This is a genomic window from Dietzia sp. IN118, from assembly GCF_032905965.1.
Taxonomy (GTDB): Bacteria; Actinomycetota; Actinomycetes; order Mycobacteriales; family Mycobacteriaceae; genus Dietzia; species Dietzia kunjamensis.
The window spans coordinates 575,998-663,857 of sequence record NZ_JAUMSR010000001.1 but is presented as its reverse complement, the minus strand read 5'-3'; the positions used below and the strand labels follow the sequence as shown (position 1 = coordinate 663,857).

The window sequence follows — 87,860 nt, the reverse complement described above, 5'->3', positions numbered from 1 at the left end:
GCGATCATGCAGGTCATGGTGCGGTCCACGCTCGAGCGGGGTGGGCGGGCGTCCGAGACCGCGGAGGTCCCGGAGCCGGAGTCACCCGTGATCCGCCAGCTTGCGCGGTGGGCCCGGGCCGGTGCGCGGGGCCGCGAGGAGACCAAGTCCAGGATGGCGCTGATGGCGCACTCCTTGAAGCGCGGTTATCGGCATCTGGGCGAGGTGCTCTCGGCGTCCGGGCGGCTGCCCGATGCGGATCTGGTGTTCTTCTTCGACCGGCCCGAGCTGGCGCGGATCGTCGGCGCGCCGGGCCCGGTGACCGGCGGGCTCGCGAGTCACGGCTCGGACGGCAGCGTGTCGGCCTCCCCGGAGGAGTTGGTCGCACAGGCTGTCGAGCGTCCGAAGGCGCTGGCGTTCCAGGACGCGCTCGAGTTCCCGGACGTGTCGGTGGGTCGGCCGACTGCGTTGATCGCCCGGCCGCCCCGCGAGGCTGCGGGCGGCGAGATCGTGGGCCGTCCGGCGAGCCGCGGAACGGTGGCGGGCGTGGTGCGGGTGGCCCGGTCGATCGTCGATGCCCGGGAGGTGCAGCCCGGTGAGATCCTGGTCGCGCCCGTGACGGACGTGGGCTGGACTCCGTATTTCACGGTGATCGCGGCGCTGGTCACTGATATCGGCAGTTCTGTCTCTCACGGCGCGGTGGTCGCCCGCGAGTACGGCCTGCCATGCGTGGTCAACACCATCGACGCCACCCGAACGCTGCGCACCGGCGACCGCGTACGAGTGGACGGCGACCGCGGCGTGGTGACTCGACTGGAGGGGTGAGGGCCCGGCACCCAGCTACTGCGCCGCAAACTGCGCGGTCAGGTCAGAACGGTGGTGGGTCGATGAGTTCGTCGAGGCGTTCGTGGAGTAGGGCGCGGATGCCTTTTTCGATGTCGCTGTGGTGGGGTTTGTTGCGGGCCCACCAGCGGCTGGCGCTCTCGTGGGTGGCGCTGGCGGGGGTGGCTTTCTCGGGCGTGGCGTCCTCGGCCGCGGCGGCGCTGGAACCGGCGCCGCCTGTGCTCGTGCCGTTCCCGGTGCCCGTCCCGGTGCCGGGGGCGGGTGGGGTGGGGTCAAAGGTGCGGGCGCGTTCGGCGTTGCGGCGTTCGGTGCGGTGGCGGGCCGCGCGGCGCGACCAGAACGTCGGCTCCGCGTCGGCCTTCTCGTCACCGGTGGGCCCGGGGCTGCGGCGTTGCTGCCGGGTCCACGCCTCGGTCTCGGCGCGGGCCTGTTCACGCCGGTACTCGGCCAGTGGGCCGGAGGGTCGGGTGAGCATGGTCGAACCGTCCGGGGTGCGCACGGTCAGGGTGCCGTCGGGCTGCAGGTCGTAGATCCAGTCGGAGAAGGTCTTGAACCGGTGATGGCGCCGGCACATCGCCGCGAGGTTGCCCTCGATGGTGTGCCCGCCCCGCTGGGGGTCGGCGTGATCGAACGGCACCACATGATCCAGATCACAGGCCTCGGCCGGGATCGCACAGCCGGGGTGGCGACAGGTGCCATCGCGCAGCCGGATCCGGCGGGCCAACTGGGCACCGGGCCGGTATTTCAGGGCGGTGCGGGCGTCATCGGCGGCCCCGATGCGCGGGTCGATGGGTTCGAAGGTGGCTCCGTCGCTGGTGGCGAGCATGTCGAGCAGGGCCTGCAGGGCGGCCTGGCCGGTGCGGGTGAACTCCACTCGGGCGCCGCCGGCGTCGCGGGCGGTGTTGCCGGTGGCGATGACGGTGACCTTCGGCCGCAACGCCACCCCGGCACCCGGCGCGCCGGGCCGGCCGGGGCGGGCCGGGGTGCCGGCTAGGCCGGGATCGCCGCACACCAGGGACATCAGGGCGTCGGCGCGACGCTCGGCGATCGAGTAGTCCTCGACCTCATCAGCGCCAGTGCCGTGGCCAGTGGTCGCGCCGCCAGTCCCAGCGCCCGCGGTGTCGGTCTCGGCTTGGGTGTTGGCGGCGGCTTGGGCGTCGGCGTACTTGTGGTCTTTCACGCGCTGGTCGAGGGCCTCGGCCAGGACGGCCGCTTCCTCGGTGGCCAGGATCGCCGAGACGCTGGACATGCCATCGACGCCCTTATGGAACCGCACCCCGCGGGTGCGGGCCGCTTCCTGACGGCGCAGGCGGATCCCGTTCGCGTCGTAGCGGGCGATGATCGCATCGACGTTGCCGCGGATGGCTTTCTCACCAAGGCGCACCCCGCCCTCGATCGCGGCGAGATACTCCTCGACGACCTGCCGCTGCACCGCCTCGAGCACATCGACGTGGACGGTGGCCATCTGCGAGGCCAGGATATTCGCAGCCTGCAGATCCAGCCGCCCCTGCGCCATCGCGGACAGGATCGCCGGATACCGCAGGTGCAGATCGAGGGCGAAGGTGATCATCCGTTCGGCCCGGCCCGTCGAGATCGCCATCGCCGACACCACGTACCCGGCCGCGACATCGATCGGATCGAGCACGACATGACCGGGCCGACACTCACCGCCGCCCGCCCCGGACTCCTCCCGGCGCTGGCATTCGACAAACAACTCGTAACAGGCCACGAACCGGCGCGCCGCCGCACGATTCTCGCCCATCCACCCCTCACGCGCCGCCGCCCGCAACCCCGACAGCGACACGGGCGCCGCGGAACCGGCGCCGCCACCAGACGAGGAGGGGCCACCGGCCGCGGCGTCTGCGTTACCGCCCATGTGCCCCACCCCCTGCCCGTGCGCCGCCTACCCGGTATCGAATCTGTGTTCTACAGTACGCACACACATTCGAGTACGCAAGGGTTGAATCAGGACATTTCGCCACCCGAGGCCCAGCCCTCTTGACTGGCGCAGAAGCCCTCAACCAGCAAGGTGGACTCGTCGCAACAGGCCCCCTCCACGCCGCAAGATCCCCCCGAAGCATCGACCACAACAGGCTCTCGACCCGGGACGATGCCAGCGAGACGATCTTTCGTTGCCGCCGCCCCTGGCGCCGCTCGCGGGAGGCTGCTAGAGGTGGAGGCACACGCCCCTGCGCCAGGAGGAGGACGAGATGATCGCCGAGGACCGTATCGACCCGGACGAGTACACCCCGGGCCCGGATTCAGTCACCGCACCCGAGGAGTACGAGCCCGAGGTGACCGTCGAGGACCCCTTCCGCGAGGCAAATCCGGCCGACGTTGCCGAGCAGGCCATCGAGCTCCCCGCCGACGACGGCGACGGCGAAGCGGTGGGAGACGACGACGAGGTCGCCTGACCCTGCGCTCCGCGCCTGAGCCGGGCGCGGAGCGTGCCGAACCGGCAAGGGGTGCAGCCAAGGTGACGAATCCGCCGTTGCGCCGCCCTGCCGGTGCCGCTAACCTTGCAGCACCAGAAGGGGAGTATCCCTCACACGCGTCGTCGTCATTCCGGCCCTCGGGCCCGGCGGCGCGGGCCGACCAGGCCGGGAGAGACCTTCGATCACCCACTGATCGAAAGGTCCCCGATAATGCACACCCCTCTCTGGCTCTGGCTCGCGGTCATCGCCTTCATCGTCGTGATGCTGGCCATCGACCTCGTCGCCCACCGCAAAGCACATGTCATCGGCGTCAGGGAAGCCGCGGTGTGGTCTGCCGTCTGGATCGCCCTCGGCGTCGGCTTCGGCGCGATCGTCTGGGCGGTCTGGGGCGCGGACTTAGGCCAGCAGTACTTCGCCGGGTATCTCATAGAGAAGTCCCTGGCAGTGGACAATGTCTTCGTCTGGGCGATCATCTTCGCCCACTTCGCGGTGCCCGCCCAGTTCCAGCACCGGGTCCTGTTCCTCGGCGTCTTGGGCGCGCTGGTATTCCGCGGCATCTTCATCGCCGGCGGCGCGCTGCTCATCCAGAACTTCTCCTGGATCCTGTACATTTTCTCCGCATTCCTGCTGTACACGGGCTTTCGCATGATCCGCCAGCGCGACGAGCACCTCAACCCGGACCAGTCCCGCATTCTCGCGGCCTTCCGCCGGCTGGTGCCCATGACGGACACGTTCCACGGTCAGCGGCTGCTGGTCCGTAAGGGCGGGCTGATCATGGCCACTCCCCTGTTGGCTGTGCTGGTGCTGGTCGAGACGACCGATGTGGTCTTCGCCGTCGACTCCATTCCCGCCATCTTCGCGGTCACCGACGAGGTGTTCCTGGTCTTCACGGCCAACGCGTTCGCGATCCTGGGCCTGCGCGCGATGTACTTCCTGCTGGCGGATCTGGTCCACCGGTTCGTCTACCTCAAGATCGGGCTGGCACTGGTGCTGATGTGGGTCGGCGCGAAGATGCTGCTCAAGATCGACGTCTTCTACATTCCGACCCCCATCTCGCTGGCCGTGATCGCGACCATCCTCACCGTGTCGGTCGTGGCGAGCCTGCGGGCCACGCGTGGTCACGAGCGCCAGAGCCCGCCGACACCGGCCGAGCCTCCGTTCCGCATCGCCACCGCCGAGGAGGACGCGCAGCTCGAGCCGCTGTTCCGTCGCGGGCGGACGCGCGGCGTGTCAGAGGACTCCCCCGCCGCGACACCACGCTGACCGTTGCCGAAGAGCGTCCCGCGCACACCCCGCGAGAAGCGGGTGCGCGGGACCCTCTCGAGCCCCAGCCCGGGTACGCGTGACGCCTTATAACTTCCGGTTTTCGGGAGTAGGGTCGGCAACAACGCCGGTGATCCTCGTCACTAGCACGGGCCGCACCGGCACCTCTACGAAAGGGCCGGTCATGAGTGTCAACAGTTTCGGTTCGAGGGATTCGCTGGCAGTCGGGGGCGTGGACTACGAGGTCTACCGACTCGATCAGGTCTCCACCGCGGTCCCGCTCCCCTACAGCCTCAGGGTCCTGCTGGAGAATCTTCTGCGCAACGAGGACGGCCGAGTGGTGACGGCCGAGCAGGTCGAGGCACTGCGGGAGTGGACTCCCCAGTCCCCGCCGGAGCGGGAGATCCAGTACACGCCCGCCCGGGTGCTGATGCAGGACTTCACCGGGGTGCCGTGCGTGGTGGATCTGGTCGCGATGCGCGATGCCATCACCGACCTCGGCGGCGACCCCAAGAAGATCAATCCGCTCATCCCCGGCGAGCTCGTGATCGACCACTCGATCATCGCGGACGTATTCGGCCGCCCGGATGCGTTCGAGGTCAATGCCGAGCTGGAGTTCGGCCGCAACCAGGAGCGCTACCAGCTGCTCCGGTGGGCGCAGGAGTCGTTCGCCGACTTCGTGGTGGTCCCGCCGAACACCGGCATCTGCCACCAGGTCAACCTCGAATACCTGTCCCGGGTCGTCTTCACGCGCGAGGGGACCGACGGTATGACCCAGGCCTACCCGGACACGCTCGTCGGTACCGACTCCCACACGCCGATGGTCAACGGTCTCGGCGTGCTGGGCTGGGGCGTCGGCGGCATCGAGGCGGAGGCCGCGTTGCTCGGCCAGCCGATGAGCATGCTGATCCCGCAGGTCATCGGGCTCAAGCTGACCGGCGAGTTGCGGGAGGGCACCACGGCAACCGATCTCGTCCTCACAGTCGCGGAGCTGCTGCGCCAGACCGGCGTCGTGGGCAAGTTCGTGGAGTTCTTCGGCCCCGGTGTCGCCGCGGTCCCGCTGGCCAACCGGGCGACACTGGGCAACATGAGCCCCGAGTTCGGCTCGACGTGCGCCATCTTCCCGGTAGACGACGAGACGCTGGACTACCTGCGGCTGACGGGTCGGTCGGAACAGCAGATCGAGCTGGTCGAGGTCTACGCCAAGGAGCAGGGCCTGTGGCACGACCCGGACAACCCGGCCGAGTACAGCGAGGTCATCGAGCTGGACCTAGGGACGGTGGTCCCGTCGATCGCCGGGCCCAAGCGGCCGCAGGACCGCATTGCGCTGGGCGATGCGCCGGCCGTGGTGCTCGGCAATCTCGATGAGGAGAAGAACCGGTCGGAGAAGGACGACGGGAGTCTGGATGACGCCTCGGCGGACTCCTTCCCCGCCAGCGACCCGGTCTCCCCCGGTTCCACTACGGCGAAGAACGAGCCTCCCCGCCACTACTCCGAGGAGCAGCTGACCGCCAACGCCGAGCTCGGGTGGCCGAGCGATCCGGCGGAGATCATGATCGACGGCGACGAGTCGCCGGTGATCTTCGACCACGCGGACGTGGTCATCGCGGCGATCACCTCGTGCACCAACACGTCCAACCCCTCGGTGATGATCGGAGCGGCGCTGCTGGCCAAGAAGGCCGTGGAGCGTGGTCTGAAGCCCAAGCCGTGGGTCAAGACGACGTTGGCCCCCGGGTCTCGGGTCGTCACCGACTACTACGACCGGTCCGGCCTCACCCCTTACCTGGAGGAGCTCGGGTTCGATCTGGTCGGCTACGGCTGCACGACGTGTATCGGCAACTCCGGGCCGCTGACCCCGGCGGTGAGCAAGGCGGTCAATGACAAGGACCTCAACGTCGCCGCGGTCCTGTCGGGCAACCGCAACTTCGAGGGCCGCATCCACCCCGAGGTCAAGATGAACTTCCTGGCGTCCCCGCCGCTGGTCATCGCCTATGCGCTGGCCGGGACGATGCGCAAGAACCTTCTTGAGGACCCGCTCGGAACGGGCTCTGATGGCGAGCCGGTCTACCTCCGTGATGTGTGGCCCAGCTCGGCGGAGATCAAGGAGGTCGTGGACGCCAATCTCGAGGCAGACATGTTCACCAAGGGTTACGCCGACGTCTTCGACGGGGACGACAACTGGCGCGGCATGGACGTGCCGGGGGGTGACAAGTTCGACTGGACCGGGGACTCCACCTACATCCGCCGGCCGCCGTACTTCGACGGCATGGCGGTGGAGCCCGAGCCGATGCAGGACATCACCGACGCCCGCGTCCTGGCGATGCTGGGCGATTCGGTGACCACGGACCACATCTCACCGGCCGGGGCGATCAAGCCCAGTTCGCCCGCTGGCGAGTACCTCCAGCAGCAGGGGGTCGAGCCGGCTGACTTCAACTCGTACGGGTCGAGGCGCGGCAATCACGAGGTGATGATCCGTGGCACGTTCGCCAACGTCCGGCTCCGGAATCTGTTGGCGCCCGGCACCGAGGGCGGGGTCACCACCCACTTCCCGAGTGGTGAGCAGACCAGCATCTATGACGCCTCGAACCGCTACGCCGAGGAGGGAGTGCCGTTGGTGGTGATCGCCGGCGCCGAGTACGGGTCCGGGTCGTCGCGGGACTGGGCGGCCAAGGGCACGTCGCTGCTCGGGGTCCGGGCGGTGATCGCGCAGTCGTACGAGCGGATCCACCGCTCCAACCTCATCGGGATGGGCGTCCTGCCCTTGCAGTTCCCCGAGGGCGAGTCCGCCGAGAGTCTCGGTCTCAAGGGCGACGAATTGTTCTCCATCACAGGGCTCGAGGGCCGGGACAGCGTTCCGGAGGAGGTGACGGTCCGGGCCGGTGAGGGCGACTCGGCGGTCGAGTTCACGGCGAAGGTCCGCATCGACACCCCGGCGGAGGAGGCGTACTACGAGCACGGCGGCATCCTGCCGTACATGCTCCGGCAGATGCTCTGATCCCACGCCCCGCGACCCGCCCCACGCCCCCAGCCCACCGTCGCGAAGAGTGTTCCGCGCACGTTCTGCGAGAGGCAGGTGCGCGGAACACTCTTCGCGGCGGAGCCGCATCAGCACCGGAGGTCTCGACGACAACGACCACGACGACGACGAGGTAAGCACCTGCCGACGCCTCGCAGCTGCAGGGAGAGCCGAACCGGCCCACACCGCCCGCGACGAGATGTGGTCGATCCGGCCGGCGCCGCTGCTCGGCGCAGGTAACGTCCGACATCATGCAGCCTTCGCCGGATCAGGCTTCCGAGAACCCGCCCGACCAGCCCGAGGTCATCCTCGATCGCCACGGCGAGATCGCCGTGATCCGACTCAACCGCCCGGCCAGGCTCAACGCGGCGACCTACGAGAACCTGACGGACATCATCACCGCGTTGGACAACTGCGATGCGGACGACGATGTGCGTGCTGTGGTCCTCACCGGCACGGGCCGGGCGTTCTGCGCGGGAGCGGACATCTCCGGCGGGGGCGACACGTTCGCGGCTGATCCCGATGCCGACACCGGCGAGGCCCCGCCGGACACCGGCGGTCAGGTCGCGCTGCGCATCTTCCGCATGACCAAGCCGGTCATCTCGGCGATCAACGGGTCGGCCGCGGGGGTCGGGGTGACCATGACCCTGCCGACGGACGTACGCATCGCCGCGGACACCGCCAAGTTCGGGTTCGTGTTCACGCGCCGGGGTCTGGTGCCGGAGGCGTGCTCGACGTGGTTTCTGCCCCGCATCGTGGGCATCTCCACCGCGATCGAATGGGCTGTGGGCGGCAAGACGATCCTCGCCGCCGAGGCCCTGGAGCGAGGGCTGGTGAGCGAGGTGCTCCCGGCCGATGAGGTTCTACCGCGCGCCATCGAGGTCGCGCGCGAGATGACGCGGGGGACGTCGCCCGTGTCGACCGCGCTGACCCGCCAGCTGCTGTGGCGCATGCTCGGCGCGTCCGATCCCGAGGTGGCCCACCGCGCCGAGTCGATCGGCATCTACACCCGTGGTAAGTCGGCGGACGTGCGCGCCGGCGTCACCGCGTTCCTCGCCAAGAAGGAGCCGGAGTTCCCGGACCGCGTGTCCGACGGCCTGCCCGACCTCTTCTCCTGACCCCGGCCGCTCTCGGGCCCCACAACCGATAGGACCCCCCATGCCTGCTGATGACCTCACGGGTCGCGTCGCGATCGTCACCGGATCGACCGCCGGACTGGGCGCCAGGTTCGCCCACGTGCTCGCAGGCGCGGGCGCGACTGTCGTCGTCACCGGGCGGCGCACCGAGCGGATCCGGGAGGTCGTCGAGTCCATCGGCCGGAGCGGCGGCAAGGCGCACGGCGTCCGGCTCGACGTCACCGACCCCGCCTCCATCGAGGACTGCCTCACCGAAGTCACCGAGCAGATCGGCCTCCCGCAGATCCTCGTCAACAACGCCGGCATTCCGGACGCGCAGCGTGCGCACAAGATGACGTTGGAGCTGGTGGACGCCGTGCTGGACACCAATGTCCGCGGCCCGTGGCTCATGGCGACCGGCGTCGCCCGCCGCCTGATCGAGGCCGGGGTGCCGGGGCGGATCGTCAACATCACGTCGATGAGCGCCTACCAGTACGACGGCAACGGAGCAGCGCTCTACTCCACCACCAAGGCCGCGGTCAGTCGGATGACGGAGGCCCTGGCCGTGGAGTGGTCGCGCACGTTCATCAACGTCAACGCGATCGCCCCGGGGGTCTTCGCCTCGGAGATGACCGACGGCATGCTCGCCCGCGTCGGCGACATCGCGCCCGGTCTCGCGCGCAAGCGTCTCGGCCAGCCCGAGCAGATCGATTCGACGCTGCTCTACCTGGTGTCCGACGCGTCGGAGGCGGTCACCGGCACCGTCATCAAGATCGATGACGGGCAGCTCCCCCGCTGACCTCTCAGCTAACCCCCGCTGGCCCCTCAGCAGACGGGCTGGCCCCTCACGCCGTGCACTTGCTCAGGTCGTTCTCGAGGAGCTCGTGCCCGACCGGGGTCACGTAGGTCGCCATGAGAACCACGTCCTCCGTCCCGTGATTCCGGCTCTCGTAGATCGAGCCCGCTTCCTCGATGTTCGAGTCCCCGACGCGGTAGATGCGGGAGCCGCCGGGGTGGCGATCGGAGTAGTGCGTGAGTTCGCCTTGCTTGACGACGGCGATCAGGGATCCGTGGTGGCAGTGTTCGCCGGTGCTCGCCCCCGGCTCGATCGTGATCTCGCGGAAGGTCACCGATACCCCGTCGTCGCCGCCGTCGACCTGCAGGTCGACGGGGCGGGCCTGTCGGCCCTGCACGATGTCGACGGCCAGGAAGGGCTGTGACCCCGCGATCGTCGAGGCGGGCGGGAGCGGCTCGGTCGGGTTCACTGTTCTCACCTCGGGCGACTCCGCCGTGGCGTCGTCGGAACCGCACGCGGCGGTGGCGAGGACGCAGACCCCGGCGAGTATGGAGATGGTCGATCTGGTCAGTCTGTGGCGCATACCTGCTGATCCCTGAGTCTGCTCGGACCGAAGGGGGATTCGGTCAGCTGAACAAACGCTATCAGCGAACGGGCCCCGAGTTCGGCCATCATCGTTCTTCTACCGAGGTCGGGGCCGAGCGGGCGTCGATCGCGACGGCCTGTAGGCGACGGCCTGAACGACGACGACGACGAAGTCAGCCCCTCAGCGAACCGCCGCCGGCTCGTGGAAGGCCGAACCGGTCGCGCGATCCCGCTGCTAGCGTGGGTTCTCACTCTCACCGACCCAGGAGTTGCCGTGCCCCTGCCCCACTTCGCGTGTCGGAGTCTCGGCCTCGCGGTCGCCCTGATCGGCGCGGTGAGCGCGCTCGGCTCCGCCACCGCTGCCGCCGATCCGGACGCCGTGGGAACTCCCGCCGCGGCCCCTCCGATACCCCGCGGGATGCCGCAGATCGTCAGCGACGTGCTGGGGCCGGAGGACCCCGCGTTCTGGAATCCGGCGATCCCGGGGACGAGGGTCCTGACCCCGCTCGAGCCGCGCGCCGAGGTGATCTGTGCGACGGGTTTCGTGCCGGTCATCTCGTGTTCGACCATCAACAGGTGGGACTTCGACTCGAGGCAGCGTTCGCTGGAGTTCGTGGACGTGCCCGCGATCGGTGGGCCGCCCCTACGGGTGTGGTTCGACGTGCCCCGCCTGGGCGACGGGTCCACGCGCGAGCCGGTGAACCGCGCCGTGACCTGGTGGCTGACGGATCGCACGCTCTCGTAGCCCGTTCACCTAGCCCACGCCCCGAGCGGCGCACTGTCGGGGCCGGGCCTCAGTCCTCGCCGACCGAGACGGTCACCTCGATGTTGCCCCGCGTGGCCCGGGAGTACGGGCACAGCTCGTGGGCCAGCTTCGCGAGTTCGTCGGCCTGCTCGGCCTCGACGTCGGGGATGATGACCTCGAGGTCCACGGCGATGTCGATGCTCTCCTCGCCCGAGCGCACCAGTGACACCCGCGCGCCCACGGACGAGCCGTTGATCGTGACCTTCTTCGCCCGCGCCGCGCTCTGCAGGGCGGAGTGGAAGCAGGCGGCGAACCCGGCGGCGAACAGCTGCTCGGGATTGTTGCCCTCGCCCGAGCCGCCGAGTTCCTTCGGCGGGGCCATCTCCAGGTCCACGGCCTTGTCGGCGGTGGCGACGTGCCCGTCCCGGCCTCCGCCGGTGGAGAGGGCTTCGACGGTGTAGAGCGCATCGGACATTCGGGAATCTCCTCGGTCGGGGGCGTGTAGGTGTGGCCCAACGTACGCGGCGGCCGCGAGCGCTGCCGCCTGACCGCCGGGGGTTAGGCGAGTGGCCAGGCCGGCGATCAGGAGGGATTCGGAGCCACCTCCGCCGCGGACGTGTGCCCGCGCGGCCTCACCGATCAGAGCTCAGCCGCGGCCGCGTACATGGCCGCGAGTTCCCGCAGGGTGGCGTGGTCCTGTCCGAGCAACCCCATGGGTGAGCGGCGGTCCGGCAGCGAGTCGGCCGGCGCTGTCCACCACGCGGTGGCGGCCTCGGGGTAGTGGCCGGCGTCGAGCATCCGGTTGATCATGGCGACGATGTTGTCCGGGTCGCGCGGGTCGAAGTGGTCGAGCTGGAACCGCGGGTAGACCCAGCGTCGGTCGCCGCGGAGCACGATGAGCCGGCCGTCCCTCGCGAAGGTCCGCAGCGCATCTGCGGGTGTGGAGCCGGGGACCACGCCCCGCTCGATGAGGATCTCGCATGCCTCGGTGGAGCAGGCGTGGGGTACCTGCAGCACGGCGCTGTGCACTGCGGAGGCGATCATCTTCCGACGGGCGGCAGCGGCGGGGTCGGCGGGCGGCCGGAACGGATCCCCTATCGGGAAGCGCGCTGCCCGGAGGGCTCCGTCGACCTGGTCGGCCACCCTGGCGAACGTCCTGCGCCGCCTCAATTCCCGCAGCATGACCTCGGTGAAGTGTCGGTCGTCGAGATCCCGCAGGGCACGCTCCGCGGTGTCCTCGGACACGGATCTCCGTGACGCCGTCCGGTTCTGAAGAGTCATCGCGGGCACCTCGCCTTCTCCAGCGAATTCTAGGCCGCGCGGTCGCCCGCAGCGAGGGGCTGGGCCGACTAGAAACATGCTGGAAACGTGGCCGCCGGTACGGGTCTCAGGACTCCGCCCGCCGCAGCTCGGCTGCCTTGCGGGCCAGGTACCGGCGCTCGGCCACCGACGTCGCCTCGGTGGCGGCGCGGCCGTACAGCCCGGCGGCCCCGCCGGTGTCCCCCGCCAGCTCGTTGAGGTACGCCTGCGCGGCGGTGCGCCGGGGCAGCGACTCCGGCAGGTCGACCAGCGCCGCCAGGCCGGCGTGCGGGCCGACGGCGTGGCCCACCGCGACGGCCCGCCCGAGCCGCGCCGCGGGGTTGTCGCGCAGGGCGAGTAGCTCGTCGTACCACTCGACGATCTGGACCCAGTCGGTCTCGGCGGTGCGCGCGGCGTCGGCGTGCAGAGCGGCGATCGCGGCCTGCGCCTGGTACTCCCCCAGCTGGTCGCGTGCGAGCGCTGCCTGCAGGATCGCGACACCTTCCGCGATCGCTCGCGCGTCCCATCGGGTGCGGTCCTGCTCGGCGAGGGGGATGAGTTCGTCGCCGTCGCCGTCGTCGTCGCCGTCGTCGTTGCTGTCACGGCCGGCCCCGCCGCCCCTGAACCGCGCGGCGCGGCGCGCGTGGTGCAGCAGCATCAACGCGAGCAGGCCCCGCACCTCGGGGTGGTCGATGGCCGCCGACAGGTGCCGGGTCAGGCGCAGGGCCTCCTCGGCGAGGTCGACCTCGCCGGTGTAGCCCTCGTTGAACACCAGGTACAGCACCCGCAGCACGGTGGCCACGTCGCCGGGCCGGTCGAGGCGCTCGCCGGCGATGGTGCGTTTGGCGCGGCTGATTCGCTGCGCCATGGTCGCCTCGGGCACGAGGAACGCCCGCGCGATCTGGCGGGTGGTCAGCCCACCCACCGCGCGGAGGGTCAGCGCGATCGCCGACGGCATCGGCAGCGACGGGTGGGCGCACAGGAAGTAGAGCCAGAGGGTGTCGTCGGTGGGTGCCGTCGCGGGCCCCGGGGCCGTGGTCAGGTCACCGGGGTCCGGAGGCGACGACGACAGCGACGACGAGCCCGGCCCCTGCTCCTCCGCAGCCCGCTGCTCACGACGCCGACGGGCGCCCTCGGAGCGGACGATGTCGAGGAATCTGCGCCAGGCCACGGCGGTCAGCCAGGCGCGGCGGTCGCGCGGTGGGTCGTCCGGCCAGACGCGCAGCGCCTCCATGAGCGCCTCCTGGACGGCGTCCTCGGCGGTGGCGAAGTCGGCTCCGCGGCGGATGAGGATGCCGATGACCTGCGGCGTCAGCGTCCGGAGGTCGGGGGCGGTCATGGCACCGGTGCGTCTAGGCGTGGCCGGTGCGCGGGCTGTTCTTCTGCAGGCGGTCGATGTGCTCGGAGGCCTCGGCCTTGGTCAGCGTCGTCGGGAGTTCCTCACCGGCCTCGCGGGCGAGGGTGTCGAGGTAGCTCTTCTGCGCCTCCGTCATGGGCTCGTCGCCGGTGACCCAGTCGTCGGGGTCACGCTGCACCGAGCTGCCGTCGGCGGTCCGGCCCTCGGGGACGGGCGAACCGAGGGTCTCCTCTGCGCGGTTCTGGTTCTCGTCGGGCATCGGGGTGGTCGCGTCCGGGTTGGTCATGCCCGCACGGTACGCCCGCGCTCCCGGTCGAACCACCGGCCAGTGCGGGGTGCCCGACGCCACAATGGGGATGGTCACTGGGACCTGCTGGGGATACGATGTGGGAAACAAGGTGGGATTCAGCAGTGACAGCCCACACGTCAGGGAGCATCACGATGGCGATACTTCATCGGCGGCCGGATCTCGCCGCGTACGAAGAGGCGAACCGGATGACGAACGCCGAACTCGTCGGTGCACTCCGGCCACTCCTGGGTGATCGGTTGGTCGCCTACTTGGGGCAGGTCAAAGAAACCCGTGCGGTACGGGGATGGGCCGACGGCACCCGACAGATCGCCGGGCCGGAAACCGTGGAACGGCTTCGAATCGCCTACCGGATCGCTCGAATGATCTGCGAGCGCGATTCCCCGGCGGTCGCCCAGGCGTGGATGCAAGGACTCAATCCGCTTCTCGATGACAGGGCCCCGGCTCTGCTGCTCCGCGATGGTGACGTCGGAGAAACCGGCCCGATGGTGCTCGCCGCCGCGCGTCAATTCGTATCGGTCGGATGAGCCGCGAGACGGTAGTCCGTACCGACGCCGGCGACATAGTCGTCCGGAGACACACCGCCATAACAGTTCACCGCGTGGGATTCGCTCCCACACCGTGGCAGTGGACCGATTGGGCTTACGCCGAGGACGGCCGATTCGATGGACGGTGGGACGACCCCGGAGGCTCCTGGCGGACCCTCTACGTGGGCGAGACCCGGCTCGCCTGCCTTCTGGAGCTCCTCGCGAGGTTCAGGCCCAGCTCGCGGGTGTCCGACGAACTCGCGGAGATAGAAGTCGACGGGGAAGACGAATTCCCGACCATCGAGGCGGGCACGATTCCACCCGACTGGTGCGAGGTGCGATGCAGCGGAACAGCGATGATGTCAGGCAGCTTTGCTGTTCCTGGTGATCACCGCTCGCTGGCCGCTCTGCGATCAAGGTTCAGAATGACCGCCCTCGGACTCGGGCTCGACGACCTCGATGCTGCGGCGATCAGGGACGCGAGACCCCGCACCCTCACACGGGGAATCGCCTCCTGGCTCCACGGGGTCACGGACGTAGACGACGTCCCACTCGACGGAATCGAATTCGCCTCCCGACACGGGGACGACCTCACCTTGTGGGCGATCTTCGAACGCTCCCGAGATGGGGACGTGTCGGCCATCCTGGCGCCGCGCTTCGACAACGCGGGTCTCGGAACGGGTGACGCAGACCTTAACCGCGCGATGGAATTGCTCGGCCTGCGCTGGGCCGACTGAGGCGGACCGGCCGCGGTCAGTCCTCGATCTCCGTGGGAGCGGTGAGCAGGGGCCGCAGTTCGAGCCACTCGCGGATCGGTTCGCCGCCCGGGCCCGGCGCCGCGGACAGCTCGGACGCGAGCGCCAGGGCCCGGTCGTAGTCGGCCACATCGATGATCATCCAGCCGGCGATCAGGTCCTTGGTCTCGGCGAAGGGGCCGTCGGTCAGCGGCGGGCGGCCCTCGCCGTCGTACCGCACCCACGTCCCCGACTCCGACAGTGCGTGGGAGTCCACGTACTCCCCGGAGTCCCGCAACCGGTCCGCGAAGTCCTCCATGTACTGGAAGTGGGCGGCGACGTCGTCGGGGTCCCATTCGCCCAGCGGCGGATAGGTGGGCTCCTCGGGTGCGGAGCCGCGATAGTGCTTGAGCATCAGGTACTTGGCCATGACAGAACCTCCTCGTGCTGTGCGACCCAGTGTGGTCGCTTCACCGGGGAGACGGAACAGGTCGCGGGTTCTCGACATCGGGGCCGCCGCCCACCGCCATGGCCCGAGCCGTCGCCGATCCGCCGCGCCGGGCGCAGAGTTTCTAGTAGAACTTGTTCCAGTAATCAATTTAAGAAACCGACTTAAGGATGGGCATGGGAACTCTGGACGGACGGGTGGCCGTGGTGACCGGTGCCGGGATGGGCATCGGCCGGGGGATCGCCGGGGCGCTGGCCCGCGAGGGCGCGTCGGTGGTGGTGGCCGAGATCAACGAGGCCGCCGGCACGGACACCGCGCAGTGGCTGCGGGACGAGTGGGGTGCGCAGGCCGAGTTCGTGCGCACCGATGTCACCGACAAGGAGCAGGTCCTGGGCATGGTGGACGCCGCCACCGACCGCTTCGGCCGCCTGGACATCCTGGTCAACAACGCCTGGCGGGGATCGGGGTTCGCCCGCCTGGAGAACATGACCGACGAGAAGCTGCGCGCGGGCTTCGACATGGCCGTGATGGCCGCGTTCTGGGCGATGCAGGCGGCCCTGCCGGAGCTGGAGAAGCGTGGCACCGGCCGGGTCATCAACCTGTGCTCGCTCAACGGCGTCAACGCACACATGTACTCGGTGCAGTACAACGCGGCCAAGGAGGCGTTGCGGACGCTCACCCGCACGGCCGCCCGGGAGTGGGCGCCGCGTCAGGTGTGCTGCAACGTCATCTGCCCCGGCGCGCAGAGCGAGGCCTATCGGCGGGTGGCGGAGGCCGATCCGGAGATGGCGGCGGGCATGGCGGCGGCCAACCCGATGGGCCGCGTCGGCGACCCGCTCGCCGACATCGGCCCGGTGGCGGCGTTCCTCGCGGGCGACGCCAGCCGCTACCTCACCGGCAACACCCTGTTCGTCGACGGTGGGGCGCACATCAACGGTGTGCAGTGGGCGCCGTCGGTGGACTGAGGAACGACGACGACGAGGGCCTTCAGCAGCAGGACGTGCCCGCGGTCGCGGCCTCCTCGGAACGGGTCGAATCGGCCGGGTCGTCGAGGTGCTGTGGGCTCGTGCCGAAGGTCTCGGAGTCGGCGAGGACGGTGTAGACCTCCCACTTCTCCCCCGCCGGTCCGGTGACCCACACCTTGTCCTGGGTGGCGAAGCAGCAGGTGGTGCCGATCTCCTCGTCGGTGAACAGACCCTCGTCGGTCAGGCGCGCGATCTCGGCGTGGACCTTCTCCGAGGACTCGACCTCCACCCCGAGGTGGTTGATCGAGCCACCCTTGCCGGGGTTCTCGAGCAGGACGAGCTTGAGCGGCGGTTCGGTGACCGCGAAGTTGGCGTAGCCGGGCTTGAGCTTGGCCGGCTGGACCCCGAAGAGCTTGGAGTAGAACGTGACGGCCTCGTCCAGGCGGTCGACGTTGAGGGCGAGTTGAACACGGGACATGGCGGCCTCCACCTGTGTGACATATATCGAATCGGTTTGCTCCACCAGAATGCTCCTGCTCTTCGATATATGTCAAGAGGGTCGCTACACTCTGTTCATGCCCAAAGCGCTCCCCGTGATCGACGTCAGCGGGCCGATCTGCTGCGACTCGGTGTCGGCCGCCCCCATGAACGATGCCGCCGCCCTCGAATTGGCTCTGCGCCTCAAGGCCCTCGCCGACCCGGTCCGCCTCAAGCTGGTGTCGATCCTGCTCACCGACAACGGCGACGGCGTGTGCACCTGCGATCTGGCGACGGGTGTCGATCTGGCCGAATCCACCGTCAGCTACCACCTCGGGCAGCTGCGCAAGACCGGCATGGTCGTCTCCGAACGTCGCGGCATGAACGTCTACTACCGGGCGCGCGCCGAGTCCCTCGACGCCCTGCGAGGGGTGCTCGACCCGAACTGCTGCCGCTGACCGCCCGGCAGGCTGACCAGTCAGTCGAGGCGTAAACCACCCCACGACCGCCGCGCCACGGCGGAGACTGAGTTCCGTGCACACGATCGAGGCAGAGGACTACCGGCGCGAGATCCTCGGCTACTGCTACCGCTACTTCGGCTGCTTCGCCGAGGCCGAGGACGCGACCCAGGAGACCATGCTCCGCGCGTGGAAAGCCCGGGACGGCGCCGGGTTCCAGGGCCGATCGTCCCTGCGTACGTGGCTGTACTCGATCGCCACCAACGTCTGCCTCGACATGACGCGGGCTCCACAGCGCAGGGCCCTGCCCACGGACCTCACCGAACCCGGCGCAGTGCCCGACGACCCCACGACGCTGACCACCCTGCCCGAGACCACCTGGATCGGCCCGGCGAGCGACGCGCACCTGGGGATCGACCCCTCTGCGACCGCGATCGAGCGTGAGTCCGTCCGGCTCGCCTTTGTCGCCGCCCTCCAGTACCTGCCGCCCCGGCAGCGGGTCGTCCTGCTCCTGCGCGACGTCCTCGACCACTCGGCCGCGGAGTGCGCCGAACTCCTGGGGATGACTCTCCCCTCCGTCAATTCCGCGCTCGCCCGGGCCCGGAAGACCCTGTCCCAGCACGAGACCGCGCTCCCCGGGCCGACGGAGAACACCTCGTCGTCGTCCTCGTCGTCACGGTCGTCACTGCCGTCCCGCCCCGACCCCCACGTCGACGCGCGCCTCCTCGAGCAGTACGTCGCGGCGTTCGAGGCCTACGACGTCGACCGCCTGGTCGCCCTGCTCACCGACGACGCCGAGTTCACCATGCCGCCGTTCGAACTCTGGCTGCGCGGAGCGGCGGAGATCGAACGGTGGTGGCGTGGTCCGGGCGAGGTCTGCCGGAACGCGCGCACGATCGTCACCTCCGCCAACGGCCGGCCAGCCGTCGCGGTCTACCACCAGGCCGGCGACCAGCGCTGGGAGCCGTTCGCGATCCACGTCCTCGACTCCGCCGCCGGCCGCATCTCGGCCATCACCCACTTCATCGGCGCGCACCACTTCGCCGAGTTCGGCCTCCCCGCACAGTTGCCGTAGTCGCGGAGCCCCTGTGCCCCCGACCCCGCCGGCGTGCTGGCCGACCGGCGCGCCGAAGAATTTCCCGCGGCACCGATCATTTCCGCCGCCCCGTCCCGTCTACCCCTGTGAAGGCAACTCCCCCGGGCCACGGGCACCCGCTCGACCGGCCCCCGAAACCCCGCAGGAGGGATCATCATGAGCCGCAGGATCACCGCGCACATGTTCTCCACGCTCAACGGCGTGTCCGAGCACGCGGAGCGCTGGCAGTTCGACGCGTTCGGCCCCGACGAGATGCAGTCCATGCAGCAGATGACAGCCACCACCACGGACCTGGTGCTGGGCCGCACGCTCTGGCAGGAATGGTCCGGGTTCTGGCCCACCTACGCCGACGACCCGTTCGCCCAGTGGGTCAACCCGGTCCGCAAGCACGTGCTCACCTCGACGCTGACCGGCGACCTGCCGTGGAACAGCACGATCGTCTCTGGCGACCCGGCGGAGTACCTCGAGCAGTTGCGCACACAGCCCGGAGGCGACATCGCCGTCGGCGGCGGGATCGAGACGACCCGGCGACTGGTCCTGGCCGGCCTGGTCGACGAGCTCACCCTGACCATCCACCCGGTGATCACCGGCGACGGTCGCAGGCTCTTCGACGACTCCGTCCCCACCACGCGGCTGCAACTGCGGAGCTCCACCCAGACCCCGGCGGGCAACATCGTCGCCACCTACTCCGTCCGCCCGGACACCCCGGCAGCCTGACCGACCGGCCGCCACCCACCAGCAAGGAGAACCCCATGTCATTCCAGGCCTACCTCGACACGATCGAGACCAAGACCGGACTCACTCCCCGGCAACTGGTCGACGCCGCCACCGAGAAGGGCTTCGGCCCCGGAACCAAGGCGGGCCCGATCCTCGCGTGGCTCAAGGAGGACTACGACCTGGGCCGTGGACACGGGATGGCGCTGGTCCACGTCATCACCAAGGGTCCGAAGATCGACCCGAAGCACGTGGGGTCGGGGGGCTCCCACTCCGACGCCTCCGACACGCTGTGGCTGGACGGTGCGGCCACCAACCCCGACAGATGACAGGGCGCCTGGCCCGTGACAGGGCCGCCGGCCGCCGCAGGCGCCCGAGGGGTACCTCCCCGACGAGCTCCCGGAGGGATGGTCTAGAGTTCTTTCTCGCAACGCGGTGAGCGAGAGCGAGCCTGCGAAGCGATGCGGATGTGGCGCAGCTGGTAGCGCATCACCTTGCCAAGGTGAGGGTCGCGAGTTCGAATCTCGTCATCCGCTCTCTCGGAAGTGACGACGACGAGGTCGTTCATTTCCCTCTGGACGCACACGCGCCGGGATAGACCGAACCGGCCACATTCGCAGTTACCTCAACCAACAGCCGGACGCCGCTCTACCCTCCTGACATGAGTCGAGGCGCGTCCCTCCTGCGAATCACCGTCGCGTACGTCATCGCCATCGCCGCCGGGTTGGCGTGGCTGGTGTGGGGTCCGGACACCGGGCAGTTGTGGCTGGACGGGCTGATCGCGGACATCGTCGCGACGCTGGTCATCTTCGGGTTCAGCCGCATCTTCGGGAACTCCAGCACGTACGACGCCTACTGGTCGGTCATCCCGCCGCTCCTGGCGTTCTACTGGTGGGTCGCCGCCGATGCCGGCGTGAACGACGTCCGCTGGTGGCTCATGATGGCCGTGCTGGTGGCGTGGGCGATCCGCCTCACCGCCAACTGGGTCCGCACCTTCCCCGGGATGCATCACGAGGACTGGCGCTACCCGCTGGTCCGCGAGCGGGCCGGGAAGTTCGGCCTCGTCGCCGACCTCATGGGGATCCACGTCTTCCCCACCCTGGTGGTGTTCGCCGGCCTCATCCCCGTCTATGTGGTGGCCACGCGCGCGGGGCAGCCGCTCGGCTGGCTGGACATCGTCGCGTTCGCCGTCGGCATCGCCGCACTGGCCCTGGAGACGGTCGCCGACCTGCAGATGCACCGCTTCCTCGCCACCCGTACGCCGGGCCAGGTCATGCAGACCGGGGTGTGGTCGTGGTCGCGGCACCCGAACTACGTCGGCGAGTGCGGCATCTGGCTGTCGATGGCCCTGTTCGGCCTGGCCGCCTGGCCCGGCGCATGGTGGGTGTTCGTCGGCGCCGCCGCGATGCTCGCGATGTTCCTGGGCGTGAGCATCCCGATGATGGAACGCCGCAGCCTCGAACGCCGCCCCGAGTACGACGACGTCGTGCAGCGCGTGTCCCGGTTCCTCCCGCGACCGCCCAGGAAGGCCACCGCCCGCGTGTGACGCGGCACCGCGTATGACCCGACCCCGCGTCGTGGTCGTCGGACTCGGCGACACGGGCGTCCTCACCGCCATCGCGCTGCGCGGGTACGCCGACGTCGTGGGCATCACCGCCACGCCGGAGTTCGTCAGCGGCCAAGAGCTCGGCCTGCGCCTGGCCCGGCCAGAGGCGTGGGAGCGGGACTACCGCATCGCCTACCGCCGGTTCCGCGGGCTCGACCGCACGCGCATCGTGCACGGCACCGCGACCGGCCTGGACCCCGAGCAGCGGCGCGTGCGCGTCACCCGCGCTGACGGCACAGGGGGCGACAGCACAGTGGCCGAGGAACCGTACGTCGTCGTCGTCTCCACCGGGGTGACCAACGGCTTCTGGCGCCACCCCACCCTCCGGGACGCGGCGGACGTCGACGCCGAGCTCGCCTCGCCGCACCAGCGCCTCGCGGCGGCCGGGTCGGTGGCGGTGATCGGCGGGGGCGCGGCGGCGGTGAGTGCGGCCGCGCAGGTCGCCGAGCGGTGGCCGGACACGGCCGTGGACCTCTACTTCCCCGGCGAGCGCGCGCTGCCCCATCACCACCATCGCGTCTGGCTGCGCGTGCGGTCCCGCCTCGAATGCCTCGGCGTGGGCCTGCACCCCGGGCACCGTGCGGACCTGCCTCCCGACCACGACACCCGCCACCTCACCGGCGGGCCCGTCACCTGGACCACGGGGCAACCGCCGGCCGGCGCCGACGTGGTGATCTGGGCGATCGGCCGCGTCACCCCCAACACGGCGTGGCTGCCCGGCGGGATGCTCGACGACCGCGGATTCGTCGCCGTGGAGCCGTCACTGCAGGTCACCGGGTATCCGGGGGTGTTCGCGGTCGGGGATGTCGCGGCCACCGACCCGCTGCGCACCTCCGCCCGCAACCGCGGACACGTCCTGCTCGCGCGCAACATCCGGGCGCATCTCGCCGGCAACCCGCTGCGCGACTACCGCCGGCCGCCGCGCCGATGGGGCTCGGTGCTCGGCCCGCTCCGTGACGGCCTGATCGTGTTCACGCCCACCGGCCGAGGCGTGCGCGTGCCGGCGCGGGTCAACGACGTCGTGCTCCAGCGCCTCATCACCCGCCAGGGGATCTACGGCGGGGTGCGGCGCCGGCCGCGGTGACGCCGGCGCTCAGGTGGTCCGGTCGGGCCGGGCGGGTCGGTCACCGCCCCGATGGGTGACGAGTCCGACGACGACGAGGAGGACTGCACTGGAAGTTCGTCGCTCTGTGGCCGCCCATAACGCCACCTACGGGCTCGACTGCTGGGCCACTCCTCAGCTACACTGAATCAGTTCTGCAGTAGTGATTCAGGAGGTGGTCCGGATGCCAACGCTGCCCCACGGTGCGAGGATTGCAGCTGCGCTCAAGCTGGCGAACATCTCCCAGCGAGAACTCCAGAACCGCACCGGGATCTCGCAAGCGACGCTGAGCCGGGTTGTCAGCGGCCATCGCGCCGCCAAAATGCCCGAGCTCATCCAGATCGCCGACGCCACCGGCGTGACAGTTGCTTTTCTGACTGGCTCAGACGCCTCCGAACGAGTGCAGTTCGCCGCTCGAGCCACCAACGGATCGGCCATGGAGCAAATGCACGAACAGCTACTTCACTTCATTGAGCTGGACGCCTACCTCGACGACCAGGCGATATTCGCGAGCATATGACGGGCACAGAGGGAATGTCCGCCGAGCAAGCCGGCAAGCGCGCGGCGATGGACTTCCGCGCCAGGCATGGGCTCGGCGTCCAACCCTTGGGCGATCTCGCGGCGATCATCGAGCAGTCCACGGGGATCGATGTCGCCGTCCTCGACGCGGACCGAGACCAGCACGGATTAGCGATGCGGGATCCGTCGCGCGGCGCCATCTTCATTGGCGTTGCGCGTACTCGCCACCCAATGAGGCAACGAAGCACACTCGCCCATGAGCTTGCCCATGTGATTTTCGACGACTGGAACGCAGGTCAAGACCTCAGCGAACGCTCTCCGGCAGAGGTTCGCGCCGACTCATTCGCGCGACACCTGCTGATCCCAGAAGAGGGACTCGAAACTCACCTGGGTCAGCGCGTGTCGTTTTCCGAAGCGGACTTGTCAGCGGTGGTGCAGTGGTTTCTGGTGTCACCGCCGATTGCCGCGATAAACCTGGAGCGTGCCGGGTACATCACCGAGTCGACTAAGCAGGAGTGGAGATCTCTCTCTACCCCGACGCTCGCCGCCCGCTACGGATGGAGCGACCAGTACCGATCTCTGGAAGCAGAATCCGACCGGCCGCGTCCACCGCGAAAGCTCTTGGCTCGCGCAATCTCCGGTTACGCAGAGGGCGTCGTCAGCGCGCAGACCATCGCCTCACTGAGAGGCATCGACGCCGAGCAAGTGGAAGCCGAATTGGCACAGGCAGGTGTCGTTCCGCGCAGGGCCGAAGTCTCATCGCTCGATGCATCCGACCTTCCCACCGTCAGTATCGACCTGAGCGACCTCGACGACGAGGGGCGCGAGGGCGGGACGGTATGACCCCGCGCCCGATCATGGACGCCGGACCCGGACTGAACTTCTTCGCCTCGCACAGCGAACGACTGCTGTTCGGCACGCTCGGCTCCCTCTGCGTGCCGGAAACCGTCGCGCGAGAGATGCGACAGAAGGCCACACATCCTCGGTTTGAAGCTGCTGGACGGGTAATGAGCAAGCTCACGCCGAAGTATCTGGAAGTCCTTTCCGACGACGAGACGGACCAGTTGGTACGCGCGGTCACCCGCATTAGCGGTACGCCCTTCGCCCAGCGCATTCGACGCTCCCGCGATCTCGGGGAGACCATGGTCATTGCCCACGCCGCGGTAGCTGCCGAGTCGGGAAGCGACGTGCTCGTACTCATCGACGACCGCGACGGTCGCGAACGCGCATCGCGGGAGAGCGATCGTCTACGTCGACTCAGGCACAGCGGCCAGTCGGTCGGGAGCATCAATCTCATCAGTACGCTCACCGTGCTCGAACGCGCCGCTGGCGGCCAATTCCTGCCCGACAAGCGTGCGCTCAGAGACCTCTACGCCAAACTCCGCCCGCTCGACGACGGCCTACCGCCGCTGAACTCGACTCGGCTGTTGGCCTTGCCCTGCTGGACCAAGATCTCAGGCGACGAGTAATGCCCGATTATGGGCGCTGGCTGAATGCACATTGGACGATTCCTTGTTGCGCCGGAGCGTGTGGCTACGCTTGCCTCGTAACCGCAGAACAGTCGAGCAAGACCGAACCAGGGAGGACTCGATGTCGCAGTCACTAGTTCACTTCCTGCTGGTCTACAGCTTCGACGAACAGCGACTCATCCACCAGGACGAGTTCACCGATACCGAGCTGGCCGTCGCCGCCTACGAGGACACCGAGGCGCAGTACCGCAACAGCGCCGACGTCGACCGTTTCGAGGTCGTTCTTGTGGGAGCAGACAGCATCCAGACCGTGATGCGCACCCACGGCCACTACTTCAAGGACTCAGACGAAGCCATGTTCGCCGACCTCCTCGCAAGTCACTAGCCCTGTTAGACCGCGCCGAGCCCCCGCCGCCGGCAAACGCAGGCGCCCACCAGCCCGGCCACACGGCGCCCGTAGTGGACACTTGGCCCATGACCATCCGCACTCCCCTGACGCCCGAGCTCCTCCGCGGTCACGAGTACCTCGAGACGACCTCGCGCGGTCTCAGACCGCATCGGCTCCCGGCCTGGGTCACCGGCCAGTTCCCGGATCCGCAGTTGCTGTCGGTCGAGGCGCAGCCCTCCGGGGTCCGGGTCGCGGTGGTCACCGACGCGGAGAGCATCGAGCTGGTCACCCACCCCACCCGCCTCGCCTACCGCGGTATCCACCGTCCCCGCGGGAGCATCGATCTGGTGGTCGACCACCGACTCGTCGCGAGCGACCGGCTCACCGGCGGCGACGCCATCGAGACGGACCTCCAGACCGGCGTGACCGAGCTCGTGCCCGGCCCACCGCACCTCACGCGGTTCACCGGGCTGGGCGCCGGCGAGAAACTCGTCGAGCTGTGGCTGCCGCACAACGAGCAGGTCGACCTCGTCGAACTCCGGACGGATGCCCCGGTGACACCCGCACCAACGGACAGGCGCCGCTGGCTCCACCACGGGAGCTCGATCAGCCACGGCTCCAACGCCACGTCGCCGGCGCGGACCTGGCCCGCCCTCGCCGCCCGGCTCGGCGGCGTGGACCTGCGCAACCTCGGCGTCGGCGGCAGCGCGCTCGTCGACCCGTTCATGGCCCGCGTCATGCGCGACACCCCCGCCGACCTGATCAGCCTCAAGCTGGGCATCAACGTCACCAACTCGGACTCGATGCGGCTGCGCGCGTTCGTCCCCGCGGTGCACGGGTTCCTCGACACGATCCGTGACGGGCACCCCACCACCCCGCTGCTGCTCGTCTCGCCGATCTACTGCGGGATCCACGAGGACACGCCGGGCCCGGGCGCATTCGATCCGGACACCTTCCGCACGGGCGAGGTGCGGTTCATCGCGACGGGCGAGACCGGGGACACCGCGCAGGGGCGGCTGACTCTCCGCGTCATCCGTGACGCACTCGCGTCGATCGTGGAGGCCCGGGACGACGAGAACCTCCACCATCTCGACGGCACCGCGCTGTACGGATCCGCGGACGCCGACGAGCACCCGCTCCCCGACGCCCTGCACCCCGACACCGCCACGCATGAGCTGATCGGCACGCGCTTCGCCCGGCACGCGTTCGGGGACGGGGGCCCCTTCGCTCACGGCGATCGCGCCCGCGGCGAATCGTGTACACACGGGCTATGACGACTACGCCCCCGGATCCGGATCCCAGCGACTCCCCCGACCTCGACGCGGGCGGCTCCCCCGTGGGTCCCATGACGCCGGACTCGGATTCCACCTCCCTGGCCTCGGACAGCGCTCGCACGGGCCAGAGCCCGACCAAGTCGAACTCGCGGGCCGGCATCGTGGTGTTGCTGGCGATCGTGGTCCTGGTAGTGCTGGTGATGGTCTTCGGGCTCGTCGGGAGGATGTTCGGACTGGGGTGAGCGGACGGGGTGACGACGACGACGAGGGCCGCGGCAGAGTCCGATCCTGCCGCGGCCCTCGTTGCGTGAAGGCTCAGCTCCCGGCGACGGCGCCGATCAGCTGCCCGACGTCGATGTTGTTGATGAGGTCGGCGGAGAACACGGCGGGGTCGGCGCCGATGTCGCCCAGCGCGCTCGAGCCGGAGGTCAGCGACCCCAGACCCAGTCCCTCGAGGCTGCCGGTGACGGCTTCGGCGGGGTTGGGCTCGCGGATCGTCACGCAGGTGTTGATGGTGTTGGCGACCTTGCGGCCGCTGGCCAGGACGAGGGTCGTGGCGGCGCCGGTGTTGAGCACGTCGCCGGGGGTCGCGTCGTCGGGCACGCGGTAGGTGGTCTCGAGGGTGGCCTTGGCGTTGCCGGCGGTGGTCCACCCGGCCCCGGAGTGGCGGACGGAGTTGGTGGCGGAATCGCGGATCACGTCGTCGGTGACCGTCGACCACGTCTGGCCGCCGACCAGGTACCAGACGCTCTCCCGCGCCCGGACCAGCTCGAACCCGGCCGGATGGAAGTCGTCGATCCGGCCGACCAGGGCCCCGGCGCCGCTGACGGTGGTCCGGAACGTCACGGTCCCGCCGGGGGCGGCGGTGCCGTCGCCCACGACCTCCTTGGTGAGGTGGTAGTCGGTCCACAGGGTGGAGGCGTCGTTGAACGTCACGGTCTGCTAGGTCGCGCACTCTGTGGCGGTGGGCTCTGCGGTGACGGGCTCGGCACCGGCGACGCCGGCCCCGGTTCCCGCGGCGAGCCCGGAGGCGACGAGCAGTGCGGCCGCGCCGGTAGCGACGGATCGGAGGGTCCGTGACGTCATGTGAATCCTGTCTTCAGGCGACGGCCGCGGGGCCGCTCGATGCGAGTGAGGTGGCCGGCAGGTGAGCTGGTGCTCATCACGTGTCGGCGCTTCCGATGGTAGGTCGGAATCCGACATTTTGGACGGTTGTCTTGGTTCTTGACGGTGTCAACCTCACGGCCGATCCCCGGCCGATCACAGGGCCGATCGCCGGGCTGTTCGCCGGGCTGATCGCCGGGCTGTTCGCCGGTCGGCCGCCGGGCCGCACCGTAGCGGCGATCGGTCGCAACCGGCAGCCGCCGCCGCTACGGTCGAGCCATGCCTCAATTCACTGTTCCAGGATTGTCCAGCGCCGACTCCGCCACGCTCGCCGAGACGCTGCAGAAGCGCCTGACGGCGTGCAACGACCTGCACCTCACGCTCAAGCATGTGCACTGGAACGTCGTGGGTCCCAACTTCATCTCGGTGCACGAGATGCTCGACCCGCAGGTCGAGCTGGTGCGCGGCTTCGCGGACGTGCTGGCCGAGCGCATCGCCACGCTGGGCGGTTCGCCGGTGGGCACGATGGGCGCGAACGCCGATCACCGCTCGTGGGACGACTACTCCCTCGGCCGGGACACCGCGCAAGCCCACCTCGGTGCGCTCGACAAGGTCTACGACGGCATGATCTCCGACCACCGCAAGGCCATCGCGGTGGCCGGCGACGTGGACCCGGTCACCGAGGACATCCTCATCGGCCAGACCGCGGAGCTGGAGAAGTTCCAGTGGTTCGTGCGCGCACACCTCGAGAACGCCGCCGGCAGCCTGCCCACCGGTGACGACGCCTCGGAGAAGGCCGCCGCCAGGGACGCCTCCGCCTGAGCCGGGACACGCGCTGAGCCGCAACACGCGCTGAGCCGTCGGGCCGGACCCCTCCCCGGGGTCCGGCCCGTCGGCGTCTCTGGACAGCCGGCGCCTCTGGACAGCCGGGGGATACTTGTGACGGGCGTCACTCGTCTGGTGCGTCCTCCGGCGAGTCAGCGAGGTGTGCAGCCATGAAGGCAGTCGTGTTCGAGGGTTTCAAGACCTTTCCCGTACTCAAGGATGTCGACCGGCCCTCCCCGGGTCCCGGCGAGGTCCTGCTCAAGGTGGCCGGTTCCGGTGCGTGCCATTCCGACGTGGGCCTGTTCCACGATTTCCCCGGCGATCCCACGGGCTTTCTCACCCCGCCGTTCACCCTGGGCCACGAGGTCTCGGGCTGGGTGGAGGAGCTGGGCCCGGGCGTCACCGGGCTGACGGAGGGCGACGCGTACCTGGTCTACGGCCCGATTGGCTGCGGCCGGTGCAAGTCGTGTTCGCGCGGGCAGGACACCTATTGCCAGGACGTGCCGTCGGTCGGCTACCTGGCCACCGGGCTGGGGCGCGACGGCGGCATGGCCGAGTACATGACCACCTACGCCCGCAACCTCGTCCCCCTCGGCGACGCCGACCCCGTGGCCGCGGCCCCGCTCGCCGACGCCGGCCTGACCCCGTATCACGCCATCAAGCGCGCGATGCCCCACCTCACCACGCCCGGGGCGACCGCGCTGTGCATCGGCCTGGGCGGTCTGGGCCTGGTCGGGGTGCAGATCATCAGGGCGCTCACCGGGGCCACCGTCTACGCCACCGACACCAAGCCCGACGCGGTCGCCGCCGCGGAGGCCGACGGCGCGATCGGTGTCCCCACCGAGGGCGCCGCCGAGAAGGTCAGGGAGCTGACCGGCGGGCTCGGCGTCAACGCGGTGTTCGACTTCGTCGGCGCCGCCCCGACCCTCGAGCTCGCCGCGGCCTGCGTGGCCCAGCAGGGCTCGCTGACGGTGGTGGGCCTGGCCGGCGACGACTTCGCCTGGAACGCCTTCAAGCTGCCCTACGAGGTCGACTTCTCCTCCACCTATTGGGGCACGCTCGAGGACCTCCACGAGGTGGTGGAGTTGTACCGGGCGGGCAGGATCTCGCCGGAGGTCCACGTGTATCCGCTCGACCGGGCGCTGGAGGCCTACCAGCAGCTCGTCGACGGCCAGATCAGCGGGCGGGCCGTGATCGCGCCGCACGGAACGTAACCCCGCGAGGACACCGCGCCCACCGCCCGCCGCAGGAGCCAGCCAGCCCTAGCGGTTGTCCCGCTCGCAGGCGATGCCGTCGTTGTCGCCGTCCATCGACGGGTCGTAGTACTCGCTGCCGCGGTGGATGGGGGCCACTCCGAGGTCCCACGCCTCGCGACAGCCCGAGAGCCGACGGGCCGGCGTGGTCGCGGGCGCGCTCTCGACCGGCGCGGGCATGAACTGCGGGGCCCAGACCAGCGGGAACGGCAGGAGCGGCAGGGTGGCGGGGTCGAATCCCATCGGGACCGGTACGACGATCGGCGCGATGTCCGGTACGGCGATGACCCCCGAACCGACGGGGATCTCGGCAGCGACGGCGGAGGGGGCGGCGCCGAGGGCGACGAGAGTCGCCAGGCCGAGAGCGGTGAGGGAACGACGGATCATGGTGTGAACCTCGAGAGGGAAGGCCATGGGAGTGGCGTTGAGTAGTGAGCTCAGATTAACCGAGGCACGTTCACGTCGCTGACCGTTTCGCGCGGACGCATCACACGAGCATGCGCCGGGAATGCGACCGCGAGAGCTCATAGGTCTTGACGATCCAGAACGTCGCGAAGGCGTAGAGCGCGGCGGTCTCGACCAGGAACAGCCACAGGGTGGAGTCCATCAGCCAGGCGATGAGCAGCGCCAGGGCCGGGAAGAGCAGGACCAGCACCACCAGGATCCGATAGCCCAGGCGGTAGCTGCGCTGCAGCTCCGCGTTCGGGATGGAGGCGATTGTCTCCTGCCCGTAGAAGAAGATCGACAGTGCCGCCAGGACGAAGAAGGACGTGGCTGCCACCGCGTGGGTGATGCTCACCGCGTTCAGTCCGGGCATCACCGGGTCCTCGGTCGGGAAGAGTGCGACGACGATCGCGAGGGTGCCGGCGGCGTTGAGCAGCCAGTTCTCACCGCGCGTATAGCCGCGGTACGCCACCAGAGCGACCCCGATCGCCACCAGGGTTCCGACGAACAGCCCGCGGGCCGGCGTGTAGTAGAAGGAGCTCAGCGAGTCCATCATCGGAAAATCGGGGTCGAGGGTGACCCACACCAGAAGTGCCACGGGAAGGCCGATGGCCGCGCCCGCGATCACCATCCGGAGCACGAAGTACGTCTCCACGATGTAGGCCGCCGGGGCCTCGCAGAAGGTCGCCCGATCACCCGGGGCCTGCCGACCACTCTCTGACTGCTGCACGCGCACACCTCGAATCCGACTCGGCCCCGCCGTGGTCTCAGCCTCGCAGTCGGGTACCCGTCTTGGTGTAGATCCGGTTGAGGTGCCCCTCCACCGTCCGCTTGGACAGGTGGAGTTCGGCGGCGATCTCGGCGTTGGTCAGTCCCTGCCCCACCAGGTCGGCGATCTGGGATTCGCGGCGGGTCAACGAGACCCCGGCCGGGACCGAGACCGCCGGGCCACCGACGCGGGTGAGGCCGGCAAGGGGCCCGCCCAGCTCGGTGGTCGCGAGCATCCGCTCCGCCTGGGAGTGGTACTGCGATCCCGGGGACGCCGCTTCGCGGGCACGGTCCGCGGCGACCGCCGCCACCATGTGCAGCCCGTACGTCCGGGCCCGGCGGGCCGCGTCCAGCAACAACCGGGGGTTGCGGGCCGACATCGCCACCGCCAGGTCGCGTACCAGCACCGGCACGTCGCCGGTGACGTCCACCTGGGCCAGTGCCCGGCAGATCTCCGGGTCCGCGGTGAGGACCCCGGCCAGGGCAGCGCGGGTGGCGGCACCGTTCAGCCCCTCGTCGATCAGCGACCGGACGACCTCGCCCGCCTCGTCGGGGCGGCCCAGGCAGACGAGCACCCCCGCCTCCACGCCGCGGATCTCGGGACCCACCGGCGAGTTGGCGTACCCCGGGATGGCGCGCATCCGCTGCAGGTACTCCTCCGCCGTGGCCGCCTGCCCGGACATCGCGGCGGCCAGCGCGTACAACGACAGCGCACGGGACAGGAAATCCTCGGGACCATCCACCTCGACGATCGCCACCGCGTCGGACGCCGCACTGATCGCGGCCGGCAGGTCACCGGCGGCCAGTGAGATCTCGGCGTCGACCACCCGTCGCACGCCGTGATCGACGCGCACGGAATCGTCCTGCTCCACGGCGACGACCGGCGCCAACTCGGTGAGCAGCGCAGTGATCCCGAAGCCGTGCAGCATCACCGACACCAGCGCCGCCAGGAACTCCTCCGACGCCCACGTCTGGTTGCCCATCGAGCGGGACCGGCGGGCCACGCGCCGGATGACCGCCAGGGCCGCATCGGACTGCCCCATGGCGTCCAGCGCGAGGGCGTGGATCGGCTCCAGGCGGCGCGCCCACTCGGCCGGAAGATCAGCGGTGAGCTCGCCGTAGGCGCAGGCCGCCTCGCGGTAACGGCCCGAGTAGCTCAGGTGCACCACGGCCAGCGCGTCGAGCACCGCGTGCCCCGGGTGGCCGGCGGGGAGCCACTGATGCGCTGAGGCGATCAGCGGCAGCGACTTCTCGGGGCCGCGGTCGCGGTAGTGCGCGAGGTCCGCGCGGGCCGTGACGTTCTCGATGAGCACCCGGGTGTGGTCGGCCCCGCCGGGATCGTCCCGCAGGCAGGCCAGCGAGCGGTCGAACATCGCCGCGGCGTCGGGCAGCCGGTCGAGCAGGCGGAGACACGAGCCCGCGATCAGCGACAGCTCGGCCTGCTGGAACGACGCTGTGTTGAGCGCGGAGCGCTGGGCGGCGTCGTGGAGCTCCACCCCGGTGCGGTAGTCGTGGCCGTCGAGGGCGGCGCGGGCGGCGGCCACCACACACCCCGCGTCGATGGGGCGGGCGTTGACCAGCGCCCACAGGATGATTCGCGGGTCCGGTTGGAAGGGAGCCGCCATGCCGGTGATCTCGCCTGAAGCCCGCCCGCCGGCCCGGTCGTCGGCCCGCTCGCTGGCCCGGCCTGCGTCACGGCATGCAGCGCGATCGAGCACGGCCGCGTAGACCTCGCGGCGCCGCCGGTGATCGGCGCCGGCCCGCAGCGTCCTGGCCAGGACCGGCGGCTGCACCGACAGCACCTCGATGCCGCCCTCGTGCCGCTCGAGCAGCATCCCGCGGGAGAGGAGGTCGCTCACCACGTCGTCATCGTGTAGCCGAGCCAGGTCGTCGAGCAGGATGCGTCGGGCGAGGGCCGCGGTGGTGAGGGGGCCGAGGTCCGCGGCGGCCGTGCGGGGGTCGATCCACAGGTGCGGGTCGACGGCCACGCCCGCGATCGCGGTCGCGGGATCCTCGACCAACTCCAGCCGATCGCGGGTGCGGCGGGTCAGCTTGCGGGCGGCCAGGTCGTCGTAGGTGGCGCGCAGCGCCGTGAGATTGCCGTGCGAGCACGCCCACAGCGCCTCGACCAGTCGCGCCGAGACGGGCATCCCGACGGCCGCCGAGACCACCTTCTCCGATTCGCCGCGCGTGAGCGGACGCAGCGGCAGCCGGGTGGTGCGGACGCTCACCTCGTCGTCGTATCCAGGGGGCAGTGCCGCGCCCACCCTTGCCGATGCCACCAGGACCGCACCCGGGGGCACCTCACGGGGCGGTCGGGGTCCGGGGCCGGCGACGCCGGGCGCACCGACCCCGGACAGCGCACCGAGACGATCCAGGTCGTCCCACACCACCACGGGGACGCCGGCGGCGCGGAGACCTGCGGCGATGTCGGCCGCGCACCGGCTGGCGCCTGCGCCCGGAGGCCCCACCACGAGCACGCCGCGCCGCGTGTCGGCACATCGCGCGGTCGCGCGTGCCACGGTGTCGGACCGCACCGCCGCACGGGTCGTGTTCCACGCGGGCACGGGACCCTCCTCGCTGCGCCGAAAAAATCAGGTGTGACGCACTCTATCGACACCTGTCTGCGGCGGTACACGCTATAGGCAATCTGTTCCGTTTTCGTGGAGAGGTAACCGCATGACCCGACCGTCGACCGTCACCGCCGCGTCGTGGATCTGGCTGTTCTGCGGCCTGTTCAGCACGCTCACCATCACAGGCGTGCTGGCGGCGACCGACCTGTTCGGGTTCGTCGTGCCGCTCGGCGGCCCCGAGGACGTGTCGACCGCCGCCCCGGGGGTCGCATGGATCGGCGCGATCATCGCGATGGGCATGGTGTCGGCGATAGTCCTGCAGGTGGTGGCCGCGGTGAAACTGCGCGACGGCGAGCGGTGGGCGCGGGCGCTGTTAACGATCGCGGCAGGCCTCACGCTGGTCACCGCGCTCTGGGACATCACCCTGTGGTCGGCGTGGGTGCTGCTCGGGGCCCACCTAGTGGCGTTCGTCCTGGCGTACACCGACTCCGCCACCGCGTACCTCGAGGTCCGGTCCCCCGACCCGGCGTGGGCGCCGGTCTACGCGTAACCCGGGCAGGAGGGTCGCTGGTCACACCGGCCGCCTACTGCTCACACTTCGCGAGATCCGTCTCCTCCGTCGGCATCCCCTCCGGAGTGAAGTGGGTGACCATCACCACCAGGTCCTCCGACCCCTCATTGACCGTCTCGTGCACGTACCGAGGGTCTTCGACCACCGAATCGCCGGCGCGGTAGACGTGTACGCCGCCGGGGTGGGCGTCGGCGTAGTGGGTGAGTTCGCCCTGCTCCACAACCACGACCAGTTGTCCGTGGTGGCAGTGTCGACCGGTGCCGACCCCGGGCGCGAGGGTGATACTGCGGTGCGTCACCGTCACCCCGTCGGCGCCGCCGTCCACAGCCAGCTCGATGGGTTCGTCCTGCTTGACTTCGACAATGTCCAGGGCGCGGATGGTATCCCGCTCCACTACAGGAGGCTCGGTCGATTGCGGGCTGCACGCGGCCGTCGCAAGCACGGGTACTGCGACGGCGAGTGCGACGCCGCCTCGGATCGATGGGCGCGTCATGGTCACTCCCCCGCGTCCGCTCGGACGGTCTCGACTCACAGGCTCGGCTCCACGCTAACGCACACCGGGACGCGGGTGAAGGATCGATTACGGAAGGTTGATAAGGGAACTGCACCGACGACGACGGCTCTCCCGCGTCCGCCCCCAAGCATTGGGAAGGCGGAACTGACGGGGTGGGCGGTCACTGCACGGCCGGTTGGCACTCCGGCCGCGGCAGGGAACTTTTTTCGTCAATGCGCGTCCACCAACGAGCAGAGAAAGGAAGCGGCGGTTTCGGGCTACAACCAGGCCGCTCGAGGGAGCAATCACGACTGCGGCGAATACAAGGTCAACCAGCCAGCCTGCGCCGACCATTTGGCGATTTACAGCTCTCGCGAACCACGCAAGAGCGTTGCCGGAGTCCAGTCTGGCCAATCAGGCTCGTCCACAAGTATGCCATTGATATATTGCGCAACCACGCGCGTTTTTGAGCGCTCGTTGCTGTATATCGTTGCCTGCCCACAGCGTGGGATGGCAGCTTGAACAAGAGGCCACACACGGTGGTAACGCTCACGGATCTTGCTTTCGGGAACAGAATGGCCGCCACTATTCACGCGCAGACGGACCCTTTCGACTGCAAACTGTTCGGGCACCATCAATACATGGAGGACCACTCGGAAACCCGCGTCGCGGGCACGATCAATTAGTTCGAGCTTCGACGGGTGCGAAAAGACCGTTTCTGCAATGAATGACCTGCGGCGCACAATAAGCTGGTTCCGAGTTAACTCCGCGACCTTTGCTGCTTCGTAGGAGTGCGACTCTGGGTCTGTCGGCCATTTGCGTTTAGCGATCTCGTCCGCATTTACAAACGGCACACCCAGTAGCGGCTGCAATTGTCGATCGACTAGTGTCGACTTACCCGCGCCGTTGCAACCCACGACCAAGTCTAGGCGCGGATTCACCAGTCAAGTACGACCGTAGATCCGTCTGGCCGGTATTCGACCATACGTCCAGCGTCATCCAACGCGACCGAGGCAAATCCTTCCGACGCGCGACGCTCTACATGATCGTCGCTACTTAGCCTTTCCTCCAGCCGGGCATCGAAACCGGCGTCGTGAACCACCGCGTCCTCCTCGGGAAGTAGCTCGCTCGGTATTGATCCCGTTTTTTCTTCAACCAAACGTCGATATACGGACAACCGAGCAATTAAGTTGCCGGCGATCTTTTTCCAGTCATCGACTTCCATGCCTCGACCGGCCACCACCGCAGAAGCTTTTCTATCCCCCTCGTGCACCTCTGGACCCAGTGAAGCATCTGTAAGCCGCTCATCGGACCCCGCCGAGCCTAGAGTGTTCACATAGTTTTCAATGAGCACTCGCGAAACAAACGTTTTGAGTTCGGAATCTAAGACGTTTTCGCTGGCGACTACAAGCCTTACCGACTTAGCGAATTCATCCGCGCGCGCTTCGCTACCACTTAGCGCCGATCGAATTGCCATGTATCCGGGACTTCCTGAGCCTGACAAGATCGCCTTATACGCGGAGTTGAATTTATCTTCCGAAGACGGTAGGTGCGAAATCCCCGCAGCCCTATCAGTTAGTGTCATTATCGGATCAAACTCCTTGTAGCGTCCGTAATAGAGGCTTCAAAAGCATAGTTCTTTACCGCCCTTAGCGAGGCCAACTCGTCCACCAATTGATCCCCCATCCTCTCCGCCGAAACATCAATCACAACGGGCCGCCGTGCGTCGATATCCAAAACAACCTGAACGCCGCCAGGCTCGTCGCCATCCGGCGGCAGGCTGGCTGTCGTGATAGCGACCGTGCCCTCTTCCGCTATGGGTAGGACTATTTTGCCGAAAAATCCTACCGCGGATTGCGTCAGGAAGGAAGGGATCTCGACAGTGGTTCTTACGTAGTCGCGAATATCTGTTACTCTGTCGGGGAGTTCGATCTTATTAATGTACCTAATTCCTACAGCTTCTATCCGGCGTGGGGCGACGGCCGCAACATAGCTAGAAAGGGCATTCGTGGCGTGCGCGAGGAATCTCTCCCAGGTCAAATATTTCTCAGTGGTGGAGTACACGAACTCAGTCGCCCCACAGAACGCTACGTGCTCACCTTCCTCCGAATAAGGCGTGGCGCTTGATTCAAACGTGTACCCCTTAATATGCGCGTCTCTGGTGGCGGTGGGGGGGTCGCTAAGTGTGTAACGGACTTCGCCGACAGCTTCAGCGGTCACCGTAGGGCCTGAGAAGGTATCTTGATCGCCGTATACGTGTTCCAAAGAGTCGAGTTCAAGCCCCAGTCTTGGTTCAACCTCGATGGACATTATTGCTTCCACGATCGGCGCGGCAGCATAACTCTCCACCGGCAACTCGATTTGCGGCGAAGACGTCAAAACGTTGACATCGTCGTCTCGGAGCTCATGGGTACTCACAGATCCCACACTAGCCGAGCGGTTACCGCCGCTTGGCGGACCGACATCGGCGATCCGGCGTTTCTAGGTCCTGACGGCTCCTGCATGCCTTCCCCTCAGGGCCCTGCCCTCTAGCAGTAGTGCCGATCCATCCCGCACTCATGCAGTACACATGAGTCGGCGCGCACCCCTACTCTGGATCACCGCCGCAACGTCGTTGTCATCGCCACCGGTCGCGCGGCTGCGCGCTGGCCTGATACCGCCAAACTGTGACTGGACGACCTCATCGTTGAGCCCTCGCGTGATCGGGAGCTCGGCAGCGCTGCCGCAAGGCTGGCGCGCCGGGGCCAACGGCAAGCAATGCCCATGACGTCCACGTCTCAGACAACGGGCAGCGGAAGTGGCGGGCCGGCTGGTACCGGCCCGCAGTCGCCGGGTGGCACGGAACCGGCCGTCCTCCGCCGCGCGGCGACCGCCGCCTCGCGCACCCCGATCTCATAGCGAGGTCGATTTTGATCGCGTTTGCTCAGGCGAGACCAGCACCGATCGCTCAATTATGAGCACTCGACGAGGCCGCCAACCAGAGCGTTCCGAGCTTTCAGTGTCAGTTCCGAGGGTGGTTTATGGGTGGGGCAGGCGTCGTGGGCCATGTCGAGACTCCCACGCGAGTGCGTGGTACGTTCCTACATCCTCACCTGGGGCGGGTCGGTACGAGGACTGCAGCTCCACCCCAGCCCGGGTAGCTCGCGTGAGCTTGGAACCCCTCATCTCACCCCGTCCGCTGCCGCCCGGCGAGCTTGTGCCGGTCGAGTTCGGTCATCCCACCCCAGACGCCGTAGAGCTCGCCGGCCTCGATCGCGGACTTCCGGCAGGTCTCGAGCACGGCGCAGCCGGAGCAGATCGCCTTGGCGGCGTCCTCCTTACGACGACGCACTCCCTTGGGCTCGTCCTCCGCACTGTAGAAGAGGTCGGGGTCCCCGATGCACGCTCCGTCGTCCCTCCACGCCCAGTACTCCGATGTGGGTTTCAGATTCCTGAACCGTGGCACTCGTACTCCTGTCGCGGAAGGCGGAAGATCAACGACGAAGTGTCTCCCGGGACCACCCGGGCGCGCCTCACCCTTAGGGGTGTAATCGCTGGCGCGGCCGGTTGTCGTCCGTTGCTAGGCTCTGCACATGCCGATCAGGGTCACAGTGGTCAATGACTACCTCGTCGTCGCCGGGGTGAACGCCTTCCTGGCCCCCTACTCCGACCGGATCGAGATGGTGGAGAAGGAGATGGTCACCAGCGGCTCGGCCACGGTGGACGTGGCCCTGTACGACTCCTTCGCCTCATCCCTGGGCAAGGACGACCGCCTCGAGAACCTCCTGCAGGATCCGACCATCGGGGCGGTCGCCGTCTACTCGTTCACCTCGGACCCGGCCGCGGTCCGCGACAGCCTCGACGCGGGCGCCCACGGGTTCCTGTCCAAGTCCCTGACCGCTCCCGAGCTGGTGAGCGGCATCGAGCAGATCGCCGCCGGGAACCGCGTCACCCTCACGGGAACGGGCCTGCCGATCATGGGTCCCGACAAGTGGCCTGCCAAGGAGGCCGGCCTCTCACACCGTGAGGCCGAGGTGGTCAGCCTGATCGTGCAGGGGCTGTCCAATGACCAGATCGCCGAGCAGTGCTACCTCTCGCTCAACACGGTCAAGACCTACGTGCGTTCGGCCTACCGCAAGATGGACGTGACCACCCGGGCGCAGGCTGTCGCGTGGGGCATCGAGAACGGCCTCAAGCCCGACCGGTAGGACTGAGTGCGACTTCACACGTGACGGGACGGATCCATTCGCCGGTGGAGGAGCCTGATGAACGCGTCGAAGTCGAACTCCTCCGGCGCACCGCTCTCCTCGCCGGTAATGAGCGCGCGGCGCAGTGCGGCGAGTTGGGTTTCGTGGTCCTCGAGGAGCCGGAGCCCAGCTCGGACGACCTCGCTGGCTGAACGGTAGCGCCCGGAGTCGACCTCGCGAGCGAGGAAGTCGATGAAGTGCTGGTCCAGACTGATGGAGGTATTCTGAGCCATGCGGCAACAATACCAATAGTTGGTATTACCGCGGCTCCGGATTCAGCTCCGGCCACGCCGATCGAGCGGGACCACGGTGGGCGGGCGGTCGCGGCGGTCAGAGAAGCGCGCAGAGAGAATAGGGCCAACGAGACCTCAAGAGGTCGAAGCACTCCCCCGGGTGAACCCTTGGGAACGGACGACGACGAGGCTCGCCTCCGCCCGGGTCGGCCCGCATTCACTGAACGGCGCGGAACCGGTCGCGCAGGAACGTGTCGTTTGCGGCTTTTGTCCTTTTGTATCCTTTGCGATTTTTGTCCAGGGGTTTTCTTGACCCGGAGATCCTGTTCTTCGGCTCGTGGCGGGGGCGATGAGCGCGGCGGCCAGCGGTCTCGACCCGAATGTCGTCACCGCCCAGCTCCACCTTGACGCTGGTGAAATGCGCGGGGCACTTTCTGGATGGGGTCGACGCTCAGTGTCGGCAGGTTCTCGCCTGTTTCGGGTGAGCTCTCCGGGTTGCGGCACCGACGACGCCCGTCACCACCAGTCGAGCGGGGTGCCGTAGAGCCGGTCGTGCGGCAGGCTGCGGGCGATGAGCTCGGTGAGGGCCTCGTGGTCGTTCTTCAACGCGGTACCGCGGCGGGTCGGGCGGAGCTCCCCCTTGTACTTGCGCACCAGCCCCAGCGCCCGGGCCCAGTCGCGCAGCTGCCAGATCGGGTACGTCTGGTCTTCGCGATTGTTCTTCCCGATCCACTTGCGGTCCCAGCCGGTGTCGATCATCAGTTGCTCGACCATCGTCGGCGGCAGGTACCCGGCCGCGGTGAGCTTGACGCCGTCCCCGATCCGCTCCAGCAGTATCTGCAGCTTGGACGCCTCATCCTGCTGGACTTCCCGGAGGGTGGCGGGCATGTCAGCGATCTCTACCACGCGCTGTTGCGCATCGTCGAGGTCGAACGCTTCCGCGTCCCACCCCGCCCAGAACTCGAGGGTGTGCGGGTCCCAGCCGTCCGGGTCGGCGTCCCCGGCTATCCACTCGTTGTATGACCAGATCCCTCCGCAGTCCTCCGGTGGGCATGCCCGGCGGCCGGCCACCACGGTTGCATCCGGGGACTCGCCGTCGTCGTCGTCGGGCTCCAGGACCTTCTCCACGGTGACGCGGTGCCACCAACTGTCACCGAAGTCGTACAGGTACAGGAACTTGTCGCCGGCACTGTGCGCCAGCTCGTCGAGTCGTACGTCGGCCTCGTCGAGCTCGCCCATCTCCCCGGCGTCGGGGTAGTCCATGGAGGCGAAGTGCTCGGCGTCGCGGTCCCGGCGCGACGACGCGTGGACGAACTCGTGCAGGTGACTGTTCGTCCAGCCCATCACCTCCTGCAGGATCAGGTGCAGGCGCGGCAGCATGAGGTCGCTGCGCAGGTCCAGGCGTCGCCAGATGGGCGGGGACGAGTCCTGCAGCTCGACCTTGACACGGTAGATCACCGGTGTCTCGCGCCTCGGGTGTCGCCGGTTGACGGCCGGGCGTTCCCACGGGGACTGGTAGGCAGCCCCGGCCGCCAGCGAGGCCATCAGCTCGGTCTGCGGGACTCCCGCGCTCGCCAGCGCATCGAGAACGGCCTGTTTCAGTTCATCTGCGGAGAGGTCGCCTGGTCCGTACGGGCGATCTATCGAAGGCGTCACCTCACCGACGATACGAGATGCGAGCGGCGCGCTAGGACACCCCCCGTTTGGAGAAGTAGTCTCACCTGCCATGGACACCGTCGAGCCCGGCCTGTTCGACCTACCCGAGCCCGCGCCTGAGCCCACCCCGCAACCCTCGCCTGCGCGGCCCCGCCCCGGGAGGAACCGCGAGACGTGGGCCTGCACTGTGTCCGCGGAGGTGGCGATAGTCGACACGGCGGCGGTGACGGCGGCGCTGGCCCAGTACCTTGAGGACACGGTGGTGGTCGATGCGTTCTCCGGTGCGGTGATCGAGGACCCGGCGAGCGAGGAGGCGGGGCCCGATCCCACCCTGCCGCCGCTGCCTCAACTGTCCTGGCTGATCTGGCCCACGGGCGGCGTGGAGGAGCTCCTCGAAGAGGGCGCGTTCCGGGTTCTCGATGTTGAGAGCGCTGTAACCACCGAGACCTACGACCGGGGCACGATCACGTGGACGGTCACGGTCAAGCTCACCGACGTCCAGCTCCTGCGTCGCGTCGCCACGCGAGCCCACCCCGCCGACGCCGACCTCATCGCGAACAGTCTGTCGGTCGCGTGGCAGCGCGCTGCCGACTCGTTCGCTCCCCTGCGTACGATCCCCGGGATCTCGTGGCGGCCGGAGTCCGTCGAGGTCGAGCACGTGCCGGCGCGGAAGCGATGACGACGACGAGGAGGTCAACCAACGCCACGGTCGGCCCGTCTCGGAGAGCCTCCGGAGCGTATCGAGCTTCACCCGATCAAGTTCTCCACGTTCGATATCCGATACCCGGTTCTGTCCAACGTGCAGCTTGTGCGCGACGTCTTCTTGCGTGAGCTCACGTGCCCAGCGCAGGCGTCGCGAAATTGCCGGTCCACCCGCTATCGAGAGTTACGGGCCGGATGTCGGTCGCTCACCCAATTCGAGTAGCAGGTCCCGAGCGAGGAAGTATGCAGCAACTGCGACTTGTTCAGGTTCACCAATCCCCTCCTCGGCGCGTCCCGCCATTGCCGATCCGAGAGCCTCCGGGCTACGAGCGAACAATTCATCGAGGAACCCGAGGGCGTCTTCTGTTGCGGCCGCGCTGAGTTCATGGGTTCGGAGCTGCGAGAACACTGTGGCCAAGTCATGTGTACCGAACGCCTGGAGGAGCCGGTAGGCGTCGTGCGCGTCTTTGTCGTTCAGTCGGTGCGGGGCATCAGCACGCTCGGCGACCTTATGTAGTTTGGCAACCAGCAATGCTGCAGGTCCAGCTACCCGGAGGCGGGCCCGACGCTTGTCTCGCGGATCGAGCGCAGGTACATCCATTTGTTCGTTGTCGACTAAGCATGCCTCCAGTCCTCGTGCCCGGCGGGCTGCGTGCTTCGAATGCGGCGGTATCCGAGCACCTCGCGCACCGCGACCGCCTCCACCGGCAAGCTCTTCTGGGACCATGAGGTCAACCGGTATCCCTTCTCGATTGAGCCAGGATCCCGGTTGATCGGAGAGGTAGAAGCCCGCTCGCGTCATGGCGTCGTCGATGAGCGGCTCGTCTGCGACCGTGCGAGGGTCGAGCGCGACGTCACTGTCTTTCGTTGCCTCCGCGAGTGCCACCCGGAGACCGCCGGTTCGAAGGTAGACCGCTTGCGCCCCGATCAGGACGAGAGACTCCCGGTGCTCGGACAACGCCTCGGCCGCGTCCAGCAGCGCAGACCGGGCACTGACGAGCAGATCGCCACTACCCCCTCCAGGACTGTTCATGTGCCCTCATCCATTCGATCAACTCGTTCGCCTCTGCGGGTGCCCGGCCCGGCCCGGTCATGAGGTCCACAGCCACCTGGGCCGGGCGGGCGACCGTGAGCCCTTCCAACGCGGTCATGGCGCGTTCCATGACGACGGGGTAAGTGGGTTCGATCAACAGCACGTTCGCTCCCGCTTCGGTCGCGCGCAAGCCCCAGTTCGCCGCTGCACGTTCGACGTTTCGGACGTACACCATCGCCGACCTGGCTGGCGCGTAGGCAGCCCACGCTGCTGCTGCGACGGACCCGGTCAGCGCGTAGTCGACGTCCTCTTCCTCGCGCACCGTATCGAGAAGGTCCGACAGGCCCCGGGGAGCGATCCAATGGGACACGGCATTGGACCGGAGTAACTGATAGTCGTCGCTCCATCTGCGCAGAAGAGCTGCCCAATCGGACACCAGGAATCGCCGGTCAGGCAGCCGCTGCGCAAGTTCCTGATCTTCGAGAAACTGCATCACACGGTATACCGACCCCACCGAGGCATTGGCGACGTCGGCGAGTTCCCGCACACGCCATGGCCCGGGAAGATCGAGTAGCGCTCTGACTACCTTCGCTGCGGGTTCTCCCTTGAGGGTACCCCTCGGGCGCCCTGGCCCCCGCCAGGGATCTCTTTCGGCACCACGATCCGAGACGAAGAGTGCGGGAACGGGGGATGAAACCCTCATATTGCCGGTCGCATCGATATATGAAATGCCAGCCGCGTCGAGCCGCGCACGGTCGGCGGGCGCGAGATAGCGAGTCAAGACCAGGCACCCACTGTCCGGCACCTGGGCCATAGTGTCGCCGCACCTCTTCCGAAGCGCAGGTATGTCGCGAGCTACGACGGCGCTCTTGACGGTGACACAGAATGTTGCGGCACTCCCATCGGGAGCCTCGGCGATCATCAGAGAATCTGCGCCGCCAGATGTCGACGATGTAGCGCCCTGCCTGGTATCGATCTTCCACTCCGGCGGGAGTCTCTCGCGAAGTGCCTGGGACGCGGCATCGACGAGTTCCGCCTCCGAAGGGGGTCTCGAATCTATCGTCTTGCCGTTTATCATGTTCGGATAATAGCGCCGTTCCGCAGCCAACGGAAGCGGACAATTTGCCGAACACCGCCAGGCGCGACGCGAGTCAGCCGCCTTCGGGCCACACCACGTCCTGCACCACCTCGTTGCGCCGCAGGAACCACGGCGTGAAAGGCGGGTCGAACCGGGCGCACCTCGGCGGACCGGTGGCGACCAGCCCGGCCCGGGTGATCCCGGCCTCGAGGTCGGCCAGGTGACGTCGATAGGCCGACTCGCTCCACCGTCCGGAGTAGCGCACCGCTGCGGCGACACGGTCGGGCACCTGCTTGACCCGCACCCGAGGATCGGTGGGCACCGGCGCGGTCGCGGCGGTCAGCGAGGCGGGCAGGACAAAGGCGACGACGTGCTCGTCGCCGTCGGCCTCGGTCTGCACCACGGGTGCGGTCATGGCGATCTTCTCGGAGCCTGGTGACTCCTGGACGACCGGTGCCGTCATGGCGATCGACCCGGCAAACTCGTTGTGACCGGTGATGTACCTGAACAGCGCCCTGAACGCCTGGTTGCCGGCGCTGCCGAAGGACCCGTGAACGGACACCTCCGCCACGGCGTGGGATGGGTACCGCCGCAGCTCGAACTCCGGGTACCGCTCGAGGACCTCGTACGGCTGCTGCTCGGTCATGAATCGACGGTACGCGGGCGAGCGGCCAGTGGCGGCGCCGCGCGTCAAGTCACCGGAGACTGCCAGGCGGGCATGCCCCTGGGCGACGTGGTGCGGGTGGAAGATCGCGACGACGACGACGACGAGGCCCACCTCCACCCGCCGGGCCCGCGGCCGCCGAGTCCGCGGAACCGGCCAGGTCAGCGACCCACACCGTACGCCCGTCTCCGGTTCGGCCTGTTTTCGCCGAACCGCAGAACTCTGCATGCCTCGTCACTAGCGTGCGACTCAGGGCGGTACTTCACCGGCCTACCTACTTTGGGAGGGCGAGATCATGGGCAAGCTGGACGGCAAGGTCGCATTCATCACCGGCGCCGCACGGGGCCAGGGCCGCAGTCACGCGGTGCGCTTCGCGGAGGAGGGCGCGAACATCATCGGCGTGGACGTCTCGGCGCAGATCGACACGGTTCCGTATCCGACGGCACAGCCGGGCGATCTGGAGGAGACGGTGCGGCAGGTCGAGGCCGCCGGTGGCCGCATGCTGGCGTCGGAGGTCGACGTGCGCGATCTCGCCGCGCTGACGAAGGCCGCCGACGACGGCGCAGCAGAATTCGGGCGGATCGACATCGTGATCGCCAACGCGGGCATCAGCTCAATGGCTCCGACTCTGGAAATGGACGAGAACACCTGGCAGACGATGATCGACATCAACCTCACCGGCGTCTGGAAGACGGTCCGGGCAGCGGTGCCGCACATCGTCGCGGGCGGGCGCGGCGGCTCAGTGGTGCTCACCAGCTCGTTGGCGGCGATGATGACCAACGCCAACATCGCGCACTACACCGCGGCGAAGACGGGAATGGTCGGCTTGATGCAGGTGCTGGCCAAGGAGCTCGCGCCGCAGAACATCCGCGTCAACACGGTGCATCCCACCACCATCGCCACTGACATGGTGCTCAACGACGCCACGTACAAGCTGTTCCGTCCGGATCTGGAAAATCCGACCCGCCAGGACTTCGAGGAGGCAGCGTCGCAGATGAACCCGTTGCCCCTTCCCGTTCCGGAGTCGATCGAGATCACCAACGCGGTGATGTACCTGGTCTCCGACGACGCCCGCTACGTCACCGGCAACACCCACGTGGTGGACGCCGGCGCGCGTCTCTGACGACGAGGTTCCCCGCCACCCCGCCCGACCTGCCGCCGCCGGGTGGCGCGGAACCGGCCGTGTCAGCCCGAGAGTTCGCGGAGCCAGTCGACGATCGCGCCTGCCAACTCGTCCGGGGCCTCCACCGGCAGCATGTGTCCGGTCTCCGGGATCTCGACATAGGTCACGGGACCACCCACGACACCGTTCGCACCAGCACCAGCACCAGCACCAGCACCAGCACCAGCACCAGCCTCGGCGCCGCTCGACCCGGCCCCATTCGCCTCGGCCCACCGCCGCTGCTCCTCGGTGGGCACCACCAGGTCGTCCGACGCGCCCACGATCAGCACCGGGACACCAACCTGCGCGGGGAACTCGCTGCGATCCGGCCGGGCGCCGATCGCCACCGAATGGGCGGCGAACCTCTCCGGCCCGTACACCCGTGCCGCGCGCAGCCGCTCGGCCCGGACCTCGGGGTCGTGGCCGCGGTCGCCGTAGTACACCGCACCCATGCCGTCGAGCGCGATCTCCTCGTACGCCTCCGAACTCAGGCCCGCGGCACGGTCAGCCCGCGCCTTCGCCGACTCCGGATCCTCGGCACCCACCGGGGCGGTGACCAGCACGAGTCCGGCCAGCAGCGACGGGTGCCGCTCGGCGAGATGCATGGCCACCACTCCTCCGAGGGAATGCCCGACGACGACACTGCCGGGCGCGACCCGGCCCTCCACCTCGTCGACGAGCGCGTCGAGGTCGGCCACGGCCGGAAGGTCCAGCGGCGTGGTGTGGACGCCGTCCGGCAGCGCGTGCATAACCGGCGCCCACGTCTGCGCGTCACCGTGGAGGCCGGGGAGGAGGACGAGGTCGGTCATGACCGCGAGGTTACCCACCCGAAACGCGCTCCGCGCCCCGCTCCGTCACTCCTCGCACAGACAGAACGGATGGCCCACCGGGTCGAGGGACACCACGAACCGCCCGTCGGGACTGGGCTGGTGTTCGTGTCGGCGGGCGCCGGCGGCGAGGACGGCCGGCTCGGAGTCGGCGATCGAGTCCACGTAGAAGTCGAGGTGCACCTGCGTGGGGACCGGCCCCTCGGGCCAGGTCGGCGCGCGGAAGTCGGGGACGGTCTGGCACGCGAGCGCGATCGCGCCCGGCTCGCCCTCCGGCGGCAGGACGTCGACCCAATCCGAGTACTCGGCATCGTCACGAATCCGCCAGCCGAGCATCGCCGCGTAGAACTCGGCAAGCTCTCGAGCATCGGGGCAGTCGAGTGCGACGACACACGCCGCGCGGTGATCCCGGCCATGGCACCACGCTACGACCTGCACTCCAGGCGCCTCAAGCGTTCATGGACCGAGGCTCCTCCCGGCGGCCGGAGCTGGGGCGCTCCCCCGGTGCGCTCTGGGAATCGGCGACGACGACGAGGGCCCGCCGCCGCCCGAAGCGACCCGCACCTGGCGGCGCTGCGCCCGACGCAGGCGGGGATCGCGACCCACATCGTGGAGATGGGCCGCAGCTGGGACACGCCGGGCCCGGACGGCAAGATCTTCTCGGGGATGCTCAATCCGGACAAGCGCTCCACGTGGCTCTCGGACACCACCAGCCAGCCGGTCAGCAACTTCATGGGCTTCGGGATCGACAAGAAGGTGGAGCGCTACGTCGGGGTCCTCGACGCCGAGAAGTTCTCGGGGGTCAACGTCTACCAGGGCCGCGGTGTCGGCGGCGGTTCGCTGGTCAACGGCGGCATGGCGGTCACGCCCAAGCGCACCCACTTCGAGCACATCCTCCCGAACGTCGATGCGGCCCAGCTGTACGGCACCTACTTCCCGCGCGCGAACGCCACCCTCGGCGTGAACCACATCGACCAGGCGTGGTTCGAGTCGAGCCCCTGGTACCAGTTCGCCCGCGTGGGCCGGAAGACCGCGCACCGCTCCGGGTTCGCCACGACCTTCGTGCCCAACGTTTACGACTTCGACTACATGAAGCGCGAGGCGGCGGGGACCGCGCAGGCCTCCGCGCTCGGCGGCGAGGTGATCTACGGCAACAACGCCGGCAAGAAGTCGCTGGACAAGACCTACCTCGCCCAGGCCGCCGCCACCGGCCGGCTCACCATCTCGCCGCTGCACCGGGTCACGGCGGTCGCCCCGGCCACCGGGGGCGGGTACCGGGTGACGATCGAGCAGATCGACGAGCAGGGCGCGGTGATCGCCACCAGAAACGTCACCGCGGACAAGGTGTTCTTCGCCGCCGGCAGCATCGGCACCAGCAAGCTGCTCGTGTCGATGAAGGCGCAGGGCCTCCTGCCCAACCTGTCCAACCAGGTGGGCGAGGGTTGGGGCAACAACGGCAACATCATGGTCGGGCGCGCGAACCACATGTGGGACGCCACCGGCTCCAAGCAGTCGACCATCCCCACCCTCGGGATCGACAACTGGGCCGACCCCACCGCGTCGATCTTCGCGGAGATCGCTCCCCTGCCGGCCGGACTCGAGACCTACGTGAGCCTGTACCTGGCGATCGCCAATAACCCCGAGCGGGCCCGCTTCCAGTTCAACTCCGCCACCGGCAAGGTCGACCTGACCTGGAGCGTGTCCCAGAACCAGCCGGGCATCGCCATGGCCAAGAGAGTGTTCGACACAATCAACAAAAAGGAAGGCACCGTCTACCGCACCGACCTGTTCGGTGTGTACAAGACCTGGGGCGACGACTTCACCTACCACCCCCTGGGCGGCTGCCTGCTCGGCAAGGCCACCGACAACCACGGGCGCCTCCACGAATACCCCGGCCTCTACGTCGTGGACGGCTCCCTCGTCCCGGGCAACGTGGGCGTGAACCCGTTCGTGACAATCACCGCGCTCGCTGAGCGGAACATGGACGCCATCGTCGCCAGCGACCTGCAGTAGGGGCCGCAGGCACGGTACGGACGGGCGACGCCGCGCGGGCCGGATCCCCACCGGGATCCGGCCCGTTCGTCGTGACGCGGGTGGGTACATGGGACGACGACGAGGTCCACCTCCACTCCGATCGACCCGCTGCCGTCGGGTGGCGCAAAACCGGCTCAATCAACCCGGGAGTCCGCGAACCCAGTCGACTAGTGCGCCGTCCTGCTCGTACGGGGAATTGACGACGACCCCAAACTAGCGAGCCTGCGCCGGAGTCGCTACGGCGGGCCGTACCCAAGGTCGGCTGGCTGGCCTTGCGTGGGCGACCTGCCCGCCGTGATTGAAGACTTCTGCGAGGCAGCGCCAGACGGCGTGTTCAACGGTCGCTGGGCGCAGAAAACTGTGCGGCGCGACCGCGTCACAAACTTGGGCGGGGGCTATTGACCCCACTTCCCGAGTTCTGGGCAGTTTCGGAATCTAGCGGTAGCCGCCGCTCAGCTGGATCTCGGCCCCATCAATCAGTTTCTGCCGTTCAACGGGGGGGATTCCGTCAACAGTGTTCGACACAGTCAATCGGAAGAAATCGGAGTCGGACTCCACTGGGATTTCGAAAGTGAACCCGCAATAGCCTCGATCTATCCAATCATCAGATTTCTTGGAGAGCGAAGATTGAAAGACAAGGGGGCCCGTCGCAAGAACTTTCCCCTCCGCATCAGCGATCGTCAATATCGACGACTCATCGAGATCCCCTCCTGCGCAGCTCTTTTCCCCCTCACTGAGACTCAGGAACTCACCCACCTCTGTGTCTGCGAGCGGAGAGTCGGCGGGGTCATACATCCAACCGGTGTGATCTCTGATCATCCCCTTCGCCGTGAAGCTCTTGGCGGAGGTTCCAATTCCGCCGACAACCAGCAGTACGATAACCACCAGAAGGAGCGCAACGACGACACCCACAAGGGCAGGCAGCAGAGGCCCTCGCTTGCCCAGCAATGCTGCGCGGAGGTCGACGCCTCTCTCAACTCGTGGTCGGGCCGGGCCGTGGTGGGCCTCGTCGGTCGCTCCCGAACCCTCGCCGGTGGAAGTTCTCATTATCCGCCTCCTGATTGGGCTCACCCCAGACGAGACGAACCTGTGAACCGAAGTTGTCACTAGCAAGACTAAGAGTAGTTTAAGACCTTAATGAACTCGAACTTTCAAAGAATGCGGCGCGCTCGCGGGACTGTCTTGCCGCCCTAGTGAGACAGCCCTGGCCCATCAAATGCCCCATCCCGTCGAGGTACACCGCGAACCGCTCGTCGGGACTGGGCTGGTGGTCGTACCGCTGCGCGCTGGCGGAAAGGACGGCCAGTGCGGAGGCGGCGATCGAGTGCACGTAGAAGTCGAGGTGCTCCTGGGTGGGGACCGGGCCCTCGGGCCAGTTCGGCGCACGGAAGCCGGCGACGGTTTGGGCACGGAAGGGGGCCTACGAGTGGGTTCACCGACGTGGCAGTGCGCGACCCGCATGTAGTTAGGATCCTGAACGGCACAAAGCCCGGGCGAGGCGTACCTTGTCTACGGCCCCGATCGGCTGCGGGCGCTGCCAGCCGTGCTCGCGCGAGCAGGACACCTACCGCCAGAACGTGCCGTCGGTCGGGTACCTGGCCACCGGCCTGGCCCGCGACGGCGGCATGGCCGAGTACTTGACCGCCAGGGCCCGCAACCTCGTCCCGATAGGCGACGCCGACCCCGTGTCCGCCGCCCCCTGGCGGACGCCGGCCTCACCCCGTACCACCCCATCAAGCGGGTGCTGCCGCACCTGTCTGCGCCGGTCGCCACCGCGCTGTGCATCGGGCTGGGCGGATTAGGCCTGGTCGGGGCGCAAATCCTCCGGGCGCTCACGGGGGCGACCTGGATGGGGGTCGTGAGCATATTCCAGCCCGGGGATCCTCCGGGCGCCCACGGGGTCGTCGGTGTACGCCACCGACACCAAACGCGAGGCAATCGCCGCTGCGGAGAAGGACGGCGCGATCGGCATCCCGAGCGAGGGGGCCGCCGAGAAGCTGAAGGAACTCACCGGCGGGCGGGGCATCGACGTGGTCTCCGACTTCGTGGGCGCGGCCCCGACCCTTGAGCTCGCCGCGCGACCGTGGCCCCAGCAGGGCGCGCTCACCGTGGTGGGCCTGGCCGGCGCCGACTTCCCGTGGCACGTCTTCCGCCTGCCCTTTGTGGTCAACTTCTCCTCCACCTACTGGGGCACCTTCGAGGCTCTCTGCGAGGTGGTGGAGCCGTACCGGGCGGGCGAGATCAACCCGGAAGTCCACGTCTATTCGTTCGACAACGCGCTACGGGCGTATCAGGAACTAGTTGTACTGCCCACGCAGGTTGTGTACGCGGTCTGCGGGTGAGGCGCCTCGTAGCGCGGTGTGGCCGCGGTGGAAATTGTAGTGGTGCAGGAATGCGGGTAGGCGAGCCGCGCGGTCGGATTCGCTGACGTACGCGGTGGCGTAGGCCCATTCCTCGAGCATGGTGCGGTTGTAGCGCTCGACCTTGCCGTTGGTTTGCGGGCGGTACGGGCGGGTGCGCTTGTGTGCGATATTGCCTCCGAGGGCCTCGGCGAAGGCGTGGGAGCGGTAGCAGGAGCCGTTGTCGGTCAGGACCCGGTGCACGGTGATCCCGGCGTCGGCGAAGAAGGCGTTGGCCCGCTTCCAGAATCCGGCGGCGGTCTCTTTGCGCTCGTCTTCTAGGAGCTCGCTGTAGGCCAGGCGTGAGTGGTCGTCGACGGCATTGTGGATGTACCAGTAGCCCATCCCGCGTTTGCGGTCACGTTTGCCCTTGGCGCGGCCGTGGACCTTGTGTCCGCCGCCGTCGGGGATGCGGCCGAGCTTCTTGATGTCCACATGCACCAGATCGCCCGGTGCCTCGTGCTCGTAGCGACGCGGGCGCCGTGTGTGTGCCCTGACCGGGGCGCCGGTGGCCGGGTCGGTGAACGCCAGCCTGACGCAGCCGTAGCGGGACAGGATCTTGTGCACCGTGGACGGTTGCATGCCCAGGTGGTAGGCGATCCGGGCCGGGCCCCACCGGCGGGATACGCGCAGACCGAGCACGCGGCGTTCCCGCCGACGCGGCGTCTGGGTCGGGCTGTGGTGCGGACGGCTGGAGCGGTCGACCATGCCGGCCTTGCCGTACTCGCGATACCTGTTCACCCACTTGCGCACGGTGCCCACCGAGACGTTGAACCGCTCGGCGGCGCGGAGACGAGTCCAGCCGTCCTCGACGACACACCGAGCCAGACGCAGTCTTCCCGTCGGAGTCAGCGGAGCGTTAGCGTGGGACATGAAGACCTCCGTTGTGGATGTGTTTGCTTGGTCGCTTTCACACCTCACACGGAGGTCTTCCTCATGTCAGCCCGCCATGCCGACCGGTGACACAACGTCCGTGGTCAGTACAACTAGTCGACGGCAAAATCAGCGGACGCGCGGTGATCGCCACGCACCGGATCTGGGCTGACGCCACTCCCGAAGAGCCGAAACACGAGCACTACGAAGGAGTCGAGAGATGACCATCGAGGACCTACCCGACCCGGTCGACTACACCCCCGAACCGGATTCCGTCACCGCCGCCGAGAATAATGAGCCCGAGACGAGCGCTGACGACCCCACCCACGAGGCGAACCCGGCCGACGTCGCCGAGCAAATGGCGGCGCTACCTGAGGGTGACGAGGAGCTGACCGACGACGAACCAGAGTCCGAGGCCGAGTGACGCTGGCCGGTTGAGGCTCGAGGATTGCTCGGCCGAAGCTCTAAAGTGCGAGCCGGGCCCGGCTGTTCACAGTGCGCAGTTCAGTTCAAAAGCGACGACGAGGCGCTAGCAGCGCTCCCCTGATCAGCACTCCGCGAGTCCGCCGACCAGCCGCCCCGCGTCGAAGCCGTTAATCAATCAGAGCGCGCCGTCCGCCATTGCGGGGTCCGTCCTGCTGGACCTCGGCGATGTCGCCAGTGCGAACGGCTTCGAGTGCTGTAGCCAGGGTCTCGGACTCTGCGGGATTGCAGGCGAGCTACGTCAGCCCGGGGGCTCCGGAAACGAACCCGACGCTGCCCAGACCCAACGTGACCGTAGTGGCGAAACCCCTGTGACTATATTCTGGACCCAATCAAGTGATTAGCAACTCTCGGCGCCATTAAATAGCCGGCGAGCAACGGCGCAAGCGCTATCAGGCCCACTTTCTTCACGGCCAATGTACCCAACGAGGAAATCGCGGTTATAAGGGCTGCCACATGCCAATGCTCGACCCCTTGAAAATCGACGAGTTGCTGGTAAACGTGATCTCGATGAGCGACGGTCAACTGATCGCCCCGCGAAAGGCGACAAAGAATCGTCCATCCCGTATCAGCCAAATAAACTGAGTACGGCAACCCGAGTAATAGAGCTTCGAATTTGTTGTTCGACCAACACTCGAGGGTCTCAAACGCAATACCAGCGCCGAAGAGATAACTCCCCACATCACCGAGGAAAACTTTCGCGGACGGAACGTTCCAAGGAAGGAAACCGATGCTTGCCCCAAGCATAGAATGGGCAAAGGCCGCATCTCCAACGAGGCCAATTTTCTCCAGGCGTGAAGCAGCGAATACAGACCACACCGACGCTTGACCCCCGGAAATACCGTTGATCCCGTCCATGAAGTTGAATGAATTAACGATAGTTGGCACAAGGACCACGCCCACGATCGGAGTCGAACGTCCACCGCACGCCAGTCCTACGGCCGCTCCCGTAACTGCCTGAGCACCTAGGCGCCGCACCGCAGACAACTGGTATCGATCGTCGAGGTACCCGACGGCAGCGAGCACAGCGGTCCCTACGCCGACTCGCACTGGTACCTGGACCCCTGCAAGGCGAGCCACAGCCAGCCCCACCGCGATCCCCCCGAAACATGCGGCGCCTCCGCCGCGAGGAGTTGGCGCAGCGTGCGAAGATCGCGAGTTGGGTACGTCCATTCGGTCGCCCGCGCGAAGTATCCGGACTACGCCGGGCATAGCTGCAGATGTGACAGCAGCCGCAACTGCCCCTGCAAGTAGTGTTGTCTTGGACATGGGAGCTAGCCTCCCATACCGGCGAGATTGCGTCGTAGTGCCATATCAATATGCATCTCTGGGAACGGAAGGTCATCCGAGTGAGAATCGGTATGCTGAGCCACTGGTTCGATCCAGAGGGAGGCGCCGCAGGCGGGCCGGGCACGATCGCCCGCGCTCTTCACCGCCGCGGGCACGAAGTCGATGTGGTCACTGGATACCCTATTTATCCCGCTGGCCGCGTGTTCGACGGGTACCGTATCCGCCCCTACATGCGGGAGAGCATTCGCGGCGTCAACGTTCACAGAGTCCCCATTTACCCGAGTCACGACGATAATGCCGGACGCAGAATGGCCAACTATCTAAGCTACGCAGCTTCGTCGACCGTGGCCGCACCAGTGTTACTTCGCAAGTCCGATGTCTTATTCGTATATTCGTCTCCAGCCACTGTCGCCACGGCCGCGGGGCCGCTCCGCGCTCTAAACGGCGTACCGTTTGTTTTGCAGATCCAAGACCTTTGGCCAGACACCGTAACGTCTAGCGGTTTCGTGGATAAGTCGACAAGATCTTCGATGGAGAAGGTCCTCCACGCGTACTGCAATGAGGTCTATCGAAGAGCTGCCCATATCGCCGTAATTTCACCCGGCATGGCCGAGCTGCTCGTCACACGGGGGGTGTCACGGCACAAGATTAGTGTTGTTCCAAACTGGGCGGAGGAATCCTCGTTTCGCCCAGTCCCGCGAAACCACCACCTTGCCAACTACTTGGGACTGACGAGGAAATTTACCATCATGTACGCGGGCAACTTCGGAGAGATGCAAAATCTCGATTCTCTCATCGAGGCAGCCGAGCTACTTCGTACACGAGAGGACATCGGTTTCGCTCTAGTAGGCGGAGGGGTCAGAAAAGAACAACTTGCACGACGGGTCGAGGAGCTCGGCCTCAACAACGTCACGTTCATCGAGCCCCAGCCGTTCGAAAAAATGGCAGATACCCTCGCCCTTGCAGATGCCCAATTGATTTCTCTCAAGGATGAACCCCTGTACCGGGTCACTATGCCAAGCAAGGTTCAAGCGAATATGGCGGCAGGCCAGCCCATCATCGCAGCCGTGGCTGGTGACGCCGCTCGCGTAGTCAACGCCGCCAACTGCGGCATGACCACGCCTCCCGGCGATCCTCGCGCACTAGCCGAAGCAATCGAAGAGATGGCAGACCAGGGTTCCGAAGCGTGGGCCGAATTTGGTGAACGCGCACGCAACTACTACCAAGCAAACTTCTCCGAAAAGACCGCCGGCGATTCGTTGGAAGAACTTCTCCGCCAGCACCGAAAGCGTCGGTGACACGTGGCACGAATACTGGTTGTCGGTTCGTCAGGTTTTGTGGGCGCTGCGGTTTGCACTTCACTCGGAGAACGGGGCCATGAGGCGATTCGACTACGAACGCCGCGCATAGACCCCGTCACGCTACGGCCGAACCCATCCTCGATTGCGAGCCTACGTGCGCATCTGAACAATTGCGCCGCCGTCGTCAATGCAGCAGGAGTGCCCGATTCAACCGGTGCGAAGAAGGCCGAAATGTGGGCAGCGAATGGAATACTGCCTGGGCTCCTCGCCTCGGAATGTTCGCGCTATGGGGTACGCTTCGTACATGTCAGCAGTGCCGCCGTTCAGGGACGAATTAGCTCGCTTGACTCAACAACCGAGATGAACCCATTTTCCGCGTATTCAGCGTCGAAGGCTCGCGGCGAAGTCGAGGCTTTGCGATGCGATTCGACGGTAATCTATCGTCCGCCTGGGGTTCATGGCTTCGACCGCAAGGTGACCCGCACAATTGCAAGGCTGGCCCGGTCACAATTTACTAGCGTGGCCGGCGACGGGTCGGCGAACAGCCCCCAAGCCCTTATCGAGAACGTGGGCGACGCGATCGCATTCCTCGCGGTGAGCAACGTGACCCCGCCCGCGATCGTCGCTCACCCTTCCGAGGGGGTGACGACGGGCGGCCTTCTGGAGGACCTAGGGGGCCGGCGGCCAGCGAGGGTCTCGCCAAGATTGGCCCGCGCGGCCGTCGCGGCAGCTTTTGGGGCTGCTCAGACACTCCCCTCGGCGGCGGGGCATGCGCGCCGACTCGAAATGCTCTGGTTCGGGCAATCCCAGTCTCCTAGCTGGCTGACCGGAGAGGGGTGGGTTCCCGTCCTAGGTCGAGACGCTTGGCGGGATCTTGGCCGTAGACTTGCAATCGAAATCCCTTCGGAAGGAAACTGAATGACCTCTCTGGCTGGAGCCAGCATCGCGATCACTGGCGGGACCGGATCGTTCGGCGCGACAATGGCGAGCCACCTTTTACAGAAGGGGGCCGCCCAGGTCAATATCTTTAGCCGCGATGAAGCAAAGCAGGATGAGATGCGATCGCGAATGGATGAACCACGCATGAAGTACTTCGTGGGGGACGTACGGGACCGCGAAAGCGTAGAGAACGCCTTCGTTGGCATAGACTTCGTCTTTCACGCTGCCGCCCTGAAACAAGTTCCGTCATGTGAGTTCTTTCCCGACCAGGCTGTTAAGACTAATGTTGACGGGAGCCGTAACGTAATTGCTGCGGCCCACAAACTCGGCGTGAAATCCGTCGTGTGTTTGTCTACAGATAAAGCCGTATACCCGGTTAACGCCATGGGAATGTCAAAAGCTCTGATGGAGAAGACCGCGCAGGCGTTCGCCCGCAACCATCCAGACTCCCCCACCACAGTCTCTGTCACCCGATATGGCAACGTCATGTATTCGCGCGGCTCGGTGATTCCCCTCTTCGTCCGACAGATTCGTGCTGGTAAACCTCTCACTCTTACTGAGGGTTCGATGACTCGCTTCTTAATGAGCCTGCAAGAGTCTGTGGACCTAGTTGAGCACGCGTTTTTCCATGCTCAACCTGGTGACCTATACGTGAAGAAGGCTCCTGCCTGTACGGTCGACACCCTAGCGCGGGCTACGGCCAAAGTTCTTGGAGTTGAGGAGCCAGAGATCGCACGAATCGGTATCAGACACGGCGAGAAAATGTACGAGACGCTCCTTTCTCGCGAAGAGATGGCGAAGTCGACCGACCAAGGCGAATACTTCAAGGTCCCCCTCGATGCTCGCTCTCTTCAATACTCTGGCTTTGTGGAGGAAGGAGACTCCGAAGTCCGAGAGGCAGAGGACTTCGATTCCAACAACACATCGCAGTTGTCGATAGATCAGACGGCTAATCTCATCGCGTCGCTCCCAGAGATGCAGAATGTCCTCGCGGAGATGAACCATTGAAGATTGTCCTCACAGGCGCCGGCGGGTTCCTCGGGTGGCATACGCGGCTGAGGCTTGCAGCGCTAACCGACCACGACGTCATCCCTGTCAGTCGCGCAAACTGGTCTCAACTAGGCGAGTTCGTGGCGGCTGCCGACGCAGTGATTCATCTCGCCGGGGTCAATCGTGCAACAACCGACGAAGAAGTTGAACAGGGCAACATCAACCTCGGAGCAGATTTGGCCCGGGCCGTTTCGGCCGCCGGTCACCCCCTTCGGGTGGTGATGTCTGGCACGATCCAGGTCGAGCGGGACAACGCCTACGGTCGTGGGAAGCTTGGCGCACAGAATCTGGTTGCCGAGGCGACCGTTGCTGCTGGGGGTCACTTCGTTGATGTTTGCTTACCCAATCTGTTCGGCGAGCACGGCGCACCCCACTACAACTCTTTTGTTGCTACTTTCGTCCACGCCACTATCCTCGGCGAGGCTCCCTCCATCAACGAGAATCCGGTGGAGTTGCTTCACGCTCAAGACGCCGCGCGGTCACTCCTGTATGCGGTGGAGAGCAACGAGACCTCGATTAGGCCCAGGGGGGCACACACCGGGGTGACAGAGGTTTGGGACATCCTTCAAGAATTCCACCGCTCATACGTCCCCGCCGGCGAGATCCCCGACTTAAGCAGCAAATTTCGCATCGACCTCTTCAACACTTATCGCGCATCGCTGTTTCCAAGAAACTACCCCATCGCTCTCGTCCCACGCCTTGATCGCAGGGGCGCGTTTGTGGAAACGGTGCGGTGCCGTGGCGGCGAAGGACAATCATCATTCAGTACTACCGTTCCCGGTATCACGCGGGGCGAGCACTATCATCTCACCAAAATTGAACGATTCGCCGTTGTCCAAGGCACGGCAAGGATAAGCCTTCGCAAAATGTTCAGCAAGGAAGTTTTTGACTTCCAAGTATCCGGCGATTACCCGGTCGCTATCGATATGCCCGTGGGATGGGCTCATAACATAACTAACACTGGCGACGGTGTACTGCTTACGCAGTTCTGGAGCCACGAACTTTTCCGACCCGAGTCGCCAGACACGTTCCCCGAACCAGTACGCCCAGAACTGAAGGAGGCACATCTGTGAAGGTAATGACAATAGTCGGTACCCGACCGGAGCTCATCCGCTTGGCCCGGGTCATCCATCGCCTGGATACAACACCCGGCATTGATCACGTGCTGGTCCACACTGGGCAGAACTACGACTACGCGCTAAACCAGGTGTTTTTCGACGACCTTGGGTTGCGACAACCGGACCATATGCTCGGCGTCAACACCTCGAGCTTGGGCGCAGTATTGGGCGGGACTTTAATCGCATCAGAAATAGTCATGCGTGACGAGAATCCAGATGCTGTCCTCGTTCTCGGTGATACCAACTCCTGTATCGCGGCCCTAATGTCTCGTCGATTGCGAATTCCGACTTACCACATGGAAGCCGGCAACAGGTGTTTCGATCTAAACGTCCCCGAAGAAACCAACCGTCGCATGGTCGACCATGTTTCTGACTTCAATATGGTCTACACCGAGCACGCCAGAAGAAATCTACTCGCAGAGGGCTTACATCCGCGCCGGATCCTCAAGACCGGATCACCGATGCGCGAGGTTCTTAATGCCTACCGTGACCAAATCGACGCCTCCACCGTAGTCGCAGATAAGGGCCTTGAGGAAGGCGGATACTTCCTCGTTTCAGCGCACCGTGAAGAGAACGTCGACCACCCCGACCGTCTACGTGCTCTTCTGGACTGTCTAACGGGCATCTACGAGAACTTCAAAATGCCGGTGTTCGTGTCGACTCATCCCCGCACGCGCAACCGTCTCGAGGCACTGCCGAGTTGGTCCGTGCCAGAGGGCATTAACTTCTCCGAGCCCCTGGGCTTTCACGACTATAACAAACTTCAACTCTCCGCAGCGTGCTGCCTCTCGGACTCAGGCACCATCGCCGAAGAGTCATCCATCCTAGGATTTCCAGCCGTCACACTTCGAGACTCCATCGAGCGCCCCGAGGCACTCGACACAGGTGGAATAATAATGACTGGTCTGCACTCGGGCGACGTAGTAACCGCAGTCCAGCTGGCGATGGACTGTAATTACTCCCGCAATGGGGTGAGCGACGTAACACCAGAGGACTACCTAATCGACAACACGTCGGAGCGAGCCGTGAAATTTATCGTATCAACCGCGCATCGACACCATCAGTGGGACGGCATTCGACATGGCCATTGACAGGAACGGACGCACCTACAAGACCTTAAGGCTGCTACGAGGTCGAACTAACGCGCTCAGGCGGGGATTACTCCATACGCCTTCCACATCATTTGTTCACGCGTCATCTTCTGTAGCTTCAGATCTCGAATTAGGAGAATACGCATTTATTGGGCCGGATTGTGAAATTGGGCCGATGGTAACTATTGGCAGCTACACGATGTTCGGGCCGCACGTTGCCATTGTGGGTGACGATCACAAGATCGATGTGACTGGCGTGCCCGCGCAATTCACAGGCCGCCCACCCCAGAGAACCACTGAGATTGGGCGCGATTGCTGGATAGGATATGGGGCTATCATCCTTCGAGGTACAACCATCGGTGACGGGGCAATAGTGGCTGCGGGATCAATCGTGACAAAGGATATTCCTTCGTTTGAGATTTGGGGAGGTAACCCCGCCAAGAAGATCAAAGACCGCTTCGATCTACACCAACAAGTCGCGCACCTCGAAGCAATCAACCGCGGAACTGTTACCCCGAAATTCGCTAACCCACAGGACCGTCTGAATGACTACTAAATCTAACTTACTCGTTGCATGTGGATACTACGATCAGTTTAGCGGCTATCAGGAAATTGGCATCACGCGCGCCCTTGCTCGGCGCGCGAACGTGACCGTTGTGGCCGGGGACAGGGTTAATCCGATATTCTCGGACGCGCATTTAGGCAATATTGGCGCTTCGCGAACTTACTCAACTGAAGTTACTATCGATCAGAACGTTGAAGTTCGCCGTTTCAAAGCGCACGAAATGAGATCCATGCTCGTCTCTCCTTCCGCCATCGGATACATGCGGAAGGGGAGATGGGACGGCATAGTCCAAATCATGCCGGGCCAACTCTTACCGGCAGCTCCTGCATTCATATGCCACGGTCAACCTCGCGCGGTCTTATACGGTGACAACGATGCGATGTATGCAAACCTATCCAAATCGGCAGCCCGAGCCAAGCGCGCAATCTTTAACGCGACTAAGGGTCAAGTCTACCGAGCCGTTAATAGGGAAGCAACAAGCGTCTTTGGGTATACCCAGAATACTTGCAAAATAATCGATCGGTTAAACTCGGGTCCCGACTGCTCTCTTTTGCCGATAGCTTTCGATAATGAGATTTTCTTTTATGACGAGGACCTTCGAAGAACGACAAGAGGCCATCTAGGATTTGATGAGAACGATGTGGTCATTTTCGCACCAGGCAAGCCACAGAAGCAGAAGCAGTTCATAGAACTTCTTAGAATATTTGCTGCTATCGCTCCAGGCACGAACGCGAAATTAATGTTTGCAGGTGCAGGTTCAGACCAAGCGTCAGACGAACTGCGGCAAGCGGTCAAAGTGAACAACCTACACCAGCGTGTGGTCATCCAGCCGTTCGTCGATAGCCGAACGCTAAACTCCCTGTTTAATGCATCCGATATCGGCGTATGGCCTGCAATGCCAGCGGCCACAATCCAGCAATCAATGGGGACTGGACTTAGGACCATCTTCCCAGAAAATGACTTGGTTGGCCATCTTGCCTACTCACAAGCGCAGTGCGTCACATTCGCCGAGGGCCTTTCTAAGTTTGCGACGACATTAAAGTCCTCTATCGAGGCAAACAGGGCGGGCGTCTCCCGATCCGCCCTTTCGCAAGGTTCTCAATGGCTCAGCACCGACTCCATCGCCGATAGAGTCTTGACTGGGCTGGGCCTCAACTAGACCGAGTGGGATTCTTATGAAGCATGTGCCACACGTCGCGACCCGCGCTCCGGGCCGCCGCACTCGCCCTATAAGCGGACTACTATTCCTGTTTCTCCTACTAGCGATAATGCACGAAGTCTACAGGCTCATTATTTCCCCCCAGTTCGGATACTTGGGCGAAGTCTACCGCACGCCGTCTTGGCCGTATCTCGCGCTTTCTTTAGGGCTCATCGTATGCTTATACTTCTTGCTTCCGGCCACCCTTGGCAACATTAGCGATTTCATCGCATGGATCCTGTCCTTAGTTTTATTTATCCCGGCAATCGCGGTACCCCAGTTTACCGGAATCGCCGCACCTGAACTTTCAATTATCGTGTCTTTGACGGCAGGCGTTTGCGGGATAGCAATCGTGGTTTTACTACGATTTCCCCCTTCGAATATGGTTCCCGTTTTTCCCGCAAGTTTCGCTGTGGTTCAAACCGCGATCGCGTTGATCTCGATCGCGACATATGTTTACCTATTGAGCGTGTCGGGCTTGGCGCTTGCAAGCCCGAATCTCGACGATGTTTACGCAATTCGAGACGGCTACCGTCAAACCGTTGCTGAGTCCGGCGCACTAATCGGGTACCTCGTGCGACTGCAAGGCAATGTCATAAACCCGCTAATCTTGATTCGCGGACTATACGGTGGGCCGAAATGGTTGTTGGCCGTGGGCCTTATTGGTCAATGGCTAATATACTCAATCACCGGATTCAAGACTGTCCTTCTATCCGGATTTGCGATATTCGCAATCGCTCTGTTGTTTAGACTTTATGGATCATTGCGGTTGAGCACTTTCATAGGATATTTCGCCGGCTTCAGCATTTTGGCGTTAGTCATCGACAAGCTCACTGCCTCGATGTTTCTATCGACCGTCTTTATCTATAGAACGCTACTGATGCCGGGCACGCTACCGTCGGCTTATTTTGATTACTTTTCGCATCGCGAGTTCTACAAGTGGGAGGACTCTGTTATCAGTTTCTGGAGTTCCTCGAGCAACCATAATTCTTCCCTGTCATACTTAATCGGGCAGTACATGACTGGAAATTCCGAGGTTTCCGCCAATAGTCACCTGATTGCTGATGGTTACGGGAACTTTGGATTCCTAGGCGTAGCCATTGAGTTGATTGTACTCTTATTGATTCTATTCGCCCTTGCGAGCAGCGCCAGAGGACTGCCGTTACCTGTGATCTGCAGCTTATCTATTGCTCCCCTCTTCGCTCTAATTAATTCAAGTCCGATTACCTCGATAATATCGAATGGGTTCCTGGCGCTAATTATTTGTTGCGCGGTCCTCCCTCGGGCCGGTTGGCGTTATTCTGACCAGCCGATATACGGCCCCACCCACGCTAGCCCATCGACTAGTGTAACTTTCTAGCCTTATTCGTTCGACCTGGATTCGAATATCTTTCTTTGGGCTAGGTCAGTGTGCCAGTCTGAAGTGGCCCCAATTGGAGGCGTAGTGCCGTTTTGAAATGGCCCCACCCTCGATCAACCAGACCCTAAGTTTCGTGTCGTCCGGCCAAGGACGTTCACGAGAGGCAAAGGGTTTAAGGAGAAATTGAGAGTGGAGCAGTTCGAACGTATCCGACGAAACGCCCGGGACGAAGGCCTGTCTATCGGGACTGCTGCACCCATAGGTGACATCTGATCTGCGTCGGCGTGTGTCGACGCTGGAAGTATGTGCACCATGCCGAAGGCGTTTCCCAAGGAGTTCCGCGAGGACGTGATCCGGGTCTTCCGCGACTCCGACGCGTCCGTGGCCCAGGTCGCGAAGGACTTCGGCATCTCGCCGTCGTGCCTCAAGCGATGGCTCACCATCGACGACAAGAATTCAGCCGATCCATCGCCAGCTGCGCGGAAGCCTGTTTGGGACGCCTTTCGGAAAGCGCGGCTCTGATGATCGGGTAGCGGTCGGACGGGCATCGGATAGCGGCCCGTCCGACCGCTTGGCCGCTATGGCGTTGCCGTGGCGAGGTGTCGTCTCATGTTCGGGCCGTCGAGGGCGATGATTTCGGCGCCGGCGACGATCCGGTTGAGGATCGATTCGGCGATGACCGCGTCTTGGAGCGACTTGTACCAATCTGGCGGATCGAACTGCGAGGTCACCAGCGTCGAGCCCCGCCCTTCCCGAGCGGCCAGAATGTTGAGCAGCTCCGCCGCGGTGTGCGGGGCCACCGGCGTGGTCAGGAAATCGTCCAGCACTAGCAGGTCGCAGTTGTCCAGATCAGTGAGGAAGTCCAGCCTGCGCTGCGAGGTCGGCTCCAGCACGACGAGCCGGTTGGCCAGGTCGTCGAGCCGGAAGAACCTCGCGGTGTAGTACTTTCGGCACGCGGCATTGAGAAGCGCCTGGGCGAGGTAGGTCTTGCCCACGCTGGATTGGCCGAGCACGACGAGATTGCGAGTGGCGTCGATCCATTGACAGCTGGAAAGTCGTGCGATTGGCTCGCGGTTGACGTTGCGGTCAGGCAGGTAGCGGATCTTGTCAAGCCCCGGGTTTGGTAGAGGGTGGTTATCTGGCGTCGACGAGGTCGTCGACGGGCTCGGGTGACGGTTCGACCGCCGCGTGTAGTGCTTCGTATTCGGCGGGTGGGACGTAGCCGATCTCTCCGTGAATCCGTCGATGGTTGAACCAGTCGATGTACTCAGCGACGGCGATCTCCAAGTCGTTGAGTATTCGTTCTTCTGACCTGACTTCCACAAGTTGACGCTGTTCTAGGGATCGGGATTGCGGTTTTCGCTGGTAGGGCGAGTTCGGGGCTGGCGTTTGTGACACTAAACGGCCCGGTAGCTTGGACGTGTGGGGCTGAAATTTCGGAAGGTGCCGACGGGGTCGGGGGCCACGGGCGTGCAGTTGGTCGAGTGGGTCAGCGGCCGGTTGGTGGTGCGCGAGCACCTCGGTTCGGCTCACACCCCCGGCGAGTTGGCGGCGTTGATCGAGGTCGCCAAGCAGCGCATCCAGGGCGATCAGCAGGCGTTAGACCTGGAGTTGAGTGAGCGCGGCGCCGCGGTGATCGACGTGCCGGCAGCGACAGCCGCGCGGATCCAGCAGTCCACGGCGCGGATCTTGTGGCAGGGATTGACCGGTACGTACTCCAGGCTCGGCTTCGACGTGGTGGGCGATACGGTGTTCCGCGACCTGGTGCTGTGCCGTGCGGTGGAGCCGACCAACAAGTTGGACTCGGTTCGGGTCCTGGGCGAACTGGGGACGCAACCACCGCACGTCAACACGCTCTACAACTGTCTACAGCGAGTGGTCGGCCGGGACTACCGCGGGCTGATCGCCACCGCCTGCTGGGCCCACGTCAACCGCGCCGGAGGCCCCGGTGTGGCGTTGGTGCTCTACGACTTGACCACCTTGTACTTCGAGGCAGAAAAAGAAGATGACCTGCGCAAAGTCGGTATGAGTAAAGAGCGCAAGGTCGACCCGCAGATCACCGTCGGCCTGCTGGTGGCCCGGGACGGGTTCCCGCTGGACGTGCACGTCTTCGAGGGCAACAAGGCAGAGACCAAGACGCTAATCCCGGTCATCACGGCCTTTCAGAAGCGCCACCAGATCAGCGACATGGTCGTGGTGGCCGATGCGGGCATGCTGTCGGCGGCCAACCTCAATGCGCTGGAAGATGCGGGCCTGTCGTTCATCGTCGGCTCCCGCACCTCCAAGGCGCCCAAGGAGCTCGAGGACCACTTCGGTCGCCGCGGCAACCTGATTGCCGACGACGGCGTCGTGGAGCTGATCCGCCCAATGGGACAGGGCCGGGACCGGCGAGACCGGCGGGTGGTGTGGCACTACAAATGGGAGCGAGCCAAGCGAGACCGGCGGACGCTGAACGCGCAGATCGACCGCGCCCAACGCGTGGCCGACCGGGCAGAACCACTCAAGAAGCAGCGGTTCGTCAAGGTCACCGACCAGAAGGTAATCCTGGACGAGGCCTCGATCCAGCGGGCCCGCGAATCTGCAGGTTACAAGGGGTATGTCACCAACATCGCCCCGGCCGCGATGGACGGCCATGCCGTCGTGGCGGCCTATCACGACCTCTGGAAGGTCGAGCAGTCCTTCCGCATGGCCAAGGCCGACCTGAGGGCCCGGCCGATCTTCCACCGCACCCGCGACGCGATCGAAGCTCACCTCACCGTCGTGTTTGCCGCCCTGGCCGTGGCCCGGCACCTGCAGGACGTCACCGGCATGTCGATCAAGAAGATCGTCACCACCCTGCGGCCCCTGCGCACGGTCACCGTCGCCATCGGCGACCACGAAATGCTCGTCGAACCCACAATCCCGGACGCCGCGCGAGCCGTCATCGACGCGATCAATGCAGGGTGACACTAAAACTTGTGGAAGTCAGGTCTGAGGGCCAGTCGTATTGGGTCTGGGAGCCGGTAGTCGCTTGACGGTTTGGACGTCGTCGGAGCCACTGAATATTCGTCTCACTGGGGTCCACCGGCATTGCCTCCGGGGGCCAGTGGCTGGGATCGCGAATATTGCGCTTGGGGGCCAGCAGTAGCGCCCGTGGGGGCCACCCGCTTCTAGGCTCCTTCCGCCGCGTGTATAGGGCGCGCGGCGGAAGGAGCAATCCGTGATGGTACGGAAGATCAGGGCGAAGCTCGTGTTGCAGCTTCGCGCCGAAGGCCTGTCCGGGCGGGCGATTGCCGCCTCGCAGGGCATGTCCCGAAAGAGCATCGCGGCAGTGTTGGAGGCCGCCGATGCGACCGAGACGAGCTGGGACGACGTCGCCGAGCTCACCGATGAGCAGGTGTACGCCCGCCTGTTCCCGGGTCGCGGGGAGCACGAGAGCGTGTTCGCCCAGCCGGACTGGGAGCAAGTCCACCGCGAGATGGCCCGGGTCGGGGTCTCGCTCAAGCTGCTGCACGGCGAGTACACAGACCGCTGCGCCCACGCGAAAGCGCCGGCGATGGGCTATGACCGGTGGTGCAAGACCTACCAGCGACACGTGATGGTGACCGGCGCCGCCTCTCGCGTCGGGCACAAGGCTGGCCAGACGGTCGAGGTCGACTGGTCCGGCCCCACGATGGAGCTCACCGACCCGGTCACCGGCGCGACGCGAAAGGTGTACCTGTTCGTGGCGTGCCTGCCATTCAGCCGGTACGCGTTCGTCTGGCCCAGCACCGACATGCAGCAAGACGCGTGGCTTCGAGCGCACGCGGCGATGTTTGAGAACTTCGGCGGGTCGGAACCGCGGATCGTGTGCGACAACCTCAAAACCGGCGTCGTCAAGCACCCGCGCGACGGCGAGATCGTCCTCAACGACGCCTACCGGGAAATGGCCGCCCACTACTCAGCAGCGGTCCTACCAGGTCGGATACGGCGCCCCAAAGACAAATCTGGGGCCGAGAACACCGTGGCGCACGTGGCGACCTGGGTGATCGCCGGCCTGCGGGACCGGACGTTTCACACGGTGCCCGAACTGGCAGAGGCGATCGGTGAGCGGATGGACGCCTACAACCGCGAACCGTTCCAAAAGCGTCCCGGCTCGAGACTGAGCGTGTTCACCGCCGAGGAGCGGCCGCTGCTCACGCCGCTGCCGGCGGTGGCGTTCGAGATTAGCCGGTGGCTCTACGGCCGCCGGGTCGGCCGCAATGGGCACGTTGTGTTCGAGCGGAACTTCTACTCCGCCCCGCTGGCGCACATCGGCACCGAAATCGATGTGCGGATCACCGCCCGCACGCTGGAGATCTACCGCGGCACCGAGCGGATCTCCAGCCACCTGCTGCTGCCCGCCGGATCTTTCGGGCAGTACCGCACCAACGACGCCGACCTACCAGCCGGCCGCCAGTACCAGCAGTGGGATGCACCCCGGGTACGGGCGTGGGCCGAGCGGGTGGGGCCAGCGGCGGTCATTGAACCGCCCCAGGTTTCCCGCCGCTCCCTATGTGGGTTGCAGCTCTCGGTTGAGAGCGGCGTAGTAGCTCTGCTCGAACTCGATGGGCGGGACGTAGTCCAGGCTCGAGTGGAGCCGTTCATTGTTGTACCACTCGACCCATGCGGCGGTGGCGTACTCGACGTCGGAGATCGTTTTGTACGGCCCGTCGTGGAAGATCGACGAGCGGATGCACTCGGCCTTGTAGAGGCCGTTGATCGTCTCCATGAGCGCGTTATCGTAGGCATCGCCGACGCTGCCGATCGACGGTTCGATCCCCTCGAGGGAGAGGCGTTCGGTGAACGCTACAGATGTATATTGGCTGCCTGCGTCCGAGTGGCTGATCAGCGATTTCGGCTCGACTGGGTGCCCTTCGCGGTCGCGTTGCCACAGCGCCATCCGCAGCGGAGTCATGACGAGGTCCGTGGCCATGGAGGTGGCCGCGTTCCACGCCACGATGCGCTGGGCGAACACGTCGACGATGAACGCCACGTAGGTGAAGCCGGCCCACGTTCGGACGTATGTGAAATCGGCGACCCAGAGCCGATCTGGCCGATCCGAGGTGAAGTCGCGATCGACAAGGTCCGGCGCCCGAACACCGTCCGGATCCGAGGAAGTGGTGTACACCTTCTTGGACCGGAGTACGCCGGATAGGCCCAGCGTGCGCATCACACGGTCCACTGCTCCTGGGCTGGCTGTGGTCAGACCGGCCCGGCGCACCTCGGCAAGCATCTTGCGGCGCCCGTACAGGCCCGCAGGCTGCATCTTCCGCCGCCCCTGCCCATCGGGTTGCCACACGAGCTTGCGGACGGTGTCCTCGACCTCGGCGTCGCTGACGGTCCTGGCCGCCACCACGCGCTGCGGCGAAGTCCACTCGCGGTAGGTCCGTGCGGCAATCTGCAGGCCCGCTTTGCGCAGGCCTCGGCAGATCGACTCGACCGCATGCCCCTCGGACCTCATCTGGTCGATGAACTCGCAGATCACCGGTTGCGGGGGTCGAGCTCCCCGATGCTCCTATGTCAAGTCTTCGTTAAGCGGCCGTCTGGAGAGCAGCGTTTGGAGCTTGCGGTGCTGCAGGTGGAGGAGGTGACGTGGCGTAGAGCACGGCCCGTGTTTCGTCTGCCCGCATCGCTGCGAAGACCCGATCGGATAGGCGGCGGCGGAGTAGGCGCAACGCCTCGGTGCGGGTCTTGCCGGAGGCGATGAGCTTGTCGTAGTAGGCAGTACCTTCTGCGCCGAGTCGCAGCTGGGTCACCGCGGCCATGTGCAGCGCGGTATTGATGCGCCTGTTGCCGCCCCGGGACAGTCTGACGCGGACCTTGTTTCCCGACCAGACGGGAATTGGGGCGGTGCCGTTGAAACGGGCGAAGGCGTCTTTGGACTTGAACCGCCTGACCCCGGCGGTCTCCCCGATAATTGTGGCCGCGCCGAGAACCCCGAGGCCCGGGACCTCGAGAAGACGTGGGTGATCCGCGCGCACCAGCTTGGTCAGGCGGCTCTCGATCTCATTGATCCGCCGCGTGAGCGACCGAATGTCCTCCAGGAGATCCCGGGCGATCTCGGCCACCGCCCCGGTGTGTTCGTAGAGTCGTGCGATCAGCTCATCCAGCAGGTGGTAGCGACGCAGTGCCCGGGACGGTATCTGCAGTTCAGGGTCGATCTCGTGCAGGAACCAGCGGACCTTGGACTGCATTGCGGTACGGCGCGAGACCAGGCTACGACGGTGGTCGGACAACAGCTTGATCTCCCGCACCGGGCCGGGCAGCTCGGCCGTCGGTAGATCATCTTCGCGCAGAGCAACGCGTGCAACGGCTTCAGCGTCGATCGGATCAGACTTGCCGAGTTCACGACCCGAACGGCGCATACCTGCCATCAACCTGGTGTGGACTCGCACCACCTTGTGCCCGGCATCGAGCAGGTCAGCTTCCAGACGACGGGTCAGATGCCGGCAGTCCTCGACCGCAATGCAGACGCCGTCGAACTGCTCGAGCCACGCCATGATCTTCTGATGCCCAGCAGGCCGAGCCTCGACCGTGAGTACATCGATTCTCTTGCCGACCTCGTCGACCGCGACGAGCGTGTGCCAATTCTTGTGGGCATCAATTCCAATGACAGTCATCGCCGACCTCCTGATGCGTTGCGTGCAGTACGGCACCGCCGTTCGAGACCGGGCACGCCTCAGTGGGGCAGTGTCAAGGGACATTGGGATCTCCCTGTGGGCGGTCAGTTCATCTCCCTGCTCGCGGACAGCTGATCTCCCTGTGCGCGGTCAGTTGATCTCCCTGGTGGTCGGTTAGTGCAATGGGACCACCCCTTGCCGGCGGTGGCTTCGGCGAGCCGGAGGGAGGTGCCCTCGGTGATGATGACGTGGGCGTGATGCGGGAGTCGGTCCACGGCGGCGGTGGCCAGGGTTTTGGGCATGAAGGTGTCGAATCCCGCGGGGTGCAGGTTGCTGGTGACCGCCAGGCTGCGGCGTTCGTAGGTGGCATCGACCAGGCGGTAGAACGCCTCTGCGGCGGCTTGACCTGCGGGCAGCATCCCGATGTCGTCGACGACGATGAGTTCAGCCCTGGTGATGCGGGCGATGACTTTGCCGGCGGAGCCGTCCACGTTGGCGCGTGCCAGGGCTTCAGTCAGCGATTCGAGGGTGAACCAGGAGACCCGCATGCCGGCGTCGATGACGTTGTGGGCCAGGGCCTCGACGAAGTGCGTCTTTCCGGTGCCTGAGGGGCCACTGATGGCGAGGTTCTCGGCTCGGTGCACCCATTCCAGTCCGGCGAGCGCTGACTGGGTCGGCGCGGGGATGGAGGAGTCGGCTTCGCGCCAGGAGTCGAACGTCTTGCCGGCGGGGAGTCCGGCCGCCTTGCGGCGGGCGGCTTTGGTGGCCTCGTCTCGTCCGCGGATCTCCTCGGCGAGCAGGACCCGCAGCAGTTCGGTGGGGTCCCAGCGTTGGGCCCGGGCGGTGGCCAGGACCTCGGGGGCGGCGGCCCGCAGGTAGGGCATGCGCATTCGTTTGAGTACCGCGGTCAGGTCCTCGGGCAGTGGCACCGCCGGCGTGGTGGTCGGTGTGCTCATCGGCCGGTGTCCTTTCGGGTGCCGAAGCCGGCCCAGGCTCCTGTCCCAGGCTGAGCGGAGTGGGCTTCGTCGGCGATGACCAGGTCCGCACCGGTCGCGCCGGTGGCCAGGTGCCGGACGATCGCTGCGACGTCGCCGTCGGCGAACCGTCCGGCCGCGGCGGCGGTTCCCAATGCCGCGTCAACGCTGGCGGCACCGACCAGGGCGGCCAGCTCGACGGCGTCGACCATCTTGGCCCGGATCCGCGAGGTCCCGGCGGCGGAGGCCTCGATCAACCAGGACTGGGCTCCATCGCCCAAGGCCAAGAACTCCTTCTCGGCCTGGGAGCGAGCCTTGGGCCGGGGTGGGCGCGGTGCCCCGTCGGGCTCCTGCGGGTGATTGGGGTAGTGGCCCAGATCGATGCGAGGCGTGCCCGGGGTGGACAAGTGGTGCCGCGCCACCTCGCACAGTCCCCGCCGATCGGCGACCCAGTCCGGGGCCACGGGCAGCCGGTCGAGGTCGGCGACGATGACCAGGTCCATGCCGTCTGCGCGGACCCACACCTCAGCGCCGACCAGTCCCGGCGGGGTGGAATAACGCACCGACCCGAACCGGATGGTCTGATCGGTGCCCACGGTGCGGGTCTGCCCCAGCGCCATGGTGTGCGGCGCCGTCGGCAGTACATGCAGACGACGGCGTTCATCGATCAGCGCCTCATTCGGGACCCTTGCCGATTCACGATGCTTACGGGAGTTGACCTTGGCGCAGAACTGCTCGCATGCGGCCTCGAGCTCGGTGAACGAGCCGTACTGCTCCCGCAGGTTCGCCTCGGTGGGCACCACATCGGCCTTGGCTAACCGGACGGTGGACTCGGTGCCGCCCTTGGACTGCGGATCGAACGGCACACAGGTGTGCACCTGGGTGCCGTAGTGACGGGCGGCCTGGACGATCTGCGGATGCCGCACCGGCACACCGGCGACGTGATCCACGCTGACCGTCTTGGCGTTGTCGGTCAGCACGTAGGTCGGCACCCCGCCCACGCGGCGCAGGGTCGCGTCCAGGCAAGCGATCAGCGTGGGCAGTTTCTGGTCCCACACCGGGATGACTACCCGGAAGCGGGACCACGCCAACCAGGCGCAGAACAGCAACGTCGAGCGCAGAACCCCGTCCGGGCCGGGGACTTTCGGCCCTTCGCCCCAGTCGAACTGCAGCCACAGGCCCGGCTCGGTGATCCACGGCCGGTAGGTGCGCTGATGCCCGGCCCGCCACGCGGCCTTGACCTGCGCCACCGCCCGCCTGGTCGTGCGCTCGGTCCCGGTGAACCCCATGGCCACCAGCCGTTCGTGGACGATATCGGCGCGGACCTTGCCGTTGCCGCGCTCGACCCACTCCTCGATCTTGGGCATGTACTCATCGAGCATTCGCGGACGGCGGCCCGCGCCGGTCACCGGACGTCCCTGGTCACGAGCGGCGACGTACCGCCGCACGGTCTTGGGATCCACACCCGCCAACTGTGCGGCGGAGTGCGCACTTTCAGTCCTGAGTTCCACAAGTTGACGTCGTTCCCGACTGCTTCGTTAGGATCGCTGCAGGTCACGGGATTGAACCTGCCGCGCGTGGGTCACTAATTGAGCGGAAGTTGGAGGTGGTGGGTCTGTACGTGGTGCAGTCCAAGACCGCCTCCGGGGCCATCGGCGTGCAGATCTGGGAGAAGGTCCGTGGCCGGCGCCAGATGGTTGCGCATATTGGCTCCGCCCACACGCCCGGCGAGCTCGCGGCATTGATCGAGATCGCCAAGCAACGAATCAATGCTGACCAGCACGAACTCGAGCTCGGACTAGTGGACCGGGCATCTGCGGTGATCGATCTGCCCGCCAGCTCGGCAGCCGTGGCCAAACGGTCGTCGTCACGAATCCTGTGGCAGGGCCTGGTGGGCAGTTACGAGCGGCTCGGCTTTGACGTGGTGGCCGACTCGGTGTTCCGCGACCTGGTACTGGCCCGTCTGGTCGATCCGACGAGCAAACTCGATTCGGTACGGGTGCTCAGGCGACTGGGCTTGGATCCTCCGCACGTCAACACGCTCTATAACTGTCTGGGTCGGGTGGTTGCCCGCGACTACCGCACCCTCATCGCTACCGCTTGCTGGCGCCACGTCACGGCCGCCGGCGGCCCCGGCGTCGCCCTGATCTTGTATGACCTGACCACGTTGTACTTCGAGGCCGAGAAAGAAGACGGCCTACGCAAAGTCGGCATGAGCAAGGAACGCCGAGTGGATCCGCAGATCACTGTCGGACTGTTGGTAGCCCGTGACGGATTCCCGCTGGACGTGCATGTTTTCGAGGGCAACAAAGCAGAGACCAAGACCTTGATCCCGGTGATCACCGCCTTCCAAGAGCGGCACGCAATCACGGACATGGTCGTCGTGGCTGACCTCATGACCGCACAGACCAACAACCAGAGGGGTCAAGATTCACCCGTCACGTAGGGGTCAATTTTCGCCCGCCGTTGACACCGTGTCCAAGAGAAGGCCCCGGGCTGGCCAGTCGCCGGAGCAGGCGCGCATCGCTGAGCTGGAAAAGCAGATCAGCAAACTCGAGTCAGACGCCGCCCGGAAGGACAAGGTCATCGCCGATCGTGACGCCGCGTTGGAGGTCATGGGAAAAGGTGTCGCGTTCTTGGAAGCGCTCTCCAAGAAAAACAAGGGGTGACCAGGGCCGCCTGGCGCACCTGGCAGGCCGAAACCGCGCAGCTGCTGACCGCGCTGCTGGGTGTGGTGCGGTCCTGCGCCCTGGTCGGTAGGTCGCGGGCGACCCATCATCGCCAGGCCAATCCGAAACCGCGCCAGTATGGGCCGCACCCCAAGGCCCGCCATCCTGCCGAGCTCACCGCCGCCGAGCGCACCGCGATACTGGAAGTGCTCACCAGCGAGGCCTACGCCGATCTGTCCGTGGCCCAGGTGTGGGCCCGCGAACTCGACGCCGGCCGGTATCACTGCTCGCAGCGCACGATGCACCGGATCCTGGCGGCCGAGGCGATGAACGGCGAGCGTCGTCGGCAGGCAACCCATCCACCACGGGCGATTCCCGAACTGGTCGCAACCTCAGCAAATGCTGTGTGGTCGTGGGACATCACGAAAATGCGGGGCCCGGCCAAGGGCATCTGGTACCACGCCTCCGTCGTCATCGACATCTACTCCCGCTACGTCGTGGGCTGGCGCATCGAGACCGTCGAAGACGGCGAACTGGCCGCCGACCTGGTCGCCGCCGCCATCGCCGAGCAAGGCCAGGCACCGGGGTATCTCCACGCCGACGGGGGCGCGGCGATGACCTCGAAGCCGTTGGCCTCACTCCTGTGCGATCTGGATGTAACCCGGTCGCACAATCGGCCGCGGACCAGCAACGACAACCCGTACAGCGAGTCGCAGTTCAAGACCATGAAGTACACGCCGAACTACCCCGAGCGGTTCGCCAGCATCGGTGCCGCCCGGGCATGGATGAACCGATTCATCCACTGGTACAACCACCAGCACCGGCACAGCGGGATCGGACTGCACACCCCGGCCAGCGTCCACGACGGCACCGCCGAGACCATCCGCGACAGGCGCCAGCTCGTGCTCGACGCCGCCTACGCCAAACACCCCGAACGGTTCACCCGACGACCGCGCCCACCCCGACTGCCGGAAAAGGCGACCATCAACGACCCCGACGCCCGATCACCCGAAACTAGCCAAGCCCAACCGAGCACCTCACGTCTCATTTGATTTGACACGCTCCGTGATGCGGCCAACTCCTATCCTTGCCAGCCGGTCCCAGACCAGCCACCCCAAGACTCACAGCGGTTCAGACCGAGGGACCAACCAAGCATGTGAGCGACGCTGGACCCGATATCAATTAAGCTATCCGGCAGGCTCGAATCTCTCTAAGCATTATAAAGATATAAATCGCATAAAATGCGCACAAGATTCCGTTTGTATACCACAGGTATGCGAGGGCACTCCACTCTTGCATATTGGCTACAAATACCGTCAAGCCAATTGCCCCAAGTCGCGATCCATCCCATATTAGCTGAACGTTTGATCGCCCGAAGACGGCAATTAATTGCCCAAATGGCCCTACTAGAATCAGCCCAAAGATGTAAGGCGCGTAAGCGGCCAGATAATCACCGACCCCTGACCATTGGCTGCCCAGGGCGGCAGTCCAGACGCGATCAGGGGTCAAAATAAGTGCGCATACGGCGACGAGACCCCCTACTGACAGTGGCACCAACAGTGCCCGGAGCAGCCCAATAGGATCTTCTCCCGCTCGCACTTTCCGGCCAACCCACCCGATCACAACGGGCGCAACGGCTGCTACCAGGATACCGATCGGCACAGCCACAATTCGTTGGGCGATCGCGGCGAGTCCAACCTCATGCGCCCCGGATATCCGTTCGATAACGAGCGGTGCGTTCCAAACCACTAGAACGTTTGCGCCGGCAGATAGCGTCAGAGTAAACGCGTTTCTCATTTGCAAACGAAAGTAGCGGTACAGGTAAAGCTTTGTGTTGGACCTGAATATTCGCCGCGCGGCACGCAATCCGAGAACTTGAATGGAAACGGCCGCCACATAGCTTGCCGCGATCCCCAACTCTAGACCGATGGCACGAAACTGCCCGTCCACACCCAACGAGATTCCGGCCTGCGAGCTACCTTGAACAGCTTTTGATATTGCCAGACCATTCAGTTGCTCGTATCGAGCAGCATATTGCGTTAGTACGAGGGTGCTCGCCATCGCAAGGATCGAACCCGCCAGCAAGAGAGAAATGACCCACTCACCAGTTGCCATGCGCAAGATGGGAACGGCTGCGATCGAGATAAATGTGGCCGCGATTAGAGCGATGCGAGCAGCGCTTACAGCATCGACGTCGTCCGCTCTAGCAATCTGCGCCTCAAACCGGCTCTTCGCATCTGAGTGTGGGTGAGGGCGACACGCCGGTGAAGCAGTAGGGAGCAAGAGGGTCGAGGCCCTGAAGGATTGGAAGTACCTCTACACCCAATCCCGAAGGGGCCTCGACCCATGTCTGAGCCTATCGGGTGCTGCCGGCCTGCCGCTGGCGCCGCACCTTCGTCTCGTTGTTCCCGCTGCGATGTTCTCGTCGGTCTCGATGACGTGTACGTCCTTGATGCGCGCATGGTCGACGAGCACCTAGAGGTGACCGTCGAGTCCGAGCCTGGGCCTGTCGGGTGCCCCGACTGCGGCGCCGTCGGAGTAGGCCATGGCCGGCAGGTAGTGCGTCTGGTCGACATCCCCTCGTTCGGTCGCCCCGTCACGATCATCTGGCGCAAGCGCCGCTTCCTGTGCCCGGGAGCGGCGTGCGAACGCTGCACCTTCGTCGAACATCTTCCCGGCCTGGCCTCGCCGCGGCACGCCACCACGACCCGCGTAGTGGAGTGGGCGGTACAGCAGCTGCGACGAGAGCACGCCACCGTCAACGGACTGGCCCGCCAGCTCGGCACCGCGTGGCACACCGTGTGGACGCCGGTCAAGGCCGTGCTGCAGTCGCTCGCCGATGATCCGGACCGCTTCGACGGCGTCCTCACCCTCGGAGTCGATGAACACATCTGGCACCACGTCTCCCGCCGCAAACGCGGGCCGAAAGAACTGACCGGGATGGTCGACCTCACCCGCGATCGGGACGGAAAGGTGCAGGCCAGACTGCTGGATCTCGTGCCAGGCCGCTCCGGGGCAGTGCTGGCCGACTGGCTCACCGGACGCGGTGAGGGCTTCACCAGCGGTGTCGAGATCGCCGCCTTGGATCCGTTCCACGGCTACAAGCGGGCCATCGATGACGAACTCGAGGACGCCACCGCGGTGCTCGACGCTTTCCATGTCGTCAAGCTCGCTCTCGGTGCCGTGGACGAGGTCCGCCGTAGGTTGCAGCAGCAGATCTGCGGGCACCGCGGACGTAAAGGCGACCCGCTCTACGGGATCCGCACCATCATCCGCTGCGACCCGGCACGGCTGACCGAGCGGCAGTGGCGACGGTTCAATGACGCACTGGCCGCCGACCCCAGGCACGAGGAACTGTTCCTCGCCTGGCAGATCGCCCACGAACTCCGACAGGCCTACCACCATAAAGACCTGCCAGCCGGGCGCAGCGCTGCGGAGAAGATACTCGCGACCTTGCCGTCCTGCCCGATCCCAGAGATCGCCCGCCTCGGCCGCACTCTTCGCAAGTGGAAGGACTCCTTCCTCGCCTACTGGACCACCGACCGATCCAACAACGGAGGAACCGAAGCGATCAACGGCCTCATCGAACTCCACCGGCGCCTGGCCCGCGGCTACCGCAACCGCGACAACTACCGCCTGCGGATGCTCCTCATCGCCGGCGGGCTACGGACCTGACCCCACACTTAGATGCGAAGAGCCCTCAAACCGAAGCGTGGCAAGGGTCCCAACAATGCTCATTATGGCCAAGAACAACTGGGCCCTGCCGAACGCCTCTGGCCCGTACAGTCTCGATAGAGCCGGAGTACAGACGTATAGGACCAATTGACCGATCACGAGACCAGTCGCCAGCGCCCCCACTCGTCGCGTCAACGCCAGCATTCGTTGCATAACAGTTTCCAGTCACACCGGTATAACTTGACCGCAGTTCGCTGACTCAATGCATGCCTCTGCTACGCGCACCGTGGCCAACCCCTGCCTCATCGTCACGATGTCGGCGGGCCGACCGAGCACCGCGTCGCGGAAATTCTCGTGTTCTACGCGCAGTGGCTCCGGCTTCGAGAATGCAAAACGGACCATGTCTCCCTCGCTCACCCCTCGGAACTGGGAAATCTCGTCCCACGTCGTCTCGACTTCTCCGTTGGCAAAAAAGGTGAGATCCGCAGTTAGTGTGTCGGCTACAAAGGCGCCCTTTTCGCCGGTGATTACTGTCGTTCGCTCCTTGAGCGGGGAAAGCCAGTTAACGAGGTGGTTGGTCACGGTCCCGCCGGACAGTTTTCCCACGACGGCGACAAGATCCTCATGTGCACGCCCCGACTTAAAACCTGTCTGAGCGGCGACGCTGATGAACTCCTGTTGGGTGACCCAAGCGGTGAGGTCGATGTCGTGGGTTCCGAGATCCTTTACCACACCTACGTCTGCGATCCGCCCAGGGAACGGGCCTTGGCGGCGGGTAGCCACCTGCAAGATCTCCCCGAGGTCGCCGTTCTCGATTCGTATGCGGGCCTGCTGTAGAGCCGCGTTATACCGCTCGATATGCCCGACCCCGCCCACCAGGTCGGCCTTTTCGAACGCTGCAACGATGCGCTCAGATGAGGCAGTGTCGTGTGCCAACGGCTTCTCGATAATCGTGTGGACCCCCGCTTCGGCGAGTTCCAAGGCCACCTCCTCGTGGAGGCCCGTTGGGACCGCAACCATGCAGTAGTCGATGCCCTTGGCGATGAGTTCAGTTACAGATGAGACTAAATTCCGTCCGTTGGCGACCCCGAACCTGTCACCACCAGGATCGGCGATCGCCACGAGTTCGACTCCATCGAGTGAGCCAAGCACACGAGCGTGATGACGCCCCATCATTCCCAGGCCAATGAGTCCTGCTCTGAGATCCGTCATGTCAGCTCCCCGCCTTTGCCAGTGTGTTGACCGCTGCGACGATCCTGTCCAGTTCCGCCGCGCCAACCGACGGGTGCACTGGAAGCGACAAACACTCTCGCGCCGCGATCGCTGTCTCCGGCAGATCAACCTCCGCAACGAACGGGGCGAGCAAGTGGTTGGGCACCGGGTAGAACATCCCTGACCCCACGCCGAACTCGTTCTTAAGCGCGGCAGCGAAACCGTCGCGATCATCAGCGATTCTCACTGTGTACTGGTGGTAGACGTGCTGCGCGCCGGTGGCCACCGGCGGCACCACGACGCCCTCTAGGTGAGCGTCGAAGTGCGCTGCGTTGGCCCGGCGGATCTCCGTCCAGGCGTCGACCTTGGTGAGCTGTACCCGCCCGATTGCGGCATGGATGTCGGTCATCCGGTTGTTTAGGCCGACGACCTCGTTGTGGTACTGCTTTTCCATGCCTTGGTTGCGGTAGAGCCGCAACTTGCGCCCGGTTTCGTCGTCCGCCACCGAGACCATACCTCCCTCGCCGGAGGTCATATTCTTGGTGGGGTAGAGCGAGAACATGCCGAACCGGCCGAAGGCCCCGACCGGAGTTCCGTCAAGGGATGCACCGTGCGCCTGAGCCGCGTCCTCGAAGACATCGAGACCACGGGATTCTGCTAGGTGGAGGATGGCCGGCATATCTGCCGGATGGCCGTAGAGGTGAACTGGCATGATCGCCCGAGTGCGACCAGTGATCACGGCCTCAACCGCAGCCGGAGAAAGGCAGAACGAGTGCGGGTCGATGTCCGCGAACACCGGCGTTGCGCCGGTGAGCGCGACAGAGTTGGCGGTCGCCGCGAAGGTGAACGACGGGACTATGACCTCGTCCCCGGGACCAATCCCGCTGGAAAGCAAGCCAAGGTGAAGGCCCGAGGTACCGGAGTTCACTGCAACACACTCTCGGCCCAGGCCGAAATGAGCTGAGAATTCATCCTCGAAAGCCCCGACCTCGGGACCCTGTGCGATCATGCCGCTGCGCATCACGCGGTCGACGGCGGCTCGCTCCTCATCACCGATGAGCGGTTTGGCGGGGGGAATGAAGTCCATCAACTTGTCTCCTCGATCAAGGTGTCGCCGGTCTCGCGGAACCGGTCGCCGGTTTGTGGACACGTCCAGGCACCATTGCCGGCGTCCTCGAGTGGCACCCCGGCCCGGCCGACCCAACGGATGCGGCGAGCGGGAACTCCCGCGACGAGGGCGAAATCGGGGACGTCCTTGGTCACAACGGACCCCGCCGCGACCAACGCCCAGCGCCCGATGGTGACCGGGGCTACGCACACCGCGCGAGCACCGATCGAGGCACCCGTCCGGCACGTGACGCCCACCGCCTCCCAGTCGTCTCCCCGCTTGAGGGAACCGTCCGGGGAGATCGAGCGTGGGTAGTGATCGTTGGTGAACACCGCGGCAGGGCCGACGAACACACCATCTTCGAGTTCGGCCGGTTCGTAAACGAGCGCGTAGTTCTGGAGCTTGCAGTTGTCGCCCATCGTCACCCCGGTGCCCACGTAGGCGCCCCGCCCGATGACGCAGTTCTCGCCGACTCGCGCCTCCTCGCGCACTTGGGCGAGGTGCCACACCGAGGATCCGTCGCCGATCGTTGCCGTCTCCGCGACGTCGGCTGAATCCACCACACGTACCGCCATCAGTCTTCGGCCCCGTCGGTCGCGCGCCCCACTACGAGGAAGGCGGCCGAACCGAAACGGTCGGCGGCGAGGACCCGTCTCCCGTCCACGACAATGCGCACCCCGGGCAGGTCGTCGGCGGAGAGCGCGCGGTAGGAGGCGTGATCAGCCTGCACAATGGCAACGTCGACGGGACTCCCCAGAGTGTACGGTTCCCACTCGAAGCCACGTAGCTCCTCGTCGGAGTACATAGGGTCGTGGACGCTCACCTCGGCGCCGGCCTCCCGAAGGGCCTCCACTGTGGCGAAAACTCCGGAGAACGCTGTCTCCTTGACCCCGCCTCGGTAGGCGGCGCCGAGAACGACTGCCTTCTTGCCCTCAAGTGACCCGCCGGCGGCACCGACGGCCAGTCCCACGGTGTAACTCGGCATCGCCGTGTTAGCCTCGCGCGCAGCACGGACCACGGTGGCGTCCGGGTCGTTCCACAGGTACAACCGCGGGTACACGGGGATGCAGTGCCCGCCAACGGCGATTCCCGGTCGGTGGATGTGGCTGTACGGCTGCGAGTTACTCGCCTCGATGACCTGGTAGACGTCGATGCCGTTCTTCGCTGCGAACACGCCGAACTGGTTGGCCAACCCGATGTTGACGTCGCGGTAAGTAGTCTCAGCGAGTTTTGCCATCTCCGCGGCCTCGGCCGAACCCAGATCCCACACGCCGTTGCCTCGCTCAAGGTCCGGGCGGGCGTCAAACTGGAGGACCTGCTCGTAGAACTCACTCGTGCGGCGCGCACCCTCCTCGGAGAGTCCACCGAGCAACTTGGGGTACTTGCGAAGGTCTTCAAAGACCCGTCCGGTGAGCACCCGCTCCGGGGAGAAGACGACATGGAAATCCGCTCCCTCGGTCAGACCGGACTCCTGCTCGAGCTTCGGCTTCCACCGAGTCCGTGTCGTGCCTACGGGCAAGGTGGTCTCGTAGATCACGAGGGTCGAATTCTCCGAACGGAGTCCACGCGCGATGTCGCTGGTGGCGGAATCCATCCATCCAAAGTCCGGACGGGCCTCATCATCAACGAACAGCGGCACCACAATCACGACGACATCGCTCTTCGATACCGCTTCTGCGGTATCGGTCTGAGCAACAAGTGCACCCGCGGATACGACCTCTGCAAGGTACTCCGCCAAGTGTGCTTCGCCCGGGAACGGCTCTGTTCCGCTATTGACCAAGTCCACCACGTTCTGATTGACATCCGCACCGTACACGTTGTGTCCAGAACGGGCGAACTGAACGGCGAGCGGAAGACCGATTTTCCCAAGGCCGACTACTGTAATTCTCATTAGCGCAAATTCTCGCTCTCAGTAAGATGTGGCGTGGTCTAGCGGGTACACATTCCGGTCCAGCCAGTTCCTCGCCTGATCGTGATCCGAGATGGCATCGATCTCACTCCGGTCAAACGCAACTGGCGGCACTTGAACTTCAGAGAGAGCCTCGTGCTCGTTACTGACCTGCGGCGCTTCGGTGTCGTCGAATAGTTCCTCCGACAGCTTTTCGTTGTCACGTAGACCGGTGTAGACAATCTCCAATTGCTTTCCCGACTGCTCGATAAGCGTCTTGGCAACTTGTGCGATCTTGATGGGCTCGCCCATATCCAAGACGAGCGTGTCGCCACTCGACCCGACGGCTGCTGCCTGAAGCACCAGCTGGCAAGCCTCGGGGATGGTCATGAAGAAGCGGTCAACCTCAGGGTCAGTCACCGTGAGGGGACCGCCATCCTTGATCTGCTTCTCGAAAACCGTCAATACTGAACCGCGCGAACCGAGAACGTTGCCAAAGCGAACAGATACGTACTTGGCGCGCTCGTTCTTATCAGCTTCTGCCGCGGTGAGTCTTTCCGCTATTCGTTTGCTCGTGCCCAGTGCCGAACTCGGGTTCGCGGCCTTATCTGTAGAAATATTGACGAAGGTCTCTACGCCGCTCATTGAGGCGGCGTCGAGCAGGTTCAGTGTTCCGAGAACATTTGTTTTGAGAGCCTCCAGCGGGTATTGCTCTAGAAGAGGCATGTGCTTGAGCGCCGCGGCGTGGAACACAATCTGGGGCTTCCGCTGGGCGAAGATCTCCAAGATCGAACTCCGGTCGCGGATCGACGCGAGGATCGTGTCGTCACCGTCGAGCATCGCCTGGTCCTGCAGAGAGAGCTGAACCGAATGAAGGCCCGATTCATCTCGATCAAGCATCATGAGTTCAGCAGGCCGAAACCTGCTTATCTGGCGGCACAGTTCGGAACCGATCGAACCGCCCGCGCCGGTCACCATAATCCGCTTTCCGCGAAGGTACTCGGCGATCTGCGTCTGATTGAGTTGGGCTGGCTTACGTCCCAACAGATCATCCACGTTAATTTCGCGAAGCTCATCCGCAGCGACCCGACCCCGCATCATCGAATCGAGTGGCGGCAACACCAGAACTCGCAAACCTGCCGCTTCTGCACGGTCGCGAATGTCGATGAGCTCGTCGCTGGGCAGGCTCGGTACTGCGAGCAGGAGAGTGGAAGCCCCCGTCTTCTTGGCCAACTCTTCCAGCGCCTCGCGTCCACCATGCACGCGGACACCCTCGATCACCATGTGGCGCTTGCCTGCGTCGTCATCCAGGATTCCGACCGGGTTGAAGTGGGAGACCTCGGAACGACGAAGCTGGCGCACGAGCTGGAGTCCGCCGTCGCCCGCACCGAAGACCAGCGCACGTTCCGCGTCCTTTGTCCCGCCTGCACCGAACAGCCTCTTCCGCCGCACGAGCGATCTGAGGACAAGCGCGCTGAGGATGGTAAAGGCTCCGGTTACGATGGACGTGGAGCGTGGGACCCCCTCGTACTGCCCTCCGACGATGTGACCGAGGAAAACCGTGAACGTGACCGCCGAGAAGACAAACGTGACGACACTGGTCTCCAGGACGCTGCCGGGCACGAACCGGCCACGGTACAACCCGACCAGCCAGCCTACGATCCACGTCAGCACGATGAGCGCAACTAGAACCAGGTACGCGTTCCCCATCCTCAGGGATTGAGCCAGCCGGTCCACCGAAAAATCGAATCGCATCCACAGGGCAAGGACGAACATCGCCGCCCACAAGACGGCATCGACGGCAATCCACTGGGATGTGCCGAGACCGATGGGGCGGCGAGCAGGCCCACTGAACCGTTCGGCTTGTGCATCCCTAGTCATCTCGGGTCCTCCCTGGGTCTACAAATGCTCTGCACTGGAAAGAACACTTAGGCTTTCCCAGCCGTTGAGGGTGTCTTGGACGAGTAGTAGTACGAGTCGTAGTACCCGGCTGAGCCCTTCTTGGCGGGCTTGTTAGCCACCGTCACGATGCCCAGGAGGCTGGCGTCTGCCTTCGCCAGGTTGTCCACTGCCTGCGCGACCTGATCAGCGGTGGTCCGGTGTGAGCGGACCACGAGCAGTGCGCCATCCGTGATCCTCGCGAGTAACGCACCGTCCGTCACAGGAAGAAGCGGCGGAGAGTCGATGATCACGTAGTCATACTTGCTGCGCAGTTCGTCGATGAGGTGTCGCGCCATATCGGAGGCGAGGAGTTCGGAGGGGTTGGGCGGCAACGGGCCGCATGCCAGTAGATCCACGCCGTCGTGTCGCGTTTCTTGTACTACGTCGGCAAACTCGGCCTGACCGGACAGGATGTTGGTCAAGCCCACCTTGTCCGGCATGGACATGTAGCTGACCACCAGGGGGCGGCGGAGGTCCGCCTCGATCAACAGAACCCGGTTACCGGACTCGGCGAGGGCAAGCGAGAGATTGATTGCGGTCTCGGACTTGCCCTCTGTGGCCACTGACGAGGTCAGCACGAATACGCGCGGGGGGTTGTCGACGTTGAGAAACTGCAGGTTGGTACGCAGCCGCCGGAAAGATTCCGCCGCCGGGGAGTGTCCTTCACGGAAGGGAACGATGTGCTCGGCGCCATTTTCTTTGTCCTCGGCCTTGCGGAACGGAATCGACCCCACAACTGGCTTATCCGCGATCGACTCCAATTGCTCCGCGGACTTAACCCTGCGGTCGAAAGCGTTGATGAGGAGCGCGATGCCGATCCCAGCGAGGAGACCCAGGACAAGCCCGATTGCCACGTTCTGTTCGGTCTTGGGCGCGATGGGCGAAGTCGGCAACGCGGGCGGATTGACCACGGTGAGCTTCGCCAACGCCGGGCCGCCGCCATCTGGGGTCTCGAGGCGGTTGATGGCCTCGGGGAGAACTTCGCCGAAGCCCTGCGCCAACTGCAACGCACGCTGCGGGTCGGAATTCGAGACCGCAACATTGAGCAGAACGGTCTTGGCGTCGGCGGTGGCCGTGGTCTCACCAGCGACCTGGGTTGGCGTGAGGTCCGCCCCGGCGGCGTCCACCACCTGCTGGGTGATGTCCGTGCTCTTGACCAGCGCGGCGTAGGACTGCACCCGCTGCTGAGCGCCGAGTGACCCCTGGTAGGCCGCCGCGGCGGAATCCCCGCCAGCGACGGTCACGTAGAACTGGACCTTTGCTTGGTAGCTCGGGGGGGTGAGCAGGCTCATTCCTAGCGCTAAGAGACCCCCGATGAGCGTTGCAGCCACGATGACGATCCAGCGGGCTCGGAGCACGGACAACAGGTCCCGCAGATCCACTCCAGGGTCCTTTCCTTTAGCCTGGATCCACCGATGAGATGAACTTCTAGCGCGGTGTGGGAACGCGAGAATGCCCTTCTGAACTGGCAAGATACGACTTGCTTAAGGTCCGTATCGCCAATTCAAGAAGGGCATCCCGCAGATGCAACTATCTCACACTCTGCCCGTAAGCTTCGCGACGTTCGATGAGCCCAACCTCGTGTCGGGCGCCGGCCTCGTGCCGCTGATGAAACTCGCCGACCGGGCGGGCCTGCACCGGCTCGGTGACGAGCATCTGAGCGTGCCCACCGACAAGGGCTCCAACGGTGGAGTGAAACTGGCCTCGCTCGTGGCCGGGATGGCCGCAGGCGCGGATAGCATCGACGACATGGCCCTGCTGCGCCACGGGGCGATGGGCACACTCTTCGACCGCCCGTACGCCCCTTCGACGCTGGGATCGTTCCTGCGGCAGTTCACCTTCGGCCACGTCCGCCAAACCGATGCGATCGCCTCGCGGTTCGTGCGCGCACTGGCCGAACACACCGGACTGCTCGGTCATGAGTCGGACACCGGGACGGTGATGGTCGATATCGACGACACGATCGTGGAGGTCTACGGACACGCCAAGCAGGGCGCCTCGTTCGGCTACTCCGGGGTACGTGGCCTGAACGCGCTGCTGGCCACGGTCTCCACCGAGCAGGCTGCTCCGGTGATCGCCGCTCAACGGCTGCGCAAGGGCTCTGCCGGGTCCCCGCGAGGGGCTGCCCGGCTGGCCACCGACACGCTGGCACTGATCCGCCGCACCCACCTTCACGGCCGTGACGTGCTGGTCCGAGGCGATTCGGCGTTCTACTCCCACAGCATGGTCACCGCCTGCCTGGCCGCCGGAGCCGAGGTCTCGGTCACCGTACGCATGGACCCGGCGGTCAAACGTGCCATCGCCACCATCGACGACGACGCGTGGACCACGATCAACTACACCGACGCGATCTTCGACGAACACACCAACCGTTGGATCTCCCGCGCCGAAGTCGCCGAGGTCGACTTCACCGCATTCACCTCGAAGCCCAAGAACGACCAGGTGCCGGGTCGGCTCGTGGTGCGCCGTATCCCCGACCTGAATCCCAAGGCTGCAAGTGGGCAGGCGAGCCTGTTCGATACCTGGCGGTTCCATGCGTTCTTCACCACTACATCCGTAGAGCAGTACGACACAGTGGCGGCCGACAAGACCCACCGCGCACACGCGATCATCGAGAACGTCCACGCTGACCTGAAAGCCTCCGCGCTGGCGCACCTGCCCTCGGGCGTGTTCAACGCCAACGCCGCCTGGCTGACCTGCGCCGTCATGGCGTTCAACCTCACCCGCGCCGCCGCCACCCTGACCACAAGCTCGAGCCTGGCACGCGCGACGACCGCGACGATCCGCCGCAAACTCATCAACATCCCGGCCCGGATCGCCTCCTCAGCCCGGCGGCTCCGACTCCATCTACCCGAAAGCTGGCCATGGCAAACAGCCTGGCAGGCGCTCTACGACACCGTCTTCTCCCCGCGCCGGCCCAACGTGCCGATCTGACTCCCAACTCCAGCACCTACGACCAGGAACCAAAGTGGAAAGCCGGGCAGACCGGCGGACCTCACACGCCCTCCATACGGTCACGACCCACGACCATGCCAGCGACCGCCCCGGCTACTTCATCGGTGAATTGAGGCTAAGGTTCGGAGATGTAGCGCTGGAGGATCGCGTGGACCGCCCGCAGGGTGTCGGTGACCCGTGTCGATCCACCCCGAACTCGGTGGTGGACCATCTGGTCAGTGGCAGATCATGGTCAGCTGGGTGTGAACACGCCAGTGCCTTGACCTCGGCGACCTCGACCGGGGTGAACACCCGCGGTCGCCCCGGTCGGGGCCGATCCTCAAGCCCCTCCAGGCGCTCGAGGCAGAAGCGATGCCGCCAGCGGCGTGCGGTGTCCTCACACACCCCGACCTCGCGGGCGATCGCAGCGTTCGCGTCACCGTCTGCCAGCGGCGAGCACGATCCGGGCCCGCAGCACCTCACGGTGTGGACAACTCGCGGCGTTCCGGAGCGTGTCAAATCAAATGAGACGTGAGGTGCTCGGTTGGGCTTGGCTAGTTTCGGGTGATCGGGCGTCGGGGTCGTTGATGGTCGCCTTTTCCGGCAGTCGGGGTGGGCGCGGTCGTCGGGTGAACCGTTCGGGGTGTTTGGCGTAGGCGGCGTCGAGCACGAGCTGGCGCCTGTCGCGGATGGTCTCGGCGGTGCCGTCGTGGACGCTGGCCGGGGTGTGCAGTCCGATCCCGCTGTGCCGGTGCTGGTGGTTGTACCAGTGGATGAATCGGTTCATCCATGCCCGGGCGGCACCGATGCTGGCGAACCGCTCGGGGTAGTTCGGCGTGTACTTCATGGTCTTGAACTGCGACTCGCTGTACGGGTTGTCGTTGCTGGTCCGCGGCCGATTGTGCGACCGGGTTACATCCAGATCGCACAGGAGTGAGGCCAACGGCTTCGAGGTCATCGCCGCGCCCCCGTCGGCGTGGAGATACCCCGGTGCCTGGCCTTGCTCGGCGATGGCGGCGGCGACCAGGTCGGCGGCCAGTTCGCCGTCTTCGACGGTCTCGATGCGCCAGCCCACGACGTAGCGGGAGTAGATGTCGATGACGACGTAGGCGTGGTACCAGATGCCCTTGGCCGGGCCCCGCATTTTCGTGATGTCCCACGACCACACATCATTTGCTGAGGGTGCGACCAGTTCGGGAATCGCCCGTGGAGGATGGGTTGCCTGCCGACGACGCTCGCCGTTCATCGCCTCGGCCGCCAGGATCCGGTGCATCGTGCGCTGCGAGCAGTGATACCGGCCGGCGTCGAGTTCGCGGGCCCACACCTGGGCCACGGACAGATCGGCGTAGGCCTCGCTGGTGAGCACTTCCAGTATCGCGGTGCGCTCGGCGGCGGTGAGCTCGGCAGGATGGCGGGCCTTGGGGTGCGGCCCATACTGGCGCGGTTTCGGATTGGCCTGGCGATGATGGGTCGCCCGCGACCTACCGACCAGGGCGCAGGACCGCACCACACCCAGCAGCGCGGTCAGCAGCTGCGCGGTTTCGGCCTGCCAGGTGCGCCAGGCGGCCCTGGTCACCCCTTGTTTTTCTTGGAGAGCGCTTCCAAGAACGCGACACCTTTTCCCATGACCTCCAACGCGGCGTCACGATCGGCGATGACCTTGTCCTTCCGGGCGGCGTCTGACTCGAGTTTGCTGATCTGCTTTTCCAGCTCAGCGATGCGCGCCTGCTCCGGCGACTGGCCAGCCCGGGGCCTTCTCTTGGACACGGTGCCCAGTGTTCCCGCTTCGATCTGGGCCCGCCACTGCTTGACGCTGGAATCGTAGAGGCCCTCTCGGCGCAGCACGCGGCCCTTCTGCCCGGACGGGGCCTGCTCGTACTCGGCGACGATGCGCCGCTTGTACTCGGCCGTGAACGCCCGCCGGGCCGGCCGCCCGGTCCGCGGGGCCTGAACCGTCTCCTGCGTCGAGGTCGTCGGCGTCGGCTGCGAGGCCTCCATGGCCGCGTCAGTAGTTGCAGTGATAGTCATGCTGGGTTCTCCTTCTCCTCACGCCCCAGCCTCTCAACCAGCCAGCCCGGGTGTCTCACCTCAGTCTGGCGGATAGGGGAGCCTGAAGCTATTGAACGCCACGCCCAAAGAAAGGGCGAAGCTGAAGGCACTGGAGTGTTCCCGCTAAAGTGGCCACTGCAATTAAGCGGCGAGTTCGTATATGTCTCTGAATCCTAGTTCAAACTCGGCTGGTGTCAAATAGCCCAGTGTGGAATGTCGTCGGGCCCTATTGTAGTACTCCTCAATCCAGGTGAATGTGCTCTTTTTGAGTGCTTTTAGAGTGGGCCACGGGCGCGTGTGAATGAGTTCCTTCTTGTAGCTCGCGAAGAATGATTCTGCGACCGCGTTGTCGAAACAAATGCCAGTGCGCCCCAATGATCGTCGGATATTGTTTTTCGTGCAGTACTTATCGAAGTCGGTGGACGTGTATTGAGTTCCGCGATCGCTGTGGAATATGACTTCTCCGGATGGTCGACGACGAGCGATGGCCATGTCCAGTGCGTCGGTGACCAGCTCGGTTCGCATGTGGTCGGCCACGGCCCATCCGACGACCATCCGGGAGTGCAGATCGATGACGGTGGCCAGGTACGCCCAGCCGTTCCAGGTCCGTACGTAAGTAATATCGCCGCACCATTTGGTGTTCGCCTCGGCCGCCGTGAAGTCGCGGCCGATGAGGTCAGGTGCCCCAACGGGGCTGTCTCCGGCGACGGTGGTGCGTTTCCACGCCTTCGGGTGGCGGCCTTCCAGACCTGCGACCTTCATGAGCCGCCACACCCGCTTGTGCGAGACCCGGTGGCCGCCGGCGGCGAGTTCCGCACGCATGCGCCGAACGCCGGGACGGCCGTTGAGGTGCTCGTAGTGGTACTCGATCAGCGCTGTTAACTCGTCGTCTCGGAGGTCTCGAGCTGAGCGCGACTTGCCGCGCCACTTGTAGTAGCCAGAAGTCGATACGCCGAGTTGAGCACACATGAACGTGACCGGATATGAATCGGATTCAGCCCAGTCCGCGATAGCCGCGAATTTCACCGCGGGTCTTTCGCGAACCAGGTCGCTACTTTTTTTGCGAACTCCACCTCCATCCGGGCGTGCTTCACTTCTTCGCGAAGGCGCTCGAGTTCCGCCCGCTCGTCCTCATTCAACGGGCGGTCAGACTCACCGTTTCCCTCGTCTCGAGTCTTCTTCACCCATTTCCCCAACGTCATCTCGTGAACGCCGATACTGCGTGCAACTTCGGCGATCGCACGGCCATCATCGATGACCAAACTTACCGCGTTGGCCTTGTACTCGGCAGTGAAGCTCCGACGAGTAGATCCCATAATCCGCTCCCTCTATCTTGGGGGAACTCACCGCTCATCTCCGGGTGTCCACCAGAGCGGGAACGGTCCATCCTGAACGCGTAGCCCGTCGCTAGACGTTGTAGCTAGGCCGACTTCTTGGTCGGAGCCTTCTTCGACGCCGTCTTCTTGACCGGGGTCTTCTTCGCCGAGCTCGAGCTGCTCCTCTTGGCCGACGACTTCTTCCCGGAGCCGGAGCCCTCGTCGTCGTCGTCGTCTTCGTCGTCTTTGTCATCGTCGTCGCTGGAGCCCGCGTCTCCCCCGCGGTCCTTCACACTCGCCCGCAGGGCGGCAAGCAGGTCGGCGACCTCGTCGTCACCGTCGTCGTCGCTGGCCTCCTCGCGCTCCTCGACCGTGAACGCCTCTCCCCTGGCTGCCTTGGCCTCAATGCGCTCGTTGAGCTGGATCTGGTAGTCGTCCTCGTACTTCTCCGGCTCGAAATCCCCGTGATCCGGACGCGGCCGAGGCCGCGATGGAGGTGTTCGTCGACCGCTCCGCCCGGTACTACCGCCGCTACCTGGCCGACGTCATCTCCCAGCCCGTGAAGTGGGAGCTGTAGCTCATACCCCGTGACGCGCCAGGTAGGCGGCGGTGGCCGGGTCAGCGGGAAGGAACGTCTCGATGAC

General features: G+C 65.7%; 94 protein-coding genes, 1 tRNA gene and 3 pseudogenes (1 of these 98 running past the window's edge). 49 read left to right on the top strand and 49 right to left on the bottom strand.

Features of this window, described 5'->3' with window-relative positions; translation table 11 throughout:
• A partial coding sequence (locus Q2K20_RS03230) for a PEP-utilizing enzyme (protein WP_317176685.1) occupies nucleotides 1-804 on the top strand: 804 nt, incomplete at its 5' end.
• A 43-nt stretch (nucleotides 805-847) separates the two neighbouring features.
• Here Q2K20_RS03230 and Q2K20_RS03225 read toward each other — a convergent pair.
• A complete protein-coding gene (locus tag Q2K20_RS03225) occupies nucleotides 848-2,698 on the bottom strand; it encodes an HNH endonuclease signature motif containing protein (protein WP_317176684.1) in 1,851 nt (616 codons plus the stop codon).
• Nucleotides 2,699-3,032: 334 nt separating this feature from the next.
• On the opposite strand from Q2K20_RS03225, the gene Q2K20_RS03220 reads away from it, so the two are divergent.
• From Q2K20_RS03220 to Q2K20_RS03200, 5 genes are all read left to right on the top strand, one after another.
• On the top strand, nucleotides 3,033-3,236 hold the full coding sequence (locus Q2K20_RS03220; protein ID WP_067716139.1) for a hypothetical protein: 204 nt from the start codon (nucleotides 3,033-3,035) through the stop codon (nucleotides 3,234-3,236).
• 231 nt (nucleotides 3,237-3,467) lie between these two features.
• On the top strand, nucleotides 3,468-4,520 hold the full coding sequence (locus Q2K20_RS03215; protein WP_132063119.1) for a TerC family protein: 1,053 nt from the start codon (nucleotides 3,468-3,470) through the stop codon (nucleotides 4,518-4,520).
• Nucleotides 4,521-4,704: 184 nt separating this feature from the next.
• Nucleotides 4,705-7,515: an aconitate hydratase gene (locus Q2K20_RS03210; protein WP_132063120.1), complete on the top strand. Its 2,811-nt coding sequence runs from the start codon at nucleotides 4,705-4,707 to the stop codon at nucleotides 7,513-7,515.
• A gap of 272 nt (nucleotides 7,516-7,787) precedes the next feature.
• The gene (locus Q2K20_RS03205; RefSeq protein WP_069390459.1) at nucleotides 7,788-8,654 is read left to right on the top strand and encodes an enoyl-CoA hydratase-related protein; all 867 of its coding nucleotides are present in this window, start codon (nucleotides 7,788-7,790) and stop codon (nucleotides 8,652-8,654) included.
• A 40-nt stretch (nucleotides 8,655-8,694) separates the two neighbouring features.
• Entirely contained in the window at nucleotides 8,695-9,450 is a 756-nt protein-coding gene (locus tag Q2K20_RS03200) for an SDR family NAD(P)-dependent oxidoreductase (protein WP_069390460.1), read from the top strand.
• 46 nt (nucleotides 9,451-9,496) lie between these two features.
• Here Q2K20_RS03200 and Q2K20_RS03195 read toward each other — a convergent pair whose 3' ends face one another.
• Nucleotides 9,497-10,030: a cupin domain-containing protein gene (locus Q2K20_RS03195; protein ID WP_069390461.1), complete on the bottom strand. Its 534-nt coding sequence runs from the start codon at nucleotides 10,028-10,030 to the stop codon at nucleotides 9,497-9,499.
• A 276-nt stretch (nucleotides 10,031-10,306) separates the two neighbouring features.
• Between Q2K20_RS03195 and Q2K20_RS03190 the strand changes: the two genes are divergently transcribed.
• Nucleotides 10,307-10,777, top strand: coding sequence for a hypothetical protein (locus Q2K20_RS03190; RefSeq protein WP_069390462.1), 471 nt, complete (start codon nucleotides 10,307-10,309; stop codon nucleotides 10,775-10,777).
• Nucleotides 10,778-10,826: 49 nt separating this feature from the next.
• Here the strand turns inward: Q2K20_RS03190 and Q2K20_RS03185 are convergent, their stop codons facing one another.
• The 4 genes from Q2K20_RS03185 to Q2K20_RS03170 form a co-directional block, all read right to left on the bottom strand.
• A complete protein-coding gene (locus Q2K20_RS03185) occupies nucleotides 10,827-11,252 on the bottom strand; it encodes an organic hydroperoxide resistance protein (RefSeq protein ID WP_069390463.1) in 426 nt (141 codons plus the stop codon).
• A 164-nt stretch (nucleotides 11,253-11,416) separates the two neighbouring features.
• Nucleotides 11,417-12,022, bottom strand: a complete 606-nt coding sequence (locus Q2K20_RS03180; RefSeq protein WP_069390464.1) for a hypothetical protein — start codon at nucleotides 12,020-12,022, stop codon at nucleotides 11,417-11,419.
• Between the two features lie 142 nt (nucleotides 12,023-12,164).
• The gene (locus Q2K20_RS03175; protein ID WP_268098484.1) at nucleotides 12,165-13,415 is read right to left on the bottom strand and encodes an RNA polymerase sigma factor; all 1,251 of its coding nucleotides are present in this window, start codon (nucleotides 13,413-13,415) and stop codon (nucleotides 12,165-12,167) included.
• Nucleotides 13,416-13,428: 13 nt separating this feature from the next.
• Nucleotides 13,429-13,719 carry a DUF3072 domain-containing protein gene (locus Q2K20_RS03170; protein ID WP_069388673.1) on the bottom strand — a complete coding sequence of 97 codons (291 nt, stop codon included), beginning with the start codon at nucleotides 13,717-13,719 and terminating at the stop codon, nucleotides 13,429-13,431.
• A 155-nt stretch (nucleotides 13,720-13,874) separates the two neighbouring features.
• Between Q2K20_RS03170 and Q2K20_RS03165 the strand changes: the two genes are divergently transcribed.
• Together Q2K20_RS03165 and Q2K20_RS03160 are read left to right on the top strand one after the other, a co-directional pair.
• Nucleotides 13,875-14,267, top strand: coding sequence for a hypothetical protein (locus Q2K20_RS03165; protein WP_069388672.1), 393 nt, complete (start codon nucleotides 13,875-13,877; stop codon nucleotides 14,265-14,267).
• Nucleotides 14,264-15,004, top strand: a complete 741-nt coding sequence (locus Q2K20_RS03160; RefSeq protein WP_083249499.1) for an RES domain-containing protein — start codon at nucleotides 14,264-14,266, stop codon at nucleotides 15,002-15,004. Before Q2K20_RS03165 ends, Q2K20_RS03160 begins: the two co-directional genes overlap by 4 nt.
• Nucleotides 15,005-15,020: 16 nt before the next feature.
• Here the strand turns inward: Q2K20_RS03160 and Q2K20_RS03155 are convergent, their stop codons facing one another.
• Nucleotides 15,021-15,431 (bottom strand): YciI family protein, encoded by a 411-nt coding sequence (locus Q2K20_RS03155; RefSeq protein WP_067716108.1) that lies wholly within the window; start codon nucleotides 15,429-15,431, stop codon nucleotides 15,021-15,023.
• A gap of 194 nt (nucleotides 15,432-15,625) precedes the next feature.
• Between Q2K20_RS03155 and Q2K20_RS03150 the strand changes: the two genes are divergently transcribed.
• Nucleotides 15,626-16,414, top strand: a complete 789-nt coding sequence (locus Q2K20_RS03150; protein ID WP_069388676.1) for an SDR family NAD(P)-dependent oxidoreductase — start codon at nucleotides 15,626-15,628, stop codon at nucleotides 16,412-16,414.
• A 22-nt stretch (nucleotides 16,415-16,436) separates the two neighbouring features.
• Here Q2K20_RS03150 and Q2K20_RS03145 read toward each other — a convergent pair whose 3' ends face one another.
• Nucleotides 16,437-16,892 (bottom strand): ArsI/CadI family heavy metal resistance metalloenzyme, encoded by a 456-nt coding sequence (locus Q2K20_RS03145; protein WP_069388675.1) that lies wholly within the window; start codon nucleotides 16,890-16,892, stop codon nucleotides 16,437-16,439.
• Nucleotides 16,893-16,989: 97 nt separating this feature from the next.
• Between Q2K20_RS03145 and Q2K20_RS03140 the strand changes: the two genes are divergently transcribed.
• The 13 genes from Q2K20_RS03140 (at nucleotide 16,990) to Q2K20_RS03080 (ending at nucleotide 25,759) form a co-directional block, all read left to right on the top strand.
• Nucleotides 16,990-17,349: an Rv2640c family ArsR-like transcriptional regulator gene (locus tag Q2K20_RS03140; RefSeq protein ID WP_067716102.1), complete on the top strand. Its 360-nt coding sequence runs from the start codon at nucleotides 16,990-16,992 to the stop codon at nucleotides 17,347-17,349.
• Nucleotides 17,350-17,425: 76 nt separating this feature from the next.
• Complete coding sequence (locus tag Q2K20_RS03135; RefSeq protein ID WP_253695459.1) at nucleotides 17,426-18,424, top strand: RNA polymerase subunit sigma-70; 999 nt, start codon at nucleotides 17,426-17,428, stop codon at nucleotides 18,422-18,424.
• 177 nt (nucleotides 18,425-18,601) lie between these two features.
• On the top strand, nucleotides 18,602-19,162 hold the full coding sequence (locus tag Q2K20_RS03130) for a dihydrofolate reductase family protein (protein WP_069388670.1): 561 nt from the start codon (nucleotides 18,602-18,604) through the stop codon (nucleotides 19,160-19,162).
• Between the two features lie 35 nt (nucleotides 19,163-19,197).
• A complete protein-coding gene (locus tag Q2K20_RS03125) occupies nucleotides 19,198-19,488 on the top strand; it encodes a DUF4287 domain-containing protein (RefSeq protein ID WP_069388669.1) in 291 nt (96 codons plus the stop codon).
• Between the two features lie 134 nt (nucleotides 19,489-19,622).
• Nucleotides 19,623-19,695 (top strand) — tRNA-Gly (locus Q2K20_RS03120).
• 125 nt (nucleotides 19,696-19,820) lie between these two features.
• Nucleotides 19,821-20,705, top strand: coding sequence for a DUF1295 domain-containing protein (locus Q2K20_RS03115; RefSeq protein WP_069388668.1), 885 nt, complete (start codon nucleotides 19,821-19,823; stop codon nucleotides 20,703-20,705).
• Between the two features lie 13 nt (nucleotides 20,706-20,718).
• The gene (locus Q2K20_RS03110) at nucleotides 20,719-21,849 is read left to right on the top strand and encodes an FAD-dependent oxidoreductase (protein ID WP_119192791.1); all 1,131 of its coding nucleotides are present in this window, start codon (nucleotides 20,719-20,721) and stop codon (nucleotides 21,847-21,849) included.
• A 202-nt stretch (nucleotides 21,850-22,051) separates the two neighbouring features.
• Nucleotides 22,052-22,387, top strand: coding sequence for a helix-turn-helix domain-containing protein (locus Q2K20_RS03105; protein WP_067716093.1), 336 nt, complete (start codon nucleotides 22,052-22,054; stop codon nucleotides 22,385-22,387).
• A gap of 14 nt (nucleotides 22,388-22,401) precedes the next feature.
• Nucleotides 22,402-23,229 carry an ImmA/IrrE family metallo-endopeptidase gene (locus tag Q2K20_RS03100; RefSeq protein WP_067716152.1) on the top strand — a complete coding sequence of 276 codons (828 nt, stop codon included), beginning with the start codon at nucleotides 22,402-22,404 and terminating at the stop codon, nucleotides 23,227-23,229.
• Nucleotides 23,226-23,855: a hypothetical protein gene (locus Q2K20_RS03095; protein WP_067716090.1), complete on the top strand. Its 630-nt coding sequence runs from the start codon at nucleotides 23,226-23,228 to the stop codon at nucleotides 23,853-23,855. The genes Q2K20_RS03100 and Q2K20_RS03095 overlap by 4 nt, the downstream gene beginning before the upstream one ends.
• Nucleotides 23,856-23,976: 121 nt before the next feature.
• On the top strand, nucleotides 23,977-24,240 hold the full coding sequence (locus Q2K20_RS03090; RefSeq protein WP_132063127.1) for a hypothetical protein: 264 nt from the start codon (nucleotides 23,977-23,979) through the stop codon (nucleotides 24,238-24,240).
• An 89-nt stretch (nucleotides 24,241-24,329) separates the two neighbouring features.
• Nucleotides 24,330-25,517: a GDSL-type esterase/lipase family protein gene (locus Q2K20_RS03085; protein WP_269505369.1), complete on the top strand. Its 1,188-nt coding sequence runs from the start codon at nucleotides 24,330-24,332 to the stop codon at nucleotides 25,515-25,517.
• Complete coding sequence (locus Q2K20_RS03080) at nucleotides 25,514-25,759, top strand: DUF6480 family protein (RefSeq protein WP_067716083.1); 246 nt, start codon at nucleotides 25,514-25,516, stop codon at nucleotides 25,757-25,759. Before Q2K20_RS03085 ends, Q2K20_RS03080 begins: the two co-directional genes overlap by 4 nt.
• A gap of 73 nt (nucleotides 25,760-25,832) precedes the next feature.
• Here Q2K20_RS03080 and Q2K20_RS03075 read toward each other — a convergent pair whose 3' ends face one another.
• Together Q2K20_RS03075 and Q2K20_RS03070 are read right to left on the bottom strand one after the other, a co-directional pair.
• Nucleotides 25,833-26,453, bottom strand: coding sequence for a hypothetical protein (locus Q2K20_RS03075; RefSeq protein ID WP_269505372.1), 621 nt, complete (start codon nucleotides 26,451-26,453; stop codon nucleotides 25,833-25,835).
• A 6-nt stretch (nucleotides 26,454-26,459) separates the two neighbouring features.
• Nucleotides 26,460-26,603 (bottom strand): hypothetical protein, encoded by a 144-nt coding sequence (locus Q2K20_RS03070; protein ID WP_156523574.1) that lies wholly within the window; start codon nucleotides 26,601-26,603, stop codon nucleotides 26,460-26,462.
• A gap of 297 nt (nucleotides 26,604-26,900) precedes the next feature.
• Between Q2K20_RS03070 and Q2K20_RS03065 the strand changes: the two genes are divergently transcribed.
• Nucleotides 26,901-27,443 (top strand): Dps family protein, encoded by a 543-nt coding sequence (locus Q2K20_RS03065; RefSeq protein WP_067716080.1) that lies wholly within the window; start codon nucleotides 26,901-26,903, stop codon nucleotides 27,441-27,443.
• Between the two features lie 173 nt (nucleotides 27,444-27,616).
• Nucleotides 27,617-28,660 (top strand): alcohol dehydrogenase catalytic domain-containing protein, encoded by a 1,044-nt coding sequence (locus Q2K20_RS03060; protein WP_269505377.1) that lies wholly within the window; start codon nucleotides 27,617-27,619, stop codon nucleotides 28,658-28,660.
• Between the two features lie 48 nt (nucleotides 28,661-28,708).
• Here Q2K20_RS03060 and Q2K20_RS03055 read toward each other — a convergent pair whose 3' ends face one another.
• The 3 genes from Q2K20_RS03055 to Q2K20_RS03045 form a co-directional block, all read right to left on the bottom strand.
• The gene (locus tag Q2K20_RS03055) at nucleotides 28,709-29,086 is read right to left on the bottom strand and encodes an excalibur calcium-binding domain-containing protein (protein ID WP_069388407.1); all 378 of its coding nucleotides are present in this window, start codon (nucleotides 29,084-29,086) and stop codon (nucleotides 28,709-28,711) included.
• Nucleotides 29,087-29,186: 100 nt separating this feature from the next.
• The gene (locus Q2K20_RS03050; RefSeq protein WP_269505381.1) at nucleotides 29,187-29,873 is read right to left on the bottom strand and encodes a hypothetical protein; all 687 of its coding nucleotides are present in this window, start codon (nucleotides 29,871-29,873) and stop codon (nucleotides 29,187-29,189) included.
• Nucleotides 29,874-29,910: 37 nt separating this feature from the next.
• On the bottom strand, nucleotides 29,911-32,478 hold the full coding sequence (locus Q2K20_RS03045; RefSeq protein ID WP_269505382.1) for a helix-turn-helix transcriptional regulator: 2,568 nt from the start codon (nucleotides 32,476-32,478) through the stop codon (nucleotides 29,911-29,913).
• Between the two features lie 112 nt (nucleotides 32,479-32,590).
• Between Q2K20_RS03045 and Q2K20_RS03040 the strand changes: the two genes are divergently transcribed.
• Entirely contained in the window at nucleotides 32,591-33,034 is a 444-nt protein-coding gene (locus Q2K20_RS03040; RefSeq protein ID WP_067716069.1) for a hypothetical protein, read from the top strand.
• Nucleotides 33,035-33,068: 34 nt separating this feature from the next.
• Here the strand turns inward: Q2K20_RS03040 and Q2K20_RS03035 are convergent, their stop codons facing one another.
• The 5 genes from Q2K20_RS03035 to Q2K20_RS03015 form a co-directional block, all read right to left on the bottom strand.
• Nucleotides 33,069-33,449, bottom strand: coding sequence for a cupin domain-containing protein (locus Q2K20_RS03035; protein WP_317176683.1), 381 nt, complete (start codon nucleotides 33,447-33,449; stop codon nucleotides 33,069-33,071).
• 461 nt (nucleotides 33,450-33,910) lie between these two features.
• Nucleotides 33,911-34,489, bottom strand: a complete 579-nt coding sequence (locus Q2K20_RS03030; RefSeq protein WP_081615253.1) for an AAA family ATPase — start codon at nucleotides 34,487-34,489, stop codon at nucleotides 33,911-33,913.
• Nucleotides 34,486-35,025 carry a hypothetical protein gene (locus Q2K20_RS03025; protein ID WP_132064195.1) on the bottom strand — a complete coding sequence of 180 codons (540 nt, stop codon included), beginning with the start codon at nucleotides 35,023-35,025 and terminating at the stop codon, nucleotides 34,486-34,488. The genes Q2K20_RS03030 and Q2K20_RS03025 overlap by 4 nt, the downstream gene beginning before the upstream one ends.
• A 107-nt stretch (nucleotides 35,026-35,132) precedes the next feature.
• Nucleotides 35,133-35,966, bottom strand: coding sequence for a TIGR04255 family protein (locus tag Q2K20_RS03020; protein ID WP_317176682.1), 834 nt, complete (start codon nucleotides 35,964-35,966; stop codon nucleotides 35,133-35,135).
• 748 nt (nucleotides 35,967-36,714) lie between these two features.
• Nucleotides 36,715-36,993: a WhiB family transcriptional regulator gene (locus Q2K20_RS03015; RefSeq protein WP_317176681.1), complete on the bottom strand. Its 279-nt coding sequence runs from the start codon at nucleotides 36,991-36,993 to the stop codon at nucleotides 36,715-36,717.
• Nucleotides 36,994-37,120: 127 nt separating this feature from the next.
• Between Q2K20_RS03015 and Q2K20_RS03010 the strand changes: the two genes are divergently transcribed.
• Complete coding sequence (locus Q2K20_RS03010) at nucleotides 37,121-37,735, top strand: response regulator transcription factor (protein ID WP_317176680.1); 615 nt, start codon at nucleotides 37,121-37,123, stop codon at nucleotides 37,733-37,735.
• Between the two features lie 14 nt (nucleotides 37,736-37,749).
• Here Q2K20_RS03010 and Q2K20_RS03005 read toward each other — a convergent pair whose 3' ends face one another.
• Together Q2K20_RS03005 and Q2K20_RS03000 are read right to left on the bottom strand one after the other, a co-directional pair.
• Entirely contained in the window at nucleotides 37,750-38,007 is a 258-nt protein-coding gene (locus Q2K20_RS03005; RefSeq protein WP_317176679.1) for a type II toxin-antitoxin system ParD family antitoxin, read from the bottom strand.
• Nucleotides 38,008-38,523: 516 nt separating this feature from the next.
• A complete protein-coding gene (locus tag Q2K20_RS03000) occupies nucleotides 38,524-39,663 on the bottom strand; it encodes a plasmid pRiA4b ORF-3 family protein (protein WP_317176678.1) in 1,140 nt (379 codons plus the stop codon).
• A gap of 70 nt (nucleotides 39,664-39,733) precedes the next feature.
• Between Q2K20_RS03000 and Q2K20_RS02995 the strand changes: the two genes are divergently transcribed.
• Nucleotides 39,734-40,342 (top strand): hypothetical protein, encoded by a 609-nt coding sequence (locus Q2K20_RS02995; protein ID WP_317176677.1) that lies wholly within the window; start codon nucleotides 39,734-39,736, stop codon nucleotides 40,340-40,342.
• Between the two features lie 51 nt (nucleotides 40,343-40,393).
• On the opposite strand, the pseudogene Q2K20_RS02990 reads toward Q2K20_RS02995, so the two are convergent.
• The 4 genes and pseudogenes from Q2K20_RS02990 to Q2K20_RS02975 form a co-directional block, all read right to left on the bottom strand.
• Nucleotides 40,394-40,513, bottom strand: a pseudogene (locus Q2K20_RS02990) (helix-turn-helix domain-containing protein); the annotation flags it as partial.
• A gap of 36 nt (nucleotides 40,514-40,549) precedes the next feature.
• Nucleotides 40,550-41,398, bottom strand: a complete 849-nt coding sequence (locus Q2K20_RS02985) for a hypothetical protein (protein WP_317176676.1) — start codon at nucleotides 41,396-41,398, stop codon at nucleotides 40,550-40,552.
• Nucleotides 41,376-42,476, bottom strand: coding sequence for a type IV toxin-antitoxin system AbiEi family antitoxin (locus Q2K20_RS02980; protein ID WP_301163012.1), 1,101 nt, complete (start codon nucleotides 42,474-42,476; stop codon nucleotides 41,376-41,378). The genes Q2K20_RS02985 and Q2K20_RS02980 overlap by 23 nt, the downstream gene beginning before the upstream one ends.
• 73 nt (nucleotides 42,477-42,549) lie before the next feature.
• Entirely contained in the window at nucleotides 42,550-43,122 is a 573-nt protein-coding gene (locus Q2K20_RS02975; protein WP_317176675.1) for a heme-binding protein, read from the bottom strand.
• Nucleotides 43,123-43,435: 313 nt separating this feature from the next.
• On the opposite strand from Q2K20_RS02975, the gene Q2K20_RS02970 reads away from it, so the two are divergent.
• Entirely contained in the window at nucleotides 43,436-44,263 is an 828-nt protein-coding gene (locus Q2K20_RS02970; protein ID WP_317176674.1) for a mycofactocin-coupled SDR family oxidoreductase, read from the top strand.
• A 62-nt stretch (nucleotides 44,264-44,325) separates the two neighbouring features.
• Here the strand turns inward: Q2K20_RS02970 and Q2K20_RS02965 are convergent, their stop codons facing one another.
• Both Q2K20_RS02965 and Q2K20_RS02960 read right to left on the bottom strand, forming a co-directional pair.
• Nucleotides 44,326-45,111, bottom strand: coding sequence for an alpha/beta hydrolase (locus Q2K20_RS02965; RefSeq protein ID WP_317176673.1), 786 nt, complete (start codon nucleotides 45,109-45,111; stop codon nucleotides 44,326-44,328).
• A gap of 45 nt (nucleotides 45,112-45,156) precedes the next feature.
• Nucleotides 45,157-45,567 (bottom strand): VOC family protein, encoded by a 411-nt coding sequence (locus Q2K20_RS02960; RefSeq protein WP_317176672.1) that lies wholly within the window; start codon nucleotides 45,565-45,567, stop codon nucleotides 45,157-45,159.
• Between Q2K20_RS02960 and Q2K20_RS02955 the strand changes: the two genes are divergently transcribed.
• Nucleotides 45,544-47,142 carry a GMC oxidoreductase gene (locus Q2K20_RS02955; RefSeq protein ID WP_410494170.1) on the top strand — a complete coding sequence of 533 codons (1,599 nt, stop codon included), beginning with the start codon at nucleotides 45,544-45,546 and terminating at the stop codon, nucleotides 47,140-47,142. The genes Q2K20_RS02960 and Q2K20_RS02955 overlap by 24 nt on opposite strands.
• 456 nt (nucleotides 47,143-47,598) lie before the next feature.
• Here the strand turns inward: Q2K20_RS02955 and Q2K20_RS02950 are convergent, their stop codons facing one another.
• Entirely contained in the window at nucleotides 47,599-48,210 is a 612-nt protein-coding gene (locus Q2K20_RS02950; RefSeq protein ID WP_317176670.1) for a hypothetical protein, read from the bottom strand.
• A gap of 458 nt (nucleotides 48,211-48,668) precedes the next feature.
• Here Q2K20_RS02950 and Q2K20_RS18180 point away from each other — a divergent pair, with 458 nt between their 5' ends.
• Nucleotides 48,669-48,965, top strand: a complete 297-nt coding sequence (locus Q2K20_RS18180) for an alcohol dehydrogenase catalytic domain-containing protein (protein WP_410494169.1) — start codon at nucleotides 48,669-48,671, stop codon at nucleotides 48,963-48,965.
• A 105-nt stretch (nucleotides 48,966-49,070) separates the two neighbouring features.
• Entirely contained in the window at nucleotides 49,071-49,505 is a 435-nt protein-coding gene (locus Q2K20_RS02945) for a zinc-binding dehydrogenase (RefSeq protein WP_317176669.1), read from the top strand.
• On the opposite strand, the gene Q2K20_RS02940 is transcribed toward Q2K20_RS02945, so the two are convergent.
• Nucleotides 49,461-50,435 carry an IS481 family transposase gene (locus Q2K20_RS02940; RefSeq protein WP_317176668.1) on the bottom strand — a complete coding sequence of 325 codons (975 nt, stop codon included), beginning with the start codon at nucleotides 50,433-50,435 and terminating at the stop codon, nucleotides 49,461-49,463. The two genes, Q2K20_RS02945 and Q2K20_RS02940, sit on opposite strands and share 45 nt — an antisense overlap.
• A gap of 220 nt (nucleotides 50,436-50,655) precedes the next feature.
• Between Q2K20_RS02940 and Q2K20_RS02935 the strand changes: the two genes are divergently transcribed.
• Nucleotides 50,656-50,859: a hypothetical protein gene (locus Q2K20_RS02935; RefSeq protein ID WP_317176667.1), complete on the top strand. Its 204-nt coding sequence runs from the start codon at nucleotides 50,656-50,658 to the stop codon at nucleotides 50,857-50,859.
• A 374-nt stretch (nucleotides 50,860-51,233) separates the two neighbouring features.
• On the opposite strand, the gene Q2K20_RS02930 is transcribed toward Q2K20_RS02935, so the two are convergent.
• Nucleotides 51,234-52,091: a hypothetical protein gene (locus Q2K20_RS02930; protein ID WP_317176936.1), complete on the bottom strand. Its 858-nt coding sequence runs from the start codon at nucleotides 52,089-52,091 to the stop codon at nucleotides 51,234-51,236.
• 146 nt (nucleotides 52,092-52,237) lie between these two features.
• On the opposite strand from Q2K20_RS02930, the gene Q2K20_RS02925 reads away from it, so the two are divergent.
• The 9 genes from Q2K20_RS02925 to Q2K20_RS02895 all read left to right on the top strand — a co-directional run bounded on the left by Q2K20_RS02925 (nucleotide 52,238) and on the right by Q2K20_RS02895 (nucleotide 61,352).
• Nucleotides 52,238-53,506, top strand: a complete 1,269-nt coding sequence (locus tag Q2K20_RS02925) for a glycosyltransferase family 4 protein (RefSeq protein WP_317176666.1) — start codon at nucleotides 52,238-52,240, stop codon at nucleotides 53,504-53,506.
• A 3-nt stretch (nucleotides 53,507-53,509) separates the two neighbouring features.
• Complete coding sequence (locus Q2K20_RS18175) at nucleotides 53,510-54,427, top strand: NAD-dependent epimerase/dehydratase family protein (RefSeq protein WP_410494168.1); 918 nt, start codon at nucleotides 53,510-53,512, stop codon at nucleotides 54,425-54,427.
• Nucleotides 54,428-55,456, top strand: coding sequence for an SDR family NAD(P)-dependent oxidoreductase (locus Q2K20_RS02920; RefSeq protein WP_317176665.1), 1,029 nt, complete (start codon nucleotides 54,428-54,430; stop codon nucleotides 55,454-55,456). It begins immediately after the preceding gene.
• Nucleotides 55,453-56,571 (top strand): NAD-dependent epimerase/dehydratase family protein, encoded by a 1,119-nt coding sequence (locus Q2K20_RS02915; protein ID WP_317176664.1) that lies wholly within the window; start codon nucleotides 55,453-55,455, stop codon nucleotides 56,569-56,571. The genes Q2K20_RS02920 and Q2K20_RS02915 overlap by 4 nt, the downstream gene beginning before the upstream one ends.
• 5 nt (nucleotides 56,572-56,576) lie before the next feature.
• Nucleotides 56,577-57,707, top strand: a complete 1,131-nt coding sequence (wecB, locus tag Q2K20_RS02910; RefSeq protein WP_317176935.1) for a non-hydrolyzing UDP-N-acetylglucosamine 2-epimerase — start codon at nucleotides 56,577-56,579, stop codon at nucleotides 57,705-57,707.
• Complete coding sequence (locus tag Q2K20_RS18170; RefSeq protein ID WP_410494167.1) at nucleotides 57,697-58,263, top strand: acyltransferase; 567 nt, start codon at nucleotides 57,697-57,699, stop codon at nucleotides 58,261-58,263. Before wecB ends, Q2K20_RS18170 begins: the two co-directional genes overlap by 11 nt.
• On the top strand, nucleotides 58,253-59,431 hold the full coding sequence (locus Q2K20_RS02905; RefSeq protein WP_317176663.1) for a hypothetical protein: 1,179 nt from the start codon (nucleotides 58,253-58,255) through the stop codon (nucleotides 59,429-59,431). The genes Q2K20_RS18170 and Q2K20_RS02905 overlap by 11 nt, the downstream gene beginning before the upstream one ends.
• A 109-nt stretch (nucleotides 59,432-59,540) precedes the next feature.
• A complete protein-coding gene (locus tag Q2K20_RS02900; protein WP_317176662.1) occupies nucleotides 59,541-60,830 on the top strand; it encodes a hypothetical protein in 1,290 nt (429 codons plus the stop codon).
• A gap of 303 nt (nucleotides 60,831-61,133) precedes the next feature.
• Nucleotides 61,134-61,352, top strand: a complete 219-nt coding sequence (locus Q2K20_RS02895) for a transposase (protein WP_317176661.1) — start codon at nucleotides 61,134-61,136, stop codon at nucleotides 61,350-61,352.
• A 56-nt stretch (nucleotides 61,353-61,408) separates the two neighbouring features.
• On the opposite strand, the gene Q2K20_RS02890 is transcribed toward Q2K20_RS02895, so the two are convergent.
• Nucleotides 61,409-61,933, bottom strand: a complete 525-nt coding sequence (locus tag Q2K20_RS02890; RefSeq protein ID WP_317176934.1) for an ATP-binding protein — start codon at nucleotides 61,931-61,933, stop codon at nucleotides 61,409-61,411.
• A gap of 31 nt (nucleotides 61,934-61,964) precedes the next feature.
• Nucleotides 61,965-62,117: an IS3 family transposase gene (locus Q2K20_RS02885; protein WP_317176933.1), complete on the bottom strand. Its 153-nt coding sequence runs from the start codon at nucleotides 62,115-62,117 to the stop codon at nucleotides 61,965-61,967.
• A 183-nt stretch (nucleotides 62,118-62,300) separates the two neighbouring features.
• On the opposite strand from Q2K20_RS02885, the gene Q2K20_RS02880 reads away from it, so the two are divergent.
• Together Q2K20_RS02880 and istA (Q2K20_RS18165) are read left to right on the top strand one after the other, a co-directional pair.
• The gene (locus Q2K20_RS02880; protein ID WP_410494219.1) at nucleotides 62,301-63,776 is read left to right on the top strand and encodes an IS1634 family transposase; all 1,476 of its coding nucleotides are present in this window, start codon (nucleotides 62,301-62,303) and stop codon (nucleotides 63,774-63,776) included.
• Nucleotides 63,777-64,032: 256 nt separating this feature from the next.
• Nucleotides 64,033-65,169 (top strand): annotated as a pseudogene (istA, locus tag Q2K20_RS18165) (IS21 family transposase); the annotation flags it as partial.
• A gap of 171 nt (nucleotides 65,170-65,340) precedes the next feature.
• Here istA (Q2K20_RS18165) and Q2K20_RS02875 read toward each other — a convergent pair.
• From Q2K20_RS02875 to istA (Q2K20_RS02860), 4 genes and pseudogenes are all read right to left on the bottom strand, one after another.
• Nucleotides 65,341-66,336 (bottom strand): annotated as a pseudogene (locus Q2K20_RS02875) (IS3 family transposase); the annotation flags it as partial.
• A gap of 25 nt (nucleotides 66,337-66,361) precedes the next feature.
• Nucleotides 66,362-67,450 carry an IS110 family transposase gene (locus Q2K20_RS02870; RefSeq protein ID WP_317176659.1) on the bottom strand — a complete coding sequence of 363 codons (1,089 nt, stop codon included), beginning with the start codon at nucleotides 67,448-67,450 and terminating at the stop codon, nucleotides 66,362-66,364.
• Between the two features lie 104 nt (nucleotides 67,451-67,554).
• Nucleotides 67,555-68,406: an IS21-like element helper ATPase IstB gene (istB, locus tag Q2K20_RS02865; RefSeq protein ID WP_317176658.1), complete on the bottom strand. Its 852-nt coding sequence runs from the start codon at nucleotides 68,404-68,406 to the stop codon at nucleotides 67,555-67,557.
• A complete protein-coding gene (istA, locus tag Q2K20_RS02860; RefSeq protein ID WP_317176657.1) occupies nucleotides 68,403-69,935 on the bottom strand; it encodes an IS21 family transposase in 1,533 nt (510 codons plus the stop codon). The genes istB and istA (Q2K20_RS02860) overlap by 4 nt, the downstream gene beginning before the upstream one ends.
• A 110-nt stretch (nucleotides 69,936-70,045) precedes the next feature.
• On the opposite strand from istA (Q2K20_RS02860), the gene Q2K20_RS02855 reads away from it, so the two are divergent.
• Genes Q2K20_RS02855 through Q2K20_RS02845 form a run of 3 tightly spaced genes read left to right on the top strand, consistent with a single transcriptional unit; the run spans nucleotide 70,046 to nucleotide 72,145 of the window.
• Complete coding sequence (locus Q2K20_RS02855) at nucleotides 70,046-70,870, top strand: IS1634 family transposase (protein WP_317176656.1); 825 nt, start codon at nucleotides 70,046-70,048, stop codon at nucleotides 70,868-70,870.
• Nucleotides 70,871-70,898: 28 nt separating this feature from the next.
• Nucleotides 70,899-71,093 (top strand): hypothetical protein, encoded by a 195-nt coding sequence (locus tag Q2K20_RS02850; protein WP_317176655.1) that lies wholly within the window; start codon nucleotides 70,899-70,901, stop codon nucleotides 71,091-71,093.
• Nucleotides 71,090-72,145, top strand: coding sequence for an IS3 family transposase (locus Q2K20_RS02845; protein ID WP_317176654.1), 1,056 nt, complete (start codon nucleotides 71,090-71,092; stop codon nucleotides 72,143-72,145). Before Q2K20_RS02850 ends, Q2K20_RS02845 begins: the two co-directional genes overlap by 4 nt.
• Nucleotides 72,146-72,275: 130 nt before the next feature.
• Here Q2K20_RS02845 and Q2K20_RS02840 read toward each other — a convergent pair whose 3' ends face one another.
• Nucleotides 72,276-73,208 (bottom strand): hypothetical protein, encoded by a 933-nt coding sequence (locus Q2K20_RS02840; protein ID WP_317176653.1) that lies wholly within the window; start codon nucleotides 73,206-73,208, stop codon nucleotides 72,276-72,278.
• A 345-nt stretch (nucleotides 73,209-73,553) separates the two neighbouring features.
• On the opposite strand from Q2K20_RS02840, the gene Q2K20_RS02835 reads away from it, so the two are divergent.
• Nucleotides 73,554-74,768, top strand: a complete 1,215-nt coding sequence (locus tag Q2K20_RS02835) for an ISL3 family transposase (RefSeq protein WP_007631245.1) — start codon at nucleotides 73,554-73,556, stop codon at nucleotides 74,766-74,768.
• 225 nt (nucleotides 74,769-74,993) lie between these two features.
• Here the strand turns inward: Q2K20_RS02835 and Q2K20_RS02830 are convergent, their stop codons facing one another.
• From Q2K20_RS02830 to Q2K20_RS02805, 6 genes are read right to left on the bottom strand one after another with little or no spacing between them, the layout of a single operon-like run.
• A complete protein-coding gene (locus Q2K20_RS02830) occupies nucleotides 74,994-75,980 on the bottom strand; it encodes a Gfo/Idh/MocA family oxidoreductase (protein ID WP_317176652.1) in 987 nt (328 codons plus the stop codon).
• Between the two features lies 1 nt (nucleotide 75,981).
• Complete coding sequence (locus tag Q2K20_RS02825) at nucleotides 75,982-77,067, bottom strand: DegT/DnrJ/EryC1/StrS family aminotransferase (RefSeq protein ID WP_317176651.1); 1,086 nt, start codon at nucleotides 77,065-77,067, stop codon at nucleotides 75,982-75,984.
• Nucleotides 77,067-77,651, bottom strand: a complete 585-nt coding sequence (locus tag Q2K20_RS02820) for an acyltransferase (protein ID WP_317176650.1) — start codon at nucleotides 77,649-77,651, stop codon at nucleotides 77,067-77,069. The genes Q2K20_RS02825 and Q2K20_RS02820 overlap by 1 nt, the downstream gene beginning before the upstream one ends.
• 11 nt (nucleotides 77,652-77,662) lie before the next feature.
• Entirely contained in the window at nucleotides 77,663-78,979 is a 1,317-nt protein-coding gene (locus Q2K20_RS02815; RefSeq protein ID WP_317176649.1) for a nucleotide sugar dehydrogenase, read from the bottom strand.
• Between the two features lie 18 nt (nucleotides 78,980-78,997).
• The gene (locus Q2K20_RS02810) at nucleotides 78,998-80,857 is read right to left on the bottom strand and encodes a nucleoside-diphosphate sugar epimerase/dehydratase (RefSeq protein ID WP_317176648.1); all 1,860 of its coding nucleotides are present in this window, start codon (nucleotides 80,855-80,857) and stop codon (nucleotides 78,998-79,000) included.
• Between the two features lie 47 nt (nucleotides 80,858-80,904).
• Complete coding sequence (locus tag Q2K20_RS02805) at nucleotides 80,905-82,299, bottom strand: polysaccharide biosynthesis tyrosine autokinase (RefSeq protein WP_317176647.1); 1,395 nt, start codon at nucleotides 82,297-82,299, stop codon at nucleotides 80,905-80,907.
• A gap of 142 nt (nucleotides 82,300-82,441) precedes the next feature.
• On the opposite strand from Q2K20_RS02805, the gene Q2K20_RS02800 reads away from it, so the two are divergent.
• Complete coding sequence (locus Q2K20_RS02800) at nucleotides 82,442-83,851, top strand: IS1380 family transposase (RefSeq protein ID WP_069389547.1); 1,410 nt, start codon at nucleotides 82,442-82,444, stop codon at nucleotides 83,849-83,851.
• A gap of 114 nt (nucleotides 83,852-83,965) precedes the next feature.
• On the opposite strand, the gene Q2K20_RS02795 is transcribed toward Q2K20_RS02800, so the two are convergent.
• The 7 genes from Q2K20_RS02795 to Q2K20_RS02765 all read right to left on the bottom strand — a co-directional run.
• A complete protein-coding gene (locus tag Q2K20_RS02795) occupies nucleotides 83,966-84,256 on the bottom strand; it encodes a helix-turn-helix domain-containing protein (RefSeq protein ID WP_317176646.1) in 291 nt (96 codons plus the stop codon).
• Between the two features lie 115 nt (nucleotides 84,257-84,371).
• Entirely contained in the window at nucleotides 84,372-85,427 is a 1,056-nt protein-coding gene (locus tag Q2K20_RS02790) for an IS3 family transposase (protein WP_317176645.1), read from the bottom strand.
• Nucleotides 85,424-85,879, bottom strand: coding sequence for a transposase (locus Q2K20_RS02785; protein WP_317176644.1), 456 nt, complete (start codon nucleotides 85,877-85,879; stop codon nucleotides 85,424-85,426). The genes Q2K20_RS02790 and Q2K20_RS02785 overlap by 4 nt, the downstream gene beginning before the upstream one ends.
• 162 nt (nucleotides 85,880-86,041) lie before the next feature.
• Complete coding sequence (locus tag Q2K20_RS02780) at nucleotides 86,042-86,926, bottom strand: IS3 family transposase (RefSeq protein WP_317176643.1); 885 nt, start codon at nucleotides 86,924-86,926, stop codon at nucleotides 86,042-86,044.
• The gene (locus tag Q2K20_RS02775) at nucleotides 86,923-87,216 is read right to left on the bottom strand and encodes a transposase (protein WP_006898371.1); all 294 of its coding nucleotides are present in this window, start codon (nucleotides 87,214-87,216) and stop codon (nucleotides 86,923-86,925) included. Before Q2K20_RS02775 ends, Q2K20_RS02780 begins: the two co-directional genes overlap by 4 nt.
• A gap of 104 nt (nucleotides 87,217-87,320) precedes the next feature.
• On the bottom strand, nucleotides 87,321-87,509 hold the full coding sequence (locus tag Q2K20_RS02770) for a hypothetical protein (protein WP_317176635.1): 189 nt from the start codon (nucleotides 87,507-87,509) through the stop codon (nucleotides 87,321-87,323).
• Nucleotides 87,510-87,794: 285 nt separating this feature from the next.
• Nucleotides 87,795-87,860, bottom strand: partial view of a helix-turn-helix transcriptional regulator gene (locus tag Q2K20_RS02765; protein ID WP_317176634.1) — the final stretch only. 747 nt of this gene lie beyond the right edge of the window; only the last 66 of its 813 coding nucleotides appear in the window; its start codon lies off the right edge, out of view; it ends in the stop codon at nucleotides 87,795-87,797.

Bases quoted from the DNA above. Each gene is read 5' to 3' on its own strand.
- Q2K20_RS03225 (WP_317176684.1), bottom strand. From the start codon at position 2,698: ATGGGCGGTAACGCAGACGCCGCGGCCGGTGGCCCCTCCTCGTCTGGT.
- Q2K20_RS03220 (WP_067716139.1), top strand. From the start codon at position 3,033: ATGATCGCCGAGGACCGTATCGACCCGGACGAGTACACCCCGGGCCCG.
- Q2K20_RS03215 (WP_132063119.1), top strand. From the start codon at position 3,468: ATGCACACCCCTCTCTGGCTCTGGCTCGCGGTCATCGCCTTCATCGTC.
- Q2K20_RS03210 (WP_132063120.1), top strand. From the start codon at position 4,705: ATGAGTGTCAACAGTTTCGGTTCGAGGGATTCGCTGGCAGTCGGGGGC.
- Q2K20_RS03205 (WP_069390459.1), top strand. From the start codon at position 7,788: ATGCAGCCTTCGCCGGATCAGGCTTCCGAGAACCCGCCCGACCAGCCC.
- Q2K20_RS03200 (WP_069390460.1), top strand. From the start codon at position 8,695: ATGCCTGCTGATGACCTCACGGGTCGCGTCGCGATCGTCACCGGATCG.
- Q2K20_RS03195 (WP_069390461.1), bottom strand. From the start codon at position 10,030: ATGCGCCACAGACTGACCAGATCGACCATCTCCATACTCGCCGGGGTC.
- Q2K20_RS03185 (WP_069390463.1), bottom strand. From the start codon at position 11,252: ATGTCCGATGCGCTCTACACCGTCGAAGCCCTCTCCACCGGCGGAGGC.
- Q2K20_RS03175 (WP_268098484.1), bottom strand. From the start codon at position 13,415: ATGACCGCCCCCGACCTCCGGACGCTGACGCCGCAGGTCATCGGCATC.
- Q2K20_RS03170 (WP_069388673.1), bottom strand. From the start codon at position 13,719: ATGACCAACCCGGACGCGACCACCCCGATGCCCGACGAGAACCAGAAC.
- Q2K20_RS03165 (WP_069388672.1), top strand. From the start codon at position 13,875: ATGGCGATACTTCATCGGCGGCCGGATCTCGCCGCGTACGAAGAGGCG.
- Q2K20_RS03160 (WP_083249499.1), top strand. From the start codon at position 14,264: ATGAGCCGCGAGACGGTAGTCCGTACCGACGCCGGCGACATAGTCGTC.
- Q2K20_RS03155 (WP_067716108.1), bottom strand. From the start codon at position 15,431: ATGGCCAAGTACCTGATGCTCAAGCACTATCGCGGCTCCGCACCCGAG.
- Q2K20_RS03150 (WP_069388676.1), top strand. From the start codon at position 15,626: ATGGGAACTCTGGACGGACGGGTGGCCGTGGTGACCGGTGCCGGGATG.
- Q2K20_RS03145 (WP_069388675.1), bottom strand. From the start codon at position 16,892: ATGTCCCGTGTTCAACTCGCCCTCAACGTCGACCGCCTGGACGAGGCC.
- Q2K20_RS03140 (WP_067716102.1), top strand. From the start codon at position 16,990: ATGCCCAAAGCGCTCCCCGTGATCGACGTCAGCGGGCCGATCTGCTGC.
- Q2K20_RS03130 (WP_069388670.1), top strand. From the start codon at position 18,602: ATGAGCCGCAGGATCACCGCGCACATGTTCTCCACGCTCAACGGCGTG.
- Q2K20_RS03125 (WP_069388669.1), top strand. From the start codon at position 19,198: ATGTCATTCCAGGCCTACCTCGACACGATCGAGACCAAGACCGGACTC.
- Q2K20_RS03115 (WP_069388668.1), top strand. From the start codon at position 19,821: ATGAGTCGAGGCGCGTCCCTCCTGCGAATCACCGTCGCGTACGTCATC.
- Q2K20_RS03110 (WP_119192791.1), top strand. From the start codon at position 20,719: ATGACCCGACCCCGCGTCGTGGTCGTCGGACTCGGCGACACGGGCGTC.
- Q2K20_RS03105 (WP_067716093.1), top strand. From the start codon at position 22,052: ATGCCAACGCTGCCCCACGGTGCGAGGATTGCAGCTGCGCTCAAGCTG.
- Q2K20_RS03100 (WP_067716152.1), top strand. From the start codon at position 22,402: ATGTCCGCCGAGCAAGCCGGCAAGCGCGCGGCGATGGACTTCCGCGCC.
- Q2K20_RS03095 (WP_067716090.1), top strand. From the start codon at position 23,226: ATGACCCCGCGCCCGATCATGGACGCCGGACCCGGACTGAACTTCTTC.
- Q2K20_RS03090 (WP_132063127.1), top strand. From the start codon at position 23,977: ATGTCGCAGTCACTAGTTCACTTCCTGCTGGTCTACAGCTTCGACGAA.
- Q2K20_RS03085 (WP_269505369.1), top strand. From the start codon at position 24,330: ATGACCATCCGCACTCCCCTGACGCCCGAGCTCCTCCGCGGTCACGAG.
- Q2K20_RS03080 (WP_067716083.1), top strand. From the start codon at position 25,514: ATGACGACTACGCCCCCGGATCCGGATCCCAGCGACTCCCCCGACCTC.
- Q2K20_RS03070 (WP_156523574.1), bottom strand. From the start codon at position 26,603: ATGACGTCACGGACCCTCCGATCCGTCGCTACCGGCGCGGCCGCACTG.
- Q2K20_RS03065 (WP_067716080.1), top strand. From the start codon at position 26,901: ATGCCTCAATTCACTGTTCCAGGATTGTCCAGCGCCGACTCCGCCACG.
- Q2K20_RS03060 (WP_269505377.1), top strand. From the start codon at position 27,617: ATGAAGGCAGTCGTGTTCGAGGGTTTCAAGACCTTTCCCGTACTCAAG.
- Q2K20_RS03055 (WP_069388407.1), bottom strand. From the start codon at position 29,086: ATGATCCGTCGTTCCCTCACCGCTCTCGGCCTGGCGACTCTCGTCGCC.
- Q2K20_RS03040 (WP_067716069.1), top strand. From the start codon at position 32,591: ATGACCCGACCGTCGACCGTCACCGCCGCGTCGTGGATCTGGCTGTTC.
- Q2K20_RS03025 (WP_132064195.1), bottom strand. From the start codon at position 35,025: ATGGCAATTCGATCGGCGCTAAGTGGTAGCGAAGCGCGCGCGGATGAA.
- Q2K20_RS03010 (WP_317176680.1), top strand. From the start codon at position 37,121: ATGCCGATCAGGGTCACAGTGGTCAATGACTACCTCGTCGTCGCCGGG.
- Q2K20_RS03005 (WP_317176679.1), bottom strand. From the start codon at position 38,007: ATGGCTCAGAATACCTCCATCAGTCTGGACCAGCACTTCATCGACTTC.
- Q2K20_RS02995 (WP_317176677.1), top strand. From the start codon at position 39,734: ATGGACACCGTCGAGCCCGGCCTGTTCGACCTACCCGAGCCCGCGCCT.
- Q2K20_RS02985 (WP_317176676.1), bottom strand. From the start codon at position 41,398: ATGAACAGTCCTGGAGGGGGTAGTGGCGATCTGCTCGTCAGTGCCCGG.
- Q2K20_RS02980 (WP_301163012.1), bottom strand. From the start codon at position 42,476: ATGATAAACGGCAAGACGATAGATTCGAGACCCCCTTCGGAGGCGGAA.
- Q2K20_RS02975 (WP_317176675.1), bottom strand. From the start codon at position 43,122: ATGACCGAGCAGCAGCCGTACGAGGTCCTCGAGCGGTACCCGGAGTTC.
- Q2K20_RS02970 (WP_317176674.1), top strand. From the start codon at position 43,436: ATGGGCAAGCTGGACGGCAAGGTCGCATTCATCACCGGCGCCGCACGG.
- Q2K20_RS02965 (WP_317176673.1), bottom strand. From the start codon at position 45,111: ATGACCGACCTCGTCCTCCTCCCCGGCCTCCACGGTGACGCGCAGACG.
- Q2K20_RS02955 (WP_410494170.1), top strand. From the start codon at position 45,544: ATGGCACCACGCTACGACCTGCACTCCAGGCGCCTCAAGCGTTCATGG.
- Q2K20_RS02950 (WP_317176670.1), bottom strand. From the start codon at position 48,210: ATGAGAACTTCCACCGGCGAGGGTTCGGGAGCGACCGACGAGGCCCAC.
- Q2K20_RS02940 (WP_317176668.1), bottom strand. From the start codon at position 50,435: ATGTCCCACGCTAACGCTCCGCTGACTCCGACGGGAAGACTGCGTCTG.
- Q2K20_RS02935 (WP_317176667.1), top strand. From the start codon at position 50,656: ATGACCATCGAGGACCTACCCGACCCGGTCGACTACACCCCCGAACCG.
- Q2K20_RS02930 (WP_317176936.1), bottom strand. From the start codon at position 52,091: ATGGACGTACCCAACTCGCGATCTTCGCACGCTGCGCCAACTCCTCGC.
- Q2K20_RS02925 (WP_317176666.1), top strand. From the start codon at position 52,238: ATGCATCTCTGGGAACGGAAGGTCATCCGAGTGAGAATCGGTATGCTG.
- Q2K20_RS02920 (WP_317176665.1), top strand. From the start codon at position 54,428: ATGACCTCTCTGGCTGGAGCCAGCATCGCGATCACTGGCGGGACCGGA.
- wecB (WP_317176935.1), top strand. From the start codon at position 56,577: ATGACAATAGTCGGTACCCGACCGGAGCTCATCCGCTTGGCCCGGGTC.
- Q2K20_RS18170 (WP_410494167.1), top strand. From the start codon at position 57,697: ATGGCCATTGACAGGAACGGACGCACCTACAAGACCTTAAGGCTGCTA.
- Q2K20_RS02905 (WP_317176663.1), top strand. From the start codon at position 58,253: ATGACTACTAAATCTAACTTACTCGTTGCATGTGGATACTACGATCAG.
- Q2K20_RS02900 (WP_317176662.1), top strand. From the start codon at position 59,541: ATGCACGAAGTCTACAGGCTCATTATTTCCCCCCAGTTCGGATACTTG.
- Q2K20_RS02895 (WP_317176661.1), top strand. From the start codon at position 61,134: ATGTGCACCATGCCGAAGGCGTTTCCCAAGGAGTTCCGCGAGGACGTG.
- Q2K20_RS02870 (WP_317176659.1), bottom strand. From the start codon at position 67,450: ATGACTGTCATTGGAATTGATGCCCACAAGAATTGGCACACGCTCGTC.
- istB (WP_317176658.1), bottom strand. From the start codon at position 68,406: ATGAGCACACCGACCACCACGCCGGCGGTGCCACTGCCCGAGGACCTG.
- Q2K20_RS02840 (WP_317176653.1), bottom strand. From the start codon at position 73,208: ATGGCAACTGGTGAGTGGGTCATTTCTCTCTTGCTGGCGGGTTCGATC.
- Q2K20_RS02835 (WP_007631245.1), top strand. From the start codon at position 73,554: ATGGTCGACGAGCACCTAGAGGTGACCGTCGAGTCCGAGCCTGGGCCT.
- Q2K20_RS02830 (WP_317176652.1), bottom strand. From the start codon at position 75,980: ATGACGGATCTCAGAGCAGGACTCATTGGCCTGGGAATGATGGGGCGT.
- Q2K20_RS02825 (WP_317176651.1), bottom strand. From the start codon at position 77,067: ATGGACTTCATTCCCCCCGCCAAACCGCTCATCGGTGATGAGGAGCGA.
- Q2K20_RS02815 (WP_317176649.1), bottom strand. From the start codon at position 78,979: ATGAGAATTACAGTAGTCGGCCTTGGGAAAATCGGTCTTCCGCTCGCC.
- Q2K20_RS02810 (WP_317176648.1), bottom strand. From the start codon at position 80,857: ATGACTAGGGATGCACAAGCCGAACGGTTCAGTGGGCCTGCTCGCCGC.
- Q2K20_RS02800 (WP_069389547.1), top strand. From the start codon at position 82,442: ATGCAACTATCTCACACTCTGCCCGTAAGCTTCGCGACGTTCGATGAG.
- Q2K20_RS02785 (WP_317176644.1), bottom strand. From the start codon at position 85,879: ATGACTATCACTGCAACTACTGACGCGGCCATGGAGGCCTCGCAGCCG.
- Q2K20_RS02775 (WP_006898371.1), bottom strand. From the start codon at position 87,216: ATGGGATCTACTCGTCGGAGCTTCACTGCCGAGTACAAGGCCAACGCG.